Raw genomic sequence first — 82,068 nt, 5'->3', positions numbered from 1 at the left:
GGCACTGCCGTAGGCGAACAGACATAGGAAGCGCCGCACAGGCAAAAAAACCAAGACCAACGCCATAGGCAAACAGATTTAAGAAGCGCCGCGAGGGCAAAAGTAAAGACCACCACTGCATGCAAACCACAAAATGCCGCCGCCAAAGGCAAAAGAAAACCTTAACCAGTAGTACCAACAACAGAAGGACAAGTAGGCACAGCCGGAGCAACAACAGTCCCCTTGCCAGTGGAACTGGCCTTCCCCTGCGGGACAGAAGCAGCCATCACCTTCACCCCAGCAGCAATCTGCAAAGAAATCTGCTGCAATGCCAACCGATGCCCATTAACCAGAGCGTCATAGCCGCCGCCAACCGGCTCACTAACAACACTCCGGCAAGTCATCACAGCTGTACTGCGTACGGCCCGTACGCTCCAGACAGCGTCGATCAACGCATGCGCCCCAGGCCATGACTCGAACCGTTGCACATTCATGCTGACCCGATAGACAGGCACGGTATCCGGATAAGCGGTGCCATACACGTCGATCGTGCCCAACTGCTGCGTGAGGCCAGTCGACAACGCACGACGAATCTCATCGCCGGGCAGCGAGGCCCAACGCTCCTGCTCCAGCACCTGGACCTGCGTAGGTCCCGTCTGCACGACGAACTGAGTCTTGGCCACTTGAGACGGCACGTCGATCGGCGCGACTTCGATCAGCCACGCCGGCGCCGCCGAAGTCCGCGCGCTAACCGGCGCTGCAGCAGAAGCAGCAGAAGCGCCACCATCGCTGAGCGTATAAAACCGGCTAGCCGGCGACGAACACGCCGCCATCGCCACCAGTCCGGCCAGAGCGCCAACATAAGCAGCGCCGCGCACGAGCCCGCGCGGCGGGCGGGGGAGCCGGGCAAACATCATGGTTTATCTCCTGATTTACCGCGCAACAGCGATTCCGGATGACGCTCCAGATAGTCCGACAGCGCATTCAACGACTGCAACGTGCGCGTCAATTCCTGCAACGCCTGATGAACATCCGACTGCAACGGCGAATCCTGCTGCAAGGCCGCCTCGGCCGAACCGAAGGTCTGCTTCGCCGCCGCCAGAGTGTCGCGCGCCTGCGGCACGACTTCCTTGTCGAGCCGCGCGAACAGCTGGTCGGCGTTCTTCAGCGCGCTGTTCAGGTTCGTCCCGATCTGGTCGAACGGCACCTTGTCGAGCTTCTTCGCAATATCGGCGACTTGCAGTTGCAGTTCGTCGAGCGTGTTCGGAATCGTCGGCAACTCGAGCGGATCGCCCGTCACGTCGACCGTGGCCGGCGGCGCCTTCGGGAAAATATCCAGCGCCACGTACAACTGGCTCGTGATCAGATTGCCGGTACGCAACTGGCCACGCAGACCATGCTTGACGAGCTGTTGCAGCAAGTTCTGCCCAGCCAGCGTGCCCGGCGTCGGCGCCGATTCGCGGAAGCGCCTGCCGAGGCGGTCGGGGTACAGGTTCATCGTCACCGGCATCGTGAAGGTACGCGTCTTCGGATCGTAGTCGATGCCGATGTTGGTCACCTGGCCGAGCACGATGCCGCGGAAATCGACCGGCGCGCCAACGGATAGCCCGCGCAGCGACTGGTTGAAGTTCATCACCACGCGTAACGGCACGCCGTCCGGTTCGCGCATCGCGTCCGTTTCGTCGGAGCCGAGGCGGAAGGTCGTGTTGTTCGGCGCCTGCGCGCCCACGCCCTGGCCCGGCGGCGACTGGAACGACAGGCCGCCGACGATCACGGTCGCGAGCGACTGGGTGTTCAGCTTGAAGCCGCTCGAATCGAGCCGCAAGTCGACGCCGCTCGCATGCCACCAGCGCGAGTTGGTGCCGACGTACTGGTCGAACGGCGCAGCCACGAACACCTGCATCGTCACGCCGGTGCCGTCCTTGTCGAGCGAGAAACCAACCACCTGGCCGACCTGCACGCGCCGGTAGAAAATCGGCGAGCCGATGTCGATCGAGCCGAGCGAATCGCCGCGCAGGATGAACTGATGGCCTTTCTGGCCGCCGGTAATGGGCGGCGGCGTTTCGAGCCCGACGAAGCGCGACTCGCTGTCCGGCGAATGGCCGGCGTCCGCGCCGATGTACGCGCCCGACAGCAGTGTGCTGAGCCCCGACACACCGCTCGCGCCGATCCGCGGCCGCACCACCCAGAACCGCGAATCTTTCACCGCGAAGTCTTCGGCTTCCTTCGTAAGCAGTACCTGGACCAGCACGTGCGACAGATCCTTCGACAGCATGATGGTCTTCACCGAGCCGACGTCGACGTCCTTGTACTTGACCTTGGTCTTGCCGGGCTCGAGCCCTTCGGCGCTGATGAAACTGATGGTGATGGTCGGGCCTCTTTCGGTCACCGACTTGATCACGAGCGCGACGCCGATCAGCGCGGCGATCAGCGGAATCACCCAGACCAGCGAAGGCAGCCAGCGGCTGTTCGGCTCAATGTCGGGGTCTGGCAATTGGGGCGGTAGCTTGGGTCCGTTCGAATCGTTGCGCGGCGCATCGGAGGCGGGCGTCGGTCCTTGCGGGCTAGTCATGATCGAAGTCCTGAGGTTTTTGAGTACGGCCTTCCACGTTGTCCCAGATGAGCCGTGGATCGAATTGCATGGATGCCATCATGGTCAGAATCACCACCGAACCGAAGGCAATGGCGCCCGGTCCGGCTGTGATCACGGCCAGCGACTTGAAGCGCACCAGCGCGACTGTCAGCGTGACGACGAACACGTCGAGCATCGACCAGCGCCCGATCCGTTCGACCATCCGGTACAGCGTGGTGCGCTGCTCCGGCCGCCAGCGCGAACCGCGCTGCGCCGTGACGGTGAGCAGCACCAGCACGCTGAGCTTGAGCATCGGCACCATGATGCTGGCGACGAACACGATCACCGCTAACGGCCAGTCGCCCGAGGTCCAGAAATAGACGACGCCGCTCATGATGGTGTCGTCTTCGGACCCGAGCAGCGACGAGGTGTGCATCACCGGCAACAGATTCGCCGGAATATACAGCAAGGCCGCCGCGATCAATAGCGCCCAGGTGCGCATCAGGCTGTCGGGATTGCGCCGGTGCAGCACCGCGCCGCAACGGCTGCAATGCTGCGGCGTGACGGAGCGGATACGCGGCTCGACGCGTCCGCACGCATGGCAGGCGACCAGGCCCGCGCGCTTCGCAGTGACGTATTTCATCGTGCGCTCATTCCTGATGCGGCGCCGGTGGCGCATCGGCCTGGCCCGTGGAGGGCGCGGGCGGCTCCTCCACGATATTGACGGCGACCGCCGCGCTGTCGGCCTCGGTGCGCGGCAGCGGGCGCCGCTTGTGGCCGTTCATTTCGTCGGCGAGATCCCACAGAATGCGCGGGTCGAAGGTGACGACCACCGCGAACATCAGCGTCAACGCGCCGAACGCGAACAGCGCCGCTTCGGGAATCACGCGCGCGAGACTCACCATCTTCACAATCGTGATCAGCACGCCGAGCATGAACACTTCGATCATGCCCCATGGGCGCACGAATTGAATCGCGCGCAACACCCGGTTGAAGGCGGGCGGCACATACCCGGCGCGCAGCGGGATCAGCACGTAGAGCAGCGCGACCAGTTCGGTCAGCGGAAACAGGATGGTCGAACAGAACACCATGATCGCGACGATCTGCATGTCCTCGGTCCATAGCGCGACGAGCGCGCCGAACAGCGTGGTCTGCGAGGTGATGCCGTTGGTTTCCAGTTCGACGATCGGGAATCCCTGGGCGATCAGAAAGGTGATCAGCGCGCCGAGGGTCATCGCGCAGATGCTGTCGAGCTTGCGGGAGACGCCGCTGTAGAGCGTCGCGCCGCAGCGCGGACAGCGCGCGACCGTACGACCGACAAGCCGTGGCTTGCGGAACAGCGTATCGCACTCATGGCACGCGATCAGGTTGTCATGTTCCATACGGCACAAGGGCTAACGACGTGAGGGGAGGCCTGCAATGCCGGTTGTTAAGGGCGAGTCTGGCGAAAATGTGGAGCCATAGTACCAAACGCGCCTGGCCGCCGCGCCGCCCGTCGCGCTCAATGCGGCTGTGAGTCAGGCTGCGCGGGCATTTGAATTTGTCTTACATGAAATCTGATATGGCTGATATGGCTCTGACAGCTTCAGGCCCTCATTGTTCAATGCCGGCCTCGTTGGATGAAAATGGGTGGCGACGGTCTGTTCCATACGACGGCAGCCAGCTTTTTTCCGCTTGGGGTAGCATGGCGGCCTTGGCGTGTGCCGCGACCCCCCTCGTTAAATTGCATGGCCCGATCCAGGCTGCACAGACATCGGGGAATAGCAGGGCCGGCTGCGCCGTTAACCTCTCTCTAGCGTTGACCTGTCATGGCACTCAATCCTTCTTTCGGTGGCCGGGAGTCGTACACGCGGACCGCCATCGCCTTCCACTGGCTGATCGCGTTGCTGATCGTGTGCGGCTTCGCGCTCGGTTGGGTGATGACGGGCATCCCAGGCTTCACGCCGACCAAGCTGCGCTACTTTTCCTGGCACAAGTGGATCGGCGTGACGGTGTTCGTGCTCGCCGTGCTGCGCATTCTGTGGCGCGCCATATATGGCGCGCCACCGATGCCGCGCCGCATGCCGGCCTGGCAGCGCGCCGCCGCGCATCTCACGCATCTGCTGCTGTACGTGCTGATGATCGTGATTCCCGTATCGGGCTATCTGTATAGCTCCGCGGCCAATGTGCCGGTGGTGTACCTCGGGCTGATCCCGCTGCCGCGCCTGATCGCACCAGACCCGCATCTGAAGGAACTGTTGAAGAGCGTGCATATCGTGCTGAACTACACGCTTCTCGTACTGGTCGCACTGCATGTGGCGGCGGCGCTCAAGCATCAATGGCTGGACCGCGACGGCCTGTTGTCGCGCATGCTCCCTTTCATCAAATAAGGATAACCATGAAAGTCTCGTTTTATCGCTACATGCTCGCCGCGTTCGCAGCGGCCTCGCTCACCGCGGCCGGCAGCGCGCTCGCACAGGTCGACGTCGCGAAGAGCACGGTGACGGCCACTTCGAAGCAGATGAACGTGCCGGTGGAAGGCAAGTTCGGCAAATTCACCGCGCAAGTGAAGTTCGATCCGGCCAAGCCGGTCGAAGGCAGCGCGCAGATCACGATCGACGTCGCCAGCTACGATCTCGGCGACGAAAGCTACAACGAGCAGGTGCGCGACAAGGACTGGTTCGACGCGAAGACGTATCCGACCGCGACCTTCGTGTCGAGCGCGATTGCACCGGCCGGCGGCAATCAGTTCAAGGTGACCGGCAAGCTGACCATCAAGGGCAAATCGCAGACAGTGGTGGTGCCGGTCACGGTCACCCAGCAGGGCGCGACGCAGACCTTCGACGGTGCACTGCCGATCAAGCGTTCGCAGTTCGATATCGGCACCGGCGAATGGAAAGACACATCGGTGGTCGCCGATGAAGTGGCGATCAAGTTTCATGTCGTTGCAGCACGCAAGTGACGTTCGCTGCGCTGTTCGGGCGCGGTTGCTTTTCTTTCAGAACAAAGGAGCATGAGTTGAAAACATCCCTGTTGATCGCCGTCGGCGCACTGGCTTCTTCCTTCTCGCTCGGCGCGTTCGCCGCCGATACCTATCAGCTCGATCCGGCGCACACCTTTCCGAGCTTCGAGGCGGATCACCTCGGCGGCCTCTCGGTGTGGCGCGGCAAGTTCATCAAGAGCTCGGGCACCGTGACGCTCGACCGTGCGGCCAAAACCGGCACGGTGGAGGTGACCGTCGACCCGGCTTCGATCGAAACCGGCAACACCAAGCTCGACGAGCATCTGAAGACGCCCGAGTTCTTCGACGTGGCCAAGTTTCCTTCGGCGACCTACAAAGCCACTGAAATCAAGTTCGACGGCGACAAGCCTGCTGAAGTGGTCGGCAGTATGACGATGCATGGCGTGACCAAGCCGCTCAATCTGAAGATCGAATCGTTCAAATGCATGCCGCATCCGGTGCTCAAGCGCGAAGTGTGCGGGGTGGAAGCGAGCGGCCATTTCAGCCGCGCGGAGTACGGCATGGATTTCGGCAGCAAGTACGGCTTCAGCATGGACACCAAGCTGCATATTCAGGCTGAAGGCATCAAGCAGGAGTAAGCGCGTTCACGAGTCGTTACGCGTTCACGCATTCGTTTTCGCGTGGTGCGCTTGGTGCGCGCGGCCCGGCCGTTGCGCCGCAACAAAAAACCGCTTCGTTCGCTTTGGCGACGAAGCGGTTTTTTGCTGGCCAGCCCGAAAACGCTGCAAACCTTGCGCGGCGGCGGCCCGGCATTTGCCGCTCGCGTCGTTTTAATTTGTCAGGTACATAGAGCGCTGACGCCGCATTGGTTGTGCGTGCATCCAATGAGGCAGTATCGGACTTGAAGCCTGCATGGCATCGATAATATTTCGCGCGCATCGGAGATCTGCATGAATGCAACGACAGCAGCAAGCGTGGTGGGGAGCCGGCAAAACTCGTGGCGCGCGGTGGTCGCCGCGTCGATCGGCAACGCGCTGGAATGGTTCGATCTGGTGGTGTACGGGTTTTTCGCGCTGATCATCTCGAAGCTGTTTTTTCCGGCGGGCAACGAGACAGTGTCGATGCTGCTCACGCTCGGCACCTTCGGCGTGTCGTTCTTCATGCGCCCGCTCGGTGCGATCGTGATCGGCGCGTATGCGGACCGCGCGGGCCGCAAGGCGGCGCTCACGCTGTCGATCCTGCTGATGATGACGGGCACGCTGATCATCGCGATTTTGCCGACCTATCAAAGCATCGGGATTGCCGCGCCGGTGATCCTCGTGGCGGCGCGTCTGATGCAAGGCTTTTCGGCGGGCGGCGAGTTCGGCAGCGCGACGGCGTTTCTCGCTGAGCACGTGCCGGCGCGGCGCGGCTTCTTCGCGAGCTGGCAGGTAGCGAGCCAGGGGCTCACGACGCTGCTAGCCGCCGGCTTCGGCGCGCTGTTGACCGGCAAGCTGTCGCCGGAGCAGATGGCCTCGTGGGGCTGGCGTGTGCCGTTCTTCTTCGGGCTCCTGATCGGGCCGGTGGCCTGGTACATTCGCACGAGACTCGACGAGACGCCCGAGTTCCTCGCCGCCGAAACGACTACGACGCCGTTGCGCGACACCTTCACGAGCCAGAAGCTGCGCCTTGTGATCGCGATTGGCGTGGTGGTGCTCGGGACGGTGTCGACGTATCTGGTGCTGTTCATGCCGACCTACGGCGTGAAGCAGCTGGGTCTTGCGCCATCGGTCGCGTTCGCGGCGATTGCGCTGACCGGTGTGATCCAGATGCTGTTTTCGCCGCTGGTCGGCCATCTGTCGGACCGGCATGGGCGCACCACGATCATGCTGGCATCGGCGCTGTTGCTTCTCGTGCTGATCAATCCGGCTTTCGTGTATCTGGTCTCGCATCCGACTTTCGGCACGCTGATCGCGTTGCAGATCGTGTTCGGCTTCCTGATGACCGGTTATTTCGCAGCGCTGCCGGGCCTGCTCTCCGAGATGTTTCCGGTGCAGACGCGTACGACCGGCATGTCGCTCGCCTACAACATCGCGGTGACGATCTTCGGCGGCTTCGGGCCGTTCATCATCGCGTGGCTGATCAGCTTCACGGGTTCGAAGGCCGCGCCGAGCTACTACATGATTTTCGCCGCGGCGGTGAGTCTGGCGGCGCTGATGGCGGCGCGGCGCAAACTCGGGTTCAGATAGAGCTGCCAGAAGGCCTTTGCACGGCGGGGCAGAGCAGGGCGATGGTCGCGGCGTGCGAGCGGCGGAGCGGTAGAGCGGTAGAGCGTTAGAGCGGTAAACGTAAAAGGCCGGTTCGAGAGAACCGGCCTTTTTTACCGCGAGGTCGACAGCAAGATCAAACTTGCGCGCCCGCGTTCGGGTCGTTCGGATCCGTGCGTTCCTTCTTGTCCTTCACCAGATCTTCGCGCTTCACGCCGAACCACATGGCGAGCGCCGCGGCGACGAACACCGACGAGTAGATGCCGAACAGAATACCGACCGTCAGCGCCAGAGCGAAGTAGTGCAGCGTGGGGCCGCCGAACAGGAACATCGACAGCACCATCATCTGCGTACAGCCGTGGGTGATGATCGTGCGCGACATCGTGCTGGTGATTGCGTGGTTGATCACTTCGATCACGGTCATCTTGCGTTCGCGGCGGAAGGTTTCGCGAATCCGGTCGAAAATAACCACCGATTCGTTCACCGAATAGCCGAGCACCGCGAGCACCGCAGCCAGCACCGACAGCGAGAACTCCCACTGGAAGAACGCGAAGAAGCCGAGAATGATGATCACGTCGTGCAAGTTCGCGATCACGCCGGCCACCGCGTACTTCCATTCGAAGCGGAACGACAGGTAGATCACGATGCCCACCACCACGCAGGCGAGCGCGAGCAGGCCGTCGGTGGCGAGTTCCTTGCCGACTTGCGGACCGACGAACTCGACGCGTTGCAATTGCACCTGCGGCGTTTCCGCCTTCAGCGCGCCCATCACCTGGTCGCTCTGTTGCGCGGACGTCAAGCCTTGCTTGAGCGGCAGGCGGATCAGCACGTCACGCGAGGTGCCGAAGTTCTGCACTTGCGCGTCGGCATAACCGAGCTTGGCCAGGGTGCCGCGCACCGGTTCAAGCGGCGCGGCGCCCGGATACTGCACTTCGATGACGGTGCCGCCGGTGAATTCCACCGACAGGTGCAGCCCGCGATGCAGCAGGAAGAACACAGCGGCGACAAACGTCAGCAGCGAGATCGCGTTGAAGATCAACGCGCGCTGCATGAACGGAATGTCTTTGCGGAAACGGAAAAATTCCATGGTTTAGTTCTCCGGGGTTCAGCGGGACGAACCCGGTTTCTGCGGCGAATTCGGCGCGTTGCGGCGGCGCACGGTCGGCTTGCCGGCACGCGCTTGCGCGGATGCGGCCGCCTTCGGCTTGGCGGTGGCGGCAGCAACGGCCCGTGCGGTGTCGGTGGCGGCGTCCTCGTTGCCGAGATAGGCAGCGGAGCCCGCCGGCGCCGTATCCGGACGCCACACCTGGCCGATCGCCAGCGACTTGAGCTTCTTCTTGCCGCCGTACCAGAGGTTGACCACGCCGCGCGAGAAGAACACGGCCGAGAACATCGACGTCAGAATGCCGATACAGTGGACCATCGCGAAGCCGCGCACCGGGCCGGAGCCGAATGCGAGCAGCGCGAGACCGGCGATCAGCGTGGTGACGTTCGAGTCGAGAATCGTCGCCCATGCATGCGCGTAGCCGTTCTGGATCGCCAGTTGCGGCGGCGCGCCGTGGCGCAGTTCTTCACGCACGCGTTCGTTGATCAGCACGTTCGCGTCGATCGCCATACCGAGCGCGAGCGCGATAGCGGCGATACCCGGCAAGGTGAGCGTGGCCTGCAACATGGACAGCACGGCGATCAGCAGCAGCAGGTTCACCGAGAGGCCGACCATCGAGATCATGCCGAACAGCATGTAGTACGCCATCATGAAGACGGCGATCGCCGCGAAGCCCCACACCACCGAGTGGAAGCCCTTCTTGATGTTGTCCGCGCCGAGGCTCGGGCCGATCGTGCGTTCTTCGATGATGTCCATCGGCGCGGCGAGCGAACCGGCGCGCAGCAGCAGCGCGAGGTCGGCGGCGGCTTGCGGGGTCGGCTGGCCGGTGATCTGGAAGCGGTCGCCCAGTTCCGACTGGATGGTCGCCACCGTCAGCACTTCACCCTTGCCCTTTTCGAACAGCACCATTGCCATCGGCTTGCCGATGTTGTCGCGCGACACGCTGCGCACCGCGCGGCCACCGGCCGAATCCAGACGGATGTTGACCGACGGACGCTGATGCTCGTCGAAGCCCGCCGACGCGTCGATAATCCGGTCACCCGTGAAGATGATCTGCTTACGCAGCAGCACCGGCGTCTGGTTGCCTTGCGTGAACAGTTCGTCGCCCGGCGGCACCGGATCGGACGGGTTCGGATGCGTGTTGACCGGGTCGGCGAGACGCGCTTCGAGCGTTGCCGTGCGGCCGATGATGTCCTTCGCCTTCGCCGTGTCCTGCACGCCCGGCAGTTCGACGACGATGCGATCCGCGCCTTGCTGCTGGATCACCGGCTCGGCCACGCCGAGTTCATTCACGCGGTTATGCAGCGTGGTGATGTTCTGCTTGAGCGCGGCGTCCTGCACGGTTTTCTGCACCACCGGCGTGAACGTGCCGACCAGTTGCACAGTGCCGTCCGTGCCGGTTTGCGACGCCCACTGGAGTTCGCCGATGCTGCGGCTCAGCTGTTTGGCCGCTGCGTCCGCCGTGGCCTGATCGGCGAAGTTGATCACCACCGTCTGGTTGACGCGGTTCACGCCGCCGTCGCGGATGTTGTTGTCGCGCAGGAGCGTGCGAGCGTCCGAGGCGTCGGAATCGAGCTTCTTGTTCAGCGCGCCGGCCATGTCCACTTGCAGCAGGAAGTGCACGCCGCCGCGCAAGTCGAGACCGAGGTACATCGGCAGCGCATGCAGTGCGGTCAGCCAGCGCGGCGACGCGCTTTGCAGATTCAGCGCGACGATGAACTGCGGATCGGTCGGGTCGCTGTTCAGCGATTTCTGCAGCAGGTCCTTCACGCGCAATTGCGTGTCAGTGTCCAGCAGCCGTACGCGAATGTTCGCGTTGCTCGACGAGTTGTCGAACGTGACGTCTTCAGGCTTGATCTGATTGGACGCAAGCGCCGCTTCGACTTGCGACAGCGTGGTCGAGTCGAGCTTGACCGTTGCCTTGCCGCTCGACACCTGCACCGCCGGCGCTTCGCCGAACAGATTGGGCAGCGTGTACACGAGGCCGATGACCAGAGCCACCAGCATCACGGCGTATTTCCAAAGGGGGTAGCGATTCATGAGTGGTCCAACGGGAAGGTTGGCTTGGAAGCGATGCGTCCGGCGATGAGCGCGGGCGGTGCGCGGTGTTCTGCGTGAACCGCCGGCGAGGCCGCGCCGGACGCGAGAGAGCAGGCCTTACAGCGACTTGATCGTGCCCTTCGGGAGAATCGTCGTGACCGACGCTTTTTGCACCGTGATTTCCGTGCCTTCCGAGATTTCGATGCCGACGTAAGCTTCGCCCACCTTGGTCACCTTACCGACGATACCGCCGTTCGTCACCACTTCGTCGCCCTTGGCCATCGCGGCGAGCATATTGCGATGTTCCTTCTGGCGCTTCATTTGCGGGCGAATCATGATGAAGTACAGCACGCCGAACATCAGGATCAGCGGCAGGAAGCTCATCAGGTTCGATTCAATGCCACCAGTTGCTGTGCCTTGGGCGAAGGCATTGGAAATGAACGACACGTTGGTCTCTCCGTTATAAATCAAAACGATCAAAAAAATCAGCCGGTTATTCTACCACCGGCTAACCAAGGGTCGGCGCGGCGAATCGGCTTTCCAATCAAGCTTCTAAAGTCCTTTTTTGCCGCGAACGAAAGATAATTGTAAGGTTTTCCATGCGACGCCGACGGATTCCTCATGCGAATCCGTCGGCGCTTACCGCGCAAGGCGCCTAATCGACGCCGCGCGCGCGGTTCTCGTGAAAGCGTTTGCGGAAGGGCTCGAACAGCTTCGCGTCGATCGCGTCGCGCATTTCCTGCATCAGTTCGAGGTAATAGTGCAGGTTATGGATCGTGTTCAACTGCGCGCCGAGAATTTCCCCTACACGATGCAAATGGTGCAGATAGCCGCGAGTGAAATTCCGGCAGGTGTAGCAGCCGCATTGCTCGTCGAGCGGGCGCAGCGAGTTCTTGTGCGTCGCGTTGCGGATCTTGATGTCGCCGAAACGCGTGAACAGCCAGCCGTTGCGCGCGTTGCGGGTCGGCATCACGCAGTCGAACATGTCGACGCCGGCGGCCACGCCCGCCACCAGATCTTCCGGCGTGCCGACGCCCATCAGGTAGTGCGGCTTGTTGGCCGGCAGCTTCGGGCCGATGTGGTTCAGCACGCGCATCATGTCTTCTTTCGGTTCGCCGACCGAGAGTCCGCCGATCGCGAGGCCGTGGAAAGCCATTTCCGCGAGACCCGCCAGCGACTCGTCGCGCAGATCCTCGAACATGCCGCCCTGGACGATGCCGAACAGCGCGTTTGGATTGCCGAGCCGGTTGAATTCGTCGATCGAGCGCTTGGCCCAGCGCATCGACATGCGCATCGAGTCGGCGGCTTCCTTGTGCGAAGTCGGCACGTTATCGGTCGCGTAGGGCGTGCATTCGTCGAACTGCATGACGATGTCCGAGTTCAGCACCTTCTGGATCTGCATCGACACTTCCGGCGACAGGAAGAGCTTGTCGCCGTTGATCGGCGACGCGAAGGTGACGCCATCTTCGGTGATCTTGCGCAGATCGCCGAGCGAAAACACCTGAAAGCCACCCGAGTCGGTCAGGATCGGCTTGTTCCAGCCCATGAAGCCGTGCAGGCCGCCGTGCGCCCCGATCGTCTCCAACCCGGGGCGCAGCCACAGGTGGAACGTGTTGCCGAGGATGATCTGCGCATGCATTTCCTCGAGCTCGCGCGGCTGGACCGCCTTCACCGTGCCGTAAGTGCCGACCGGCATGAAGATCGGTGTTTCGACCACGCCGTGGTTCAGCGTGACGCGGCCGCGCCGCGCCTGGCCGTCGGTGCCGAGCAGTTCGAATTTGAGGCCGTTTTCTGGGCGATCCGTTGGTGTTGATTGCGCGGGCTGCGCTTGCTGCGAATGATGACCCTCGGTCATTGATAACTCCTGTGCTACCGGAGAACAGTCCGGCGCAATTGTGAATACCGCCGGAAGATTTCGCGGCGGCTGGGGAACGGCAAATTTTAGATCGGGTGAAGCGCGCTTCAGATGTCGCGGCGCGTCAGCAACATCGCGTCGCCGTAACTAAAGAAGCGGTAGCGTTCCTCGATTGCGTGCCGGTACGCCGCGCGAATCGTCTCGACACCCGCGAACGCCGACACCAGCATCAGCAGCGTCGACTTCGGCAAATGGAAATTGGTGACGAGCCGGTCGACCACGCGAAATTTGTAGCCCGGCGTGATGAAAATATCGGTTTCGGTGCTGGCCGCGCCGAGCGGCCGGCCGGCGGCTTCGGCGTCGCGCGCGGCGGCTTCGAGCGCGCGCATCGAGGTGGTGCCGACAGCGATCACGCGGTTGCCGCGCGCATGCGTTGCCACGATCCTGTCGGCGAGCGACTGCGGCAGGTGATACCACTCGCTGTGCATCTTGTGTTCGGCGAGATTTTCGACCCGCACCGGCTGGAAGGTGCCCGCGCCGACGTGCAGCGTCAGCGTCGCGCGTTCGACGCCTCTGGCGTCGAGTTTGGCGAGCAGCGCGTCGTCGAAATGCAGGCCGGCGGTGGGCGCCGCCACCGCGCCGGGATTTTGCGCGAACACGGTCTGATAGCGGGTTTCGTCGGTCGCGTCGGGGTCGTGCTCGATATACGGCGGCAGCGGCAGGCGGCCGAATTGCTCGATCAGCGTCAGGCAGTCGTCGGGGAAATGCAGCGTGTAGAACGGCTCGACGCGCTCGCCGACCGTGACGTCGAACGCGTCGGCGAGACGAATCGTGGTGCCCGGCTGCGGGCTTTTGCTCGCGCGGATCTGCGCGAGCACGGTGCGCTCGCCGGTCAGACGCTCTACCAGCACTTCGATTTTGCCGCCACTGGCCTTCTGGCCGAGGAAGCGCGCCTTCAGGACTTTGGTATCGTTGAAGACCAGCAGATCGCCGGGCCCGATGCACTCGGGCAACTCGGCAAAGCGGCGATCCGTGAGACGCGCGGGACTCACCGTGTTGTCCACTTCGAGCAGACGGCTGGCGCTGCGCTCGGGCAGCGCAACTTGCGCGATCAGCTCGGGCGGCAGATCGAAATCGAAATCGGAAAGCGTAAACATGCGGACGACTGGAAGCGAATTGAGACTGAATTGAGCCGAAGCCAGAGCCGGGCGGCTATGATTGCGGGACGCCAGAGCGGCCCGCGAGCCCGCGCGCTGTATGGCGGCGACACTTTTGACAGCCGATATTGTACTTGCGAAGCAACCCATGCCTTTGTCCGAACGCCGATTGCCCTCCGCTACCGATGAAGTGAGCGCCGAGCCCACGCGGCGCGTCGCGCGGGGCAAGGCGACAGCGGCGGTGGCGACCGATGTTGGCGCCAGTGCGGCGGCGGAGAAGAAAAAAGCCGCCCCCGCGCCCGTAAAAACCGCCGACAAGCTCGCCAAGCTCGGCCTCACGCGCGACATTGACCTTGTCCTGCATCTGCCGATGCGCTACGAAGACGAAACTTCGCTGACGCCGATCGGCCACCTGCTGCCGGGCGGCGTCGCGCAGACCGAAGGTGTGGTGTTCGACAACGAAATCGCGTATCGGCCGCGCCGCCAGTTGCTGGTGAAACTGCGAGACGACGCCGGCGACGAACTCGTGCTGCGCTTTCTGAATTTCTACGGTTCGCAGGTCAAGCAGATGGCGATCGGCGCGCGGCTGCGGGTGCGCGGCGACGTGCGCGGCGGTTTCTTCGGCATGGAGATGGTGCATCCGGCGGTGCGCGTCGTCGACGAAGACACGCCGCTGCCCCAGGCACTGACGCCGGTGTATCCGAGCACCGCGGGCGTCACGCAGGCGTATCTGCGCAAATCGATCGATAACGCGTTGTCGCGCACGTCGTTGCCCGAATTGCTGCCTGAGCCGATCGCGCGAACGTATATGCAGCCGCTCGGCGTGCCGACGCTGATGGACGCGGTGCGCACGCTACATCACCCGGATATGCAGTCCGACGAAACCGCGTTGATCGACGGCACGCATCCGGCGTGGGTGCGCATCAAGTTCGAGGAATTGCTCGCGCAGCAGATGTCGTTGAAGCGCGCGCACGAGGAGCGCCGCACGCGTGCGGCGCCGGCCATGCCGCGTCGCAAGGCAGGCGATGCGTCGGCGCTGGTCGCGCGCCTGTTGAAGGCGTTGCCGTTTTCGCTAACGGCGGCGCAGGAGCGCGTCGGCGGCGAAATTGCGCTCGATCTGACGCAGCCTCATCCGATGCAGCGGCTGTTGCAGGGTGATGTCGGCAGCGGCAAGACGATCGTGGCGGCGCTGGCCGCGGCGCAAGCGATCGACACCGGCTACCAGGCCGCGCTGATGGCGCCGACCGAAATCCTCGCCGAACAGCACGCGCGCAAACTGCGTGGCTGGCTGGAGCCGCTGGGCGTGAGCGTCGCGTGGCTGGCCGGCAGTCTGAAGACCAGGGAGAAGCGGGCGGCGATCGAAGCCGCGGCGCTCGGCACGGCGCAACTCGTGATCGGCACGCACGCGATCATTCAGGACGCGGTCGAGTTCGCGCGGCTGGGGCTGGTGATCGTGGATGAACAGCATCGCTTCGGCGTGGCGCAGCGGCTCGCCTTGCGCGCGAAGGCGCAAAACGCCGCTGACGGCGCGCAGGATTTCCAGCCGCATCAACTGATGATGTCCGCGACGCCGATTCCGCGCACGCTCGCCATGACCTATTACGCCGATCTCGACGTCTCGACCATCGACGAGTTGCCGCCCGGGCGCACGCCGATCCTGACCAAGCTGGTATCCGACGCGCGGCGCGAAGAGGTGATCGGCCGCGTGCGTGAGGCTGCATTGACGGGGCGGCAGGTGTACTGGGTGTGTCCGCTGATCGAGGAAAGCGAGACCTTGCAGTTGCAGACCGCGGTGGAGACGTACGAGACGCTGGTGGCCGCGTTGCCCGAATTGAACGTGGGCCTCGTGCACGGACGTCTTGCGCCGGCGGAGAAGGCTGCGGTGATGGATGCGTTCACGCGCAACGAGGTGCAATTGCTGGTGGCGACGACGGTGATCGAAGTGGGCGTCGACGTGCCGAATGCGTCGTTGATGGTGATCGAGCATGCCGAGCGGTTTGGCTTGGCGCAATTGCACCAGTTGCGGGGACGGGTGGGGCGCGGAAGTGCGGCATCGGTTTGTGTTCTGCTTTATACGGGACCGTTGTCGATGACCGCGCGGGCGCGGTTGCAAACGATGCGGGAGACGACCGACGGCTTCGAAATCGCTCGTAGGGACCTTGAGATTCGCGGTCCAGGCGAGTTTCTGGGCGCGCGGCAGTCGGGCGCGGCGATGCTGAGGTTTGCCGATCTGCAGAACGATCAGTGGCTGATTGAGCCTGCTCGCGAAGCGGCTGCGGTTTTGCTCGAGAAGTACCCGGAGGTGGTGTTGCAGCACCTGGCTCGGTGGCTTGGCGCCCGCGAGCAATATTTGAAGGCTTAGTTTTCTGGCCTTCCGGCGGTTGGGTTGTTTGTCTGCGGCGTGAGTCTTTGCCTGGTTCTTTGGCTGCTTCTTTGCCTGTCCGGGAGGGCAAAAGAACCAAAAAGTTGGCGAACCGACCCCATAGGTGTATAACTATAACCTATCGAATTCATTGCACTGATTGGTCCCCAATGACGCTCACCGAATTGAAATACATCGTCGCAGTAGCCCGCGAGCGGCACTTCGGCCGGGCCGCCGAAGCGTGTTTCGTCAGCCAGCCGACCCTGTCGGTGGCAATCAAAAAGCTCGAAGACGAGCTCAATGTGCAAATCTTCGAGCGCGGCACCAGCGAAGTCAGTGTCACGCCGATCGGCGAACAGATCGTCACGCAAGCGCAACGCGTTCTCGAACAAACGCTCGCCATCAAGGAAATTGCCAAACAAGGCAAAGATCCGCTGGTCGGGCCGCTGCGCCTTGGTGTCATCTACACGATCGGACCGTATCTGCTGCCCACGCTCGTCAAACAGATGATCAAGCGTGTCCCGCAAATGCCGCTGATGCTGCAGGAAAACTACACGCTCAAGCTGATCGAGTTGCTCAAACAGGGTGAAATCGACGTCGCCATCATGGCGCTGCCGTTCCCGGAAACGGGCCTGATGCTGCGCCCGCTCTACGACGAACCGTTCGTCGTCGCGCTGCCGTCCGGTCATGCCTGGGAAAACCGCCCGAAGATCGGCGCGGACGACCTGAAGCAGGAAACCATGCTCCTGCTCGGCAGCGGCCACTGCTTCCGCGATCATGTGCTGGGCGTTTGCCCTGAACTGATGCGCTTCTCGCAAAACGCGGACGGCATCCAGAAAACCTTCGAAGGTTCGTCGCTGGAAACGATCCGTCATATGGTCGCGAGCGGCGTCGGTATCACCGTGCTGCCGCGCATGTCGGTGCATGAAGTCAAACCGCACGCGGGCGGCATCGATTCGGGCCTGCTCAGCTATGTCCCTTTCGATGAACCCGTGCCGGATCGCCGCGTCGTGCTCGCCTGGCGCAAAAGCTTCACGCGGATGCCAGCGATCGAGGCGATCTGCGACGCCATCAACGCCTGCGACCTGCCGGGCGTGAAAAAACTCGATCTGCCCGTCGCCGTCAATTAAGTCGTCCCCACGCCGGCTCGTCGCCCATCTATCCGCGGCGGGCCGTAGCGCATCCGATGGCGATAGTCGCCGTCCCTATCGAATAGATAAAATTAATCAAACACGATAATTCGATAGGATTGTTATAGTTTCCTCCATGGATCGCCCGATCCGCACAAGACCCGGAGGAAATCATGACGCAATCGAACCCGCAGCAAGTCCAGGCCGTCACCGCTCAATCGGCTCAATCCGCTCGCACCGCCGCCGGCTCCTTCGCCGCGTCGATGCTTGGCATGCGCACGGTCGCCATGTCCTTGCTGGTCGATCGGGCCTTGTCCGCGTAAGCCGGCACCGTAAGCGCCGCGTCTCTCCCCACATTTTCCTTCCCGATAAAAGCAACCCAGGAGTTCCGCATGTCCGAACGTAAGCTCACCAATGCAGCCGGCGCACCCGTCGCCGACAACCAGAACTCGATGACCGCCGGCTCGCGCGGTCCGGTAGTCCTGCAAGACGTCTGGCTGCTCGAAAAACTCGCCCATTTCGACCGTGAAGTGATTCCCGAACGCCGCGTTCATGCGAAAGGCTCGGGCGCATTCGGCACGCTGAAAGTCACGCACGACATCTCGCGCTACACGAAGGCCAAAGTGTTCGCCGAAGTCGGCAAGGAAACGCCGCTCTTCATGCGCTTTTCGACTGTGGCGGGCGAACGCGGCGCTGCCGACGCCGAGCGCGACGTGCGTGGCTTCTCGATCAAGTTCTACACGGAAGAGGGCAACTGGGACGTGGTCGGCAACAACACGCCGGTGTTCTTCATCCGCGATCCGCTCAAGTTTCCGGACTTCATTCACACGCAAAAGCGCGATCCGTACACCAACATGCGCAGCAATGTCGCCGCGTGGGATTTCTGGTCGCGTCATCCGGAGTCGCTGCACCAGGTGACGATCCTGATGAGCGATCGCGGCATTCCGAAGAATTACCGGCAGATGCACGGCTTCGGCTCGCACACATACTCGTTCGTCAACGCGAACAACGAGCGTTTCTGGGTGAAGTTCCACTTCAAGTCGATGCAAGGCATCGAGAACTACACCGACGCGCAAGCGGCGCAAGTCGTCGCGCAGGATCGCGAAAGCGCGCAACGCGATCTGGTCACGAACATCGACGAGGGCAACTTCCCGAAGTGGCGTTTCGCCATTCAGGTGATGCCGGAAGCGGACGCGGCGAGCTATCGCTACAACCCGTTCGACATCACGAAAGTGTGGTCGCAGAAGGACTATCCGTTGATCGACGTCGGCACCATCGAGTTGAATCGCAACGCGGCGAACTATTTCGCGGACGTCGAGCAAGCGGCGTTCACGCCGGCGAACGTGGTGCCGGGTATCGGCTTCTCGCCTGACCGTCTGTTGCAGGGCCGGCTGTTCTCGTACGGCGACACGCAGCGCTATCGTCTCGGCACCAATCACCATCAGATTCCGGTGAATGCGCCGCGCGTGCCGAGCCCGCATTCGTTCCATCGCGACGGCGCGATGCGCACGGACGGCAACCTCGGCGGCAACGTGAACTACGAGCCGAATCGTTTCGGCGACTTCGCACAGGACAGCAACGCGTCGGAACCGCCGCTCGCGGCGGGCGCAGTGGACCGTTACGACCATCGCGCGGACGAGGACTACTACAGCCAGCCGGGCCTGCTGTTCCAGTTGTTCGACGCGGCGCAACGCGAGCGGCTGTTCGGCAACATCGCACGGCATATCAATGGCGTGCCCGAGGACATCGTCGCACGTCAGATCGAGCATTTCCGCCGCGCCGATCCGGCGTATGCGGAAGGCGTGATCGCGGTGATCGCCGCGCTCGCTGAAGGCAGCAGGAAGTAAGCAGTTCAAGTGATGCAGCAAGGCGGGGCGCATCGGCGCCCTGCCGGTTTTGATACGAATCGGGGGAGCACGATCATGATCCAGACGATGATGTCCGCCATTGGCGGCTCAGTGGCCGCACGCCGCGCACAACAGCAGCAGCAAGCAGCGATGTTGCGCCGCGCGGCGGGTTTCGCGATCGTCACGAGCGGATTGGCGGTGATCGTCGCGCAAGCGCTGCAACACGCGCTCGGCGGGTGACATACGCGCAGCGTGCACGCTTCGCCAGTGACCGTGCGTCACACAAGTGGCACTCATTTTCAAGCTCATTTCTAAGGTAAACTGTCGGGCGTTCCAAGGTTTCCGGCTTGCTCATCCGCAATCCGTCGATCTGCCGACCGGTTCGTATCACTCTTCAAAGGAGTCATCATGGCCAAGAAAGAAGCCGTACAGCACGTCAATATCGGGATCAGCGACAAGGATCGTAAGAAGATCGCAGAAGGTTTGTCGCACCTGCTCGCCGACACCTACACGCTGTACCTGAAGACCCATAATTTTCACTGGAACGTGACGGGTCCGATGTTCAACACGCTGCATCTGATGTTCGAAACGCAGTACAACGAGCTCGCGCTGGCGGTCGATTCGATCGCGGAACGTATCCGCGCGCTGGGCGTGCATGCACCGGGCAGCTACAAGGATTTCGCGAAACTCTCGTCGATTCCGGAAGCGGACGGCGTGCCGGCTGCGGAAGAGATGATTCGCCAGCTGGTGGAAGGCCAGGAAGCCGTGGTGCGTACCGCCCGCGCGGTCTTCCCGTCGACAGAAGCCGCTAACGACGAGCCTACTGCCGACCTGCTCACGCAGCGCATGCAGACGCATGAAAAGACCGCGTGGATGCTGCGTTCGATGCTGGCTTAAGCATCCTGGGCGTTTCGCCCGGACTCAGCGCGGCTGCATATTGGCATCGGCGTTGGCGCTGAACCGAAACAAAAAGCCTCTCTTCGCGGGAGGCTTTGCTTTTTGTGGCGCCGGATTGCGCGGCGAGCCTGGCCTTGTCCGCCCGGACGCAGCATGCCGCCCGCATCCCGTAAAATAGCGGCACTGTCTGCACTTCACCGAATCCGCACATGTTCGCCCGACTTCCCCTGTATCTGCGCCTCGTGCGCATGGACAAGCCGATCGGCAGCCTGCTGCTGCTGTGGCCCACGCTCAATGCGCTGTGGATCGCGTCTGACGGCCATCCTTCATGGCCGCTGCTGGTGATCTTCACGGTGGGTACGGTGCTGATGCGCTCGGCGGGCTGCGCGATCAACGATTACGCGGATCGCGATTTCGATCGCTATGTGAAGCGCACCGAAAACCGTCCGATCACGTCGGGCAAGATCAAGGCGTGGGAAGCGGTAGCGCTGGCGGCCGGTTTGTCGCTGCTGGCGTTTCTGCTGATTCTGCCGCTCAACACGCTGACAAAAGAGTTGTCGGTGGCGGCGCTGTTTGTCGCCGGCTCGTATCCGTTCACCAAGCGCTTCTTTGCGATTCCGCAGGCCTACCTCGGCATTGCGTTCGGCTTCGGTATTCCGATGGCGTTCGCGGCGGTTCAGGACCACGTGCCGCTGCTCGCGTGGGTGATGCTGCTGGCGAACGTGTTCTGGTCGGTCGCGTACGACACCGAATACGCAATGGTCGATCGCGACGACGACATCAAGATCGGCATCCGCACGTCCGCGCTGACCTTCGGCCGCTTCGACGTGCTGGCGATCATGCTCTGCTATGCGGTCACGCTGGGAATTTACGTCGGCATCGGCGTGATGCTCGGTTTCGGCGTGCTGTACTGGCTGGGATGGGCGGCGGCGGCGGGTTGCGCGATCTATCACTACACGCTGATCCGCAACCGCGAGCGCATGCCGTGTTTCGCAGCGTTCCGCCATAACAACTGGCTCGGGGGCGCGTTGTTCGCCGGTATTGCCGCGCATTACGCGGCGGCTTCGTTCTAGTTTTTCTACACGTCTATTGGGTGGGCGCCATTGCTCATAGGTTTGCGCTGCGGACGCCGCCTCGGCCTGAACCGGGGCACGGCGTCCTTCAGCGGACCGCCTGACTGCTGACTGCTGACTGCGCCGAAACGCTTACTGCTTGCCGAACTCGTCGCCCATTTCCTTGGCGCGCGCGTCGGCGGCGAGCACGCCGCGCACGATCGCATCCTTGATGCCGCTTGCGTCGAACGAGGTCAGCGCCGCAGCGGTGGTGCCGCCCTTGGACGTCACGCGTTCACGCAACAGGCTCGGCGGCTCGTCGGAGTTCGCCGCCAGTTGCGCCGCGCCGGTGAAGGTCGCGACTGCCAGCGCGCGGCCTTGGGCTTCGTCCATGCCGAGCTGGCGCGCGGCTTCCTGCAGCGCTTCGATGAAATAGAACACGTACGCGGGGCCGCTGCCGGAGATCGCGGTGACGGCGTCGATCTTCGCTTCGTCGTCGAACCAGACAGTTTCGCCGACCGCGCCGAGTACCTGCGAGGCGAGCGCGCGGCCCGCTTCATCGACGCTGGCGGTGGCGCTCAGGCCCGCGACGCCCATGCCGATCAGCGCCGGCGTATTCGGCATCACACGTACGATGCGAGTGTGGCCGTTCAGCCAGCGCGACATGTCGTCCATGCGAATACCCGCAACAATGCTGATCGCCAGTTGCGACGCGTTCAGATGCGCTGCGAGGCTTTGCGCGACGCTCTTCAGAATCTGCGGTTTCACCGCCAGCACGACGGCGTCGTACGAGGCGAGCGCGGCGTCCGCGGCGGCGGCCGTACGAATGCCGAATTGCTGTTCATTGCGCTTGCGCGCGTCTTCGTTGGGGTCGATCGCGCAGAGGTCAGCGGGCGCGACGCCGCGTTTGATGAGGCCGCCGATCAATGCGGCCGCCATGTTGCCGCCGCCGATAAAAGCAATTTTCATGATGTTCCGAAAGAGGTCCCGTGAGGGAGTCCAAAGAGCCCGCAAGGGTCAGTTAGAGTAATCTCGCGCGCCGAAGATAGCGGTGCCGATGCGCACGATCGTCGCGCCTTCCAGCACGGCGGCTTCCAGATCGCTCGACATGCCCATCGAGAGCGTGTCGAGTTCGAGTCCGTCTGCGCACAGGCGCTCGAATAGTTCGCGCAACTGCCGATGCGGTACGCGTTGTTCATCGATGCCGCCGGCCGGTTCGGGAATCGCCATCAGGCCGCGCAAGCGCAACTTCGGCAGCGCGGCGATTTCCTGTGCGACTTCCATGGCCTCGGGGATGCCGACGCCGCTCTTCGACGCCTCGCCGCTGATGTTCACCTGCAGGCACACGTTCAGCGGCGGCAGCTTGTCCGGCCTTTGCTCGGCCAGACGCTGCGCGATCTTCAGCCGGTCGACCGAATGCACCCAGTCGAAATGCTCGGCGACCGGCCGCGTCTTGTTCGATTGCAATGGTCCGATGAAATGCCATTCGATCGACGCGCGCAGATCGGCCAGCGCCTCGATCTTGGCGATCGCTTCCTGCACGTAGTTCTCGCCGAACGCGCGTTGGCCGGCCGCGTAGGCGGCGCGCACGGCTTCGGCGGGAAACGTCTTCGAGACCGCGAGCAGGGCAATCGAACGCGGGTCGCGTCCGGCGGCTTGCGCGGCGAGGGCGATGCGCTGCCGCACCGCTTCGAGGTTGTGAATCAGATCGGGCATGGAACGAAGCCGGAAGTCCAGCGAAAGACGATGTACCGGATTATACGGACGTCGCCGCGCCGCGCCGCGCTGCGGCTGGAAGCGTCCCGGGCGTGAGAAGAAAAGGCGGCGGCTGCGGCATGCCGCGAGCCACATGCCGTCGGCACGCGCTTCAGGCCGACAGCATGTGTTCCACCAGTTCGATCCAGTGCGCGACCGGCGTGGACGTGCCGCTTTGCAGATGCGCAATGCAGCCGACGTTCGCCGACACGATGACCTGCGGCTCCTGCGCGAGCAGCCGTTCGAGCTTCTGGTCGCGCAGCGCGTACGAGAGCTTCGGCTGCGTCAGCGAATAGGTGCCGGCCGAGCCGCAGCACAGGTGACTGTCCGCGGGCAGGCGCACTTCGATGCCGAGCGCCGCCAGCAGATGCTCGACGTTGCCGCGCAGTTGCTGACCATGCTGCAACGTGCAAGGCGGATGGAATGCGACCGTATGAATCGAGCGGCGGCGCGTGACGGCAACCAGCGTCTCTTCGAATTCCGGCAGGATCTCCGAAATATCGCGTGTCAATTCGACGACGCGGCGAGCCTTCTGCGCATACGCCGGATCGTTGCGCAGCAGATGCGCGTATTCCTTGACCGTCGCGCCGCACCCGGACGCGTTCATCACGATCGCTTCCACACCCGCTTCGATGTACGGCCACCATGCGTCGATGTTGGCGCGCAGGTCGTCGAGCGCTTCGTCGTTGTAGCCCAGATGCAGGCGGATCGCGCCGCAGCAGCCGGCCTCGGGCGCCACCAGCGTTTCGACGCCGAGCGCGTCGAGCACTCGCGCGGTCGCGATGTTGATGTTGGGCATCATCGACGGTTGCACGCAGCCGGCGAGCATCAGCATCTTGCGCGGATGTTTCGCGCTCGGCCATTCGAGCGGACGCTGCCGCGCCGGCACCTTGTCGCGCAGCTTCTTCGGCAGCAGGGGGCGGACGTGCTGGCCGAGGCGCATGACCGGCGTGAACAGTGCACTGTTCGGCACGAAGCTCGCGAGCAGCCGGCGCACCAGCCGCTGACCGAACGGGCGCGTGACCTTCTCTTCGGTGATCTTGCGGCCAATCTCGACCAGCCGGCCGTATTGCACGCCGGACGGGCAGGTGGTCTCGCAGTTGCGGCAGGTCAGGCAGCGGTCGAGGTGGAGCTGGGTGCTGCGCGTGACCTCCGCACCCTCGACCATCTGCTTGATCAGATAGATGCGCCCGCGTGGGCCGTCGAGTTCGTCGCCGAGCAGTTGATAGGTCGGGCAAGTGGCCGTGCAGAAGCCGCAATGCACGCACTTGTGCAGGATGGCGTCGGCTTCGTCGCCGTCGGGCGTATTGCGAATGAAGTCCGCGAGGTTGGTTTGCATCGCGTCGCTCAGAAGTCAGGGTAGAGCCGGCCGCGATTGAAAATGCGGGCGGGGTCGAAGGCGGCTTTCAGACCGCGATGGATCTTCATCAGCGGGGCGGGCAGCGGCGTGAACACACCGGCGCCACGATCGTAGCCATGACCGGTGCGGAAGATGGTGGCATGACCGCCGGCCTGTTTGGCGCTGATGCGCACGGTTTGCGCGTCGGTGTCGGTGATCCACCAGCGCTGGCCGCCGCCCCATTCCATCAGTTGCGCGCCGGGCAGTTGCAGCGGCTCCGTGATGGGCGGCAGCGCGAGGCGCCACAGCGCGGCTTTCGGCGCGATTGCCGAAAAGAACGGGTCGGTCTGTTCGCGCAAGCCAGCCCAGAAGCGCTCGGCTTCGACCGCATCGACCACCTCTCCGCCGAGCGCCGTGCGCGCCGCCTTGACCGCCGCTTCCGCGCCGGCCAGCCGCACGGCCAGCGTGCCGTGACGCCATGCGCTCGCTGTGATCGGCAAGGGCCGGCCGCCCCATTCGTTGAGCTTGCGGACCGCATCGGTGCCGTTCATGTCGAATTTGAGCGTAGCTTCGGCCTGCGGCAGCGGCAGCACTTTGATGGACAGTTCGAGGATCAATCCCAAGGTGCCGAGCGAGCCGGCCATCAAGCGGGACACGTCATAACCGGCGACGTTCTTCACCACCTGGCCGCCGAAATGCAGCGTTTGCCCATGGCCGTTCATGATCACCGCGCCGAGCACGAAGTCGCGCGCGGCGCCGGCGGCCGGCCGGCGCGGACCGGCGATGCCCGCCGCGATGCAGCCGCCGAAGGTGGCCTGCAAGCCGAAGTGCGGCGGCTCGAAGGCGAGCATCTGATGATGTTCGGCGAGCGCCGCCTCGATTTCCAGCAAAGGCGTGCCTGCGCGCGCGGTAATGACGAGTTCGGCCGGGTCGTAGGCGATGATGCCGCGATAAGCGCGCGTGTCGAGGATGTCGCCTTCCAGCGTTTGACCGTACCAGTCTTTAGTGCCGCCGCCACGGATGCGCAACGTGCGCCCTTCGGCGCTGGCCGAACGCACGCGTTCGGACCAAACGGCGACGATGTCGTCCTCTTCCATGGTGTCCCGCTTCGTTGTATTTCGCTTGATTGTACCGGGCGGGGGCTCGCTGGCAACCCGGAGCGGACCCGCATCGGGTAATCAGGGTGGGACTAGCGAAGAGCCGCCGGCGCAAGGTATGCGCAGTGCGTCGGCGGGTCGAAAATGCTTAAAATCGCGGCAGTTCCGGATGCGGCAGCAAGCCGCCGCGTACGTGCATCTTGCCGTACTCGGCGCAACGCGCGCGCGTCGGGATGCCCTTGTCCGGATTCAGCAAACCGGGCGAATCGAAAGCGCGCTTGACCGCGTGAAACGCGTCCCGCTCTTCGGGTGAAAACTGCACGCACATCGAGTTGATCTTCTCGATGCCGACGCCGTGCTCGCCCGTCACCGTGCCGCCCAGTTCGACGCACGTTTCGAGAATGTCGGCACCGAACGTTTCGGCCCGGTGCCATTCGTCCATGTCATTGCCGTTGAACAGAATCAGCGGGTGCATGTTGCCGTCGCCGGCATGGAACACGTTGATGCAGCGCAGGCCGTATTTCTTTTCCATGACTTCGATGCGTGCGAGCAATGGGCCGATGCTGCGGCGCGGCACCGTGCCGTCCATGCAGTAGTAGTCGGGTGAAATGCGGCCGGCGGCCGGAAAGGCGTTCTTGCGTCCCGACCAGAAGCGCAAGCGCTCGTTTTCCGAGCGCGAAATCTGGATGCGGGTCGCGCCATGTTCGCGCAGCGACGCGGTCATGCGCACGATTTCGTCGGCGACTTCTTCGGGTGTGCCGTCCGATTCGCATAGCAGGATCGCCGCCGCGTCGAGGTCGTAGCCCGCGTTGACGAATTCTTCGACGGCCCGCGTGGCCGCTTTGTCCATCATCTCCAGACCAGCTGGAATGATGCCCGCCGCGATAATGCCGGCAACCGCATCGCCGCCTTTCACGACGTCGTCGAAACTGGCCATGATGACCTGTGCGGTTTGCGGCTTGGGGATCAGCTTGACGGTGACTTCGGTGACGATCGCGAACATGCCTTCGCTGCCGATCAATACCGCGAGCAGATCGAGCCCTGGCGCGTCGGGCGCAAGCGAGCCGAATTCGACGATGTCGCCTTCCATCGTCACGGCGCGCACACGCAACACGTTGTGCACGGTGAGGCCGTACTTGAGGCAGTGCACGCCGCCCGAATTTTCCGCCACATTGCCGCCGATCGTGCAGGCGATCTGCGACGACGGGTCGGGCGCGTAATACAAGCCGTACGGCGCGGCGGCCTCGGAAATCGCCAGATTGCGCACGCCCGGCTGCACCGTCGCGGTTCGCGCGTATGAATCGACTTCGACGATCTTCCGGAAGCGCGCGAGCGACACCACCACGCCGTGCCGGATCGGCATTGCGCCGCCCGACAGGCCGGTGCCCGCGCCGCGCGGCACGATCGGCACGTCGAGCCGGTGGCAGATCTGCACAATGCGCTGCACCTGCGATTCCGTCTCCGGCAACGCGACGGCGAGCGGCAGCCGCCGGTAGGCGGCGAGGCCGTCGCACTCGTAGGCCACGGTGTCTTCTTCGCGATACAGCAGACAGTGGGTCGGCAGCACGGCCATCAGCGCCTGCACGACTTCGCGCTGGCGCTGGGCGAGAACTTCGGCCGTCAGTTCAGCGGGTGCGTTCATGTGACTCGTCTCCTCGTGCTTGTCACCCTTCGTGCCGCCTGAATTCAGCGGCGGCTGCGGCTGCGGCTACGGCGCTTTGACCGCGCTAACCACGCGCCGATGATGCCTCAAGCTGCCCACGAAAAAATCTTGCCCGGGTTCATCAGATTGCGCGGGTCGAGCGCGTGCTTGATCGAGCGCATCGTATCGACGGCGATTTCACCGTGTTCTTCGAGCAGGAAGTTCATCTTGTGCAAGCCGACGCCGTGTTCGCCGGTGCAGGTGCCGTCCATGCGCAGCGCGCGCTGGACGATGCGCTCGTTCAGACGCTCTGCTTCGACGAGTTCTTCCGGCTTGTCCGGGTCGATCAGGATCGCGACGTGGAAGTTGCCGTCGCCGACATGGCCGACGATCGGGCAGGGCAGCGGCGACGCCTTCAGATCCTGTTCCGTTTCCACCACGCATTGCGCAAGGCGCGAGATCGGCACGCAGACGTCCGTGGTGACGGCACGGCAGCCTGGTTTCAGCTGCAGCATCGCGAAATAGGCGTTGTGGCGCGCGTTCCACAGGCGGCTGCGGTCTTCCGGCCGGGTCGCCCATTCGAAACCTTCGCCGGCATTCTGCGCGGCGATCTCCTGCACGAGTTCGGCTTGTTCTTTCACACCGGCCTCGGTGCCGTGAAATTCGAAGAAGAGCGTGGGCGCCTCGCGCAGCGTCAGATTCGAATGACGATTGATCGAGCGGATCGCGAGCGAGTCGACGAACTCGACGCGTGCAATCGGCACGCCGATCTGGATTGTTTCGATGACCGCGCGCACCGCATCGCCCATCGACGGAAATGTGCATACCGCCGCCGAAACCGCTTCCGGCTGCGGATAGAGGCGCACGGTGATTTCCGTGATCACGCCGAGCGTGCCTTCCGAACCGACGAACAGGCGCGTGAGGTCATAGCCCGCCGACGACTTGCGCGCCCGCGTGCCGGTTTTGATCACGCGGCCGTCGGCCAGCACTACGGTCAGCCCGAGCACGTTCTCGCGCATCGTGCCGTAGCGCACGGCGTTGGTGCCCGAGGCGCGCGTGGCCGACATGCCGCCGATGCTCGCGTCCGCGCCCGGATCGATCGGAAAAAACAGGCCCGTGTCGCGCAGCGCTTCGTTCAGTTGCTTGCGCGAGATGCCGGGCTCGACGGTGACCGTGAGGTCTTCCGCATTGATCGACAGCACGCGGTTCATTTCCGACAGATCGATCGATACGCCGCCCTGCACCGCCAGCAGATGGCCCTCGAGCGACGAGCCGTTGCCGAAGGGGATGATCGGTACCTCGTACTGGCCGCACAGCCGGACGACGGTTTGCACGTCTTCGGTATTGCGGGCGAACACGACGGCGTCGGGCAGTTGGGGATCGAACGGCGATTCGTCGCGGCCATGATGGGCTCGCACTGCCTCAGCGGTCGACACACGCTCGGCAAAAACAGCTTTGAGCCCGGTCAGCAACTCGGCGGGAAACGGCCGGCGTAGCGGGGCCGGCGGCACGGGATGATTCACGCATGTCTCCAGATATTGGGGCAGAGCTGTTGTGCTGCTTGTGCTTCATTTTACGCCGATCGCCCGTGGGCCGGCATCGAGGCCGGCTGCCGATCCTATAATGGCGGCGACTTCGCGATGCGCGCAATATGGATAAACGCGGTGGTTAGCGCGGCGTCTTGCGCGGACGCATCGTCACTGAACTGGATGGGAGACATCATGGGCAACCGCTTGAGCAAGATCGCCACCCGTACGGGCGACGACGGCACCACCGGTCTCGGCGACGGCCGCCGCGTGCGCAAGGACAATGCGCGCATCGCCGCGATCGGCGACGTCGACGAACTCAATTCGAACCTCGGTGTGTTGCTGTGCGAAACACTGCCCGACCCGGTACGGGCGGCGCTGGTCGCGATTCAGCACGACCTGTTCGACCTCGGCGGCGAACTCTGCATCCCCGGCCACACGATGATTACCGACAAACATCTCGGCCAGCTCGATGACTGGCTCGCCGACTACAACGCCACCTTGCCGCCATTGAAGGAGTTCATCCTGCCGGGCGGTTCGCGCGCGGCGGCGCTTGCGCATGTATGCCGCACCGTGTGCCGCCGCGCCGAGCGCACGATCGTCGCACTGGGCGAGGCGGAGGTGATCAATGCCGCGCCGCGCCAGTATGTGAACCGGCTGTCCGACCTGTTGTTCGTGCTGGCGCGCGTGCTCAATCGCGCGGACGGCGGCAGCGATGTGCTGTGGCAGCACGAGCGCGGCGCCGGCTAGCGGCTTCCCGCATCCACTTTTGAGACTGTGACAATCTGCCCGGGTCAAATTATCTCCTTAAAAGGGTATCGTAAATGCATCTTTAAGGAGAAATGCCCATGACCGCTCTCACAGCCGACCAGATTGCCCGCGTCAAAGCCACTGTGCCCGTTCTTGCCGAACATGGCACGACCATCACCCGGCATTTCTACAAGCGCATGTTCGCGCACCATCCCGAGTTGAAGAACGTGTTCAACCAGACTCACCAGAAGAGTGGCAGCCAGCCGGAAACGCTGGCGAAGGCGGTGTACGCGTATGCCGCCAATATCGACAATCTCGGCGCGTTGGGCCCGACTGTGTCGCGAATCGCTCATAAGCACGTGAGCCTGAATATCCGGCCGGAGCAATACCCGATCGTGGGGCGTCATCTGCTGGGCGCAATTGTCGATGTGTTGGGCGACGCGGTCGATCAGGAGACGCTTGGCGCGTGGGAAGCCGCGTACGGGCAACTCGCCGGCATTTTCGTCGGCGCGGAGGCGAAGCTTTATGAAAGCGCTGCGTGGAGCGGCTTCCGGCCGTTCAAGGTCGCGCGCAAGGAGGTGGAGAGCGATGAAATCACGTCGTTCTATCTGACTCCCGCCGACGGCTCGCCCGCTTGCGGCTTCGAGCCGGGCCAATATCTGAGCGTGAAGCGCTTCGTGGATGAACTTGGTGTCGATCAGCCGCGGCAATACAGTCTGTCGGATGCGCCGAACGGCAAATGGCTGCGTATCTCGGTGAAGCGCGAAGCAGGCTGCGAAGACACGGCGCCGGGTCACGTGTCCAATCTGCTGCACGACGGTGTCGAAGTGGGCGCGGTGGTGCATGTCAGCGCGCCGATGGGCGACTTCACACTCGACCGCAAGAAAACCACGCCGGTGGTGCTGATGAGCGGCGGCGTGGGCGTGACACCGATGACCTCGATGCTGTCCACGTTGCTCGCCGACCAGAGCGGCCGCAGCGTGACCTTCGTGCATGCGTGCCGCAATGGCCGCGTGCACGCGTTCCGGCAGTGGCTGAACGACAAGGTCGCGGCGCATCCCAATGTCACGCGTGCGGTGTTCTACGAAGCCATTGAAGCGAGCGATCGTGCCGGTATCGACTACGACTTCGAAGGCCGCCTCGACGTGGCGAAAATCGCCGACAAGGTGATCGTGCCCGATGCGGATTACTACATCTGCGGGCCGGTGCCGTTCATGCGCGCGCAGTGCGACGCGCTGGCCGCGCTCGGTGTGGACGCGGCGCGGATTCACACCGAAGTGTTCGGTTCAGGCGCGGTGCAATAAAACGACGAGGCGCATGGAGAAGCGCGCTTCGAGAGTGCGCCATGCGCCTTAACCGACCGCGAGCGTCACCGGCTTGCCGATTCGGCTCATCATTTCGACCAAGGTGTCGATGGTGAATTTGGTGGTCTTCTTGTTGACCACGTCGGACACGCGCGGGCGCGACACCATCAGAATTTCTGCCGCCTCGGCCTGCTTGAGGTGATGCTGCTCGATCCAGTTGGACAGCTCGGTCATCAACTGTTCTTTGAGCAACCGCGTGTCGTTGATCTGCTTTTGCGACGCAGCGTGCAACCGCCTGGCTTCTTCAGCGGAAAAGCCGAGTTCGAGGAACAGGTTCGCACCGGGCTTTGTCACGTGACGGATTTTTGTGTCGATCGTCATTTGCTAAGTTTTCCTATCGTCGACTATGGCGCGATACCGCGTTTCGGCAATGTTCCTGTCGTGCGGCCCCAGCTTCTGTGTCTTCTTCTGAAAGCAGTGCAACACGTACAACGCTTCCACGAACTTTGTCACATACATCACACGATAAATACCGTCCGCTTCCTTGATGCGAATCTCGCGCGTTCCGGCGCCGATCGCATCAAACGGCTTCCAGTCGTCAGGGTCCAGACCCGCCTGAATCTTGCCAGGTTGAAACCCGGCCTGACGGCGCGGCTCTTCGGGAAAGTCCAGTAAATCGCGATAGCTGGAGCCCATCCAGCGAATTTCTTTTTCCTGCTCCATAGCCGCCTTCATGTACAAAATCTTATACGCAACATCCAGCCGGGTCAAGCCGGCGATGAGTTGTTACGGTACAGAGACGGTTCATGAAGCACCATTAGTCCCGTTTGGCTAACAAAAAACCCGGCTCGGTGAGCCGGGTTTTTCGCTGAACCCATTGCAGCAATGGCACAGGACTTTTAGTTGCCGCTGCCGCGCGCCACGCGCCGTTGCTTGACCGCTTCGGCGAGACCTTCCAGTACAGCGACGCTTTCGTCCCAGCCGATGCACGCATCGGTGATGCTCTGGCCGTACGTCAGCGCGCAGCCTTCCTGCAGATCCTGGCGGCCCGCGACCAGATGCGACTCCACCATCACGCCGACAATCCGTTCGTCACCTGACGCAATCTGGCGGCCGATATCCGCGCACACGGGAATCTGATTCTCGTGCTTCTTCGAGCTGTTCGCGTGGCTCGCGTCGATCATCAGACGCGCAGCGAGACCGGCCTTGCCGATGTCGGCACAAGCGGCGTTCACGCTATCCGCGTCGTAGTTCGGCGTCTTGCCGCCGCGCAGGATGATGTGGCAATCCTCATTGCCGGCGGTCGAGACGATCGCGGAGTGACCGCCCTTGGTGACCGACAGGAAATGGTGCGGCTGCGACGCGGCCTTGATCGCGTCGACGGCGATCTTGACGTTGCCGTCCGTGCCGTTCTTGAAGCCGACCGGGCACGACAGCCCCGAAGCCAGTTCACGATGCACTTGCGACTCGGTGGTGCGCGCACCGATCGCGCCCCATGAGATCAGGTCGGCGATGTACTGCGGGCTGATCATGTCGAGGTATTCGGTGCCGGCCGGCAGGCCCAGTTCGTTGATGCGCAGCAGCAGCTCGCGCGCGGTGCGCAGGCCGTCATTGATCTTGAAGCTGTTGTCCATGTGCGGGTCGTTGATGAGACCCTTCCAGCCTACAGTGGTGCGCGGCTTTTCGAAGTACACGCGCATCACGACTTCGAGTTCGCCGGCGAAGCGCTTGCGCTGTTCGACCAGACGCCCGGCGTATTCCATCGCCGCCTTCGTGTCGTGAATCGAGCACGGTCCGATGACGACGATCAGACGATCTTCCATGCCGTGCAGGATGCGATGCATCGCCGTGCGCGAGTTGTAGATCACGTCGGACACCGTTTCGTCGCAGGCGAATTCGCGGATCAGGTGGGCGGGCGGCGTGAGTTCTTTCAATTCGCGGATGCGGACATCGTCGGTGTTGTGCGGGGGCATGGTTGTTCTCCTGAATCGGTTCGTAGCGTGTTCGCGCAGGCAACGAAGGCTGCGATCAGAAAGCAATCGGGCAGCGATGCCAGAGCGGACGACAATCAATAAAGTTTCAAAGACAAAATTTCGAAAGCGTGAGGCGAAAAAAAACCGCCAGGCTAGCTGGCGGTTTTTCGGGAATTCCTGGTGTCCTGCATGCACTAACACCCCTCTCGATCCGCCAGCGGTCTGAGATACCAAAAAAAGTAAAAGTAAAACTTGGCGGACATGGCGAAATGAGGTCGCTGGTCAAAAAGGGTGAGTGACTTTATAACCCGCGCAGGCTCGGCTGGCAACCCGAGGGGTGTAAAAATGCGGGAAATCCGCATATTTCGCTCGAGAAATGCACGAAGTATGCGTGAACCTGAAAATCAGGCCGTGCCGCCAACCGTCATCCGGTCGATCCGCAGCGTCGGTTGGCCGACGCCCACCGGCACGCTCTGGCCTTCCTTGCCGCACACGCCGACGCCCGAATCCAGCTTCATGTCGTTGCCGATCATGCTGACGTATTTGAGCGATTCCGGGCCGCTGCCGATCAGCGTGGCGCCCTTGACCGGGTAGGTGACCTTGCCGTTTTCGATCATGTACGCCTCGGAGGCCGAGAACACGAACTTGCCGTTCGTGATGTCGACCTGGCCGCCGCCGAAGTTCACCGCGTACAAACCGTTCTTCACGGACGCGATGATTTCCTGCGGGCCTTTGTCGCCATTGAGCATGTACGTGTTGGTCATGCGCGGCATCGGCAGCGCGGCGTACGACTCGCGCCGCGCATTGCCCGTGACCGGCATCTTCATCAGACGCGCGTTCAGCGTGTCCTGGATGTAGCCCTTCAGGATGCCGTCTTCGATCAGCGTCGTGCACTGAGTCGGGTTGCCTTCGTCGTCGATATTGAGCGAGCCGCGGCGGTTCGGCAGCGTGCCGTCGTCGACCACGGTGACGCCCTTGGCAGCGACCTGCTCGCCGATGCGTCCAGCAAATGCCGACGAACCCTTGCGGTTGAAGTCACCTTCCAGACCGTGGCCGATCGCTTCGTGCAGCAGCACGCCGGGCCAGCCCGGGCCGAGCACGACGGTCATCGCGCCAGCCGGAGCCGGACGGGCGTCGAGATTGACCAGCGCCGCGTGCACGGCGTCGTCGACATAGCGCGACAGCACTTCGTCGGTGAAGTAGCCGTAGTCGAAACGGCCACCGCCGCCGCCGCTGCCGATTTCGCGGCGGCCGTTCTGTTCGGCGATCACCGTAACCGACACGCGCACCAGCGGCCGGATGTCGGCCGCAAAGCCGCCGTCGCTGCGCGCCACGAGCACCACGTCGTATTCACCGGCGAGGCCTGCCATCACTTGCTGGATGCGCGGGTCGCGCCCGCGCGCCATCTGTTCGATGCGTTCGAGCAGCTTGACCTTGGCGGTGGCGTCGAGCGAATGCAGCGGATCGGACGGCAGGTACAGGTCACGCCCGGCGATGCCGGTCAGCGACGACGCCACCTTGACCTTCTGCTTGCCGCCGCCTGCCTTGGCGATCGCGCGGGTGGCGATGGCCGCCTGACGGATCGCTTCGGGCGACAGGTCGTCCGAATACGCGAAAGCCGTGCGGTCGCCCGATACGGCGCGCACGCCGACGCCCTGATCGATGCTGAAGCTGCCCGACTTCACGATGCCTTCTTCGAGACTCCACGCTTCGCTGCGCGTCAACTGGAAATACAGGTCCGCGTAGTCGATCTTGTGCGTGAAGATTTCGGCGAGCGTGCGGGTGAGCAGGGATTCGTCGAGACCGTAGGGCGTCAGGAGGATGTCCTTGGCGGTGGCGAGATTACGGATACCGGGTTCGATGATATTCATGCGAAGTATGTTCTGCTCGATACGAAGGATTCGGTTAGCGCCACGGTCACTATATGAGTGGGCGGCGCCGCAGTTTCAATGTCGGGTTTTAACTTGGATCGGTCAACTCAGCACGCGGTGACGCCAGGCGGGCAGGCTCTGCCGCACTTCGTCGATGCGCGCACGCTCGAGATTGCCGGCCACCACGCCGGCGCCTTCGTCGCGCACCGCGACGATCTCGCCCCACGGGTCGATCAGCATGCTGTGGCCCCATGTCCGGCGGCCGTTCTCATGTTTGCCGCCTTGCGCGGCGGCCAGCACGTAGCACTGGTTTTCGACCGCCCGGGCGCGCAGCAACATGTCCCAATGCGCGCGGCCGGTGGTGTAGGTGAACGCCGACGGCACCACGATCAGCGCGCAGTCGCCCATGCGCCGGTACAGCTCCGGAAAGCGCAGATCGTAGCAGACCGACAGACCGACGCGTCCGAACGGCGCCTCGAAGGTGCGGACTTCGCCGCCGGGGCAGATGGTGCGCGCCTCGTCGAACGATTCGTCGCCCTTTTCGAAGTTGAACAGATGGATCTTGTCGTAGCGCGCGGCCTCGGCGCCTTGCGGGTCGAACACCAGCGTGGTGTTCAGCACGCGCGAGGCTTCCGGCGCCATCAGCGGCAGCGTGCCGCCGATCACCCAGACCTTGTGACGGCGCGCGGCATCGGCGAGAAAGCGCTGGATCGGTCCGTCCTGGTAGGGTTCGCGCACGGCGAGCTTGTCTGTGTCCTTGAAGCCCATGAAGCAGAAGTATTCAGGCAGCAGGACGAGTTGCGCGCCGTCAGCGGCGGCTTCGGCGATCAGCCGTTCCGCTTCGGCAAGATTGCGCTCCCGATCCGGCGTGCTGACCATTTGCAGCGCGGCGACGCGAAATACGCTTGCGGGGGATCCGCTGGACGCCGCGGAGGACGCGGCGGTGGACGAGGTTGAAGAGACGTGTGTTTCGCTCATGAGCGTTTCCAACAACTCCCGGCAAAGGCGGCGGCGTCAACCGCTCGCGCCGCGTACGTCGATCAAGGCTGGCTGGGGCCGCTGGCGCGGCACCGCGCTCTATTCGTCAATCTGGTGAAACAGGGCTCAGTGCGCTTCCACGGTCGAAGCCGGAGCGTCCATCTTACCGCGATCGCTCTTCACCCGCTCGATGTGCGGTTTCGACCACGAACCGGTAATCGCGTACTCGCGCGCAAACGCCGTGGAGACCGACTTGCTGAACGCCAGATCGGCCACCAGCGCGCCCAGACCCAGCAGCGGATTGATCACGGTCGCGGCGATCACCGCGGCGCCCGCGCTGACGGTCGGCACGATCGCCACGTGCAGGTCCTGGGTTTCCTGTGCCAGATCGACCGAACCCTTCATTTCGGCGCGCGCCGGCGCCGTGACCATCTCGAAGTTCTCGGTGCGGCCGATGCCGTTATGGATCTGGCCGGTGCCCGTGACGTGTTCGAACGGCAGCCCCTCGCCGATCACGTCGCGGAAATTCAGCGTGGCGAAGCGCGCGAGGCTTTGCAGGCTCAGCACGCCCAGCAGCTTGGCGACGCCCGGGTCGACCTTGAGAATCTGCCCGTGGCGCAGATCGACGGCCAGATTGCCGTTGAGCGTCGGATAGTCGATTGCGGTCGGGCCGCCGCGCCACACCATCTTGCCCGACAGCGTGCCGCTGCCGGCCTTGAGCGTGCGCGGCTGGCCGAAGCGCTCGAGCAGCGCGCCGGCGTCCTTGATGTCGAGTTTGAAATCGAACACGGTACGGCGCGGTGTCGCTTCGTCGGCGGTATTGCCCAAGCCCGTCGAGGTGCGCCAGTTGGCCGTGGCGGTCAGCGTGGCGGCGGGGTTGCTGATGTCGAGCTTGTCGAGTTGCCAGACCGGCACGCCGTCTTCGTCGAAATTGTGCGCGTCGACTTCGAGGCGGCCGATATTGTGATCGCGCACGATCAGTTCGTTGACCACCAGATCGATCGACGGCATGTTCTGCGCCGGCGCCGACATCGCCTGGCCGAGCAGATCCTTGTCCGTGGCCGAGGGAATCACCACGCGGGCGAAGCGCGCCTGCAGCGTGCCCGGCGATTCCTTGTTGGCGCCCGGCAGCCAGGAAACGTGACCGGACACCTGGTTCGACGCGATATTGGCCTGCCATTTGCCTTCGGCATGCGACGCGCCGACGATCACGCTGTCCCAGTGGCGCTTGAGCAGCGTGAGTGTGCCGATGTGCAGCGCGAAGCGGCTCGGCAGGAATTGCGCGACAGTGCTGTTCGGCGTGGCGGCGGTCGCCTCCTTATTGCGCATCTGCGTGACGAGCGCGCGCCAGGCGTCGGCGTCGAACGCTTCGACGTCGACGGCAGCGATCACACCTTCGGACGGCAACTCGGCAGGGCGGTTCACGCCGACCGCGCCCAGCACGACGGCCGGCGGCGTGTTCGGCCGGTAGCGCAGCAGATAGGCGGCGGCGATCGGGCCGAAGGTCAGGTCGGCGCGTTCCAGACCGGATTCGCTCGCCGTGGCCGCAGGGCTGATGGCGAAGCGCAGCGGCATCGGCGTGCCGACCGGCTTGTTGAACGGGGCGGGGAAGTCGAGCGCGAGGCCGGTCAGATCGGAGTTCGCCGTGACTTCCGGCAGCCGGCCCCTCGCGCCGCGCACGTTGAGCGCGTAGGGCGCGCTGCCGCTCATGCGCGTCAGCACCTGCTCGGCCGGGCCATGCAGATTGAGACCGCGCGCCGCGTCGACGGCGATATGGCCGCCGACATCGAGCGCATACGTGCCGTCCTGCTTCAATCCGCCTTTCGCGCGCACGTCGCCGCCCATGAACTGGCCGGAGAGCCGGTCGGTCTGCGCGGTATGTTCGGTGAAGCGCACCTTGCCGTTCAGTTGCGACAGCGGCGGCACGTTCTCGACCGTCAGGCGGTTGTTCTGAAAGCCGACTGCGCCTTCCACGGCGATATGCGGTTTCGGCGTGCGCGGCACCGTCAGCTTGAGCGCCAGCGCGGCGGGTCCTTCGGCGCGCACCTTCGCGGTCGCGTGTCTGGACATGATGCCGAGCGAGCTTTCGTTGACGTAGTCGAGCATGTCGGCGAGCGGCCCGCGGCCGTCGCCGTCGATGACGAGGTTCGACGCCTTGGTGCCGAGGTCGTCGATCTTGCCGCTCACCCTGGTCAGCGCGACGCGCTTGTAATGCGCGCGGTCGATATCGAAACGCAGCACGTTCTGCTTGAGCTCGAACACGCCGTCGATGCCGTCCAGCGGCGGCCACACGTTCGGCGTGCCGTTCTTCATCTTGCGCGGCGGGTACGGCGAGGGGTCGAACTTGCCGCCCTTGAACGGCGCGACGATATGGAAAAGCCCCGCGGTCGGCTCGCGCGAATACGGGAATTGGGTCAGGTCGCCGTGCACTTCGATGGTCGCGCCGTGCGACATGCCGGCTTGCAGCCCGTGGCCCAGATAGATGCGCAGTTTTTCGCTGATGCTGGTCGGCAGATAGCGGACGATGCGCGTCACCTGCGCGCGCTGGAAGTCCGCTTTCAGATCGAGCGAGCCGCGCCCATGGCCGGGATTGCTGTAACTGGCCGTAGCAGTGGCCGCGACGTCCGCGTTGGAGACGCCGAAGTCGGCCACTTTCACAGCGAACGCCCGGTGGTTCTCACCTGGCGCTTTCGGCGTGATGGTCCAGTCGGCGCGGCCATGCAGGTGGTCGAGCTTCAGGCGCGGATCGTCGAATACGCCTGGCAGCGTGAGCGCGACGTTCGACGTGTTGAGAAGCGCCGAGCCGTGGTTTTCGTCGGCATCGACGTGGCCCCACAGGTTTTCGATGCCCGGTATGCCGGCGCGCGGGTGATTTCGCGCCGTCAGCCCGGGCGGCGGTTCCTGCGCGGCGACGCTGATGCCTTGCAGATCGCCCTTGAAGCGATAGCGCTCGATCGGCTCGGCGCCGCTCGGCCGGTGGTCGCTGCCCGCTTCGCCGGACTCCGGTTTGCCGCGCTCGACTTCGATCACGTAGTTCGCGACCAGTCCGCGTGGATTGAAGCGCACAAGGCTGTTCAGGAGACGCGTCGGCAACGGCAGCGCGCGGCTGAATTCGGCGAGGATGCCCAGATCGACGCGGTCGCCGCTGACGCTGACGAGTTGCCCATGCTGCAGCGTGGCGGTCCGGTAGCGGCCGTTCAGCGTCGTTAGCGCGAGGATGCGGGTGAGCGGCGTGCCGTCGTCGAGCGCCGGCTGGCCGAGTTCGGCGTGCAAATCGCTCAGTTGCAGCCTGTAGTCGCCCTGGTCGGCTTCGAGGCGCCACGAGAAATTGGCGACCGGCACGACCAGCCTGGGCTGGGTAGGGCGCACCCGCATCGCGACCTCCGTGCCGGCAAGCTGGCCGCCCGCCGACTTCATGCGGCCATCGGCGAAGTCGACCCAGATCGCATTGTCGATGCGGCCTGCAAACGTCTCGATCGGGAAATTGACGTAGCGCGCGAGCGTCGGCAGATCGACCGGTCCGGTCGATACGTAGACCTGGCCAGTCCAGTTGACCGGCTTGCCGATCGCGGAGAGCGGCGCGTGTTTGAAATGCGCGCGGAAATCGAGCGGGCCGTGCAGGACCTGGCCTTCGGCGGGCGCCTGCAGCGCGAGCCGGTGATCGTAGCCGTCGTTGAGAATCGCAAGGCGGATGTCGTGCAGCGCGAGTTCCGGCGCATCGTGTTGCGCGTCGCGCCAGCGCAGGACCCCGCCGCGCAGCACGATGGCCTGCTGGCGCAATAGCCAGGTGGACAATATGTCGTTGCCGCTGTGCTGGGTCGGCACCGGCACGCCCGCCACCGAAAGCACGCCGTCGCTGGTGCGCGACACCAGCACGTCAGGCTGATCGACGATCAGGCTGGAAAGCGCCGGATGAAACTGCCAGAGCGACTTCCATGACAGCGTCGCGGTAGCGTGCGGAATGGTCAGCGCGGCCTTGCCTTCGTGATCGCGGATGACGATATCGGTGACGTCGAGGCCCGGCTGAAAGCCGCTCCAATGCGGCGCCAGCTTGCCGATGGTGAATTGCGTGTGCAGCTTGTCGGAGACGGTGGCTTCGATCTGCGGCCGGAACGAATCGATGCGCGGCAGCAGCACGTACCGCAAACCGAGAAACAGACCCGCCGCGATGAAGTAGAGGGCGAGTGCGAGCGCCAGCACCACGTGGGACGTCCGATGCAGCAAGACGTGCGCGCTTCCGCTCGCGGGCCGGACCTGGCCGGTTTCGTGCGGGTCGGCTGATTCGTTTCGCTCGGACATGCTGCGGCGGGTAGGCGTATGGTAGTTTTGCGAATTAACGACGAAATGTAACACACGGCATAGTGTCGGCGGACTTCCGGCAAACCCTGTCCGCATGCCGTCTTGCGACTTGCGCGAGGCCGGCTGACCCCTGTGCTACAGCGAACTGAACAACGCATATAAAGCAACGAGCGAGCCAGACCCTTGATGACTGATGCCACTCTCCTGAGTTCCAGCTATTCACGCTACGCGGCACGCGCCGCAGCGGCCCGTCCGCAACTCGTGGCGCATGTGGCGGCGCTGGCGTCCGCGCCGCTCAGCCGTGAACGCATCGACGCGCGTTTCGACATGCTGTGCGCCGAGGCGGCGGAGGCGGCCGGCGGCGCATTGAGCGAGGATGCACTCAAACGGGCTTTGCGCCAGTTGCGAACCGAGGTGTTTTGCGCCGTGATGGAGCGCGACCTGGCCGGCGAGGCGGATGTCGCCGAAGTCACCGGCGCAATGACCGACCTGGCCGAGACGACGATCCGGCGCGCGCTGGCGGTCCTGTGCGCCGAACTCGAAGTGCTGTACGGCGAGCCGCGCGGGCCGCAAGGCGAGCGGCTTGCTTTGGGCGTGGTCGGGATGGGCAAGCTGGGCGGGCGCGAGCTGAACGTGTCGTCGGATATCGACCTGATCTTCATCTATGAGGAAGACGGCGAGACGGCGGGTGGCCAGCGTTCGCCAATCGCCGTGCAGGACTTTTTTACGCGCCTCGGCAAGCGCCTGATCGGCGCTTTGGCGGAAGTGACCGCCGACGGCTACGTGTTTCGCGTCGATATGCGCCTGCGGCCGAATGGCGATTCGGGGCCGCTGGTGTGCAGCATCGGCATGCTCGAAGAGTATTTCTACGTGCAGGGCCGCGAATGGGAGCGCTATGCGTGGATCAAGGGGCGGCTCGTGTCCGAGGGCGTGAGCGATGCCGCGCAGCGCTTGCAGAAGCAGCTCGACGCGATCGTCACGCCGTTCGTCTATCGCCGCTACCTCGACTTCGGCGTGATCAGCGCGATTCGCGCGCTGCATTTGCAGATTCGCCAGGAAGCGCAGCGCCGCGCGTCGATGCGGCCCGACAAGGCCGACGACATCAAGCTGGGCCGCGGCGGCATCCGCGAAATCGAGTTCAGCGCCCAGGTGTTCCAGCTGATCCGCGGCGGCCAGGATGCCGGTTTCCGCGTGCGGCCGACGCTCGCGGTGCTGCGGCACGCTGCAACTCACGGGCTGATCGACACGGCGGTGTGCGTGAAGCTTTCGCAGGCGTACCGCTTCCTGCGCGAACTCGAACATCGCCTGCAATACCGCAACGACGCGCAGACCCACGCGATGCCGGTCGATCCCGAAGAACGCGCAGCGCTCGCTCATGCGATGGGTTGCGACGACTACGCGGCGCTGATGGCGAAGCTCGACGCCCACCGCGAATTTGTCGAACAGCAGTTCGACCAGATTTTCGCCGACAAGGTGAGCGGCCGCGACGGCTGCGGCGCACCTGAGGACGGCGCGGCAGCGTGGGTCTGGAGCAGCGCGCTCGCCGACGACAGCGCGGACGAAGCCTTGCGGGCCCGTCTGACCGAACTGGGCGTGGCCGAACCGGGCGATCTGCTGGCGCGACTGCGCGCGGTGTGGCAGTCGTCGCGTTACGCGGGGTTGGCCGAGCGCAGCCGGCAACGTTTCGACATCGTCGCGCAGCGCGCGCTGGAAGCCGCGCGTACGCTGGAGCCGGCCGGGCGGCGCGGCGACACGGTGGCGCGCTTTTTCGACCTGCTCGAAGCGGTGAGCCGGCGCGGCGCGTACCTGGCGTTGCTGACCGAGTATCCGCAGGCGCTGCATCGGGTGCTGTCGGTGCTGGGCGGTTCGCGCTGGGCGGCCGGCTATCTGATTCGCCACCCGCAATTGCTCGACGAACTGCTCGACGACGAAGCGATCGCCAGTCCGTTCGATTGGCTCGAGTTCAAGCGCACGCTGCGCCTGCGTCTGGCCGCCGCCGACGGCGTCGAACAGCAGATGGACTTGTTGCGCCATGCGCACCAGGCCGAGGTGTTCCGCATCCTGCTCATCGATCTGGCCGGCAAGCTGAGCGTCGAACACGTGAGCGACCGCCTGTCCGAACTCGCCGACGCCGTGCTCGACGTGACGCTCGAAGCCGTCTGGAAGCAGTTGCCCAAACGCCATCGCGAGGTGCCGCGCTTCGCGGTGATCGCCTACGGCAAGCTGGGCGGCAAGGAACTGGGCTACGCGTCCGACCTCGACGTGATCTTCCTCTATGACGATCCCGACGATGCCGCCGCGGACGTCTACGCAACCTACACGCGCCGCCTGATCACCTGGCTGACGACCGCGACCGGCGCCGGCACCCTGTTCGACGTCGATTTGCGGCTGCGGCCGAACGGCGAGTCGGGCCTGCTCGTCACCGATCTGGACGCGTTTCGCCGTTATCAGCTGCGCGAAGGCGACGCCGCCAACACCGCGTGGGTCTGGGAGCATCAGGCATTGAGCCGGGCGCGTTACTGCGCGGGCGACGCCGGCATCGGCGCGCAATTCGAAGCAATCCGTGAACAGGTGCTGACGACGCCGCGCGAGGCCGCGCCGCTGGCGGCGGAAATCGTCGAGATGCGCGAGCGCGTCGAGGCCGGACATCCGAACCATACGGCGCTCTTCGACCTGAAGCACGACCGCGGCGGGATGGTCGATATCGAATTCACCGTGCAGTACTGGGTGCTGCTGCACGCGGCGAGCGATCCGGCACTGATCCGCAATACCGGCAATATCACGTTGCTGCGCGAAGTGTCGCGTTTCGGCTTGATGAGCGAGGCGGAAGCGGAGACGGTGGGCGCGGCGTATCGAACCTACCGGAAGTTGCAGCATAGGCTGCGTCTGGATGGGATGGAGAAGGCGCGAGTCGATCCTGCTTCGGTGGCAAGCGAGCGCGAGGCGGTGCTGGCGCTGTGGAAGCGGGTGTTTGGCTGACTTTCCGGCGCGCTTGCCGCCTACGCCGCCAGCATTTCCTTCGCGTGTTTGCGGGTGGTCGCGGTGATCTCCAGGCCGCCGAGCATTCGCGCGACTTCTTCGACACGGCTCGCGCGGTCGAGCGAGGTCACGCTGCTGACCGTGCCGCCCTTGCCGTTGCCCGCTTTCGCCACCTGGAAATGATGGTCGCCGCGCGCGGCCACTTGCGGCAGGTGCGTGACGCACAGCACCTGGCGCGCCCGGCCGAGCTGATGCAGCAAGCGGCCTACGACTTCCGCGACGCCGCCGCCGATCCCCGTATCCACTTCGTCGAAGATCAAGGTTGGCGTTGGGCTTGCCGCGCTGGCGATCACGGCCAACGCAAGGCTGATCCGCGCCAGTTCGCCGCCGGAGGCGACTTTCGCGAGCGGCCGCAACGGCACGCCCGCATGACCGGCGACGCGAAATTCGACCTGTTCGAGACCGTGCGCGCCACCTTCGGGCAGCGGTACCAGCGCGACGTCGAAGCTGCCGCCTTTCATCGACAGTTCCTGCATGCCGGTGGTCACCGCCGCGCCCAAAGCCTTGCCGGCCTTGGCGCGCGCCTTCGACAGTCTGGCTGCTTCGGTGAGGAAGGCTTCCTTGGCCTTGGCTTCGGCCGCGTGCAGGCTGTCGAGATCGGCGGCGGCGTCGAGCGCGGCCAGTTGCTTGCGACGCGCTTCGTGTTCTTCGGGCAGCGTTTCCGGCTGCAAGCGGAATTTGCGTGCGGTCGAGTGCAACGCGTCGAGGCGCTTTTCGACCTGCGCGAGCCGGTCCGGATCGAGTTCGAGCTTTTGCGCGTAGTGGCTGAGCGAATACGCCGCTTCCTGCAGCTGGATCTCGGCCGGTTCGAGTGCGGCCAGCACGTCGCTCAATGCCGGATCGATCTCCGCGAGATCGCGCACTTTCGAGACAATCGACGAGAGATGCGTGATCATCGCCTCATCCGATTCGGACAGCGCACTGAGCGCGCCCTGCACGCCGTCGATCAGGTTGGCCGAATGCGATAAGCGCCGATGCTCGCTGTTGACCTCTTCCCACTCGCCCGGCTGCGGCGCGAGCTTGTCCAGTTCGGTGAGCTGCCACGCGAGCCGCTCGCGTTCGAGTTGCAACTCGCGGTCGCGGGTTTGCGCGTGCTGGACGGCCTGGATCTTTTCGCGCCACGCGCGCCACGCACGCGTCACGGCTGCCGCGGGTTCGGTGAGACCGGCGTGCGTGTCGAACAGCTCGCGTTGCGCGTCCGGGCGCATCAGCAACTGGTGCGCGTGCTGCCCGTGAATATCCACCAGCATCTCGCCGACTTCGCGCAACTGCGCGAGCGTGGCCGCCGTGCCATTGATGAACGCCCGCGAGCGCCCGTTGGCATCCACCACGCGCCGCAGCATCACGGTGCCGCCGTGCTGGCCATCGTCCGCCGTTGCGCCGAACGCCTGCTCGTCGAGCCATTGCTCGACCTGCGCATGCGTCTCGAACTCGGCGGTGATGTCCGCCCGGCTCTCGCCGGTGCGCACCACGCTCGCATCGGCGCGGGCGCCAAGCGCGAGCGCCAGCGCGTCGATCAGGATCGACTTGCCGGCGCCGGTTTCGCCGGAGAAAACGGTAAAGCCGCCGTCGAATTCGAGATCGAGCGCGGCGACGATGACGAAGTCGCGTATCGAGAGGTGGCGAAGCATGGAGGTCGTCTGATGAGCTTAAAGTTTCGGGCCGCGGCGGTCGTACCGGTTCGTTCGGGTCCGCTCGGGGCTTTATATATCTTCTTCGTGCGACGGGTATTCGTTCCAGTGCAGTTTCTTGCGCAGCGTCGCGTAGTGGCTGTAGCCGACCGGATGCAGCATCGGCACCGTATGGCGCGAACGGCGCACTTCGATCGTGTCGCCCAGTTCAAGCGAGGTGAACGATTGCATGTCGAAATTGACGTTCACTTCGCGGCCCGAGACGATCTGGATGCTGACCTTGGAGTCGTCCGGCAGCACGATCGGCCGATTCGACAGCGCGTGCGGCGCTATCGGCACCAGCACGATGCCTTGCAGTTGCGGATGCAGGATCGGTCCTTGCGAGGACAGCGCGTACGCAGTCGAGCCGGTCGGCGTGGCGACGATCAGGCCGTCCGAGCGCTGGTTGTACATGAAGCGGCCGTCCACCGACACATGCAGCTCCGCCATCCCCGAAAAGCCGCTGCGGTTGACCACCACGTCGTTGAAGGCCAGCGCGTGATAGATCGGGTTGCCGCCGCGCATGATGCGTGCCTCGAGCAGCATGCGCTCTTCGCGCTCGAAGTTGCCGGACAGCATCTGCGGCACGATCTCGCTCATGTCGGAGATCGGGATGTCCGTAATGAAGCCGAGCCGCCCGTGGTTGATGCCGATCAGCGGCGTGCGGTATGGCGCGAGCTGGCGGCCGATGCCGAGCATCGTGCCGTCGCCGCCGAGCACCACCGCGACGTCGGCACGCGCGCCGATTTCGGCGGGACGCAGCGCCGGATAGTCGGTAATGCCGATTTCAGCGGCGGTTTCTGCTTCGAACACGACCTCGAAGCCACGCTTCGCGATGCACGAGGCGAGCGCGGTCAGCGGCTCGCCGATGCCCGGCGTATTGTTGCGCCCGACGAGCGCGACGGTCTTGAACTGGCTGGTCACTTGCATGCCGGCATTACACCATAGGTAGGGCCTGAAAAGAACCGCAGACAGACCCGGGAGCGGACCGGCCAACGCAGCCTGCCAGCGCGTTGCACGATTATCGTTAGAATGGTGAAGTCTTGATGACACGCGCGTGGGCTACGGCCGGTCGGCGCGCCACCAGTGGATTCGCCGGGCAGGCCGCCGGCGAAGCGCCGGGCGAAGTGCGGGGCAAAGCGCGGGGCAAAGCGCGGGATCAATTGCAAAGCGCCGCCCCGCCGACCGCTGGCTCGATGGTTAGTGCCTCGTGCAGTGCCTGACGCGGTTGGCGCCGTTAGCACCGTTGGCGCTCGCGATAGTCGCGGCGTTGAGCTAAAATTTTTCGTCATGCTAGATCCTCGCGCACAAACCCTCCTCAAAACGCTGATCGAGCGCTATATCGCCGAAGGTCAGCCGGTCGGCTCGCGCACGTTGTCACGCTATTCCGGGCTCGAATTGAGCCCGGCTACGATCCGCAACGTGATGTCCGACCTCGAGGACCTGGGGCTCGTGATCAGTCCGCACACTTCCGCGGGCCGCATTCCTACGCCGCGCGGCTACCGGCTGTTCGTCGATACGATGCTCACCGTCGAATCCGCCGCCGAGGAGGAAGCCGTCACCCGTACCGTCAAGACTACGCTGCAGGCCGGCGAGCCGCAGAAAATCGTCGCGGCGGCGGCCAGCGTGCTGTCCAACCTGTCGCAGTTCGCCGGCGTGGTGCTGACGCCGCGGCGCAGCCACGTGTTCAAGCAGATCGAATTCATGCGCCTGTCCGACAAGCGCATCCTGCTGATCATCGTGACGCCCGAGGGCGACGTGCAGAACCGCATCATGGCGACCCAGCGCGACTTCTCCCCGTCGCAACTGGTTGAAGCCTCCAATTACATCAATGCGCACTTCGCGGGCCTGTCGTTCGACGACGTGCGCCGGCGCCTGCGCGAAGAGATCGACGAACTGCGCGGCGACATGACCACGCTGATGCACGCCGCCGTCACGGCCAGTACCGACGAATCCGACACCGGCGAGACCGTGCTGATCTCCGGCGAGCGCAATCTGCTCGAGGTCGCCGACCTGTCGTCGGACATGGCGCGGCTGCGCAAGCTGTTCGATGTGTTCGACCAAAAGACCAGTCTCCTTCAGTTGCTCGATGTTTCGAGTCACGCCCAGGGCGTGCAGATTTTCATCGGCGGCGAGTCGAATCTCGTGCCGATCGAGGAAATGAGCGTCGTCACCGCGCCGTACGAGGTGAACGGCAAGATTGTCGGCACGCTCGGCGTGATCGGGCCCACTCGCATGGCCTACAACCGGGTGATACCGATTGTCGACATCACCGCCCGCCTGCTTTCGCTGACTCTCAGCCAGCAGTAAGCATTGGCCGCGGCGTTTCATGCTGCAAATGATGCGTGACGGCGCGCAGCTTGCCAATCGGCCGAATGGCCAGGGGGCGAGGCGGACCCCGCAATGGGCCACGCCGCTATAATGAATCCCACCTGAAACCGACTCTCCGCCTTGCGCGGTACTCCCTGTTGCCTATGCGCTTCGACCTCGAGCGGCCTTCGCAGAACGCCACGTCGCACCGTGTCGCCGTGTTGCTGATCAATCTCGGCACGCCCGACGCACCGACGCCGCGCGCGGTTCGCCGCTATCTGGCGCAGTTCCTGTCCGACCCGCGGGTGGTCGAAATTCCCGCTTTGATCTGGCAGGTGATCCTGCGGCTGTTGATTCTGCCGTCCCGCGGTCGTGCGTCGGCAAAGAAGTACGCGGCTGTCTGGATGCCTGAAGGCTCGCCGCTGCGCGTGTATACGGAGAAGCAGGTGGAGGGTTTGCGCCATTTGCTGCAATTGAACGACTACACGGTGCTGGTCGACTACGCGATGCGCTACGGCACGCCAGGTATCCCGGCCATGCTGAACCAGCTGAAACTGGCGGGCGCCGAGCGCGTGCTGCTGATGCCGATGTATCCGCAATACTCGTCGTCGACCACGGCCACGGCTTTCGACGACGCATTTTCGGCACTCAAGCGGATGCGCAATCAACCGGAAATCCGCACGGTGCGCCAGTATGCCGATCATCCGGCGTACATCGCCGCACTGGCCGCGCAGGTGCACCACTACTGGCATCAGCACGGCCGCCCGGACTTCGCGGCGGGCGACAAGCTGGTGCTCAGTTTTCACGGCGTGCCCAAGCGCACGCTCGATCTCGGCGATCCGTACCACGAGCAGTGCCAGCAAACCGGCGCGTTGTTGATGCATGCGCTGGAACTGACGCAGGTGGAATGCCGGATTACCTTCCAGTCGCGTTTTGGTCAAGCCGAATGGCTGCAGCCGTACACCGCCCCGACGCTGAAGGAGTTGGGCGCGGCGGGCGTGCGGCGGGCCGACGTGTTCTGTCCGGGCTTCACCGCCGACTGCCTTGAAACGATTGAGGAAATCGGCATGGAAGTGCGCGACGAGTTCCTGCATGCCGGCGGCAAGGAGTTTCACCGGATTCCCTGCGTCAATGCCTCACAGGCATGGATTGCCGCGCTTGGCGAGATCGTTGCACAGAATTTGCAGGGCTGGCCGGTGCAGGCGGTGCCTGTGCCGAATACAGCGGGGGCGCAGGCGGGCTCATGAATTACAAGGTTTCAACCGAACCGGGCGCAAAGCTGCGCATCGACAAATGGCTCTGGGCAGCGCGTTTCTTCAAGACGCGCTCGCTGGCGGCGGATGCGGTCGACAAAGGCCACGTCCGCATCGGCGGCGCCAGCGTCAAGCCGGCGAAGGACGTGCGTGTCGGCGACCTGGTCGAAATCGAGATCGAGCGGATTGTCTGGCAGGTGGAAGTGCTGGGCGTGTGCGACGTGCGCGGCCCGGCGAGCGTTGCGCAGACGCTTTATGCGGAAACCGGGGAGAGCAAGGCGAAGCGGCAGGTCGAGCAGGAGCGGCGCAAGACGTATCGCGAGCCGGCCGCCGCTTTGCACGGCCGGCCGACCAAGCGCGACCGGCGCATCATCGACAAATTTTCAGGTGGGGATTGAACAGCTGTTCCATCGTCGCGTGCACACCGCCATATTCGGTGGTGTGATCGTTGACGGCCCCGGACATGCAGATGGTCGTGGTGCCCGCGATCAGTACCAATGCGACCACCGATATTGCAAAGGTCAGTTTCACGGTACTCCCCTTGGGAAGATGGTGCAGGACGGAAACAGGCTTATCGGTTGGAATTGCAAAATGTCGGAAAGACTGACGTCAGATTAGGGTTAACGCGTCTTTTCCGATGCTTTAATGGAGCATAGGCCACTTGTCGTGCGTACTCAATCTCAATCTGATTGCGGCGCGATAATGGTTGTAACCGGGCATTTCCACGGTAAGTCCGTCGTGCGAAAAGTTCCGGGAGAGGCGCTTGAAATGGGTCTTTCAGGCCCCATCTGCCGTTTCGATACGCGGTAACGCGTCCCCCAGTTGTTGTCGCAATTTTGCAACGCACAAACTGCGCCAGCTTTGGGGCGGTGCCGCCACCGTTGGCTTTTACTTTTTAACGACTTTCAGCGACATGGAAAACACGCAAGAGAACCCGACGAGCCAGAATCCCACGCCCGCCGACGAAACCGCGCGCCAGGCCGCCGAGGCCGCAGCACCCCAGCAGGACGCGGTCGCGGCCGAAGCCGTTGCCACCGATTCGCCAGTTGCCGGCGTCGAGGCCGAGCTGGCTGAAGCCCAAGCCAGGATCGCCGAACTGCAGGAGAGCTTCCTGCGGGCGAAGGCCGAGACCGAAAACGTGCGCCGCCGTGCCCAGGAGGATGTGGCCAAGGCTCATAAATTCGCGATCGAAAGCTTCGCCGAGCATTTGCTGCCGGTAGTCGACAGCCTGGAAGCGGCGGTCGCTCACTCGTCCGACGATCTGCAGAAGGTGCGCGAAGGCGTCGAACTGACGCTGCGCCAACTTACCGGCGCGCTGGAAAAGGGCCGCGTCGTCGCCCTGAACCCGGTCGGCGAGAAGTTCGATCCGCACCGCCATCAGGCCATTTCGATGGTGCCGGCCGAGCAGGAGCCGAACACGGTTGTCGCCGTGCTGCAAAAGGGTTTCGTGATCGCCGACCGCGTGCTGCGTCCGGCGCTCGTGACCGTCGCGCAGCCGAAGTAAGCGCCACAGGCCGTCTCGCGCCGGCACGCACCCGTCATGGCCAACATTCCCGTCGACGCCACCGCGTTTGCCGCGTTCGGGATGCGGGAGCTGAGCGCCGAGTCGTTCGACGCAGGGCTGGCCGAAGCCGGGGATCAACTGGCCGTGGTGTTTTTCTGGGGTCTCGACTGCTTCAACTGCGAGATCGCCAAGAAGGCAATGCTGGCGCAGCCGGACGCGATTCGCGCGCTCGGTCTCAGATGGTTTCACAGCAACGTCTACGAGCACCGCGAACTGGGCCGCCGCTTCTCGCTTCATGGGGTGCCCACGTGGTTCTTCTTCCATCGTGGCAAACGGCTCGGCCGGGCAACCGGCTGGCACGGCGTTGGGCAGTTCGAGGCGGCCGTCGCGGCCGCACGGGAAAAAATCCGGGTGGCCGACGCGGACGGCGTTGCGCCAGGTGGCGACAAAAGCGGAAAAAGTTCGGCTGATTGAAAAAAATTAAAGACCGTATCGTAAAAGAGGTCTTGAAAACGATGCGGACGCACTTATGTTGAGTGCAGGTATGAATTGAGAGCGGAGTGCCTTGCTGCCGCATGGGCAAAAAAGGCGCTTCCCGCAGCGATCAAAGTTAGGAGATTAGTAAAAATGGGCAAAATTATCGGCATCGACCTCGGCACGACCAACTCGTGCGTGGCGATCATGGAAGGCAATTCGGTCAAGGTGATTGAGAACTCGGAAGGTGCGCGCACCACGCCGTCGATCATCGCTTATATGGAAGACGGCGAGATTCTCGTCGGCGCGCCTGCGAAGCGTCAGTCGGTCACGAATCCGAGGAACACGCTGTACGCGGTCAAGCGCCTGATCGGCCGCCGCTTCGAAGAAAAAGAAGTGCAGAAAGACATCGGCCTGATGCCGTACAAGATCATGAAGGCCGATAACGGCGACGCATGGATCGAAGTGCGCGATCAGAAGCTGGCGCCGCCGCAAATCTCCGCGGAAGTGCTGCGCAAGATGAAGAAGACTGCTGAAGACTACCTCGGCGAGCCGGTCACGGAAGCTGTGATCACGGTTCCGGCGTACTTCAACGACAGCCAGCGCCAGGCTACCAAAGACGCAGGCCGCATCGCCGGTCTGGAAGTGAAGCGGATCATCAACGAACCGACCGCCGCGGCGCTCGCGTTCGGCCTCGACAAGAACGAAAAGGGCGACCGCAAGATCGCGGTGTATGACCTGGGTGGCGGCACCTTCGACATTTCGATCATCGAAATCGCGGATGTCGACGGTGAAAAGCAGTTCGAAGTGCTGTCCACGAACGGCGACACGTTCCTCGGCGGTGAAGACTTCGACCAGCGCATCATCGATTACATCATCGGCGAGTTCAAGAAGGAACAAGGCGTCGATCTGTCGAAAGACGTGCTCGCGCTGCAACGCCTGAAGGAATCGGCTGAAAAGGCGAAGATCGAACTGTCGTCGAGCCAGCAAACCGAAATCAACCTGCCGTACATCACGGCCGACGCGTCGGGTCCGAAGCACTTGAACCTGAAAATTACGCGTGCGAAGCTGGAAGCGCTGGTTGAAGAGCTGATCGAACGCACCATCGAACCGTGTCGCGTGGCCATCAAGGACGCAGGCGTGAAGGTCGGCGAAATCGACGACGTGATTCTGGTCGGCGGTATGACCCGCATGCCGAAGGTGCAGGAAAAGGTCAAGGAATTCTTCGGCAAGGATCCGCGCCGTGACGTGAACCCGGACGAAGCCGTGGCCGTTGGCGCCGCGATTCAAGGCCAGGTTCTGTCGGGCGACCGCAAGGACGTTCTGCTGCTCGACGTGACCCCGCTGTCGCTCGGCATCGAAACGCTCGGCGGCGTGATGACGAAGATGATCAACAAGAACACCACGATCCCGACCAAGCACGCGCAGGTCTACTCGACGGCCGACGACAATCAGGGCGCCGTGACGATCAAGGTGTTCCAGGGCGAACGCGAAATGGCAGCCGGCAACAAGCTGCTGGGCGAGTTCAACCTGGAAGGCATCCCGCCGGCACCGCGCGGCACGCCGCAGATCGAAGTGAGCTTCGACATCGACGCGAACGGCATTCTGCACGTCGGCGCTAAAGACAAGGCGACCGGCAAGGAAAACCGCATCACGATCAAGGCGAACTCGGGTCTGTCCGAAGCCGAGATCGAAAAGATGGTGAAGGACGCCGAAGCGAACGCGGAAGAAGATCACAAGCTGCGTGAGTTGGCCGATGCCCGCAACCAGGGCGACGCGCTGGTCCACAGCACGAAGAAGGCGCTCACCGAATACGGCGACAAGCTGGATGCCGGCGAGAAGGAAAAGATCGAATCCGCGCTGAAGGACCTCGAAGAAGCGCTGAAGAGCGGTTCGAGCGACAAGGCCGCGATCGAAGCCAAGATCGAAGCGGTGGCCACGGCCTCGCAGAAGATGGGCGAGAAGATGTACGCCGACATGCAGGCAGCGCAAGGTGCCGAAGCTGCGGCAGCGGGCGCGGCAGGTGCGGGTGCGTCGGCGGGTGGCGCAAGCCAGCCGGAAGACGACGTGGTCGACGCCGAGTTCAAGGAAGTCAAGAAAAACTGAAGCCAGGTCGAATTTCGACCGTAAAGCCGCACACAGCTCTGTGTGCGGCCCGGCTGCACAAGGGACTGCGCCTATTCGGGCAGCAGAACGTGCAAGAGCGGTTATCGCGCCTGGCGAGCCTTTTCGGCTCTCCGGGCACATTTGTTTTATGGAGGGCGTTGTTTTGAACCGCTGCAAGGCGGCGGAAAACAGCGGCCGGACGAGTCGTGAGACTCCAGCATTCAAGAGGAGCCACTGCGCCCGATTGCGCGAGTGGCGTTGAACCGATATGGCGAAACGGGATTACTACGAGGTTCTGGGCGTCGCAAAGAACGCGAGCGACGACGAAATCAAGAAGGCTTATCGCAAGCTGGCGATGAAGCACCACCCCGACCGCAATCCGGGCAACAAGGATGCGGAAGGGCATTTCAAAGAGGTGAAGGAAGCCTATGAAATGCTGTCGGACTCGCAAAAGCGTGGCGCGTACGATCAGTACGGCCACGCGGGTGTCGATCCGAATATGGGCGGAGCCGGCGCGCAAGGCTTCGGCGGTTTTGCCGATGCGTTCGGCGATATTTTCGGCGACATCTTCGGCCAGGCGGCCGGTGGCGCAGCACGTGGCGGTGGCGGCCGTGCCGGCCCGCAGGTGTATCGCGGCGCCGATCTGCGCTACAGCATGGAAATCACCTTGGAACAGGCCGCACACGGCTACGACACGCAGATTCGCGTGCCGAGTTGGGTGTCGTGCGAAGTCTGTCACGGTTCGGGCGCCAAGCCCGGCACCAAGCCGGAGACCTGCCCGACCTGTAGCGGTTCGGGTTCGGTGCGGATGTCGCAGGGTTTTTTCAGCATCCAGCAGACCTGCCCGAAGTGCCACGGCGTCGGCACCTATATTCCTGACCCGTGCGCGCATTGCCACGGCGCGGGCAAGGTGAAGGAAACCAAGACGCTGGAAGTGAAGATCCCGGCAGGTATCGACGACGGCATGCGCATCCGCTCGGCCGGCAACGGCGAGCCGGGCATCAATGGCGGTCCGTCGGGCGATCTGTACGTCGAGATTCATATCAGGCAGCACTCGGTGTTCGAGCGCGACGGCGACGACCTGCACTGCCAGATGCCGATTCCGTTCACCACGGCGGCGCTAGGCGGCGAGATCGAAGTGCCGACGCTCGCGGGCCGCGCCAGCTTCACCGTGCCGGAAGGCACGCAGTCGGGCAAGACGTTCCGTCTGCGCGGCAAGGGCATCAAGGGGTTGCGTTCGAGCATTGCCGGCGATCTGTACGTGCACGTGCAAGTCGAAACGCCGGTCAAGCTCACTGAGCCGCAGCGCGATCTGCTCAAGCAGTTTGAAAAGGCACTGGTGGAAGGCGGCGCGCGGCATAGCCCGCAAAGCAAGAGCTGGTTCGATCGGGTGAAGAGCTTCTTCGATTAATGGCAGTTTGAAGTTGGCGGTAAGCATGACGGCAGATGAGCGCGACGCGGTTTTCGCGTTGCTCGACGATTGCGGCGCGACGGCGGCGCGCCGCTCGAGTCGTCTGTACACGGGTTTTGCGCATGAGCGGGTCTGTATGGACGCATCGCGACTCGAAGCAGTGTGTGAAGCCGTGGCTGCTGATACGCAGCGCGGTTTGCATGCCGTTGTGCTCGCCGACTATGAATTCGGCCGGAATCTTGTCCTCGGGGACGTCCTCAGTTCGGGATTGGAAAAAACGCAGCGTGGCGATGCCACGCTGCGTTTTTTATTGTTCGAGCGTTGTGTAAAGCTTTCGCGCGACGAAGTCGACGCGTGGCTGCTGCAGCGCGACGGCGGCGCGGCTGAGGCGTCGGTGGCGGGCACGGCGAACCTGCGCGCAAGCGTCGACCCAGCGCAGTTCAACGAAGCGATCGAGGCAATCCATGGCGCCCTGCGCGCGGGCGATTCGTATCAGGTCAACTACACGTATCGGCTCGGCTTCGATGTATTCGGCTCGCCTACGGCGCTCTATCGCCGGCTGAGAGTCCGTCAGCCTGTTCCATACGGCGCGCTGATCGCATTGCCGGACGACAGGTGGGTGCTGTCCTGCTCGCCGGAACTGTTCGTCGAGAAGGAGGGCGCCATGTTGCGCGCCCGGCCGATGAAAGGCACCGCGCCGCGTTCGGATGATCCGACGGCCGATCGCGAGGCAGCGCAGTTCCTCGCCGCCGATCCCAAGAACCGCGCCGAAAACGTGATGATCGTCGATCTGCTGCGCAACGACCTGTCGCGCGTGGCGCAGACAGGTTCGGTCAGCGTGCCCGCGCTGTTTTCGGTCGAGCCTTATGCGTCGGTGTGGCAGATGACGTCGACCGTGCATGCGACGTTGCGCGCGCACACGTCGTTTGCCGGCATCTTGCGGGCGCTATTTCCGTGCGGCTCGATTACCGGCGCGCCGAAGCATCGCACGATGCAACTGATCGATACGCTCGAAAGCACGCCGCGTGGTCTCTACACCGGTGCGATCGGCTGGCTCGATGCGCCTGCCGCCAATTCAAACGATAACGCTTGCGGCGACTTCTGTCTGTCGGTCGCGATCCGTACGCTGACGTTGAATGCCGTCACCCAGGACGGCGGGCGCCACGGCACGATGGGCGTCGGCGCGGGCATCGTGCTCGACAGCGTCGCCATCGACGAATATGCGGAGTGCCGATTGAAGGCCAGTTTTCTGACCGGCGCCGAACCGGGCTTCGAACTCTTCGAAACGATGTATGCGACGCGGGAGGACGGCGTGCGGCATCTATCGCGCCATCTCGCGCGACTTTCGGCAAGTGCCGCAACGCTGGGTTTCAATTTCGACGAGAACGAGATCCGCACGTCGCTCGCGGGGAAATGCGCGGCGCTGCCGGCGCAAACGCCGCATCGCGTGCGCCTTGCGCTGAACAAAGGCGGCGCGGTGCAGATAACCGCCGCAGTGTTGGCGCCGCTAGCCGAACCAACCGTCGGCGTGCTGCTGGCGCCTGAGCATGGGTTCGCCGCAATGGAGGCAAACGATCCGCTGCTGCGTCACAAAACCACCCGTCGCGCGGAATATGATCTCGGCTGGCGCGAAGCGGAAGCGAAGGGCGCATTCGACACGCTGTTCTTCAACGAACGAGGCGAGTTGACCGAAGGCGGCCGGTCGAACGTGTTCGTGAAACTGGCGGGGCAGTGGTGGACGCCGCCGCTGGAGTCTGGCGTGCTGCCTGGGATCATGCGGAGTGTGCTGCTCGAGGACACCAGCCTTCACGCCGCGCAGCGTGTGCTGACTCGAGCCGATGTGCAGAATGCCGAGGCGCTTCTGGTGTGCAACGCACTGCGAGGCGCAGTACCGGCACGGATCGTGGACTGAGGCTGAGAATATGTGCTGCCGGCTTCGAGCGGCGCGAGCCCCGGCTGCGCCTCAGCGCTGGCGAACGTGCAGCAGCCGCGCCAACCAGTCAGTCAGGCGCGCGTGCCAAGTGGTGGCTTCACGCACGTCATGCGGTGCGGTGGTATGGTCGCGGATTCCCGCTACGTCGATCAGGCAAAAGGGGCTCATGGTCATCTCTCTTCGGCTCGCGGCAGGACCGCGTTAACAAGTAGACGAAGATAGACGACCGGGTTTCCATCCGATATGGGACCGCTCTCAAAACGAGCTCAAATGCCCCGGATTAGTCTGATTCGCTGTCGGGGTGGTTAGAACGTGTGTTCCGGCCCGGGAAACGAGCCGTCCTTCACCGCGCGTACGTATGCTTCGACAGCAGCCAGAATGCTCGGCTGTCCCTGCATGAAATCCTTTACGAAGCGCGGCCGCTTGCCGGGGAAGATTCCCAGCATGTCGTGCAGTACCAGCACCTGACCCGAGCAATCCAAACCGGCGCCGATGCCGATCGTCGGAATCCGCAGTTGCTTCGTGACTTCGCTTGCGAGCAGCGTCGGAATTGCTTCCATCACGATCAGTTGCGCACCGGCGTCCTGCACGGCGAGCGAATCGCGCAGCAACTGGCTCGCGCCCGCTTCGGTTTTGCCTTGCACCTTGAAACCGCCGAACGCATGCACCGATTGCGGCGTCAGACCGACATGCGCACATACCGGGATCGAACGCTCGACCAGAAAGCGCACCGTGTCTGCGAGCCATTCGCCGCCTTCGAGCTTCACCATCTGCGCGCCCGCGCGCATCAATTCGACTGAACTCCTGAAGGCATCCTCCGGCGTGCCATACGTGCCGAACGGCAAGTCGGCCACCACCAGCGCCGACGGCCGCGCCCGCGCGACGCTCGCCGTGTGATACGCGATGTCCGCGAGCGACACCGGCAGCGTGGTGCTCTGGCCTTGCAGAACGTTGCCGAGCGAGTCGCCGATCAACAGCACGTCGACGCCCGCGCGATCCAGCAGCGCGGCGAAGCTTGCGTCGTAACAGGTGAGCATGGCGATTTTCTCGCCGGCGTCGCGCATCGCCTGCAGTTTCGGCACGGTGATGGCGTTCCGGCTCGCTTCCTGCAAATAGGTCATGGAGTCAATCCGTTGGAAAAGAAGAGGAGGCCGCGCGGCTTACAGCGACGTGCCTTTGACAAAGAATTCCTTACGGCCGCGCATGGTTCCGATGCGGTCGGCGAGCAGCGCAAGGTCCGCGTCGGAGTCGAGCGGATTCAGATGTTCAGCGTTGACCGTCAGCACCGGCGTCTGGTCGTAGTGATAGAAAAACTCGTTGTAGGCGTCGCACAGCGCGTGCAGATAGGCATCGGAGATCTGTAGCTCCATCGGCACCGCGCGCTTCTGAATGCGTGCGAACAGCACCTCGGGACTCGCTTGCAGATAGACGACGAAATCCGGCGCCGGCGCGCTCACGTCGATGCGCGCGGCAAGCGCGCGATACAGTTGCCACTCGTCTTCCTGCAGCGTCAGACGCGCGAAAATGTCGTTCCTCTGCGTCATGAAATCGGCGATCAGCGGCGTGCCGGACAGCTGCGCCGCGGCCACTTCCTGCGCCTGGCGCGCGCGTTGCAAGGCGAAATGCAATTGCGTGGGCAGTGCATAACGCGCAGTGTCGCGATAAAAGCGTTCAAGAAAGGGATTGTCCTGCGGACGCTCGAACAGTTCATGCATCGACCAGCGCTCAGCGAGACGGCGCGCGAGCGACGTCTTGCCGACGCCGATCGGCCCTTCGACCGCAAGATAGCCGAACGGCGGACGCAATTGCGGCGCGGTGACGGTGAGCGGCGGCGTGTTCATTCGCAACGGCCTTTAGCCGGCGTGCCGCTGCCAGCAGCCAATGCATTGAGCATCGGGCACTGACAGGGCGACTTGACCCTTTCGATGCGCTGATCGGCGACGCCGGCAAGCAGTGCATCGGCGCGGCCATGTAGCGGGATGATCAGCGCCGCATCGATTTCGACCAGCGGCACGAGGGCAAAAGCGCGTTCGATCAGACGCGGATGCGGCACGATCAGATCGGCTTCGTCGATCGATTGATCGCCGTAGAGCAGGATGTCCAGATCCAGCGTGCGCGGTGCATTGCGAAACGGCCGCTCACGGCCGAACTGATGCTCGATCTTGTGGCACAGCGCGAGCAGATGGCGCACTGGGAGCGTCGTATCGACCTTCACGACGCAGTTGAAATAGTCGTCGCCGCCCGCGTCGATCGGGGCAGTTCGATACAGGCTCGACTTGGCGAGCACGGTGATGGTGTGCTGTTGTGCGAGGCACACCACCGCGTCTTTCAGGGTCTGGCGCGCGTCCCCGAGATTCGCGCCGAGGCCGAGATAAGCAACCGTCATGGCATAACTTCCTGCAACTATCGTTCGACGGCTTCAGCGAACGCCGCTTCAGTCTTCGTGTGAGCCGTTGTGGCCCGCTTCGTTGACTGTGCGTTCGGCTGGCGTGCCGCCCTCCATTCCGTCACCCGATTTGCGGTTTCTTGCGCCACTGCTGCGCCGCCGGCGTTTTCTGGGGCTTCGGTCCTTCCCGCCTTGCGTAAGCAATGCCTCGCGCGCGGCGACGTCTCCCTCAATGAACTCCGTCCACCATGCACCGACTGACTCGTCGAGTTCGCCCGATTCGCAGCGCAGCAGGAGGAAATCATACCCCGCTCTAAATCTTTGGTGTTCCAGCAGCTTCAGCGCGCTGCGGCCCGAGCGTTTCTCGAGGCGCAGCTGCAGGCCCCAGATCTCGCGCATATCCGACGAGAAGCGTTTGTGAATCGCAAGTTTCTCGGTTTGCATGTCGAGGACTTCGTCCATCGCGCGATGCAGCGCGGGCACTGGATATTCGCCGTTCGCTTCAAATTGTTGCCAGCGCTGCTGCACGTCGTGCCACAGCAGCGTGGCGAACAGGAAGCCCGGCGACACCGGCTTGCCGGCGCGTACACGGGTGTCCGTGTTGGTCAGCGCGAGCGTGATGAATTTTTCGCCGATGGGCTGCTCCAGCACCACGTCGAGCAGCGGTAGCAGGCCATGATGCAGGCCTTCATGGCGCAGGCGTTTCAAACACGCCAGCGCATGGCCCGAGAGCATCAGCTTGAGCATCTCGTCGAACAGACGCGCGGCGGGCACGTTGTTGATCAGATCGGCCATTTTGGCGATCGGCGCGCGGGTCGCTTCTTCGATCTCGAAGTCGAGCTTCGCGGCGAAACGCACCACACGCAGCATGCGCACCGGATCCTCGCGATAGCGCGTGGCCGGGTCGCCGATCATGCGCAACAGGCGCGCGCGCATGTCGGCCATGCCGTTGTGATAGTCCAGCACGGTTTGCGTGGCCGGATCGTAGTACATCGCGTTGATCGTGAAGTCGCGGCGCGTGGCGTCTTCGTGCTGCTCGCCCCAGACGTTGTCGCGCAGCACGCGGCCGCTGGCGTCCACCGCATGGGTGCGGCGGTCGAGCTCGTCGCGCTTCAGGCGGCGTGGCGGCGCGGCGTCGGCCGCGGGCGGATCGACCAGCGCGCGAAACGTCGAAGTTTCGATGATTTCCTGACCGAACTGCACATGCACGATCTGAAACCGGCGGCCGATGATGCGCGCCCGGCGGAACAGCTTCTGCACCTGTTCGGGGGTGGCGTCGGTGGCGACGTCGAAGTCTTTCGGCGCGACGCCGAGCAGCAGATCGCGCACCGCGCCGCCGACGATGAACGCGCGGTGGCCGGCCTGCTGTAAACCTTCGGTGACGCGAATCGCGTTCCTCGAGATCAGCGAGGGATCGATGCCGTGGACGTCGTGCGGAATGATGACCGGCACGTCCGGGTCGCGCACGATTCTGGCGGCGGCGGGCCGCGCCGGTTTGCGGCGTGCTTTGCTGGCGCCGGACGCGCCAGCCGCGCTGCGTGCCGATGCGCCGCCGGTTTCGTCGGCGGTGGCTTCGGCGGGCGCGGTGTCGTCAGCGGGCGCCGGGTCCTGGCCGAATAGCTTGCGGATAAGTTTTTTGATCACGAGGGTTGGAAGAGTTCGAGGATGCGCCAGCCTTTGGCCTGCGCATGGGCGCGCAATGTGTCGTCGGGATTGGTCGCGATCGGATCGGTGACCTTGTCGAGCAGCGGGATGTCGTTGTGCGAATCGCTATAGAAATAGCTGTGCTCGAAGTCGCTCCAGGTTTTGCCGAGGGAGGCGAGCCACGCCTCGGTGCGGACGATCTTGCCTTCCTTGTAGCTCGGCGTGCCGGTGGGGCGGCCGGTGTACGGCGAATGCGGGTGGCCGTCCACGGTTTCCGCTTCGCAGGCGATCAGCGCATCAACGCCGAACGCTTGCGCGATGGGGCGGGTGATGAATTCGTTGGTGGCGGTGACGACGCAGCAAAGATCGCCTGCCTCACGGTGCTGCTTCACCAGTTCGAGCGCGGCGGGAAAGATCGCCGGCTTGATGACCTCATGCATGTACTGCGCGTGAAAGTCGGCGAGCTGCGCGCGCGTGTATTTCGCGAGCGGCGTGAGCATGGCGATCAGATAGGCGTGAATGTCGAGCTTGCCGGCCTTGTAGTCGGCGAAAAAGCGGTCGTTTTCACGCGCGAAATTTTCCGCATCGACCATGCCATGTTTCACCATGAAGCGGCCCCATTCGTGGTCGCTGTCGGTGGGGATGAGCGTGTGATCGAGGTCGAAGAGTGCGAGATTAGCCATGGGGGCCTATTTTACTTGAAGCGGCGGATGAAGCGGATGAGGCGGGCGCCGTTCGCCGCTCGTCGGCGTCGGGTGATGCCAGCATGGTGCGCAGCAGCGGCAGCGTGACGGCGCGTTTCTGTTCGAGCGAGAAGCGGTCGAGCGCGTCGAGCAGCGCCATCAGGCTCGGCATGTCGCGGCGGAAATGCGTGAGCAGGTAGGCGGGGACGTCGTCGGCGAGCATGATGCCGCGCTCGCGCGCCGCGTGTTTCAGCACTGCGGCCTTGCCCTCGTCCGGCAGCGGCGCGAGATGGAACACGAGACCCCAGCCGAGGCGCGTGCGCAGATCTTCGCGCACCGTCATGCCGATCGGCGGCGCGTGGCCGGCGGCGACCAGCGCGCTGGTCGGATGCGCGCGCACTTCGTTGAACAGGTTGAAGACGGCGATCTGCTGTGCGGCCGACAAACCATCGCAATCGTCGACCGCATACAGTGCGACGCGCGGGTCGAAGGCGAAGGCGGCGAGACTGCTTTGCGGACCGGCATAGCGCGCATGACCCGGCGGCGCTTCGTGGACGAGCGCCTGCAACAGATGGGTGCGGCCGCTGCCGGCTTCGCCCCATAGGTAGAAGGTGCGGTCGGCCACCGGGCCGGCCGCGAGCGCGTTGTCCAGCTCGCGCAGCCGCGTGACCAGCTCGGCGTTGGCGCCGGCGAAGAAATTGTCGAATGTCGATGGCGGCGGAGTGCCGAGATCGAGCGTCAGTTGACGAAGCACAGTAGATTAATGCCGAAAATGAGGCTCAGGCCGCAATGGCCCGTGCCTCGGGCCGAAAACAGTCAGTTGTTGTAAAGCGTGCTCGTCAGGTAGCTTTGGCGCAACTCGCGCAATGCCACCGACAGAATGGCGCTGACCGGCAGCGCCAGCAACACGCCGAAAAAGCCGAACAGCTGTCCAAACGCGAGCAGCGCGAAGATGACCGCGAGCGGGTGCAGACCGATCCGTTCGCCCACCAGCCGCGGCGTGAGGTAAAAGCTCTCCACGATCTGGCCGAGTCCATAAATCACCGCGACCGCGCCAAAGCCGTACCAGTCGCCGAACTGTAGCAGTGCCGCGAGCAGCGCCAGCGCCAGACCGGTTGCAAAGCCGATGTACGGGATGAAGACCGCGAGACCCGTGAAAATGCCGACCGGCAAGGCAATCTCGAAGCGGGCAAGGGTCAGCGCGATCGCGTAGTAGGCCGCGAGCACCGCCATCACGAGCAACTGGCCGCGCAGGTATTGCGACAGCATCTGGTCCATGTCGCGGGCGAGTTGCAGGGTCTTGTCGAGCCAGCGGCGCGGCACCACGATCTGCATGCGCGCGAGCATGCGGTTCCAGTCGTACAACAGATAGAACAGCACGAGCGGCACCATCACGACGTTGCCGATCACCGTGATCATCACGTTGCCGCTGGTGCGGATCGAGGTCCACGCGTAGCGCGCGACGGTCTGCGCGCTGCCTTCCAGTTGCCCCATCACGAGATCGCGGATGCTGGCGAAATCGAGCGAATCGGCGAGGCCCAGCAGGGCGAGTTTCGGCTGCAGCCACGCGCTGACATGCGCGAACAATACCGGCACCTGCTGCTTCAACTGCGGGCCTTCCTTCTGGATGACGGCCAGCACCAGCAGCACGAGCATCGTCATCAGCAACGCGAAGAGCAGCATCATGAGCAAGGCGGCGAGTGCGCGCGGCACGCGCCGGCGCACCATCCACGCGACGCCCGGTTGCAGAATGTACGCGAGAATCGCGCCGAGCAGGAACGGCGTGAGGACCGGGCTCAGTAGCCAGAGCAGAATGCCGATGCCCAGCGCGATGGCTAGCCAGACGAAGGCGCGGCGCTGAACGGGCGTCAGAATCGAGGGGTTTTGCTGCAAAATGAGTTTCCCAGGTGGCTGGCGCGGGTGAAAGTCCAGCCAACCGGCCGGCATCGGGTAAAATCGCATTTTACCGACCTTCTCGCTCTTCCCCATGAATCAACCGAAATCCGCCCCTGACGCCCAAGGTTTGTCGTATCGCGACGCCGGCGTGGACATCGACGCGGGCGACGCCCTTGTCGACGCGATCAAGCCCTTTGCCAAAAAGACGATGCGCGACGGCGTGCTGGGTGGCATCGGCGGATTTGGCGCGCTCTTCGAGGTGCCGAAGAAATACCGCGAGCCGGTGCTGGTCTCGGGTACCGACGGCGTCGGCACCAAGCTGCGACTGGCGTTTCAGCTGAACAAACATGACACGGTCGGCCAGGATCTGGTGGCGATGAGCGTCAACGACATCCTCGTGCAGGGTGCCGAACCGCTGTTCTTCCTCGATTATTTCGCTTGCGGCAAGCTGGACGTCGGCACGGCGGCAACGGTCGTCAAGGGTATCGCGCACGGCTGCGAGCTGGCCGGTTGCGCGCTGATCGGCGGCGAGACGGCTGAAATGCCGGGCATGTATCCGGACGGCGAGTACGATCTGGCCGGTTTTGCGGTCGGCGCGGTGGAAAAGAGCAAGATTATCGACGGCAGCACGATTGCCCCGGGCGATGTTGTGCTCGGTCTGGCGTCGAGTGGGATTCATTCGAATGGTTTTTCGCTGGTGCGGAAGATCATTGAGCGTGCGCAGCCTGATTTGAATGCCGATTTTGACGGGCGCTCATTGGCTGATGCATTGATGGCGCCTACGCATATTTATGTGAAGCCGTTGCTGTCGTTGATGCAGCAGGTTGCCGTGAAGGGTATGGCGCATATCACCGGCGGCGGGCTGGTCGAAAATATTCCGCGGGTGTTGCGCGAAGGTTTGACGGCAGAGCTGGATCATCAGGCGTGGCCGTTGCCGCCGTTGTTCTCGTGGTTGCAGAAACACGGCGGTGTGGCCGATGCTGAAATGCACCGGGTGTTCAATTGCGGGATCGGGATGGCTGTGGTTGTTTCTGCTGCCGATGCGGATGCCGCGATTGGGGTTCTGGCTGCCGCCGGCGAGCAGGTTTGGAAGATTGGCGTAATTCGGGAGAGCGCGGTTGGCGAGGCTCAGACCGTAGTTGTTTGATTCTTTTGCCTGACGCGGCGCAATGGGCTGTTTGCCTACGGTGAACAACCAAAGCGCCGCGAGCGGCAAAACCTCAAATTAACCCTTCAACAACGCTAACAACCCGCGCGGTAGCGCCCCCATCGCAGCAATCAACAACGATCCTCTCAGGCATGCTCCGCAGCCATGTGAGTTGGCGCTTGCACAATTGCCGGGTGGCGAAAATCCCCTTATCCCGCATGGTCGGATAATCGATAACCCCATCGAGATATTCCCAAACCTGCCGATACCCGACACACCGCATCGACGGCATCCCCGGCGACAAATCCCCGCGCTCGCGCAACCTCACGACTTCATCGACGAATCCGTCAGCCAGCATCGCATCGAATCGCCGTTCGATCCGGGCATGCAGCACGCTGCGATCGGAAGGCTCCAGCGCTATCGGCACAAACCGCCATGCCTGTGCAGCATCATCGGAGCGCGGGGGCGCCGCCAGCAGAACGGACATCGCCTGCCCGGTCAGCATGAACACCTCGAGCGCACGCTGAATTCGCTGCGAATCGTTCGGCGCGAGGCGCGCGGCAGTAACAGGGTCGAGCGCGGCAAGCCGCGCATGCAGAGCCGGCCAGCCATCGCGTGCGGCGTCGGCATCGAGCGCCGCCCGGACGTCGGCGTCGGCGGCAGGCAGGTCGTTCAGCCCCTGCGTGAGCGCCTTGTAGTACAGCATGGTCCCGCCGACCAGCAGCGGTACCCGCCCGCGCGCGCTGATCTCGCCGATCAGGCGCAGCGCATCGGTGCGAAAATCCGCCGCTGAATAGGCGTCAGCCGGATCGACGATATCGATCAGATGATGTGGCGCCAGCGCGCGCTCTTCCACAGTCGGCTTCGCGGTGCCGATGTCCATCTCGCGATAAACCAGCGCCGAGTCGACGCTGACGATCTCCACCGGCCGCCGTGCGGCCAAAGCCAGCGCGGCAGCGGTTTTGCCGGATGCGGTCGGGCCCAGCAGGCAGGGGACGGGCGTGGGAATACGTGAAGTCATAGGCGAGCCGGTGCGTGCGGCAAAAACGTGATCGGGCTCACCCTCATTGTCCGCGCATGAACAGCCGGTCGAGATCGGACAGCGTCAGTTGATACCAGGTCGGACGCCCGTGGTTGCACTGGTCGGCGCGCTCGGTCGCTTCCATCTGGCGCAGCAGCGCGTTCATTTCATCGAGCGTCAGCCGACGGTTCGCCCGCACCGCGTGGTGGCACGCCAGTGTGCCGAGCAGCTCGTGCTGGCGCTCGGTCAGCACACGCGAGCCGCCGAACGCGTGCAAGTCGGTCAGGACCGCTCGCGCGAGCGCCTGCAGATCGGCGTCTTTCAGCAAGGCCGGCACCGCGCGGATCGCGAGCGTGGTCGGCGACAGCACGGCAAGGTCGAAACCAAGCGCGTCGAGCGTGTCGCGCTCTTCTTCTACCGTGCCGATTTCGATCGGATCGGCCTGCATCGTCTGCGGAATCAGCAGCGGCTGCACGGCGATCGTGCGATCGGCCAGCGCGTTCTTGAACTGTTCGTACAGAATGCGCTCGTGCGCGGCGTGCATGTCGACAATCACCAGCCCATGCGCATTCTGTGCAAGCACATAGATGCCGTGAATCTGGCCGAGCGCAAAACCGAGCGGCTGTTCGTCGGATGCGTGGAACGCGGGGGGCGCATACGGCGCGGACGCGTTATACGGCGACGGGGTTTCGGCGGCGGAGTCGCGCGCCTCGAAGAGCGTCGCGCCATCGGCGGTGCCGGCGTTCGTGTCTTTACGGCCGAACAGCGCGTCGTAAAACGCCAGCGGTTGCGCCACCGGGAGCGTGCCTTGTGTCATGCGCGCCTGGCGCATCCACGTATTGCCTGGCTGCGAGCCAAATCCACCACCGAGGCCGCCTGTTCCAGCGCCTGTGCTTGCACCTGCACCGAAGCCGCCCGTGCCCGCGCCACCGAGCGGCGTAGCGCCAAACGACGCCGGACCACCCGCCGCAGGTTCGAGGTGAGCCGCGTGACCGCCCGCCGTCGTTTCCGGTGATGCACCCGCATGCCGCGCCAACGCGCGCTGTACCGCGTGGAACACGAACTGGTGAATCGAGCGCGAATCGCGAAACCGCACTTCGATCTTCGACGGATGCACGTTCACGTCGACCGCTTCAGGCGGCAGGTCGAGAAACAGCACATAGGACGGATAGCGGTCGCCATGCAGCACGTCTTCGTATGCGGCGCGCACGGCATGCGTGAGCAGCTTGTCGCGAACGAAACGGCCGTTGACGAAGAAATACTGCTGGTCGGCGCGCCCGCGGCTTGCGGTCGGCAGGCCGGCGCAGCCATAGACGGCAAGCGGTCCGGCGGATTCGTCGAGCGGCAGATGGGCCGTCGCAAAAGTCTCGCCGAGAATCTTCGCGACCCGCACAGGCGGCTCGCTGGCGTTCCAGTGCTCAACCGCGCGGCCGTTATGCAGCACCGAAATCGCCACGTCCGGCCGCGCCAACGCTGCACGGCGAATCTGTTCGAGGCAATGGCCGAGTTCGGTCTGCTCGCTTTTCAGGAATTTGCGGCGCGCGGGCGTGTTGAAGTACAGCTCGCGGACTTCGATCGTGGTGCCCTGGGTACCGGCGGCAGGGCTCAGCACACCGGTTTGCGCGTCGATGCGCACGGCGTGCGGCGCGTCGGCGGTGCGGCTCGTTATGAACATCTCCGCGACCGACGCGATCGACGCCAGCGCCTCGCCGCGAAACCCCAGCGTGGCAACGGCTTCGAGTTCGGCGAGCGAGCGGATTTTACTGGTCGCATGGCGCATCAGCGCGAGCGGCAGTTCGCTTTCGGGGATGCCGCCGCCGTCGTCGGTAATCGAGATGCGTTTGACGCCGCCTTCGTCGAGCACAATGCGCAGGGTCTGCGCGCCGGCATCGAGCGCGTTTTCCAGCAACTCCTTGACCACCGAGGCCGGCCGCTCGACCACTTCGCCGGCGGCAATCTGGCTGATCAGCTGGTCGGGAAGGGGCTGGATCGCCCGCAACGGGCGCGGGAGGGGCGCGGCGGCGGGAGCCGCGGCCGCGGCGGCGGTGTCGGCAGGCGTTTGGGAGAATTCAGGCATGGCGAAATTATAGCGATTCGGCGCGCGCCGGCCGGAAGCGGGCGGAACCGGGACTACCCACGCGTCGCAGATTTTTAATCGCGCCCGGGCACTTTCGGTATCATGACGCGGTCAATTTCCGGCGGTAAGCTTGCGCTCGCCGCCCATCGCTCGCAGGCCCGCTAACGCGGCCCTTCTCGCCACCCGCACACATTCGCTCTATAAAGGACGCTTTTTGGACACGCTGCTGCAGTTCGCAAACCTTGTCTTGCACATCGACAAGTTTCTGGGAGTCTTCATCCACCAGTACGGCGCCTGGGTCTACGCGGTGCTGTTTCTGATCGTGTTTTGCGAAACCGGGCTTGTCGTACTGCCGTTCCTGCCGGGCGATTCGCTGCTGTTCATCGGCGGCGCTTTTTGCGCGACCGGCGAAATGAATGTCGGTTTGCTGATCGTGCTGCTGCTGGTGGCGGCAGTCTCCGGCAATACGGTCAATTACATGATCGGGCGGGCCATCGGGCCGCGCGTGTTCAATACGCACATACCTTTTCTGGAGCGCTTCCTCGACCGCAGCGCGTTGCAGAAGACCCATGATTTCTATGAGAAGCACGGCGGCAAGACCATTGTGCTGGCGCGTTTCATTCCGGTGGTGCGGACCTTCGCGCCGTTCGTTGCCGGCGCGTCGCAGATGACAGTTAGCCGGTTTCAGCTTTTCAACATCCTGGGTGCGCTGTCGTGGGTGTTGCTGCTGGTGCTTCTTGGCTACTTCTTCGGCAACATCCCGTTCATTCGTCAGTACCTGAATGTGATCGTGCTGGTGGGTATCGGCGCGGCCGTGGTGCCGATTCTGCTCGGCGCGCTGTGGAAGATGACGCGCAAAAACGCAGCCAAGACGACGGACAGCCGCTGACACTTCACACAGTGTGTGGCTCCGACGAACAAACGGCGTCGCGAATCTCGCGACGCCGTTTTCATTTGATTTAGAGAAACCCGTTGCTCACACGACCTCAGGTCACGGCGCGCGGCGCAAGCGGTGTTTCCGGTGTCGGATAGCCCGCATTCTTGAAGGTCTGGATGATCGCGCGATTGGTGTCGAAATAGACCTGCCAGTAGTTGCTGTTGTGCGTGTAGGGCCGCACGCACAACAACGGTCCTTCCGGTGTGAAGCTCAGCACTTCGATGTCCGGCGCGGGACTCTCGACAACGTTCGGAATCTTCGTCACCGCCGCCTTCAGCCGATTCATCGCATCCGTTGGATCGACGCCGTTGGCGATCTTCGCGGTCAGCTCGACGCGCCGTACCGGCAGCGCGCTGTAGTTCGAGATCGTGTCGGAGAAGACCTTGTTATTGCCGACGATGGTGGTCACGTTGTCGGGCGTCACGATGGTCGTGCCGAACAGGCCGAGTTCCGAGACTGTGCCGGTAACCCCGCCCGCCGTGACGAAATCGCCGACCTTGAACGGCCGCAATACCTGCATGAAGATGCCCGCAGCGAAGTGTGCGAGCAAGCCGCCCCACGCGGTACCGATCGCGAGGCCGAGGCCGGCGAGCAACGCGGCGAACGAAGTGGTCTGGACACCGAACACCTGCAGAATCGCGAGGATCAGCAGCAGGTTGAGCAGGGCGCCGAGAATCGAGCCGAGGTAATGAGCGAGCGTGGGATCGACATGGCCGTTGCGGGCCAGCAGCTTGCGGAGCATCCCGGTGATCAGGCCAATGATCCAGCGGCCGACGATCCACAAGACGATCGCGCCGACGACCTTGGTGCCGAGGTCGATGCCCCGGGTCACGATGAACACGCGTATGGTTTCGAGATCCAAGATGTCCTCGTTGGTTGAGTTGCCTTCGACTGATTGAATGGAGGTGGCGTAATACAGCGGCAAATACCCAGCGACGGGCGCAAACGGTAACTCTCGGTCTTGGGAAGTTATAGGCGACGGCTCGCGCGTACGCAAGGACCGTTCCCGTCTGTTATGCGGATTGCCTGGCCGAAGAAACGAACGGTGCGGCGGCTCCAATCTGAATGGATTGGGCCGGCCGCGCCTGGGTGTTTGTGGTGCCTGTTATCGTGCTGTGGGCTACGGTGTTCGGGGGTCTCCTGGTCTTACAGCAGCGTGTTTTCGTGCCGCAACCAGGTTCGTGAAGAAATCGAACAGAAAATTGGTCATGTTGACGGAATGAAAGCGCAGGAATCTGCGGCGTTGCCAAAGCGTCTGTTTACGCGGCGTTGCGGCGTGTTGTGCAGAATCGGCGGCGATCATTGCAAATCTCTACGTCTCAATAAATATCAACGTTCGGAGTCCGTTGTATTGGATTTTTTTTTGGGCTGACGCTGTATCGATGCGAGAGGGCGGGCAACGGAGACAGCGCCGCGCCGCGCTCGACGACGGCACGACGGTAGGCGAGGACGGCGGCGTTTTGTGCCGCTGCGATTCGTCCGTCAGCGATTCGAACGCGTCGTGCCGTTCGTTGCGGTGATCCATTGCGTTTGCGGGAAGCGAATCGATCTCGATGTCGAACGGCGGATACCGATCGACGGGGCCGAATTGCGCTTGTGGCGCCGCGTGCACCGCGTGATCCGGATAGAGCGCGAGTGCTTCCCATTCGTCCGCGCCTTCGGTGTCGACCGTAGACGGAACGGGGGATGTGCGACAAGCCGTACATCATGGAATGTCGTTTTGACGTGTGGTGATGGAATTGGTGAGCCCAATTTTAACGATGTGATTGCGCTAATTTCACGTGTATGAGTGTTGATGCAACATGGTTGCACTTAGCAGCGACCCGCGTTGCCGGCAATACTTCTCAAGCTCGGAGTCTCCCGTTGGAGATGATATGACCAACTTTGGCGTCGATCGCAGTTGCACTCGGATCGGCGGCGCCCGTCTCTACTCGACACGACTGCAGATAGGTTTTAAGGTCGTCGCTGCTGAACACGATCCCGCCACCGATTCGATAGCACAAAATGGGACCATCAGGCGCCGCAAGGTCATAGATGTGTCTCGGCGAAATTCCAGGGAACACGGCGGCTGCGTTTGCGTTGAGCATGTCCATGACGGTTCCGTAGTTTTCTCGGCTTGACCGAGCCGGCGGATGAAGCGGCCTCGTGATCGGCGTAGGATAGGCACATCAAAGCAACGCTTCTGCGGTCGGAGAATTCGCATGGGAACGTTCTGCGTTGTTAACTCGCACAGCAAATGGAAAGGCGGCTATCCAGTTGCCCCGTTCGTAAGACTAGGAATCACGGGGTACGGCCAAGTTGAAGGCGTCGCGCTGACGTTAAGCCCGGATTTGATGACTGACGCGGAAATCGACGCGGAGATTGATCGTCTCAGGAAGGATTTGGATCGAATCGGGCTTGAGGCGAAGAGGACGCTCCACCGCGAAGAAGCTAGGGTGCTTGCGGCGGTGACGAGCAGCAGATCGGGCGAATAGCCTTGCTGTTCCCCGCAGCCAATCGTCAGGCGGCCAATTGCATTCAGCGGTTTAAGCGCGGATTTTTACAAGCGGCCCGGTTGCGGCGCAAACGCTACTGGACTGCCGATCGATCGACTCTCGAAGATTTTCGAGTATCCGCGCTGCCGACAGTCAGATGAATACATTGATCGCAGCAACCGTATTTTCTTCCTGAGTGGATCAGTTGCTGCATAGCAGTTGACCGAAAACTTGGGGCGGAAAAGCGGGGCGCACACCACCGACGACAGCATTCAAGGCAAGGACGGTTGCCCGAATCCGGTTGCACAGCGGTTACACGACGCTGAAAAAGAAAAGGGCTTACGACGCTAACGCGTGTAAGCCCTTGAATCTTTTGGTAGGCCGTACGGGATTCGAACCTGTGACCAACGGATTAAAAGTCCGCTGCTCTACCAGCTGAGCTAACGACCCAAAAGAGAAGCGAAATTATAGCGATAGCCCTTGGGGGCTGTCAACCCGCCGCGGCCATTTCAGCACGCGGGCACTCCGGATAGCGAAAAGCCCGAGGTTACTTACTACCCCGGGCTTTCCGGTGAGAGGCGCGCGTGGCTTTTGACGACGGACACTGCGCGTTTACCGCGAACCGCCAAACGTCAAACAACTACTTGATCTGCGACAGCTTGCTTTGTGCCGTTTGCGCGACGTCCGAACCGCCGTATTGCGCGACGATCTGCTCCAGCGTCTTCTTGGCCGCAGCCTTCTGGCCTTGCTCGAGCTGATTGTTCGCAATCGCGAGCAGCGCTTCCGGCGCACGCGGATGCTGCGGGTAATTCTTCACGACGCCTTGCCACGTTGCCGTCGAGCCCTTGTAGTCGCGCAGTGCGTACAGCGCATTGCCGAGCCAGTACTGCGCGGTCGGCTGGTAGGGGCTGTTCGGGAACTTGGAGATGAAGCTGCGAAACGACGCTGCCGCATTCTTGAAGTCGCCGTTGCGAAACTGCTGCGAGGCCGCGTTGAACGACTCCGTTTCACCCGGCTGAACCTCGCCCTGGACGCCCTCCACCGTCTGTTGCTGCGGCTCGAATTTCTTGAGGCGCGTATCCAGATCGGTGTAGTAGTCCTTCTGCTGCTTCTGCAGCGTGGCGAACTGGTTGGCCATGTCTTCGTTCTGCCCGCGCAGCGTCGCGACCTGCTGATTCAGCTGGTCGAGACGGTTGGACTGATCGAGGATCGTGCGCTGCGCCGCCGACAACTGGCTCGACAGGCTATCGGTCTTCGAACGCAGATCGAGAATGGCCTGACGGGCCTGATCGTCGTCGAAGATGCCCGCATGCGCGGGCACAGCCGCGAGGGCCGTGCCTGCGACGCAGGCCGCTGCGGCAAACCGCAGCCAGGAGAAACGATGCGTCATTCGGCTCACCACTCGTTACTTACTGTTGGTACACGAGGTCGGCGCGGCGGTTTTGTGCCCACGACGATTCGTCATGACCGGTTGCTTGCGGCTTTTCCTTGCCGAGGCTCACGGCTTCCATTTCCGAGTCCGTCACGCCCATCAGCGACAGCGAACGGCGCACAGCTTCAGCACGCTTCTGGCCGAGCGCCAGGTTGTATTCGCTGGTGCCGCGTTCGTCGGTGTTGCCCTGAATCAGGACGTGGCGTTGCGGATGGCTCTTCAGGTATTGCGAGTGTTGTTGCAGCAGCGATTGGTAATCGTCCTTGACCGAGTAGCTGTCGAAGTCGAAGTAGATGCTGCGCTTGGCGAGCGGGCTGTTCGGATCGTTCAGCGGATCGACGTTGACCTGTGCGACGTCGGTCGGGTTCGGTTGCGTACCGATTGCGCCGCCCTTATTGGCGTTTTCGTCGAGCTTGACGCCCGAGTGACATGCAGCCAGCGCACCGACCATCAATACGGCAAATGCGAAACGAAGTTTAGACATCATTTGTTGCTCTCCTTGTGTGTTGTTGCATAAACGTTATTGCATAAACGGGCCCCAGGACGGCTCACGTACGCTGCCGCCCTGAACGGACAGGACCTGCCGAGTGCGACCATCGGTCGAAACAGCGGCCAACACGCCACGGCCGTTCACCTGTGTGGCGTAAAGAATGTACTGACCGTTCGCCGCGAAGCTCGGCGATTCGTCATGTATGGTGTCGGTCAGGCCGGTGGCCGTGTTGCCCTGCAGGTCCTGGATATACAGCTTGAACCCGCCGCCGACGCGCGAAATATAGGCAAGCTGCTTGCCGTCCGGGCTCACGCGCGGGCTGGTGTTGTAGCTGCCCGTGAAGGTCACGCGTTGCGCGCCGCCGGCATTCTCGCCCTGGGCCGACATCTTGTAGATTTGCGGTGCGCCGCCGCGGTCGCTCGTGAAGTAGATCGACTGGCCGTCAGGAGAGAAGGACGGTTCGGTGTCGATCGAGCTGCCTTGCGTCAGGCGCCGCAGGCCGCTGCCGTCCGCATTGACGGCGAAAATCTGCGTGTTGCCGGTGCGCGAAAGCGCGACGGCCAGCGTGCGTCCGTCCGGTGACCATGCCGGCGCACTGTTATTGCCCTTCTGGTCCGATACGACCACACGACGGCCCGTGGGCAGATCGTGGATATAGACGACCGGCTTCTTCTTCTCGAACGAAACGTACGCGACCTTGGTGCCGTCAGGCGACCACGCCGGCGAGATGATCGGCTCGGGGCTCGACAGCGCGATGTGCGCGTCCTGGCCGTCGGAATCGGAAATCTGCAACTGATAACGGCCACCGGTCTTGATGACGTACGACAGGCGCGTGGCGAACGCGCCGCGGCCACCCATCAGCTTCGCGTAGATATAATCCGCGACCTTGTGCGCGCTCATGCGCAGCCCGCTTTCCGGGCTCACCAGCACGAGGCCGCCGAGGCTTTCCTGCTTGACGGTGTCGTACAGCTTGAAGCGCACTTCGTACTGGCCGTTCGGCAGGCGGTTCACGCTGCCGGACACGAAGGCGTTGGCGCCCTTGGCCTTCCAGCTGCCCAGGTCGACGGAATCGGTTTCGGAAACCGGCGTGCTGCCCGCGTCGATATTGGTGAATTTGCCGCTGCGCTGCAGATCCTGGCGCACGATTGTGCTGACCTGCTGCGGCGAGTTCGCTTCATTGGCGAAATTCGCCGTTGCGATCGGAAACTGGGTGGACCCAACGCCCGTCACGAGGACGTTGAGTTGTGCGTGGGCGGCACCGCCCGTGGCGATCAGGCACGACGCTACAAGTGTCCGCAGGCCTAGCTTGGTCATCAAACTCATGCTGTATGGATTCCCCAAAAACGGTTTTACTAACACTTCACGACTGCAGACAGACCGGAAAACATCCAATTCGTTCCCGGGCGCGCCACGCTGGGCGGGGCGCTGCGTCTGCTGTCAACTCACCTTCACGTGGCGCTCCGCTTTCGCATCAACCGGCCGGCCGCAACGTAATCTTGAAGCTGGCGGGCGTCTTGCCGTCGATGTCCTGCGGCATCGGATCGGAGAGCTGGACGGCCCGCAGCGCGGCGTCGTCCCAAGCCGGATTGCCGCTGCTGTGCGAGATCGTCGCGCTCAGCAAGGTGCCCGTCGGCGAGCAACGCACGGAGATCACGGTCTCGAGACCCTCCGTTTCTGCGCCCCACGAGATGTTCCGACGCACCACGCGACGCACCTTGTCCGCGTAACCCGGCGATGCTGCATTGCCGCCCGAGCCGCTGCCCATGCCGGTCTTGCCGAGCCCGTTGCCGGTCGAACCTGCGCCGCCGGCCATGCCTTGCATCTGTGTAAGGCGCGCAGTACGTTCCGCGTCGAGCTTCTTCGCTTGCGCGGCGGCATCGGCCTGCGCCTTGGCTTTCGCCGCTTTCTGCGCATCGGCCTTCTTCTGAGCCTCAGCTTCAGCCTGCTTCTGCTGCTGTTCTTTCAGTTGCTGCTGCTTTTGCTGCTCGGCCAATTGCTGTTGTTTCAGCTTGTCGGCCTGCTGCTGTTGCTGCTTCTGTTTGGCTGCCGCGGCTTTCTGCGCGGCGAGTTGCGCCGCCTGTTCAGCAAGCTGCTGCTGACGCTTGGCCTCGGCTTCCTGCTGGACCTGCAGCTTCTGTTGACGCTGCTGCTCCGCGAGTTGCGCCTGACGCGCGGCTTCCTGTTGCTGGCGTTTCTTCTGCTGCAGCGCGATGTCGGCCTGTTCGTCGGGCAGCGGCGGGGCCGGAGCCACCGGAACGGGCGGCGGCGGGGGCACACGCGGAATCGCCGTGTCCGGCACTTCGGTCCACAGTTCGGCTTCCGCGCCTTCGGGCGTGCTGTTCTGCCATTGAATGCCGTGGTACAGGAAAAATCCGAGCAGCACATGCATCACCAGCGCGAACACAAAAGCTCGCCCGGTGCCGCGTTCACGCGGTGGCTGGAGCGGATATTCGGATTTCTTGCGGATCATTGCGATTTGACGAGCAATCCAACGCGCTTGACGCCCCGGGCTTTCAACTGGGACATCACGTTCATCACGACTTCGTACCTCACGGTCTTGTCGGCGGCGATCACGACGGGCTGATCAGGATGCGTCTGCGCGCGATCGGTGATGAAGCCGTTCAGATCAGCCTTCGTCATGTCTTCCTGCTGCTGTGCGCCCGCGTCGTCCTTGTATTTGACGCTCATATTGCCGTCCGCGCGAATGTTCACGATCACGGGCGGGGTTTGCTGCTGCGGCGCGGCGCCGCCGACGGTCGGCAGATTGACGATCGACGGGGCAACGAGCGGCGCGGTCACCATGAAGATCACGAGCAGCACGAGCATCACGTCGATGTACGGCACGACGTTGATGTCGGCCATCGCGCGGCGCGAGCGGCCGCCGCGCATGCTGGAGGGGCGAGAGCCTGCCATCGTGGACTCCTTACTGTGCCTGGCGCTGCAGAATGTTCGAGAACTCTTCGATAAAGGTCTCGAAGCGGATCGCCAGACGGTCGATGTCGTGCGCGTAGCGGTTGTAGGCGACCACGGCCGGAATCGCGGCGAACAGGCCGATTGCGGTAGCGGTCAGCGCTTCGGCAATGCCCGGCGCGACGTTCGCAAGGGTGGCCTGCTGCACGTTGGCGAGGCCGCGGAACGCATTCATGATCCCCCACACCGTGCCGAACAGACCGATATAAGGGCTGACCGAACCGACCGACGCGAGAAACGCCAGATTTGCTTCGAGCACGTCCATTTCACGCTGGAACGCGGCGCGCATCGCCCGGCGTGCGCCGTCGAGAATCGCGCCCGAATCGTTCAGGCGCTTTTCCTTGCCCTTCAGGAATTCGCGCATGCCGGACTCGAAAATCCGTTCCAGCGCGCCGATCGTATGACGGTTGTTCGCGGCGCTCTGGTAAAGGGCCTGCAGGTCGCCCCCCGACCAGAAATCGCGTTCGAAGCGTTCAGTTTGCGCGCGCGCCCGGCGGATCGCAAACCACTTGCGGAAGATGAATGTCCACGATAGCAGCGACAACAGCAGCAACAGCGCCATGACTGCCTGCGCCAGCAGGCTCGCATTGAGTACGAGAGAAACGATCGACAGATCTTGTGTAGTGTTCATAAAGGTTCGTTTTAACGTCCCGGAAGGGGGCGTCCGGCCTGCAAGGCCGCTCGAAGCTTGCCGTGAGCAAAACGGAAGCGTCGGCGACATGGCAAGCCGAACCATGCTTTGTGTTGCTTGATCGATACGAGTTCACTGGCCCCGTAACAACGGGGTTCAGACGTTGTTCGTTGACATGCCGCCGTCGTTCACGCCCGGCCCGCGCCGCAAGGCGGCGAGCACGGATGGAGGAATCGCGGCCGGCCGCAGCGCGGTGCGCTCGACGCAGCCGACCCGGATGGAACCGGCCGCAAGCAGCGTGCCGTCACGCCACGCCTCCTGCGCGAAGTCGACCGACGCCCGGCCAAGACGCTCGATCCGGCTCACTACCTTGACGATGTCGTCGAGCCGGGCCGGCGCCCGGTAGTCGACGGCAGTGCTGCGCACGATGAAGAGCGCGCCGGTTTCGTCCGCGAGCCGGTTCTGGTCGACGCCGCATGCGCGCAGCCATTCGGTGCGCGCCCGCTCGAAAAACTTCAGGTAGTTGGCGTAAAACACGATGCCGCCGGCGTCGGTATCTTCGTAATACACGCGGATTGGCCACGTGAAGCCGATTTCCGTGCCTGGCTGGCTGGTCGACATATTCATGCGGCGCATTTTACCGGAACGCGCACCCCGAGGTCTGTTTCAAGATGTGCGCCCCGCCTGGCGGGCTTCTGCAGCAATTTCGGCCGAAAATTCAGCCGCGATGAATCGCCAGGCCGGCGAACGACTGGGCCACCGGCATCAGCTCGATCGTGTTGATGTTGACGTGGGCCGGGCGCGTGGCGATCCAGTAGATCGAGTCGGCGATATCTTCGGCCGTCAGCGGCTGCACGTTCTGGTAGACATTGGCAGCTTTCGCGTCGTCGCCGCGAAAACGCACGTTCGAGAACTCGGTGCCGCCGCACAGGCCCGGCTCGATGTCGGTCACGCGCAGCGAGGTGCCAGCCAGATCGGCGCGCAGGTTCAGGCTGAACTGGCGGACGAACGCCTTGGTCGCGCCGTACACGTTGCCGCCCGCGTACGGCCAGCGGCCGGCTACAGAGCCGAGGTTGAAGATGTGCCCGCGGTTGCGCTCCACCATGCCGGGCAAGAGCGCGTGCGTGACCTGCACGAGGCCCGTGCAGTTGGTGTCGATCATGGTATTCCACTCGTCCAGGCTCGCCTTGTGCGCCGGCTCGACGCCGAGTGCGAGGCCGGCGTTGTTGACGAGCACGTCGATCGCGGCGAAACCGGCCGGCAGCGCAGCCGGCATGGCTTCGACGGCGGCGCGGTCGCGCACGTCGAGTTCGAGCGGCAGAAGCGCGTCGCCGAGTTCGTCGGCGAGCGCCTGCAGGCGATCCTTACGGCGCGCGGTGGCGACGACCCGATGGCCGCCCTTGACGAAAGCGCGAGCGATAGCGGCGCCGAATCCCGCGGACGCTCCGGTGACGAACACGATCATTGCAGTTCCCTGGTCGGTAAGAGAGAAAGGTCCCAAGCCTACTTCCAATGCGGCGCTGCGGCAAGGATGAACGAGCCGCACAAGTGGCTGTGACAGGGGCTCGGCCCGGCTTGCCAGCGAACTTTTGTCAGATGTTTGCGAAGCCCGGGCGCCGGCGCCGGGATACGTCCCGCGAGTGCCCGCCGGGGCGGCAGGAAGCCGGTTGCCTATTCGATCCGCTTCCAATAAACTAACGCGCTCATCCCTGCGTGACTGGCGATAGAACCGATACAACCAATCGGGTTCAAGGTGGAGCAACCCACCGTGAAGCGCAGGGTGCCGTTTTGCCGTTCGCCTGGGCAGCCGTAATCCGCGCGCATTGATCTGCGCTGACGGTGGCTGTCCTGCCTCGCGTGTGCGGCGTCTCTCCATTCGCCACGTCAGGGCTGGCCCAGCCGCCAGCAGCGCCGCGTACCCTCTACGCAAGATTCGGTGCACGATCCGGTCAACCTGAACACACTCAACGGAATCCGTATGTTTGACAGAGCCCAAAGCACCATCGCCAACGTCGATCCTGAACTCTGGAACGTCATCCAGCAGGAAAACCGCCGTCAGGAAGAGCACATCGAACTGATCGCGTCGGAAAACTACACGAGCCCGGCTGTGATGGCCGCGCAAGGCTCGCAACTCACCAACAAATACGCCGAAGGTTATCCGGGCAAGCGCTACTACGGCGGCTGCGAGTTCGTCGACGTCGCCGAGCAACTGGCGATCGACCGCGTCAAGCAACTGTTTGGCGCGGAAGCCGCGAACGTCCAGCCGAACTCCGGCTCGCAGGCGAATCAAGGCGTGTTCTTCGCCATGCTCAAGCCGGGCGACACGATCATGGGCATGAGCCTCGCGCACGGCGGTCACCTGACGCACGGTTCGCCGGTCAACATGTCGGGCAAGTGGTTCAACGTGGTGAGCTACGGCCTGAACGAAGCCGAAGACATCGATTACGACGCGGCTGAAAAGCTCGCACAGGAGCACAAGCCGAAGCTGATCGTGGCCGGCGCGTCTGCGTTCGCGCTGCGTATCGATTTCGAGCGCTTTGCGAAGATCGCCAAGTCGGTCGGCGCGTACTTCATGGTCGACATGGCGCACTACGCCGGCCTGATCGCCGCGGGCGCCTATCCGAACCCGGTGCCGCATGCCGATTTCGTCACCACCACCACGCACAAGAGCCTGCGTGGCCCGCGCGGCGGCGTGATCCTGATGAAGGCCGAGTTCGAAAAGCAGATCAACTCGGCCATCTTTCCGGGTATCCAGGGTGGCCCGCTGATGCACGTGATCGCCGGTAAGGCCGTCGCATTCAAGGAAGCGCTGTCGCCGGAATTCAAGGCGTATCAGCAGCAAGTCGTCGAAAATGCACGCGTGCTGGCCGAAACGCTGGTCAAACGCGGTCTGCGCATCGTCTCGGGCCGTACCGAAAGCCACGTGATGCTGGTCGACCTGCGCGCGAAGAAGATCACCGGCAAGGCTGCGGAAGCGGCGCTCGGCGCGGCGCACATCACGGTGAACAAGAACGCGATCCCGAACGACCCGGAAAAGCCGTTCGTGACGAGCGGCGTGCGTCTCGGCTCGCCGGCCATGACCACGCGCGGTTTTGGCGTCAAGGAAGCGGAGCAGGTGGGTAACCTGATCGCCGACGTGCTGGACAACCCGGAAGACGCAGCCACGATCGAACGCGTGCGCGGGCAGGTCGCCGAGTTGACCCAGCGCTTCCCGGTCTACCGCTAAGCCGTCATGCACTGCCCCTTCTGCCGGCATGCCGATACGCAGGTTGTGGATTCCCGCGTATCTGAAGACGGCGCGACGATTCGCCGGCGCCGCCGCTGTCCGGCCTGCGACAAACGTTTTACGACGTATGAGCGGGTCGAGCTGGCGTTGCCGTCGGTCGTCAAGAAGGATGGCAGCCGCACGGAATTCGACCGCCGCAAGATTGTCGCGAGCATGCAACTGGCGCTGCGCAAGCGCCCAGTGGCGGCGGACGAGATCGACGCGGCAGTCGCCCGCATCGAGTATCAATTGCTCGGCAGCGGCGAGCGCGAGGTGCGCAGCGAGCGCCTCGGCGAACTCGTGATGAACGAGTTGCGCGCGCTCGACACGATTGCCTATGTGCGTTTTGCCTCCGTATACCGGCGCTTTGAAGACGTTTCCGAATTCGAAGATGTAATCGAAGAATTTCGCCGCGCTTCCTCCCCGCCCAAGCCTCCCCGCAAGCGCTGATTGATGTCGCGCCCGGACTCGCGTTCGAGTTTCTGGTTTTTGTCGCGCTCTTTGTCGCGCTTCTTCGCGTATTAGCATCTCCCCCCCCGTTATGGTTCGTCACGCGTGCATTGTTGCGCGGGAGCGTGTCTGAGTGCCACCTGGCCATTCGGCCGATTGTTGGCGCGTTTCCAACTCGTTAGATTGACTGCATTCTTTGAAACGATCAGGGATGCAGATGAAATGGGATGCAGTCTGTTTGCGGCCGCGTCGCGGCTTTACGCTTATCGAAACGCTGGTTGTCGTCACGCTGCTGGCGGTGATCGCGGTGATGGCGACACCGTCCTTTGTAGCGTGGCACCTGCGGGATCAGGTCGACGCGCGCGCGAAAGCGCTCGCTTCGACGCTTGCCTATGCACGCAGTGAAGCATTGCGGCGCGGTGCGCGCGTTACCGTGTGCCGGATCGACGCTGCGCGGCGTTGTCTTGCCGCGGGGCAAGCGTGCGGCGATGGCGTTGCCGACTGGTCATGCGGCTGGGCCGTACTGGCTGAGCGCGGCGGCGCGCTTTCGCTGCTGCGCGCGCACCCGCAGCTTGCGGCGGTCAGCATCACCGGGGCGCAGACGAATCTCACGTTCACGCCGCCCGCCGGGCAGTTGATCGGCACATTTCGCAGTTTCGACATCGCGCCGCGCGTTCCATCGAAAGCGACTCAGGGCGACAAGTGGCGGCGCTGCATTCGTATTGCGGCGGGTGGCCGCGCGCGGATCGTCGAGGGCGCATGCGGAGCGACATCATGAACCGGCATTCATTCAAGGTGAAGCTGCGCCGCTACGCATTAAAGCGTGGCGGCAGTTCGCTGATCGAAGTCATGCTCGCCGTAGCACTGATGGCGGTGACGGCGCTCGGATTGATCGCCGGTCAATTGTGGACCGCACGTGAAGCGCGCGCGGTGGCAATGCGCGAGCACGCCGCATGGATAGCCGATTCCGTCGCCGAGGCGATGTGCGTGCCGTCTGCGGGCGAATCCGCGCTCAGGCAATGGAGTGCGCGCGCGGCGTCCCTGTTGCCACACGGCGCAGCCTCTGTGGGTGAAAGCGGCGGCGTGTCCTCCGCGCGCGTGACGTGGGCGGCGCTGCGCGACATGCCGCGCTCCGGCGACGTAATCGACAAGCCTGAGTCCTGTGGCGGCGTGGACATTCCCGCAGGCTCCTCATGCGTTGCAATGGCGTTTGCGAAATGACGCAGCGTTTGCTTGTTGCGCGCGGCCATACGCTGGTCGAGCTTGTGATCGCAATCGCGCTGGGACTGGTGGTGACCGCGGGCGCGGTGTCGCTCTATACCACGCAGCGGACCGCATTCGTGCGCGCGGGCGATGCGCTGCGGATCCGCGAAGCCGGCCTGACCGCGCTCACGCTGATCGGCCAGCAGCTTCAGATGGCCGGTTTCGTTCCCGCGGACGTCGCGAGGTTCAACAGTCCGCCACCGTTGTTCGGGTGTTCAGGTGGCCGTCCGATCGGCGCGGACGACAGTCTCGCCTGCGAGGCGCTGGCGAATCATTCCGACGGCGTCGCGGTCCGCTATGTCGGCGACAACGTGTCGACGTGGCCGTCGGCGGCCGGTCAATCCACCGATTGCCTGGGGCAGGCCGTGACCAGCAATAGCGCGGCGCTTGGTGGCCAGGGCGTGTCGATCGTCAATCGCTATTTCGCCAGAATCAGCGGCTCGACGGGCGAACCGGAGTTGTACTGCGAAGGCAACGGCAAGGCCGGATCCGCGCAGCCGCTGGTAGAAGGCGTCGAGCGCGTGCGGCTCCGGTACTGGCTGGCCGGCAGGCTGAGCGCGATTGACGCCTCGGCGCTGAGCGCCGATCAATGGACGAAGGTCGTCGCCGTCGATCTCTGTGTACTCGTACGAGGCGCGCCGCAAGGGCGGCGTGCGCGCTACGTCGATTGCGACGGCGCGAGCATCGTCGGCGCCGATACGAGGCCGCGGCAGGCGTTCTGGCGACGAGTCGCGATCCGCAATCAGGCGGAGGATTGGCTGTGACGAGCCGCACCGATCACATCTCTCGACTCCGCAGCGGCGGCGCTGTTTTGCCGATTGTCCTGCTGATTTCCGCGATGCTGTTGGCCACCTCCGCTGCCTGGTTCGAGGCATCGCTTGCGGCGGCGCGCGGCACGACCAACCTACGCGACTATTTGCAGGCATTTCACGCCGCGGATTCGGCGCTGACTTTGTGCGCCCGCAGCGTCGTCGCAGCAGCAGCCGTTGAGGCGGCGGCCGCTGCGCCGGTCGCAATCGGTGAGCCTACGCAATGGAAGCTCGAAGCCGCCTTCGAGACGGGCGCCGTCACGCCCGTCTCACACTGGCCCGGCTCGCTGCGCGCGCCGCAGTGTCTGATCGAAGCGTGGCGGCTCGGCACGCGTGCCAACGCCCGCGCGTATTTACTGACCACGCGTGGTTTCGGCCGGGCGAGAGAGTCTCAGGTGTGGCTGCAGATGGAACTTGTGATTGACGGCGCGCGGATCGAGCGGCATTGGCGGCGCGTTGTCGCGCGGCCATTCTGAAGGGAGGTTCATGACGAAGCCGTACGCATCCGCATTCACGCTACTCGAACTCATGATCGCATTGGCGATAGCCGCGACGCTGGTCGTGTTTGCGGTGCCGTCGTACCGGAGCCACATTGCGCGGACGCACAGAATTGATGCAGCAGCCGCACTTTATCGGGCAGCCCAGTTCGTCGAAGGAACGGTAGGCGGGAGCGCTGCGACATTGCCGCCCGGCCTGAATCAGGCGCCGCAATTCGGCACGCCGATCTATCGGCTGCGGGTGCTGCCGGCTGACGACGCAAACGGCGGGTACACAGTGGAAGCTGCGCCCACCGAGGCCGGCCCGATGCGGGACGACGCCTGCGGCATCTTCACGCTCGATGCAACGGGTCTGCGAAGCAATAGTGGCGCAAGCGGCGCGGTGCTGGCCAGCACCGAATGCTGGAATACGAGTTAGAGGAGCGAACTGAAGGGTGCTCGCTGGGCAGCGAAACGAGCCGGCGTTCTTCAGCGCCGCCGGCTCGAAGGCAAGCCCGGCTCAAAGGCAAGCCCGGCTCAAAGGCAAGCCCGGCTCAAAGGCAAGCCCGGCTCAAAGGCAAGCCCGGCTCAAAGGCAAGC

Annotated in this window: 78 protein-coding genes, 1 tRNA gene and 1 riboswitch; of the genes, 32 read left to right on the top strand and 47 right to left on the bottom strand. The window is 63.6% G+C overall.

Features of this window, described 5'->3' with window-relative positions:
- Positions 1 to 161: 161 nt before the first annotated feature.
- The 4 genes from AC3WLT_RS23165 to AC3WLT_RS23150 are packed head-to-tail and all read right to left on the bottom strand — an operon-like array spanning position 162 to position 3,933.
- The gene (locus AC3WLT_RS23165; RefSeq protein ID WP_492594015.1) at positions 162 to 896 is read right to left on the bottom strand and encodes a PqiC family protein; all 735 of its coding nucleotides are present in this window, start codon (positions 894 to 896) and stop codon (positions 162 to 164) included.
- Positions 893 to 2,551, bottom strand: a complete 1,659-nt coding sequence (locus AC3WLT_RS23160; RefSeq protein ID WP_492594014.1) for a PqiB family protein — start codon at positions 2,549 to 2,551, stop codon at positions 893 to 895. The genes AC3WLT_RS23165 and AC3WLT_RS23160 overlap by 4 nt, the downstream gene beginning before the upstream one ends.
- On the bottom strand, positions 2,544 to 3,194 hold the full coding sequence (locus tag AC3WLT_RS23155; protein ID WP_492594013.1) for a paraquat-inducible protein A: 651 nt from the start codon (positions 3,192 to 3,194) through the stop codon (positions 2,544 to 2,546). The genes AC3WLT_RS23160 and AC3WLT_RS23155 overlap by 8 nt, the downstream gene beginning before the upstream one ends.
- Positions 3,195 to 3,201: 7 nt before the next feature.
- The gene (locus tag AC3WLT_RS23150; RefSeq protein ID WP_492594012.1) at positions 3,202 to 3,933 is read right to left on the bottom strand and encodes a paraquat-inducible protein A; all 732 of its coding nucleotides are present in this window, start codon (positions 3,931 to 3,933) and stop codon (positions 3,202 to 3,204) included.
- Between the two features lie 426 nt (positions 3,934 to 4,359).
- Between AC3WLT_RS23150 and AC3WLT_RS23145 the strand changes: the two genes are divergently transcribed.
- The 3 genes from AC3WLT_RS23145 to AC3WLT_RS23135 all read left to right on the top strand — a co-directional run bounded on the left by AC3WLT_RS23145 (position 4,360) and on the right by AC3WLT_RS23135 (position 6,130).
- A complete protein-coding gene (locus AC3WLT_RS23145) occupies positions 4,360 to 4,920 on the top strand; it encodes a cytochrome b (protein WP_492594011.1) in 561 nt (186 codons plus the stop codon).
- Positions 4,921 to 4,928: 8 nt separating this feature from the next.
- Positions 4,929 to 5,492: a YceI family protein gene (locus AC3WLT_RS23140; protein WP_492594010.1), complete on the top strand. Its 564-nt coding sequence runs from the start codon at positions 4,929 to 4,931 to the stop codon at positions 5,490 to 5,492.
- Between the two features lie 68 nt (positions 5,493 to 5,560).
- Positions 5,561 to 6,130, top strand: coding sequence for a YceI family protein (locus tag AC3WLT_RS23135; RefSeq protein WP_492594018.1), 570 nt, complete (start codon positions 5,561 to 5,563; stop codon positions 6,128 to 6,130).
- 16 nt (positions 6,131 to 6,146) lie between these two features.
- Here the strand turns inward: AC3WLT_RS23135 and AC3WLT_RS23130 are convergent, their stop codons facing one another.
- Complete coding sequence (locus tag AC3WLT_RS23130; protein WP_492594009.1) at positions 6,147 to 6,431, bottom strand: hypothetical protein; 285 nt, start codon at positions 6,429 to 6,431, stop codon at positions 6,147 to 6,149.
- Positions 6,432 to 6,442: 11 nt separating this feature from the next.
- Between AC3WLT_RS23130 and AC3WLT_RS23125 the strand changes: the two genes are divergently transcribed.
- A complete protein-coding gene (locus tag AC3WLT_RS23125) occupies positions 6,443 to 7,720 on the top strand; it encodes an MFS transporter (protein ID WP_492594008.1) in 1,278 nt (425 codons plus the stop codon).
- Positions 7,721 to 7,874: 154 nt separating this feature from the next.
- Here the strand turns inward: AC3WLT_RS23125 and secF are convergent, their stop codons facing one another.
- From secF to queA, 5 genes are all read right to left on the bottom strand, one after another.
- Positions 7,875 to 8,825: a protein translocase subunit SecF gene (secF, locus tag AC3WLT_RS23120; protein ID WP_492594007.1), complete on the bottom strand. Its 951-nt coding sequence runs from the start codon at positions 8,823 to 8,825 to the stop codon at positions 7,875 to 7,877.
- An 18-nt stretch (positions 8,826 to 8,843) separates the two neighbouring features.
- Positions 8,844 to 10,883, bottom strand: a complete 2,040-nt coding sequence (gene secD, locus AC3WLT_RS23115; protein WP_492594006.1) for a protein translocase subunit SecD — start codon at positions 10,881 to 10,883, stop codon at positions 8,844 to 8,846.
- A gap of 117 nt (positions 10,884 to 11,000) precedes the next feature.
- Positions 11,001 to 11,330: a preprotein translocase subunit YajC gene (yajC, locus tag AC3WLT_RS23110; protein WP_094780780.1), complete on the bottom strand. Its 330-nt coding sequence runs from the start codon at positions 11,328 to 11,330 to the stop codon at positions 11,001 to 11,003.
- 208 nt (positions 11,331 to 11,538) lie between these two features.
- Positions 11,539 to 12,738 (bottom strand): tRNA guanosine(34) transglycosylase Tgt, encoded by a 1,200-nt coding sequence (tgt, locus tag AC3WLT_RS23105; protein WP_492594005.1) that lies wholly within the window; start codon positions 12,736 to 12,738, stop codon positions 11,539 to 11,541.
- A gap of 107 nt (positions 12,739 to 12,845) precedes the next feature.
- The gene (gene queA, locus AC3WLT_RS23100; protein WP_492594004.1) at positions 12,846 to 13,895 is read right to left on the bottom strand and encodes a tRNA preQ1(34) S-adenosylmethionine ribosyltransferase-isomerase QueA; all 1,050 of its coding nucleotides are present in this window, start codon (positions 13,893 to 13,895) and stop codon (positions 12,846 to 12,848) included.
- Between the two features lie 148 nt (positions 13,896 to 14,043).
- Between queA and recG the strand changes: the two genes are divergently transcribed.
- The 7 genes from recG to ubiA all read left to right on the top strand — a co-directional run bounded on the left by recG (position 14,044) and on the right by ubiA (position 21,204).
- On the top strand, positions 14,044 to 16,257 hold the full coding sequence (gene recG / locus AC3WLT_RS23095) for an ATP-dependent DNA helicase RecG (RefSeq protein WP_492594003.1): 2,214 nt from the start codon (positions 14,044 to 14,046) through the stop codon (positions 16,255 to 16,257).
- Positions 16,258 to 16,427: 170 nt separating this feature from the next.
- Positions 16,428 to 17,387, top strand: a complete 960-nt coding sequence (locus AC3WLT_RS23090; RefSeq protein ID WP_492594017.1) for a LysR substrate-binding domain-containing protein — start codon at positions 16,428 to 16,430, stop codon at positions 17,385 to 17,387.
- 173 nt (positions 17,388 to 17,560) lie between these two features.
- On the top strand, positions 17,561 to 17,710 hold the full coding sequence (locus tag AC3WLT_RS23085) for a hypothetical protein (protein WP_492594002.1): 150 nt from the start codon (positions 17,561 to 17,563) through the stop codon (positions 17,708 to 17,710).
- Between the two features lie 69 nt (positions 17,711 to 17,779).
- A complete protein-coding gene (locus AC3WLT_RS23080; protein WP_492594001.1) occupies positions 17,780 to 19,234 on the top strand; it encodes a catalase in 1,455 nt (484 codons plus the stop codon).
- A gap of 75 nt (positions 19,235 to 19,309) precedes the next feature.
- Entirely contained in the window at positions 19,310 to 19,474 is a 165-nt protein-coding gene (locus AC3WLT_RS23075) for a hypothetical protein (RefSeq protein ID WP_492594000.1), read from the top strand.
- 168 nt (positions 19,475 to 19,642) lie between these two features.
- Positions 19,643 to 20,131, top strand: coding sequence for a Dps family protein (locus tag AC3WLT_RS23070; protein WP_492593999.1), 489 nt, complete (start codon positions 19,643 to 19,645; stop codon positions 20,129 to 20,131).
- 209 nt (positions 20,132 to 20,340) lie between these two features.
- A complete protein-coding gene (ubiA, locus tag AC3WLT_RS23065; RefSeq protein ID WP_492593998.1) occupies positions 20,341 to 21,204 on the top strand; it encodes a 4-hydroxybenzoate octaprenyltransferase in 864 nt (287 codons plus the stop codon).
- A 132-nt stretch (positions 21,205 to 21,336) separates the two neighbouring features.
- On the opposite strand, the gene proC is transcribed toward ubiA, so the two are convergent.
- The 6 genes from proC to AC3WLT_RS23035 form a co-directional block, all read right to left on the bottom strand.
- The gene (proC, locus tag AC3WLT_RS23060) at positions 21,337 to 22,152 is read right to left on the bottom strand and encodes a pyrroline-5-carboxylate reductase (RefSeq protein ID WP_492593997.1); all 816 of its coding nucleotides are present in this window, start codon (positions 22,150 to 22,152) and stop codon (positions 21,337 to 21,339) included.
- A 48-nt stretch (positions 22,153 to 22,200) separates the two neighbouring features.
- Complete coding sequence (locus AC3WLT_RS23055; protein ID WP_492593996.1) at positions 22,201 to 22,899, bottom strand: YggS family pyridoxal phosphate-dependent enzyme; 699 nt, start codon at positions 22,897 to 22,899, stop codon at positions 22,201 to 22,203.
- A 151-nt stretch (positions 22,900 to 23,050) separates the two neighbouring features.
- Entirely contained in the window at positions 23,051 to 24,277 is a 1,227-nt protein-coding gene (glcF, locus tag AC3WLT_RS23050; RefSeq protein ID WP_492593995.1) for a glycolate oxidase subunit GlcF, read from the bottom strand.
- Between the two features lie 8 nt (positions 24,278 to 24,285).
- The gene (gene glcE, locus AC3WLT_RS23045) at positions 24,286 to 25,374 is read right to left on the bottom strand and encodes a glycolate oxidase subunit GlcE (protein ID WP_492593994.1); all 1,089 of its coding nucleotides are present in this window, start codon (positions 25,372 to 25,374) and stop codon (positions 24,286 to 24,288) included.
- 148 nt (positions 25,375 to 25,522) lie between these two features.
- Entirely contained in the window at positions 25,523 to 27,016 is a 1,494-nt protein-coding gene (locus tag AC3WLT_RS23040) for an FAD-linked oxidase C-terminal domain-containing protein (RefSeq protein ID WP_492593993.1), read from the bottom strand.
- A gap of 107 nt (positions 27,017 to 27,123) precedes the next feature.
- Complete coding sequence (locus AC3WLT_RS23035; protein ID WP_492593992.1) at positions 27,124 to 28,539, bottom strand: FAD-linked oxidase C-terminal domain-containing protein; 1,416 nt, start codon at positions 28,537 to 28,539, stop codon at positions 27,124 to 27,126.
- 198 nt (positions 28,540 to 28,737) lie between these two features.
- On the opposite strand from AC3WLT_RS23035, the gene AC3WLT_RS23030 reads away from it, so the two are divergent.
- Positions 28,738 to 29,292 (top strand): cob(I)yrinic acid a,c-diamide adenosyltransferase, encoded by a 555-nt coding sequence (locus tag AC3WLT_RS23030; protein ID WP_492593991.1) that lies wholly within the window; start codon positions 28,738 to 28,740, stop codon positions 29,290 to 29,292.
- Positions 29,293 to 29,390: 98 nt separating this feature from the next.
- The gene (gene hmpA / locus AC3WLT_RS23025) at positions 29,391 to 30,596 is read left to right on the top strand and encodes an NO-inducible flavohemoprotein (RefSeq protein ID WP_492593990.1); all 1,206 of its coding nucleotides are present in this window, start codon (positions 29,391 to 29,393) and stop codon (positions 30,594 to 30,596) included.
- 48 nt (positions 30,597 to 30,644) lie between these two features.
- Here hmpA and AC3WLT_RS23020 read toward each other — a convergent pair whose 3' ends face one another.
- From AC3WLT_RS23020 to AC3WLT_RS22995, 6 genes are all read right to left on the bottom strand, one after another.
- Entirely contained in the window at positions 30,645 to 30,977 is a 333-nt protein-coding gene (locus tag AC3WLT_RS23020; RefSeq protein ID WP_492593989.1) for a helix-turn-helix domain-containing protein, read from the bottom strand.
- Positions 30,978 to 30,980: 3 nt separating this feature from the next.
- Positions 30,981 to 31,319 carry a type II toxin-antitoxin system RelE/ParE family toxin gene (locus tag AC3WLT_RS23015; RefSeq protein WP_492593988.1) on the bottom strand — a complete coding sequence of 113 codons (339 nt, stop codon included), beginning with the start codon at positions 31,317 to 31,319 and terminating at the stop codon, positions 30,981 to 30,983.
- Positions 31,320 to 31,495: 176 nt separating this feature from the next.
- Positions 31,496 to 32,569 (bottom strand): 3-deoxy-7-phosphoheptulonate synthase AroG, encoded by a 1,074-nt coding sequence (gene aroG, locus AC3WLT_RS23010; RefSeq protein ID WP_115103789.1) that lies wholly within the window; start codon positions 32,567 to 32,569, stop codon positions 31,496 to 31,498.
- A 404-nt stretch (positions 32,570 to 32,973) separates the two neighbouring features.
- On the bottom strand, positions 32,974 to 34,440 hold the full coding sequence (gene tldD / locus AC3WLT_RS23005; protein WP_492593987.1) for a metalloprotease TldD: 1,467 nt from the start codon (positions 34,438 to 34,440) through the stop codon (positions 32,974 to 32,976).
- A 102-nt stretch (positions 34,441 to 34,542) separates the two neighbouring features.
- Positions 34,543 to 35,418, bottom strand: coding sequence for a carbon-nitrogen hydrolase family protein (locus tag AC3WLT_RS23000; RefSeq protein ID WP_492593986.1), 876 nt, complete (start codon positions 35,416 to 35,418; stop codon positions 34,543 to 34,545).
- Between the two features lie 126 nt (positions 35,419 to 35,544).
- Positions 35,545 to 39,717, bottom strand: a complete 4,173-nt coding sequence (locus AC3WLT_RS22995) for a YhdP family protein (RefSeq protein ID WP_492593985.1) — start codon at positions 39,715 to 39,717, stop codon at positions 35,545 to 35,547.
- 186 nt (positions 39,718 to 39,903) lie between these two features.
- Between AC3WLT_RS22995 and glnE the strand changes: the two genes are divergently transcribed.
- Complete coding sequence (gene glnE / locus AC3WLT_RS22990; protein ID WP_492593984.1) at positions 39,904 to 42,696, top strand: bifunctional [glutamate--ammonia ligase]-adenylyl-L-tyrosine phosphorylase/[glutamate--ammonia-ligase] adenylyltransferase; 2,793 nt, start codon at positions 39,904 to 39,906, stop codon at positions 42,694 to 42,696.
- Positions 42,697 to 42,716: 20 nt separating this feature from the next.
- Here the strand turns inward: glnE and recN are convergent, their stop codons facing one another.
- Together recN and AC3WLT_RS22980 are read right to left on the bottom strand one after the other, a co-directional pair.
- Positions 42,717 to 44,387, bottom strand: a complete 1,671-nt coding sequence (gene recN / locus AC3WLT_RS22985; RefSeq protein WP_492593983.1) for a DNA repair protein RecN — start codon at positions 44,385 to 44,387, stop codon at positions 42,717 to 42,719.
- Between the two features lie 72 nt (positions 44,388 to 44,459).
- Positions 44,460 to 45,356, bottom strand: a complete 897-nt coding sequence (locus AC3WLT_RS22980; RefSeq protein WP_492593982.1) for an NAD kinase — start codon at positions 45,354 to 45,356, stop codon at positions 44,460 to 44,462.
- Between the two features lie 360 nt (positions 45,357 to 45,716).
- On the opposite strand from AC3WLT_RS22980, the gene hrcA reads away from it, so the two are divergent.
- The 3 genes from hrcA (at position 45,717) to AC3WLT_RS22965 (ending at position 48,387) form a co-directional block, all read left to right on the top strand.
- Entirely contained in the window at positions 45,717 to 46,736 is a 1,020-nt protein-coding gene (gene hrcA, locus AC3WLT_RS22975) for a heat-inducible transcriptional repressor HrcA (RefSeq protein WP_492593981.1), read from the top strand.
- Positions 46,737 to 46,900: 164 nt separating this feature from the next.
- Positions 46,901 to 47,983 carry a ferrochelatase gene (gene hemH, locus AC3WLT_RS22970; RefSeq protein ID WP_492593980.1) on the top strand — a complete coding sequence of 361 codons (1,083 nt, stop codon included), beginning with the start codon at positions 46,901 to 46,903 and terminating at the stop codon, positions 47,981 to 47,983.
- Positions 47,980 to 48,387 (top strand): RNA-binding S4 domain-containing protein, encoded by a 408-nt coding sequence (locus AC3WLT_RS22965; protein ID WP_492593979.1) that lies wholly within the window; start codon positions 47,980 to 47,982, stop codon positions 48,385 to 48,387. Before hemH ends, AC3WLT_RS22965 begins: the two co-directional genes overlap by 4 nt.
- On the opposite strand, the gene AC3WLT_RS22960 is transcribed toward AC3WLT_RS22965, so the two are convergent.
- Complete coding sequence (locus AC3WLT_RS22960) at positions 48,359 to 48,520, bottom strand: hypothetical protein (RefSeq protein ID WP_165848039.1); 162 nt, start codon at positions 48,518 to 48,520, stop codon at positions 48,359 to 48,361. The genes AC3WLT_RS22965 and AC3WLT_RS22960 overlap by 29 nt on opposite strands.
- Before the next feature lie 382 nt (positions 48,521 to 48,902).
- Between AC3WLT_RS22960 and grpE the strand changes: the two genes are divergently transcribed.
- From grpE to pabB, 5 genes are all read left to right on the top strand, one after another.
- On the top strand, positions 48,903 to 49,493 hold the full coding sequence (grpE, locus tag AC3WLT_RS22955) for a nucleotide exchange factor GrpE (RefSeq protein ID WP_492594016.1): 591 nt from the start codon (positions 48,903 to 48,905) through the stop codon (positions 49,491 to 49,493).
- Between the two features lie 36 nt (positions 49,494 to 49,529).
- A complete protein-coding gene (locus AC3WLT_RS22950; protein WP_492593978.1) occupies positions 49,530 to 49,967 on the top strand; it encodes a thioredoxin family protein in 438 nt (145 codons plus the stop codon).
- A gap of 153 nt (positions 49,968 to 50,120) precedes the next feature.
- Positions 50,121 to 52,073, top strand: a complete 1,953-nt coding sequence (gene dnaK, locus AC3WLT_RS22945) for a molecular chaperone DnaK (protein WP_492593977.1) — start codon at positions 50,121 to 50,123, stop codon at positions 52,071 to 52,073.
- 268 nt (positions 52,074 to 52,341) lie between these two features.
- Positions 52,342 to 53,484: a molecular chaperone DnaJ gene (gene dnaJ, locus AC3WLT_RS22940; protein ID WP_492593976.1), complete on the top strand. Its 1,143-nt coding sequence runs from the start codon at positions 52,342 to 52,344 to the stop codon at positions 53,482 to 53,484.
- Positions 53,485 to 53,509: 25 nt separating this feature from the next.
- On the top strand, positions 53,510 to 55,396 hold the full coding sequence (gene pabB, locus AC3WLT_RS22935) for an aminodeoxychorismate synthase component I (protein WP_492593975.1): 1,887 nt from the start codon (positions 53,510 to 53,512) through the stop codon (positions 55,394 to 55,396).
- Positions 55,397 to 55,447: 51 nt separating this feature from the next.
- On the opposite strand, the gene AC3WLT_RS22930 is transcribed toward pabB, so the two are convergent.
- The 8 genes from AC3WLT_RS22930 to AC3WLT_RS22895 all read right to left on the bottom strand — a co-directional run bounded on the left by AC3WLT_RS22930 (position 55,448) and on the right by AC3WLT_RS22895 (position 62,023).
- Entirely contained in the window at positions 55,448 to 55,585 is a 138-nt protein-coding gene (locus tag AC3WLT_RS22930) for a hypothetical protein (RefSeq protein WP_492593974.1), read from the bottom strand.
- 137 nt (positions 55,586 to 55,722) lie between these two features.
- Positions 55,723 to 56,538: a 3-methyl-2-oxobutanoate hydroxymethyltransferase gene (gene panB, locus AC3WLT_RS22925; RefSeq protein ID WP_492593973.1), complete on the bottom strand. Its 816-nt coding sequence runs from the start codon at positions 56,536 to 56,538 to the stop codon at positions 55,723 to 55,725.
- A 39-nt stretch (positions 56,539 to 56,577) separates the two neighbouring features.
- Complete coding sequence (locus AC3WLT_RS22920; protein ID WP_492593972.1) at positions 56,578 to 57,258, bottom strand: deoxynucleoside kinase; 681 nt, start codon at positions 57,256 to 57,258, stop codon at positions 56,578 to 56,580.
- The gene (folK, locus tag AC3WLT_RS22915) at positions 57,255 to 57,803 is read right to left on the bottom strand and encodes a 2-amino-4-hydroxy-6-hydroxymethyldihydropteridine diphosphokinase (RefSeq protein WP_492593971.1); all 549 of its coding nucleotides are present in this window, start codon (positions 57,801 to 57,803) and stop codon (positions 57,255 to 57,257) included. Before folK ends, AC3WLT_RS22920 begins: the two co-directional genes overlap by 4 nt.
- 48 nt (positions 57,804 to 57,851) lie before the next feature.
- The gene (gene pcnB / locus AC3WLT_RS22910; protein WP_492593970.1) at positions 57,852 to 59,447 is read right to left on the bottom strand and encodes a polynucleotide adenylyltransferase PcnB; all 1,596 of its coding nucleotides are present in this window, start codon (positions 59,445 to 59,447) and stop codon (positions 57,852 to 57,854) included.
- Positions 59,444 to 60,130, bottom strand: coding sequence for a histidinol-phosphatase (locus AC3WLT_RS22905; RefSeq protein WP_492593969.1), 687 nt, complete (start codon positions 60,128 to 60,130; stop codon positions 59,444 to 59,446). The genes pcnB and AC3WLT_RS22905 overlap by 4 nt, the downstream gene beginning before the upstream one ends.
- Entirely contained in the window at positions 60,123 to 60,884 is a 762-nt protein-coding gene (gene hda / locus AC3WLT_RS22900; RefSeq protein WP_492593968.1) for a DnaA regulatory inactivator Hda, read from the bottom strand. Before hda ends, AC3WLT_RS22905 begins: the two co-directional genes overlap by 8 nt.
- Positions 60,885 to 60,946: 62 nt before the next feature.
- On the bottom strand, positions 60,947 to 62,023 hold the full coding sequence (locus AC3WLT_RS22895) for an AI-2E family transporter (RefSeq protein ID WP_492593967.1): 1,077 nt from the start codon (positions 62,021 to 62,023) through the stop codon (positions 60,947 to 60,949).
- Positions 62,024 to 62,117: 94 nt separating this feature from the next.
- On the opposite strand from AC3WLT_RS22895, the gene purM reads away from it, so the two are divergent.
- Positions 62,118 to 63,173, top strand: coding sequence for a phosphoribosylformylglycinamidine cyclo-ligase (gene purM, locus AC3WLT_RS22890; protein WP_492593966.1), 1,056 nt, complete (start codon positions 62,118 to 62,120; stop codon positions 63,171 to 63,173).
- Positions 63,174 to 63,246: 73 nt separating this feature from the next.
- Here purM and miaA read toward each other — a convergent pair whose 3' ends face one another.
- Both miaA and mutL read right to left on the bottom strand, forming a co-directional pair.
- A complete protein-coding gene (gene miaA / locus AC3WLT_RS22885) occupies positions 63,247 to 64,194 on the bottom strand; it encodes a tRNA (adenosine(37)-N6)-dimethylallyltransferase MiaA (protein ID WP_492593965.1) in 948 nt (315 codons plus the stop codon).
- A gap of 43 nt (positions 64,195 to 64,237) precedes the next feature.
- Positions 64,238 to 66,271 (bottom strand): DNA mismatch repair endonuclease MutL, encoded by a 2,034-nt coding sequence (gene mutL, locus AC3WLT_RS22880; protein ID WP_492593964.1) that lies wholly within the window; start codon positions 66,269 to 66,271, stop codon positions 64,238 to 64,240.
- A gap of 214 nt (positions 66,272 to 66,485) precedes the next feature.
- On the opposite strand from mutL, the gene AC3WLT_RS22875 reads away from it, so the two are divergent.
- The gene (locus tag AC3WLT_RS22875) at positions 66,486 to 67,160 is read left to right on the top strand and encodes a DedA family protein (RefSeq protein WP_492593963.1); all 675 of its coding nucleotides are present in this window, start codon (positions 66,486 to 66,488) and stop codon (positions 67,158 to 67,160) included.
- A gap of 97 nt (positions 67,161 to 67,257) precedes the next feature.
- Here AC3WLT_RS22875 and AC3WLT_RS22870 read toward each other — a convergent pair whose 3' ends face one another.
- The 3 genes from AC3WLT_RS22870 to AC3WLT_RS22860 form a co-directional block, all read right to left on the bottom strand.
- On the bottom strand, positions 67,258 to 68,070 hold the full coding sequence (locus tag AC3WLT_RS22870; RefSeq protein ID WP_492593962.1) for a mechanosensitive ion channel family protein: 813 nt from the start codon (positions 68,068 to 68,070) through the stop codon (positions 67,258 to 67,260).
- 258 nt (positions 68,071 to 68,328) lie between these two features.
- The gene (locus tag AC3WLT_RS22865; protein ID WP_492593961.1) at positions 68,329 to 68,511 is read right to left on the bottom strand and encodes a hypothetical protein; all 183 of its coding nucleotides are present in this window, start codon (positions 68,509 to 68,511) and stop codon (positions 68,329 to 68,331) included.
- 541 nt (positions 68,512 to 69,052) lie between these two features.
- Positions 69,053 to 69,301: a helix-turn-helix domain-containing protein gene (locus AC3WLT_RS22860; RefSeq protein ID WP_492593960.1), complete on the bottom strand. Its 249-nt coding sequence runs from the start codon at positions 69,299 to 69,301 to the stop codon at positions 69,053 to 69,055.
- A 108-nt stretch (positions 69,302 to 69,409) separates the two neighbouring features.
- Here AC3WLT_RS22860 and AC3WLT_RS22855 point away from each other — a divergent pair, with 108 nt between their 5' ends.
- On the top strand, positions 69,410 to 69,682 hold the full coding sequence (locus AC3WLT_RS22855; protein WP_492593959.1) for a hypothetical protein: 273 nt from the start codon (positions 69,410 to 69,412) through the stop codon (positions 69,680 to 69,682).
- 374 nt (positions 69,683 to 70,056) lie between these two features.
- On the opposite strand, the gene AC3WLT_RS22850 is transcribed toward AC3WLT_RS22855, so the two are convergent.
- From AC3WLT_RS22850 to ydfG, 9 genes are all read right to left on the bottom strand, one after another.
- A tRNA-Lys gene (locus AC3WLT_RS22850) sits at positions 70,057 to 70,132 on the bottom strand.
- Between the two features lie 190 nt (positions 70,133 to 70,322).
- Positions 70,323 to 71,072, bottom strand: coding sequence for a tol-pal system protein YbgF (ybgF, locus tag AC3WLT_RS22845; protein WP_492593958.1), 750 nt, complete (start codon positions 71,070 to 71,072; stop codon positions 70,323 to 70,325).
- Between the two features lie 19 nt (positions 71,073 to 71,091).
- Positions 71,092 to 71,601, bottom strand: coding sequence for a peptidoglycan-associated lipoprotein Pal (gene pal / locus AC3WLT_RS22840; protein ID WP_492593957.1), 510 nt, complete (start codon positions 71,599 to 71,601; stop codon positions 71,092 to 71,094).
- 33 nt (positions 71,602 to 71,634) lie between these two features.
- Positions 71,635 to 72,927, bottom strand: a complete 1,293-nt coding sequence (tolB, locus tag AC3WLT_RS22835) for a Tol-Pal system beta propeller repeat protein TolB (protein WP_492593956.1) — start codon at positions 72,925 to 72,927, stop codon at positions 71,635 to 71,637.
- 148 nt (positions 72,928 to 73,075) lie between these two features.
- The gene (gene tolA, locus AC3WLT_RS22830; protein WP_492593955.1) at positions 73,076 to 74,074 is read right to left on the bottom strand and encodes a cell envelope integrity protein TolA; all 999 of its coding nucleotides are present in this window, start codon (positions 74,072 to 74,074) and stop codon (positions 73,076 to 73,078) included.
- Entirely contained in the window at positions 74,071 to 74,517 is a 447-nt protein-coding gene (tolR, locus tag AC3WLT_RS22825; protein ID WP_492593954.1) for a protein TolR, read from the bottom strand. The genes tolA and tolR overlap by 4 nt, the downstream gene beginning before the upstream one ends.
- A gap of 10 nt (positions 74,518 to 74,527) precedes the next feature.
- On the bottom strand, positions 74,528 to 75,205 hold the full coding sequence (gene tolQ, locus AC3WLT_RS22820) for a protein TolQ (RefSeq protein ID WP_012431821.1): 678 nt from the start codon (positions 75,203 to 75,205) through the stop codon (positions 74,528 to 74,530).
- A gap of 156 nt (positions 75,206 to 75,361) precedes the next feature.
- The gene (ybgC, locus tag AC3WLT_RS22815; RefSeq protein ID WP_492593953.1) at positions 75,362 to 75,841 is read right to left on the bottom strand and encodes a tol-pal system-associated acyl-CoA thioesterase; all 480 of its coding nucleotides are present in this window, start codon (positions 75,839 to 75,841) and stop codon (positions 75,362 to 75,364) included.
- An 82-nt stretch (positions 75,842 to 75,923) separates the two neighbouring features.
- Positions 75,924 to 76,670 (bottom strand): bifunctional NADP-dependent 3-hydroxy acid dehydrogenase/3-hydroxypropionate dehydrogenase YdfG, encoded by a 747-nt coding sequence (gene ydfG / locus AC3WLT_RS22810; protein WP_492593952.1) that lies wholly within the window; start codon positions 76,668 to 76,670, stop codon positions 75,924 to 75,926.
- 238 nt (positions 76,671 to 76,908) lie between these two features.
- A riboswitch (ZMP/ZTP riboswitch) is annotated at positions 76,909 to 77,017 on the top strand.
- 166 nt (positions 77,018 to 77,183) lie between these two features.
- On the opposite strand from ydfG, the gene glyA reads away from it, so the two are divergent.
- From glyA to AC3WLT_RS22775, 7 genes are all read left to right on the top strand, one after another.
- On the top strand, positions 77,184 to 78,431 hold the full coding sequence (glyA, locus tag AC3WLT_RS22805; protein ID WP_492593951.1) for a serine hydroxymethyltransferase: 1,248 nt from the start codon (positions 77,184 to 77,186) through the stop codon (positions 78,429 to 78,431).
- Positions 78,432 to 78,437: 6 nt separating this feature from the next.
- Positions 78,438 to 78,920: a transcriptional regulator NrdR gene (nrdR, locus tag AC3WLT_RS22800; RefSeq protein WP_115103844.1), complete on the top strand. Its 483-nt coding sequence runs from the start codon at positions 78,438 to 78,440 to the stop codon at positions 78,918 to 78,920.
- Between the two features lie 211 nt (positions 78,921 to 79,131).
- On the top strand, positions 79,132 to 79,698 hold the full coding sequence (locus AC3WLT_RS22795) for a GspH/FimT family pseudopilin (protein WP_492593950.1): 567 nt from the start codon (positions 79,132 to 79,134) through the stop codon (positions 79,696 to 79,698).
- Entirely contained in the window at positions 79,695 to 80,141 is a 447-nt protein-coding gene (locus tag AC3WLT_RS22790) for a type IV pilus modification PilV family protein (protein ID WP_492593949.1), read from the top strand. Before AC3WLT_RS22795 ends, AC3WLT_RS22790 begins: the two co-directional genes overlap by 4 nt.
- Positions 80,138 to 80,947, top strand: a complete 810-nt coding sequence (locus AC3WLT_RS22785; protein ID WP_492593948.1) for a PilW family protein — start codon at positions 80,138 to 80,140, stop codon at positions 80,945 to 80,947. The genes AC3WLT_RS22790 and AC3WLT_RS22785 overlap by 4 nt, the downstream gene beginning before the upstream one ends.
- Positions 80,938 to 81,468, top strand: coding sequence for a pilus assembly PilX family protein (locus AC3WLT_RS22780; protein ID WP_492593947.1), 531 nt, complete (start codon positions 80,938 to 80,940; stop codon positions 81,466 to 81,468). The genes AC3WLT_RS22785 and AC3WLT_RS22780 overlap by 10 nt, the downstream gene beginning before the upstream one ends.
- A gap of 10 nt (positions 81,469 to 81,478) precedes the next feature.
- Positions 81,479 to 81,907, top strand: coding sequence for a type IV pilin protein (locus tag AC3WLT_RS22775; RefSeq protein ID WP_492593946.1), 429 nt, complete (start codon positions 81,479 to 81,481; stop codon positions 81,905 to 81,907).
- Positions 81,908 to 82,068: the final 161 nt, after the last annotated feature.

The sequence above is a fragment of the Paraburkholderia sp. FW306-2-2C-D06C genome, from assembly GCF_058781505.1.
This window is presented reverse-complemented; position numbering and strand designations above follow the sequence as displayed.

Excerpts from the sequence above, each read along its gene's own strand:
- AC3WLT_RS23165 (WP_492594015.1), bottom strand. The coding sequence starts at position 896 with ATGATGTTTGCCCGGCTCCCCCGCCCGCCGCGCGGGCTCGTGCGCGGC.
- AC3WLT_RS23160 (WP_492594014.1), bottom strand. The coding sequence starts at position 2,551 with ATGACTAGCCCGCAAGGACCGACGCCCGCCTCCGATGCGCCGCGCAAC.
- AC3WLT_RS23155 (WP_492594013.1), bottom strand. The coding sequence starts at position 3,194 with ATGAAATACGTCACTGCGAAGCGCGCGGGCCTGGTCGCCTGCCATGCG.
- AC3WLT_RS23150 (WP_492594012.1), bottom strand. The coding sequence starts at position 3,933 with ATGGAACATGACAACCTGATCGCGTGCCATGAGTGCGATACGCTGTTC.
- AC3WLT_RS23145 (WP_492594011.1), top strand. The coding sequence starts at position 4,360 with ATGGCACTCAATCCTTCTTTCGGTGGCCGGGAGTCGTACACGCGGACC.
- AC3WLT_RS23140 (WP_492594010.1), top strand. The coding sequence starts at position 4,929 with ATGAAAGTCTCGTTTTATCGCTACATGCTCGCCGCGTTCGCAGCGGCC.
- AC3WLT_RS23130 (WP_492594009.1), bottom strand. The coding sequence starts at position 6,431 with ATGCGCGCGAAATATTATCGATGCCATGCAGGCTTCAAGTCCGATACT.
- AC3WLT_RS23125 (WP_492594008.1), top strand. The coding sequence starts at position 6,443 with ATGAATGCAACGACAGCAGCAAGCGTGGTGGGGAGCCGGCAAAACTCG.
- secF (WP_492594007.1), bottom strand. The coding sequence starts at position 8,825 with ATGGAATTTTTCCGTTTCCGCAAAGACATTCCGTTCATGCAGCGCGCG.
- secD (WP_492594006.1), bottom strand. The coding sequence starts at position 10,883 with ATGAATCGCTACCCCCTTTGGAAATACGCCGTGATGCTGGTGGCTCTG.
- tgt (WP_492594005.1), bottom strand. The coding sequence starts at position 12,738 with ATGACCGAGGGTCATCATTCGCAGCAAGCGCAGCCCGCGCAATCAACA.
- queA (WP_492594004.1), bottom strand. The coding sequence starts at position 13,895 with ATGTTTACGCTTTCCGATTTCGATTTCGATCTGCCGCCCGAGCTGATC.
- recG (WP_492594003.1), top strand. The coding sequence starts at position 14,044 with ATGCCTTTGTCCGAACGCCGATTGCCCTCCGCTACCGATGAAGTGAGC.
- AC3WLT_RS23090 (WP_492594017.1), top strand. The coding sequence starts at position 16,428 with ATGACGCTCACCGAATTGAAATACATCGTCGCAGTAGCCCGCGAGCGG.
- AC3WLT_RS23085 (WP_492594002.1), top strand. The coding sequence starts at position 17,561 with ATGACGCAATCGAACCCGCAGCAAGTCCAGGCCGTCACCGCTCAATCG.
- AC3WLT_RS23080 (WP_492594001.1), top strand. The coding sequence starts at position 17,780 with ATGTCCGAACGTAAGCTCACCAATGCAGCCGGCGCACCCGTCGCCGAC.
- AC3WLT_RS23075 (WP_492594000.1), top strand. The coding sequence starts at position 19,310 with ATGATCCAGACGATGATGTCCGCCATTGGCGGCTCAGTGGCCGCACGC.
- AC3WLT_RS23070 (WP_492593999.1), top strand. The coding sequence starts at position 19,643 with ATGGCCAAGAAAGAAGCCGTACAGCACGTCAATATCGGGATCAGCGAC.
- ubiA (WP_492593998.1), top strand. The coding sequence starts at position 20,341 with ATGTTCGCCCGACTTCCCCTGTATCTGCGCCTCGTGCGCATGGACAAG.
- proC (WP_492593997.1), bottom strand. The coding sequence starts at position 22,152 with ATGAAAATTGCTTTTATCGGCGGCGGCAACATGGCGGCCGCATTGATC.
- AC3WLT_RS23055 (WP_492593996.1), bottom strand. The coding sequence starts at position 22,899 with ATGCCCGATCTGATTCACAACCTCGAAGCGGTGCGGCAGCGCATCGCC.
- glcF (WP_492593995.1), bottom strand. The coding sequence starts at position 24,277 with ATGCAAACCAACCTCGCGGACTTCATTCGCAATACGCCCGACGGCGAC.
- glcE (WP_492593994.1), bottom strand. The coding sequence starts at position 25,374 with ATGGAAGAGGACGACATCGTCGCCGTTTGGTCCGAACGCGTGCGTTCG.
- AC3WLT_RS23040 (WP_492593993.1), bottom strand. The coding sequence starts at position 27,016 with ATGAACGCACCCGCTGAACTGACGGCCGAAGTTCTCGCCCAGCGCCAG.
- AC3WLT_RS23030 (WP_492593991.1), top strand. The coding sequence starts at position 28,738 with ATGGGCAACCGCTTGAGCAAGATCGCCACCCGTACGGGCGACGACGGC.
- hmpA (WP_492593990.1), top strand. The coding sequence starts at position 29,391 with ATGACCGCTCTCACAGCCGACCAGATTGCCCGCGTCAAAGCCACTGTG.
- AC3WLT_RS23020 (WP_492593989.1), bottom strand. The coding sequence starts at position 30,977 with ATGACGATCGACACAAAAATCCGTCACGTGACAAAGCCCGGTGCGAAC.
- AC3WLT_RS23015 (WP_492593988.1), bottom strand. The coding sequence starts at position 31,319 with ATGGAGCAGGAAAAAGAAATTCGCTGGATGGGCTCCAGCTATCGCGAT.
- aroG (WP_115103789.1), bottom strand. The coding sequence starts at position 32,569 with ATGCCCCCGCACAACACCGACGATGTCCGCATCCGCGAATTGAAAGAA.
- tldD (WP_492593987.1), bottom strand. The coding sequence starts at position 34,440 with ATGAATATCATCGAACCCGGTATCCGTAATCTCGCCACCGCCAAGGAC.
- AC3WLT_RS23000 (WP_492593986.1), bottom strand. The coding sequence starts at position 35,418 with ATGAGCGAAACACACGTCTCTTCAACCTCGTCCACCGCCGCGTCCTCC.
- AC3WLT_RS22995 (WP_492593985.1), bottom strand. The coding sequence starts at position 39,717 with ATGTCCGAGCGAAACGAATCAGCCGACCCGCACGAAACCGGCCAGGTC.
- glnE (WP_492593984.1), top strand. The coding sequence starts at position 39,904 with ATGACTGATGCCACTCTCCTGAGTTCCAGCTATTCACGCTACGCGGCA.
- recN (WP_492593983.1), bottom strand. The coding sequence starts at position 44,387 with ATGCTTCGCCACCTCTCGATACGCGACTTCGTCATCGTCGCCGCGCTC.
- AC3WLT_RS22980 (WP_492593982.1), bottom strand. The coding sequence starts at position 45,356 with ATGCAAGTGACCAGCCAGTTCAAGACCGTCGCGCTCGTCGGGCGCAAC.
- hrcA (WP_492593981.1), top strand. The coding sequence starts at position 45,717 with ATGCTAGATCCTCGCGCACAAACCCTCCTCAAAACGCTGATCGAGCGC.
- hemH (WP_492593980.1), top strand. The coding sequence starts at position 46,901 with ATGCGCTTCGACCTCGAGCGGCCTTCGCAGAACGCCACGTCGCACCGT.
- AC3WLT_RS22965 (WP_492593979.1), top strand. The coding sequence starts at position 47,980 with ATGAATTACAAGGTTTCAACCGAACCGGGCGCAAAGCTGCGCATCGAC.
- grpE (WP_492594016.1), top strand. The coding sequence starts at position 48,903 with ATGGAAAACACGCAAGAGAACCCGACGAGCCAGAATCCCACGCCCGCC.
- AC3WLT_RS22950 (WP_492593978.1), top strand. The coding sequence starts at position 49,530 with ATGGCCAACATTCCCGTCGACGCCACCGCGTTTGCCGCGTTCGGGATG.
- dnaK (WP_492593977.1), top strand. The coding sequence starts at position 50,121 with ATGGGCAAAATTATCGGCATCGACCTCGGCACGACCAACTCGTGCGTG.
- dnaJ (WP_492593976.1), top strand. The coding sequence starts at position 52,342 with ATGGCGAAACGGGATTACTACGAGGTTCTGGGCGTCGCAAAGAACGCG.
- pabB (WP_492593975.1), top strand. The coding sequence starts at position 53,510 with ATGACGGCAGATGAGCGCGACGCGGTTTTCGCGTTGCTCGACGATTGC.
- AC3WLT_RS22930 (WP_492593974.1), bottom strand. The coding sequence starts at position 55,585 with ATGAGCCCCTTTTGCCTGATCGACGTAGCGGGAATCCGCGACCATACC.
- panB (WP_492593973.1), bottom strand. The coding sequence starts at position 56,538 with ATGACCTATTTGCAGGAAGCGAGCCGGAACGCCATCACCGTGCCGAAA.
- AC3WLT_RS22920 (WP_492593972.1), bottom strand. The coding sequence starts at position 57,258 with ATGAACACGCCGCCGCTCACCGTCACCGCGCCGCAATTGCGTCCGCCG.
- folK (WP_492593971.1), bottom strand. The coding sequence starts at position 57,803 with ATGACGGTTGCTTATCTCGGCCTCGGCGCGAATCTCGGGGACGCGCGC.
- AC3WLT_RS22905 (WP_492593969.1), bottom strand. The coding sequence starts at position 60,130 with ATGGCTAATCTCGCACTCTTCGACCTCGATCACACGCTCATCCCCACC.
- purM (WP_492593966.1), top strand. The coding sequence starts at position 62,118 with ATGAATCAACCGAAATCCGCCCCTGACGCCCAAGGTTTGTCGTATCGC.
- miaA (WP_492593965.1), bottom strand. The coding sequence starts at position 64,194 with ATGACTTCACGTATTCCCACGCCCGTCCCCTGCCTGCTGGGCCCGACC.
- mutL (WP_492593964.1), bottom strand. The coding sequence starts at position 66,271 with ATGCCTGAATTCTCCCAAACGCCTGCCGACACCGCCGCCGCGGCCGCG.
- AC3WLT_RS22865 (WP_492593961.1), bottom strand. The coding sequence starts at position 68,511 with ATGATCGCCGCCGATTCTGCACAACACGCCGCAACGCCGCGTAAACAG.
- AC3WLT_RS22860 (WP_492593960.1), bottom strand. The coding sequence starts at position 69,301 with ATGGACATGCTCAACGCAAACGCAGCCGCCGTGTTCCCTGGAATTTCG.
- AC3WLT_RS22855 (WP_492593959.1), top strand. The coding sequence starts at position 69,410 with ATGGGAACGTTCTGCGTTGTTAACTCGCACAGCAAATGGAAAGGCGGC.
- ybgF (WP_492593958.1), bottom strand. The coding sequence starts at position 71,072 with ATGACGCATCGTTTCTCCTGGCTGCGGTTTGCCGCAGCGGCCTGCGTC.
- pal (WP_492593957.1), bottom strand. The coding sequence starts at position 71,601 with ATGATGTCTAAACTTCGTTTCGCATTTGCCGTATTGATGGTCGGTGCG.
- tolB (WP_492593956.1), bottom strand. The coding sequence starts at position 72,927 with ATGAGTTTGATGACCAAGCTAGGCCTGCGGACACTTGTAGCGTCGTGC.
- tolA (WP_492593955.1), bottom strand. The coding sequence starts at position 74,074 with ATGATCCGCAAGAAATCCGAATATCCGCTCCAGCCACCGCGTGAACGC.
- tolR (WP_492593954.1), bottom strand. The coding sequence starts at position 74,517 with ATGGCAGGCTCTCGCCCCTCCAGCATGCGCGGCGGCCGCTCGCGCCGC.
- tolQ (WP_012431821.1), bottom strand. The coding sequence starts at position 75,205 with ATGAACACTACACAAGATCTGTCGATCGTTTCTCTCGTACTCAATGCG.
- ybgC (WP_492593953.1), bottom strand. The coding sequence starts at position 75,841 with ATGCGCCGCATGAATATGTCGACCAGCCAGCCAGGCACGGAAATCGGC.
- ydfG (WP_492593952.1), bottom strand. The coding sequence starts at position 76,670 with ATGATCGTGTTCGTCACCGGAGCGTCCGCGGGATTCGGCGCCGCTATC.
- glyA (WP_492593951.1), top strand. The coding sequence starts at position 77,184 with ATGTTTGACAGAGCCCAAAGCACCATCGCCAACGTCGATCCTGAACTC.
- nrdR (WP_115103844.1), top strand. The coding sequence starts at position 78,438 with ATGCACTGCCCCTTCTGCCGGCATGCCGATACGCAGGTTGTGGATTCC.
- AC3WLT_RS22795 (WP_492593950.1), top strand. The coding sequence starts at position 79,132 with ATGCAGATGAAATGGGATGCAGTCTGTTTGCGGCCGCGTCGCGGCTTT.
- AC3WLT_RS22790 (WP_492593949.1), top strand. The coding sequence starts at position 79,695 with ATGAACCGGCATTCATTCAAGGTGAAGCTGCGCCGCTACGCATTAAAG.
- AC3WLT_RS22785 (WP_492593948.1), top strand. The coding sequence starts at position 80,138 with ATGACGCAGCGTTTGCTTGTTGCGCGCGGCCATACGCTGGTCGAGCTT.
- AC3WLT_RS22775 (WP_492593946.1), top strand. The coding sequence starts at position 81,479 with ATGACGAAGCCGTACGCATCCGCATTCACGCTACTCGAACTCATGATC.